Annotated in this window: 112 protein-coding genes, 2 tRNA genes and 2 pseudogenes (2 of these 116 cut by a window edge); 64 read left to right on the top strand and 52 right to left on the bottom strand. The window is 60.5% G+C overall.

Annotation, left to right across the window (positions count from 1 at the left end; genetic code table 11):
* Nucleotides 1-1928, bottom strand: partial view of a bifunctional diguanylate cyclase/phosphodiesterase gene (locus tag AC1DUP_RS18130; protein ID WP_477833603.1) — the 5' portion only. It extends 1246 nt beyond the left edge of the window; only the first 1928 of its 3174 coding nucleotides appear in the window; it begins with the start codon at nucleotides 1926-1928; the stop codon falls past the left edge of the window.
* A gap of 246 nt (nucleotides 1929-2174) precedes the next feature.
* Here AC1DUP_RS18130 and AC1DUP_RS18125 point away from each other — a divergent pair, with 246 nt between their 5' ends.
* Entirely contained in the window at nucleotides 2175-2435 is a 261-nt protein-coding gene (locus AC1DUP_RS18125) for a DUF1344 domain-containing protein (protein ID WP_112542941.1), read from the top strand.
* A 12-nt stretch (nucleotides 2436-2447) separates the two neighbouring features.
* Here AC1DUP_RS18125 and AC1DUP_RS18120 read toward each other — a convergent pair whose 3' ends face one another.
* From AC1DUP_RS18120 to AC1DUP_RS18105, 4 genes are all read right to left on the bottom strand, one after another.
* Nucleotides 2448-3038, bottom strand: coding sequence for a histidine phosphatase family protein (locus AC1DUP_RS18120; protein WP_113297212.1), 591 nt, complete (start codon nucleotides 3036-3038; stop codon nucleotides 2448-2450).
* A 32-nt stretch (nucleotides 3039-3070) separates the two neighbouring features.
* A complete protein-coding gene (gene fabI / locus AC1DUP_RS18115; RefSeq protein WP_113297211.1) occupies nucleotides 3071-3889 on the bottom strand; it encodes an enoyl-ACP reductase FabI in 819 nt (272 codons plus the stop codon).
* A gap of 122 nt (nucleotides 3890-4011) precedes the next feature.
* On the bottom strand, nucleotides 4012-5208 hold the full coding sequence (locus tag AC1DUP_RS18110) for a DnaJ C-terminal domain-containing protein (RefSeq protein ID WP_477833544.1): 1197 nt from the start codon (nucleotides 5206-5208) through the stop codon (nucleotides 4012-4014).
* Between the two features lie 288 nt (nucleotides 5209-5496).
* Complete coding sequence (locus AC1DUP_RS18105; protein ID WP_477833542.1) at nucleotides 5497-5955, bottom strand: RT0821/Lpp0805 family surface protein; 459 nt, start codon at nucleotides 5953-5955, stop codon at nucleotides 5497-5499.
* A 64-nt stretch (nucleotides 5956-6019) separates the two neighbouring features.
* Between AC1DUP_RS18105 and pdxH the strand changes: the two genes are divergently transcribed.
* Nucleotides 6020-6640, top strand: a complete 621-nt coding sequence (gene pdxH, locus AC1DUP_RS18100; RefSeq protein WP_477833540.1) for a pyridoxamine 5'-phosphate oxidase — start codon at nucleotides 6020-6022, stop codon at nucleotides 6638-6640.
* A 5-nt stretch (nucleotides 6641-6645) separates the two neighbouring features.
* Here pdxH and AC1DUP_RS18095 read toward each other — a convergent pair whose 3' ends face one another.
* Nucleotides 6646-7680 carry a polysaccharide deacetylase family protein gene (locus AC1DUP_RS18095; protein ID WP_477833538.1) on the bottom strand — a complete coding sequence of 345 codons (1035 nt, stop codon included), beginning with the start codon at nucleotides 7678-7680 and terminating at the stop codon, nucleotides 6646-6648.
* Between the two features lie 232 nt (nucleotides 7681-7912).
* On the opposite strand from AC1DUP_RS18095, the gene AC1DUP_RS18090 reads away from it, so the two are divergent.
* Nucleotides 7913-9196 carry a serine hydrolase gene (locus AC1DUP_RS18090; RefSeq protein WP_477833536.1) on the top strand — a complete coding sequence of 428 codons (1284 nt, stop codon included), beginning with the start codon at nucleotides 7913-7915 and terminating at the stop codon, nucleotides 9194-9196.
* A 62-nt stretch (nucleotides 9197-9258) separates the two neighbouring features.
* Nucleotides 9259-9564, top strand: a complete 306-nt coding sequence (locus AC1DUP_RS18085) for a nucleoside triphosphate pyrophosphohydrolase family protein (RefSeq protein WP_115035594.1) — start codon at nucleotides 9259-9261, stop codon at nucleotides 9562-9564.
* 12 nt (nucleotides 9565-9576) lie between these two features.
* Here the strand turns inward: AC1DUP_RS18085 and AC1DUP_RS18080 are convergent, their stop codons facing one another.
* The 3 genes from AC1DUP_RS18080 to AC1DUP_RS18070 all read right to left on the bottom strand — a co-directional run bounded on the left by AC1DUP_RS18080 (nucleotide 9577) and on the right by AC1DUP_RS18070 (nucleotide 12246).
* The gene (locus tag AC1DUP_RS18080; protein ID WP_477833534.1) at nucleotides 9577-10074 is read right to left on the bottom strand and encodes a GNAT family N-acetyltransferase; all 498 of its coding nucleotides are present in this window, start codon (nucleotides 10072-10074) and stop codon (nucleotides 9577-9579) included.
* 12 nt (nucleotides 10075-10086) lie between these two features.
* On the bottom strand, nucleotides 10087-11502 hold the full coding sequence (gene tldD / locus AC1DUP_RS18075; RefSeq protein ID WP_477833532.1) for a metalloprotease TldD: 1416 nt from the start codon (nucleotides 11500-11502) through the stop codon (nucleotides 10087-10089).
* A gap of 81 nt (nucleotides 11503-11583) precedes the next feature.
* Complete coding sequence (locus AC1DUP_RS18070; protein ID WP_477833530.1) at nucleotides 11584-12246, bottom strand: invasion associated locus B family protein; 663 nt, start codon at nucleotides 12244-12246, stop codon at nucleotides 11584-11586.
* A gap of 314 nt (nucleotides 12247-12560) precedes the next feature.
* Between AC1DUP_RS18070 and coxB the strand changes: the two genes are divergently transcribed.
* The 6 genes from coxB (at nucleotide 12561) to AC1DUP_RS18040 (ending at nucleotide 17882) form a co-directional block, all read left to right on the top strand.
* Nucleotides 12561-13454, top strand: coding sequence for a cytochrome c oxidase subunit II (coxB, locus tag AC1DUP_RS18065; RefSeq protein WP_113309869.1), 894 nt, complete (start codon nucleotides 12561-12563; stop codon nucleotides 13452-13454).
* Nucleotides 13455-13471: 17 nt separating this feature from the next.
* Nucleotides 13472-15175 carry a cytochrome c oxidase subunit I gene (gene ctaD / locus AC1DUP_RS18060; protein WP_113297200.1) on the top strand — a complete coding sequence of 568 codons (1704 nt, stop codon included), beginning with the start codon at nucleotides 13472-13474 and terminating at the stop codon, nucleotides 15173-15175.
* Nucleotides 15176-15242: 67 nt separating this feature from the next.
* On the top strand, nucleotides 15243-16199 hold the full coding sequence (locus AC1DUP_RS18055; RefSeq protein ID WP_113297259.1) for a heme o synthase: 957 nt from the start codon (nucleotides 15243-15245) through the stop codon (nucleotides 16197-16199).
* Nucleotides 16199-16336 (top strand): hypothetical protein, encoded by a 138-nt coding sequence (locus AC1DUP_RS18050; RefSeq protein ID WP_477833527.1) that lies wholly within the window; start codon nucleotides 16199-16201, stop codon nucleotides 16334-16336. Before AC1DUP_RS18055 ends, AC1DUP_RS18050 begins: the two co-directional genes overlap by 1 nt.
* 4 nt (nucleotides 16337-16340) lie before the next feature.
* A complete protein-coding gene (locus tag AC1DUP_RS18045; protein ID WP_113309870.1) occupies nucleotides 16341-16946 on the top strand; it encodes a cytochrome c oxidase assembly protein in 606 nt (201 codons plus the stop codon).
* 57 nt (nucleotides 16947-17003) lie between these two features.
* On the top strand, nucleotides 17004-17882 hold the full coding sequence (locus tag AC1DUP_RS18040) for a cytochrome c oxidase subunit 3 (protein WP_113297198.1): 879 nt from the start codon (nucleotides 17004-17006) through the stop codon (nucleotides 17880-17882).
* Between the two features lie 77 nt (nucleotides 17883-17959).
* On the opposite strand, the gene AC1DUP_RS18035 is transcribed toward AC1DUP_RS18040, so the two are convergent.
* Nucleotides 17960-18601 (bottom strand): chloramphenicol phosphotransferase CPT family protein, encoded by a 642-nt coding sequence (locus AC1DUP_RS18035; RefSeq protein WP_477833524.1) that lies wholly within the window; start codon nucleotides 18599-18601, stop codon nucleotides 17960-17962.
* A 126-nt stretch (nucleotides 18602-18727) separates the two neighbouring features.
* Between AC1DUP_RS18035 and AC1DUP_RS18030 the strand changes: the two genes are divergently transcribed.
* The 5 genes from AC1DUP_RS18030 (at nucleotide 18728) to rnhA (ending at nucleotide 22400) form a co-directional block, all read left to right on the top strand.
* Entirely contained in the window at nucleotides 18728-19108 is a 381-nt protein-coding gene (locus AC1DUP_RS18030) for a DUF983 domain-containing protein (RefSeq protein ID WP_113297258.1), read from the top strand.
* A complete protein-coding gene (locus tag AC1DUP_RS18025; RefSeq protein WP_477833522.1) occupies nucleotides 19101-19853 on the top strand; it encodes an SURF1 family protein in 753 nt (250 codons plus the stop codon). The genes AC1DUP_RS18030 and AC1DUP_RS18025 overlap by 8 nt, the downstream gene beginning before the upstream one ends.
* A gap of 61 nt (nucleotides 19854-19914) precedes the next feature.
* Entirely contained in the window at nucleotides 19915-20919 is a 1005-nt protein-coding gene (ispH, locus tag AC1DUP_RS18020) for a 4-hydroxy-3-methylbut-2-enyl diphosphate reductase (RefSeq protein ID WP_113297195.1), read from the top strand.
* A 66-nt stretch (nucleotides 20920-20985) separates the two neighbouring features.
* Nucleotides 20986-21951 carry a homoserine kinase gene (locus AC1DUP_RS18015; protein WP_113297194.1) on the top strand — a complete coding sequence of 322 codons (966 nt, stop codon included), beginning with the start codon at nucleotides 20986-20988 and terminating at the stop codon, nucleotides 21949-21951.
* Nucleotides 21948-22400 carry a ribonuclease HI gene (gene rnhA, locus AC1DUP_RS18010; RefSeq protein WP_113297193.1) on the top strand — a complete coding sequence of 151 codons (453 nt, stop codon included), beginning with the start codon at nucleotides 21948-21950 and terminating at the stop codon, nucleotides 22398-22400. Before AC1DUP_RS18015 ends, rnhA begins: the two co-directional genes overlap by 4 nt.
* Here the strand turns inward: rnhA and AC1DUP_RS18005 are convergent, their stop codons facing one another.
* The 3 genes from AC1DUP_RS18005 to AC1DUP_RS17995 form a co-directional block, all read right to left on the bottom strand.
* Nucleotides 22401-23477, bottom strand: a complete 1077-nt coding sequence (locus AC1DUP_RS18005; protein WP_477833518.1) for a zinc-binding metallopeptidase family protein — start codon at nucleotides 23475-23477, stop codon at nucleotides 22401-22403.
* A gap of 85 nt (nucleotides 23478-23562) precedes the next feature.
* A complete protein-coding gene (locus AC1DUP_RS18000; RefSeq protein ID WP_113297191.1) occupies nucleotides 23563-23754 on the bottom strand; it encodes a CsbD family protein in 192 nt (63 codons plus the stop codon).
* A gap of 89 nt (nucleotides 23755-23843) precedes the next feature.
* On the bottom strand, nucleotides 23844-24449 hold the full coding sequence (locus tag AC1DUP_RS17995; protein WP_115035588.1) for a YqgE/AlgH family protein: 606 nt from the start codon (nucleotides 24447-24449) through the stop codon (nucleotides 23844-23846).
* A 141-nt stretch (nucleotides 24450-24590) separates the two neighbouring features.
* Between AC1DUP_RS17995 and AC1DUP_RS17990 the strand changes: the two genes are divergently transcribed.
* The 6 genes from AC1DUP_RS17990 (at nucleotide 24591) to AC1DUP_RS17965 (ending at nucleotide 28811) form a co-directional block, all read left to right on the top strand.
* A complete protein-coding gene (locus AC1DUP_RS17990) occupies nucleotides 24591-25430 on the top strand; it encodes a protein-disulfide reductase DsbD domain-containing protein (RefSeq protein ID WP_113509641.1) in 840 nt (279 codons plus the stop codon).
* Between the two features lie 69 nt (nucleotides 25431-25499).
* Entirely contained in the window at nucleotides 25500-25985 is a 486-nt protein-coding gene (locus AC1DUP_RS17985; RefSeq protein WP_113509642.1) for a peroxiredoxin, read from the top strand.
* A 176-nt stretch (nucleotides 25986-26161) separates the two neighbouring features.
* Nucleotides 26162-26290 carry a hypothetical protein gene (locus AC1DUP_RS17980; protein ID WP_477833515.1) on the top strand — a complete coding sequence of 43 codons (129 nt, stop codon included), beginning with the start codon at nucleotides 26162-26164 and terminating at the stop codon, nucleotides 26288-26290.
* Nucleotides 26287-27027: a metal ABC transporter ATP-binding protein gene (locus AC1DUP_RS17975; RefSeq protein ID WP_477833513.1), complete on the top strand. Its 741-nt coding sequence runs from the start codon at nucleotides 26287-26289 to the stop codon at nucleotides 27025-27027. The genes AC1DUP_RS17980 and AC1DUP_RS17975 overlap by 4 nt, the downstream gene beginning before the upstream one ends.
* Complete coding sequence (locus AC1DUP_RS17970; protein WP_477833511.1) at nucleotides 27024-27896, top strand: metal ABC transporter permease; 873 nt, start codon at nucleotides 27024-27026, stop codon at nucleotides 27894-27896. The genes AC1DUP_RS17975 and AC1DUP_RS17970 overlap by 4 nt, the downstream gene beginning before the upstream one ends.
* A gap of 15 nt (nucleotides 27897-27911) precedes the next feature.
* The gene (locus AC1DUP_RS17965; RefSeq protein WP_113297185.1) at nucleotides 27912-28811 is read left to right on the top strand and encodes a metal ABC transporter substrate-binding protein; all 900 of its coding nucleotides are present in this window, start codon (nucleotides 27912-27914) and stop codon (nucleotides 28809-28811) included.
* A 66-nt stretch (nucleotides 28812-28877) separates the two neighbouring features.
* Here AC1DUP_RS17965 and AC1DUP_RS17960 read toward each other — a convergent pair whose 3' ends face one another.
* From AC1DUP_RS17960 to thrC, 6 genes are all read right to left on the bottom strand, one after another.
* Entirely contained in the window at nucleotides 28878-29186 is a 309-nt protein-coding gene (locus AC1DUP_RS17960) for a Dabb family protein (RefSeq protein ID WP_113509645.1), read from the bottom strand.
* 103 nt (nucleotides 29187-29289) lie between these two features.
* Complete coding sequence (locus AC1DUP_RS17955; RefSeq protein ID WP_113297183.1) at nucleotides 29290-29715, bottom strand: hypothetical protein; 426 nt, start codon at nucleotides 29713-29715, stop codon at nucleotides 29290-29292.
* Nucleotides 29716-29850: 135 nt separating this feature from the next.
* Complete coding sequence (locus AC1DUP_RS17950; protein ID WP_113309881.1) at nucleotides 29851-32763, bottom strand: sensor domain-containing phosphodiesterase; 2913 nt, start codon at nucleotides 32761-32763, stop codon at nucleotides 29851-29853.
* Nucleotides 32760-33374, bottom strand: a complete 615-nt coding sequence (locus tag AC1DUP_RS17945) for a GNAT family N-acetyltransferase (RefSeq protein WP_477833507.1) — start codon at nucleotides 33372-33374, stop codon at nucleotides 32760-32762. Before AC1DUP_RS17945 ends, AC1DUP_RS17950 begins: the two co-directional genes overlap by 4 nt.
* 30 nt (nucleotides 33375-33404) lie before the next feature.
* Entirely contained in the window at nucleotides 33405-34703 is a 1299-nt protein-coding gene (locus AC1DUP_RS17940) for a M16 family metallopeptidase (protein ID WP_113297180.1), read from the bottom strand.
* Between the two features lie 27 nt (nucleotides 34704-34730).
* Nucleotides 34731-36131 (bottom strand): threonine synthase, encoded by a 1401-nt coding sequence (gene thrC / locus AC1DUP_RS17935; RefSeq protein WP_477833505.1) that lies wholly within the window; start codon nucleotides 36129-36131, stop codon nucleotides 34731-34733.
* 270 nt (nucleotides 36132-36401) lie between these two features.
* On the opposite strand from thrC, the gene AC1DUP_RS17930 reads away from it, so the two are divergent.
* Nucleotides 36402-37091, top strand: coding sequence for a hypothetical protein (locus AC1DUP_RS17930; protein WP_477833601.1), 690 nt, complete (start codon nucleotides 36402-36404; stop codon nucleotides 37089-37091).
* A gap of 6 nt (nucleotides 37092-37097) precedes the next feature.
* On the opposite strand, the gene AC1DUP_RS17925 is transcribed toward AC1DUP_RS17930, so the two are convergent.
* Nucleotides 37098-37640: a hypothetical protein gene (locus AC1DUP_RS17925; RefSeq protein ID WP_477833503.1), complete on the bottom strand. Its 543-nt coding sequence runs from the start codon at nucleotides 37638-37640 to the stop codon at nucleotides 37098-37100.
* A 142-nt stretch (nucleotides 37641-37782) separates the two neighbouring features.
* Nucleotides 37783-38472, bottom strand: coding sequence for an HAD family hydrolase (locus AC1DUP_RS17920; protein ID WP_477833501.1), 690 nt, complete (start codon nucleotides 38470-38472; stop codon nucleotides 37783-37785).
* Nucleotides 38473-38631: 159 nt separating this feature from the next.
* On the opposite strand from AC1DUP_RS17920, the gene AC1DUP_RS17915 reads away from it, so the two are divergent.
* The 3 genes from AC1DUP_RS17915 (at nucleotide 38632) to AC1DUP_RS17905 (ending at nucleotide 40505) form a co-directional block, all read left to right on the top strand.
* The gene (locus AC1DUP_RS17915; RefSeq protein WP_477833599.1) at nucleotides 38632-39300 is read left to right on the top strand and encodes a GntR family transcriptional regulator; all 669 of its coding nucleotides are present in this window, start codon (nucleotides 38632-38634) and stop codon (nucleotides 39298-39300) included.
* Between the two features lie 192 nt (nucleotides 39301-39492).
* Entirely contained in the window at nucleotides 39493-40083 is a 591-nt protein-coding gene (locus AC1DUP_RS17910) for a biotin transporter BioY (RefSeq protein ID WP_477833498.1), read from the top strand.
* A complete protein-coding gene (locus tag AC1DUP_RS17905) occupies nucleotides 40080-40505 on the top strand; it encodes a DUF1284 domain-containing protein (protein WP_477833496.1) in 426 nt (141 codons plus the stop codon). Before AC1DUP_RS17910 ends, AC1DUP_RS17905 begins: the two co-directional genes overlap by 4 nt.
* Here AC1DUP_RS17905 and AC1DUP_RS17900 read toward each other — a convergent pair.
* Nucleotides 40502-41188, bottom strand: coding sequence for an ArsR/SmtB family transcription factor (locus tag AC1DUP_RS17900; protein WP_477833494.1), 687 nt, complete (start codon nucleotides 41186-41188; stop codon nucleotides 40502-40504). The genes AC1DUP_RS17905 and AC1DUP_RS17900 overlap by 4 nt on opposite strands.
* 72 nt (nucleotides 41189-41260) lie before the next feature.
* Here AC1DUP_RS17900 and AC1DUP_RS17895 point away from each other — a divergent pair, with 72 nt between their 5' ends.
* The 3 genes from AC1DUP_RS17895 (at nucleotide 41261) to AC1DUP_RS17885 (ending at nucleotide 43226) form a co-directional block, all read left to right on the top strand.
* Nucleotides 41261-41590 (top strand): NIPSNAP family protein, encoded by a 330-nt coding sequence (locus tag AC1DUP_RS17895; protein WP_477833492.1) that lies wholly within the window; start codon nucleotides 41261-41263, stop codon nucleotides 41588-41590.
* The gene (locus tag AC1DUP_RS17890) at nucleotides 41587-41946 is read left to right on the top strand and encodes an antibiotic biosynthesis monooxygenase family protein (protein ID WP_477833490.1); all 360 of its coding nucleotides are present in this window, start codon (nucleotides 41587-41589) and stop codon (nucleotides 41944-41946) included. Before AC1DUP_RS17895 ends, AC1DUP_RS17890 begins: the two co-directional genes overlap by 4 nt.
* Before the next feature lie 149 nt (nucleotides 41947-42095).
* Nucleotides 42096-43226, top strand: a complete 1131-nt coding sequence (locus tag AC1DUP_RS17885) for a DNA methyltransferase (RefSeq protein ID WP_477833488.1) — start codon at nucleotides 42096-42098, stop codon at nucleotides 43224-43226.
* A gap of 122 nt (nucleotides 43227-43348) precedes the next feature.
* Here the strand turns inward: AC1DUP_RS17885 and AC1DUP_RS17880 are convergent, their stop codons facing one another.
* The 3 genes from AC1DUP_RS17880 to mutY are packed head-to-tail and all read right to left on the bottom strand — an operon-like array spanning nucleotide 43349 to nucleotide 45426.
* On the bottom strand, nucleotides 43349-43714 hold the full coding sequence (locus tag AC1DUP_RS17880) for a nuclear transport factor 2 family protein (RefSeq protein WP_477833486.1): 366 nt from the start codon (nucleotides 43712-43714) through the stop codon (nucleotides 43349-43351).
* Nucleotides 43715-43717: 3 nt separating this feature from the next.
* The gene (locus tag AC1DUP_RS17875; protein WP_477833484.1) at nucleotides 43718-44332 is read right to left on the bottom strand and encodes an HAD family hydrolase; all 615 of its coding nucleotides are present in this window, start codon (nucleotides 44330-44332) and stop codon (nucleotides 43718-43720) included.
* Between the two features lie 2 nt (nucleotides 44333-44334).
* Nucleotides 44335-45426: an A/G-specific adenine glycosylase gene (gene mutY / locus AC1DUP_RS17870; RefSeq protein WP_477833482.1), complete on the bottom strand. Its 1092-nt coding sequence runs from the start codon at nucleotides 45424-45426 to the stop codon at nucleotides 44335-44337.
* A gap of 97 nt (nucleotides 45427-45523) precedes the next feature.
* On the opposite strand from mutY, the gene AC1DUP_RS17865 reads away from it, so the two are divergent.
* From AC1DUP_RS17865 to smc, 3 genes are all read left to right on the top strand, one after another.
* Nucleotides 45524-46012 carry a DUF721 domain-containing protein gene (locus AC1DUP_RS17865; protein WP_113509797.1) on the top strand — a complete coding sequence of 163 codons (489 nt, stop codon included), beginning with the start codon at nucleotides 45524-45526 and terminating at the stop codon, nucleotides 46010-46012.
* A 197-nt stretch (nucleotides 46013-46209) separates the two neighbouring features.
* Entirely contained in the window at nucleotides 46210-46908 is a 699-nt protein-coding gene (locus AC1DUP_RS17860) for a DsbA family protein (protein WP_113297256.1), read from the top strand.
* 72 nt (nucleotides 46909-46980) lie between these two features.
* Nucleotides 46981-50439: a chromosome segregation protein SMC gene (gene smc / locus AC1DUP_RS17855; RefSeq protein WP_477833479.1), complete on the top strand. Its 3459-nt coding sequence runs from the start codon at nucleotides 46981-46983 to the stop codon at nucleotides 50437-50439.
* Between the two features lie 99 nt (nucleotides 50440-50538).
* On the opposite strand, the gene AC1DUP_RS17850 is transcribed toward smc, so the two are convergent.
* Nucleotides 50539-50832 carry a hypothetical protein gene (locus tag AC1DUP_RS17850; protein ID WP_162805054.1) on the bottom strand — a complete coding sequence of 98 codons (294 nt, stop codon included), beginning with the start codon at nucleotides 50830-50832 and terminating at the stop codon, nucleotides 50539-50541.
* 49 nt (nucleotides 50833-50881) lie between these two features.
* Between AC1DUP_RS17850 and ppdK the strand changes: the two genes are divergently transcribed.
* The gene (gene ppdK, locus AC1DUP_RS17845) at nucleotides 50882-53548 is read left to right on the top strand and encodes a pyruvate, phosphate dikinase (protein WP_113309894.1); all 2667 of its coding nucleotides are present in this window, start codon (nucleotides 50882-50884) and stop codon (nucleotides 53546-53548) included.
* On the opposite strand, the gene AC1DUP_RS17840 is transcribed toward ppdK, so the two are convergent.
* Nucleotides 53542-53817, bottom strand: coding sequence for a hypothetical protein (locus AC1DUP_RS17840; RefSeq protein WP_477833476.1), 276 nt, complete (start codon nucleotides 53815-53817; stop codon nucleotides 53542-53544). The two genes, ppdK and AC1DUP_RS17840, sit on opposite strands and share 7 nt — an antisense overlap.
* Before the next feature lie 71 nt (nucleotides 53818-53888).
* Nucleotides 53889-54086, bottom strand: a complete 198-nt coding sequence (locus tag AC1DUP_RS17835; RefSeq protein ID WP_113297162.1) for a hypothetical protein — start codon at nucleotides 54084-54086, stop codon at nucleotides 53889-53891.
* Between the two features lie 109 nt (nucleotides 54087-54195).
* Here AC1DUP_RS17835 and AC1DUP_RS17830 point away from each other — a divergent pair, with 109 nt between their 5' ends.
* Nucleotides 54196-54441, top strand: coding sequence for a hypothetical protein (locus AC1DUP_RS17830; RefSeq protein WP_113297161.1), 246 nt, complete (start codon nucleotides 54196-54198; stop codon nucleotides 54439-54441).
* 3 nt (nucleotides 54442-54444) lie between these two features.
* Here the strand turns inward: AC1DUP_RS17830 and AC1DUP_RS17825 are convergent, their stop codons facing one another.
* On the bottom strand, nucleotides 54445-54834 hold the full coding sequence (locus AC1DUP_RS17825; RefSeq protein ID WP_113297160.1) for a hypothetical protein: 390 nt from the start codon (nucleotides 54832-54834) through the stop codon (nucleotides 54445-54447).
* 225 nt (nucleotides 54835-55059) lie between these two features.
* On the opposite strand from AC1DUP_RS17825, the gene AC1DUP_RS17820 reads away from it, so the two are divergent.
* A complete protein-coding gene (locus tag AC1DUP_RS17820; RefSeq protein WP_113297159.1) occupies nucleotides 55060-55965 on the top strand; it encodes a DUF1499 domain-containing protein in 906 nt (301 codons plus the stop codon).
* Between the two features lie 167 nt (nucleotides 55966-56132).
* On the opposite strand, the gene AC1DUP_RS17815 is transcribed toward AC1DUP_RS17820, so the two are convergent.
* Genes AC1DUP_RS17815 through AC1DUP_RS17805 form a run of 3 tightly spaced genes read right to left on the bottom strand, consistent with a single transcriptional unit; the run spans nucleotide 56133 to nucleotide 57804 of the window.
* Nucleotides 56133-56588, bottom strand: coding sequence for a DCC1-like thiol-disulfide oxidoreductase family protein (locus AC1DUP_RS17815; RefSeq protein ID WP_113509659.1), 456 nt, complete (start codon nucleotides 56586-56588; stop codon nucleotides 56133-56135).
* Between the two features lie 2 nt (nucleotides 56589-56590).
* Nucleotides 56591-57505, bottom strand: a complete 915-nt coding sequence (locus AC1DUP_RS17810) for an MBL fold metallo-hydrolase (RefSeq protein ID WP_477833473.1) — start codon at nucleotides 57503-57505, stop codon at nucleotides 56591-56593.
* 2 nt (nucleotides 57506-57507) lie between these two features.
* Nucleotides 57508-57804, bottom strand: a complete 297-nt coding sequence (locus AC1DUP_RS17805; protein ID WP_477833471.1) for a cupin domain-containing protein — start codon at nucleotides 57802-57804, stop codon at nucleotides 57508-57510.
* 159 nt (nucleotides 57805-57963) lie between these two features.
* Between AC1DUP_RS17805 and AC1DUP_RS17800 the strand changes: the two genes are divergently transcribed.
* Nucleotides 57964-58038 (top strand) — tRNA-Gln (locus AC1DUP_RS17800).
* 22 nt (nucleotides 58039-58060) lie between these two features.
* Here AC1DUP_RS17800 and AC1DUP_RS17795 read toward each other — a convergent pair.
* The gene (locus tag AC1DUP_RS17795; RefSeq protein WP_113309898.1) at nucleotides 58061-58666 is read right to left on the bottom strand and encodes a TetR/AcrR family transcriptional regulator; all 606 of its coding nucleotides are present in this window, start codon (nucleotides 58664-58666) and stop codon (nucleotides 58061-58063) included.
* 111 nt (nucleotides 58667-58777) lie between these two features.
* Here AC1DUP_RS17795 and AC1DUP_RS17790 point away from each other — a divergent pair, with 111 nt between their 5' ends.
* The 3 genes from AC1DUP_RS17790 (at nucleotide 58778) to AC1DUP_RS17780 (ending at nucleotide 63269) form a co-directional block, all read left to right on the top strand.
* Nucleotides 58778-59464 (top strand): PspA/IM30 family protein, encoded by a 687-nt coding sequence (locus tag AC1DUP_RS17790; RefSeq protein WP_113309899.1) that lies wholly within the window; start codon nucleotides 58778-58780, stop codon nucleotides 59462-59464.
* A 34-nt stretch (nucleotides 59465-59498) separates the two neighbouring features.
* Nucleotides 59499-59780 (top strand): YiaA/YiaB family inner membrane protein, encoded by a 282-nt coding sequence (locus AC1DUP_RS17785; RefSeq protein ID WP_113309900.1) that lies wholly within the window; start codon nucleotides 59499-59501, stop codon nucleotides 59778-59780.
* Nucleotides 59781-59873: 93 nt separating this feature from the next.
* A complete protein-coding gene (locus AC1DUP_RS17780) occupies nucleotides 59874-63269 on the top strand; it encodes an acyl-[ACP]--phospholipid O-acyltransferase (RefSeq protein WP_477833468.1) in 3396 nt (1131 codons plus the stop codon).
* Between the two features lie 127 nt (nucleotides 63270-63396).
* On the opposite strand, the gene AC1DUP_RS17775 is transcribed toward AC1DUP_RS17780, so the two are convergent.
* Nucleotides 63397-63807 (bottom strand): hypothetical protein, encoded by a 411-nt coding sequence (locus AC1DUP_RS17775; protein WP_113297152.1) that lies wholly within the window; start codon nucleotides 63805-63807, stop codon nucleotides 63397-63399.
* Nucleotides 63808-64068: 261 nt separating this feature from the next.
* Here AC1DUP_RS17775 and AC1DUP_RS17770 point away from each other — a divergent pair.
* The 3 genes from AC1DUP_RS17770 (at nucleotide 64069) to AC1DUP_RS17760 (ending at nucleotide 65890) form a co-directional block, all read left to right on the top strand.
* Nucleotides 64069-64145, top strand: a tRNA-Pro gene (locus AC1DUP_RS17770).
* A gap of 258 nt (nucleotides 64146-64403) precedes the next feature.
* Nucleotides 64404-65378, top strand: coding sequence for a flagellin N-terminal helical domain-containing protein (locus AC1DUP_RS17765; protein WP_477833466.1), 975 nt, complete (start codon nucleotides 64404-64406; stop codon nucleotides 65376-65378).
* Between the two features lie 326 nt (nucleotides 65379-65704).
* A complete protein-coding gene (locus tag AC1DUP_RS17760) occupies nucleotides 65705-65890 on the top strand; it encodes a hypothetical protein (RefSeq protein WP_113297151.1) in 186 nt (61 codons plus the stop codon).
* A 333-nt stretch (nucleotides 65891-66223) separates the two neighbouring features.
* On the opposite strand, the gene yghU is transcribed toward AC1DUP_RS17760, so the two are convergent.
* Nucleotides 66224-67102: a glutathione-dependent disulfide-bond oxidoreductase gene (gene yghU / locus AC1DUP_RS17755; protein ID WP_477833463.1), complete on the bottom strand. Its 879-nt coding sequence runs from the start codon at nucleotides 67100-67102 to the stop codon at nucleotides 66224-66226.
* Between the two features lie 140 nt (nucleotides 67103-67242).
* On the bottom strand, nucleotides 67243-67908 hold the full coding sequence (locus AC1DUP_RS17750; RefSeq protein ID WP_113309928.1) for a GNAT family N-acetyltransferase: 666 nt from the start codon (nucleotides 67906-67908) through the stop codon (nucleotides 67243-67245).
* A gap of 106 nt (nucleotides 67909-68014) precedes the next feature.
* On the opposite strand from AC1DUP_RS17750, the gene pdxR reads away from it, so the two are divergent.
* Entirely contained in the window at nucleotides 68015-69421 is a 1407-nt protein-coding gene (pdxR, locus tag AC1DUP_RS17745) for a MocR-like pyridoxine biosynthesis transcription factor PdxR (RefSeq protein WP_477833461.1), read from the top strand.
* A gap of 51 nt (nucleotides 69422-69472) precedes the next feature.
* Here pdxR and AC1DUP_RS17740 read toward each other — a convergent pair whose 3' ends face one another.
* On the bottom strand, nucleotides 69473-70978 hold the full coding sequence (locus AC1DUP_RS17740; protein ID WP_113297148.1) for a DegQ family serine endoprotease: 1506 nt from the start codon (nucleotides 70976-70978) through the stop codon (nucleotides 69473-69475).
* A gap of 521 nt (nucleotides 70979-71499) precedes the next feature.
* Here AC1DUP_RS17740 and AC1DUP_RS17735 point away from each other — a divergent pair.
* Nucleotides 71500-72552, top strand: a complete 1053-nt coding sequence (locus AC1DUP_RS17735) for a LacI family DNA-binding transcriptional regulator (protein ID WP_477833458.1) — start codon at nucleotides 71500-71502, stop codon at nucleotides 72550-72552.
* A gap of 36 nt (nucleotides 72553-72588) precedes the next feature.
* Here AC1DUP_RS17735 and cysN read toward each other — a convergent pair whose 3' ends face one another.
* From cysN to AC1DUP_RS17720, 3 genes are read right to left on the bottom strand one after another with little or no spacing between them, the layout of a single operon-like run.
* The gene (cysN, locus tag AC1DUP_RS17730) at nucleotides 72589-74073 is read right to left on the bottom strand and encodes a sulfate adenylyltransferase subunit CysN (protein ID WP_113297147.1); all 1485 of its coding nucleotides are present in this window, start codon (nucleotides 74071-74073) and stop codon (nucleotides 72589-72591) included.
* Nucleotide 74074: 1 nt separating this feature from the next.
* Entirely contained in the window at nucleotides 74075-75028 is a 954-nt protein-coding gene (gene cysD, locus AC1DUP_RS17725; RefSeq protein ID WP_477833456.1) for a sulfate adenylyltransferase subunit CysD, read from the bottom strand.
* A gap of 17 nt (nucleotides 75029-75045) precedes the next feature.
* Nucleotides 75046-75789 carry a phosphoadenylyl-sulfate reductase gene (locus AC1DUP_RS17720; protein ID WP_113297145.1) on the bottom strand — a complete coding sequence of 248 codons (744 nt, stop codon included), beginning with the start codon at nucleotides 75787-75789 and terminating at the stop codon, nucleotides 75046-75048.
* A 420-nt stretch (nucleotides 75790-76209) separates the two neighbouring features.
* Here AC1DUP_RS17720 and AC1DUP_RS17715 point away from each other — a divergent pair, with 420 nt between their 5' ends.
* The 5 genes and pseudogenes from AC1DUP_RS17715 to AC1DUP_RS17695 all read left to right on the top strand — a co-directional run bounded on the left by AC1DUP_RS17715 (nucleotide 76210) and on the right by AC1DUP_RS17695 (nucleotide 80836).
* Nucleotides 76210-76656: an RrF2 family transcriptional regulator gene (locus tag AC1DUP_RS17715; protein WP_113297144.1), complete on the top strand. Its 447-nt coding sequence runs from the start codon at nucleotides 76210-76212 to the stop codon at nucleotides 76654-76656.
* 93 nt (nucleotides 76657-76749) lie between these two features.
* Nucleotides 76750-77136, top strand: a complete 387-nt coding sequence (locus AC1DUP_RS17710) for a DUF6152 family protein (RefSeq protein WP_113309906.1) — start codon at nucleotides 76750-76752, stop codon at nucleotides 77134-77136.
* A gap of 9 nt (nucleotides 77137-77145) precedes the next feature.
* A complete protein-coding gene (locus AC1DUP_RS17705; RefSeq protein WP_113309907.1) occupies nucleotides 77146-77616 on the top strand; it encodes a DUF6644 family protein in 471 nt (156 codons plus the stop codon).
* 535 nt (nucleotides 77617-78151) lie between these two features.
* A complete protein-coding gene (locus AC1DUP_RS17700; RefSeq protein ID WP_477833453.1) occupies nucleotides 78152-80386 on the top strand; it encodes a methyl-accepting chemotaxis protein in 2235 nt (744 codons plus the stop codon).
* Between the two features lie 187 nt (nucleotides 80387-80573).
* Nucleotides 80574-80836 (top strand): annotated as a pseudogene (locus AC1DUP_RS17695) (YlcI/YnfO family protein).
* On the opposite strand, the gene betA reads toward AC1DUP_RS17695, so the two are convergent.
* The 3 genes and pseudogenes from betA to betI form a co-directional block, all read right to left on the bottom strand.
* Nucleotides 80837-82489: a choline dehydrogenase gene (betA, locus tag AC1DUP_RS17690; protein ID WP_477833451.1), complete on the bottom strand. Its 1653-nt coding sequence runs from the start codon at nucleotides 82487-82489 to the stop codon at nucleotides 80837-80839.
* Between the two features lie 191 nt (nucleotides 82490-82680).
* Nucleotides 82681-84144, bottom strand: coding sequence for a betaine-aldehyde dehydrogenase (gene betB / locus AC1DUP_RS17685; protein ID WP_477833449.1), 1464 nt, complete (start codon nucleotides 84142-84144; stop codon nucleotides 82681-82683).
* Nucleotides 84145-84296: 152 nt separating this feature from the next.
* Nucleotides 84297-84881, bottom strand: a pseudogene (gene betI, locus AC1DUP_RS17680) (transcriptional regulator BetI); the annotation flags it as partial.
* Nucleotides 84882-85036: 155 nt separating this feature from the next.
* Between betI and AC1DUP_RS17675 the strand changes: the two are divergent.
* The 4 genes from AC1DUP_RS17675 (at nucleotide 85037) to AC1DUP_RS17660 (ending at nucleotide 89077) form a co-directional block, all read left to right on the top strand.
* Nucleotides 85037-85585: an HdeD family acid-resistance protein gene (locus AC1DUP_RS17675; RefSeq protein ID WP_477833447.1), complete on the top strand. Its 549-nt coding sequence runs from the start codon at nucleotides 85037-85039 to the stop codon at nucleotides 85583-85585.
* A 213-nt stretch (nucleotides 85586-85798) separates the two neighbouring features.
* Nucleotides 85799-86041, top strand: coding sequence for a type II toxin-antitoxin system ParD family antitoxin (locus AC1DUP_RS17670; RefSeq protein WP_113297136.1), 243 nt, complete (start codon nucleotides 85799-85801; stop codon nucleotides 86039-86041).
* Between the two features lie 153 nt (nucleotides 86042-86194).
* On the top strand, nucleotides 86195-88000 hold the full coding sequence (locus tag AC1DUP_RS17665) for a GGDEF domain-containing protein (RefSeq protein ID WP_477833445.1): 1806 nt from the start codon (nucleotides 86195-86197) through the stop codon (nucleotides 87998-88000).
* A gap of 78 nt (nucleotides 88001-88078) precedes the next feature.
* Entirely contained in the window at nucleotides 88079-89077 is a 999-nt protein-coding gene (locus AC1DUP_RS17660; protein ID WP_477833443.1) for an NAD(P)H-quinone oxidoreductase, read from the top strand.
* On the opposite strand, the gene AC1DUP_RS17655 is transcribed toward AC1DUP_RS17660, so the two are convergent.
* Complete coding sequence (locus AC1DUP_RS17655; RefSeq protein ID WP_477833441.1) at nucleotides 89058-90482, bottom strand: MFS transporter; 1425 nt, start codon at nucleotides 90480-90482, stop codon at nucleotides 89058-89060. The genes AC1DUP_RS17660 and AC1DUP_RS17655 overlap by 20 nt on opposite strands.
* A gap of 99 nt (nucleotides 90483-90581) precedes the next feature.
* On the opposite strand from AC1DUP_RS17655, the gene AC1DUP_RS17650 reads away from it, so the two are divergent.
* Complete coding sequence (locus AC1DUP_RS17650; protein ID WP_113509679.1) at nucleotides 90582-91205, top strand: helix-turn-helix transcriptional regulator; 624 nt, start codon at nucleotides 90582-90584, stop codon at nucleotides 91203-91205.
* Nucleotides 91206-91263: 58 nt separating this feature from the next.
* Here AC1DUP_RS17650 and AC1DUP_RS17645 read toward each other — a convergent pair whose 3' ends face one another.
* Nucleotides 91264-92475, bottom strand: coding sequence for an MFS transporter (locus AC1DUP_RS17645; RefSeq protein ID WP_477833439.1), 1212 nt, complete (start codon nucleotides 92473-92475; stop codon nucleotides 91264-91266).
* Nucleotides 92476-92672: 197 nt separating this feature from the next.
* Between AC1DUP_RS17645 and AC1DUP_RS17640 the strand changes: the two genes are divergently transcribed.
* Both AC1DUP_RS17640 and AC1DUP_RS17635 read left to right on the top strand, forming a co-directional pair.
* Entirely contained in the window at nucleotides 92673-93680 is a 1008-nt protein-coding gene (locus tag AC1DUP_RS17640; protein ID WP_477833437.1) for an asparaginase, read from the top strand.
* A gap of 27 nt (nucleotides 93681-93707) precedes the next feature.
* A complete protein-coding gene (locus AC1DUP_RS17635; protein WP_477833435.1) occupies nucleotides 93708-94697 on the top strand; it encodes a hypothetical protein in 990 nt (329 codons plus the stop codon).
* A 44-nt stretch (nucleotides 94698-94741) separates the two neighbouring features.
* Here the strand turns inward: AC1DUP_RS17635 and AC1DUP_RS17630 are convergent, their stop codons facing one another.
* Nucleotides 94742-95497, bottom strand: a complete 756-nt coding sequence (locus tag AC1DUP_RS17630; RefSeq protein WP_477833433.1) for a DeoR/GlpR family DNA-binding transcription regulator — start codon at nucleotides 95495-95497, stop codon at nucleotides 94742-94744.
* 123 nt (nucleotides 95498-95620) lie between these two features.
* Here AC1DUP_RS17630 and AC1DUP_RS17625 point away from each other — a divergent pair, with 123 nt between their 5' ends.
* Complete coding sequence (locus tag AC1DUP_RS17625; RefSeq protein ID WP_113297127.1) at nucleotides 95621-95977, top strand: phosphoglycerate kinase; 357 nt, start codon at nucleotides 95621-95623, stop codon at nucleotides 95975-95977.
* A gap of 103 nt (nucleotides 95978-96080) precedes the next feature.
* Complete coding sequence (locus AC1DUP_RS17620; RefSeq protein ID WP_477833430.1) at nucleotides 96081-96701, top strand: glutathione S-transferase family protein; 621 nt, start codon at nucleotides 96081-96083, stop codon at nucleotides 96699-96701.
* Here the strand turns inward: AC1DUP_RS17620 and AC1DUP_RS17615 are convergent.
* Nucleotides 96698-97051, bottom strand: a complete 354-nt coding sequence (locus tag AC1DUP_RS17615) for an MmcQ/YjbR family DNA-binding protein (protein ID WP_113297125.1) — start codon at nucleotides 97049-97051, stop codon at nucleotides 96698-96700. The genes AC1DUP_RS17620 and AC1DUP_RS17615 overlap by 4 nt on opposite strands.
* Nucleotides 97052-97094: 43 nt before the next feature.
* Nucleotides 97095-97448, bottom strand: coding sequence for a hypothetical protein (locus tag AC1DUP_RS17610; protein WP_477833428.1), 354 nt, complete (start codon nucleotides 97446-97448; stop codon nucleotides 97095-97097).
* Nucleotides 97449-97464: 16 nt separating this feature from the next.
* On the opposite strand from AC1DUP_RS17610, the gene AC1DUP_RS17605 reads away from it, so the two are divergent.
* Nucleotides 97465-98361, top strand: a complete 897-nt coding sequence (locus AC1DUP_RS17605) for a LysR substrate-binding domain-containing protein (RefSeq protein ID WP_477833426.1) — start codon at nucleotides 97465-97467, stop codon at nucleotides 98359-98361.
* 3 nt (nucleotides 98362-98364) lie between these two features.
* On the opposite strand, the gene AC1DUP_RS17600 is transcribed toward AC1DUP_RS17605, so the two are convergent.
* Nucleotides 98365-99030 (bottom strand): glutathione S-transferase family protein, encoded by a 666-nt coding sequence (locus tag AC1DUP_RS17600; RefSeq protein WP_477833424.1) that lies wholly within the window; start codon nucleotides 99028-99030, stop codon nucleotides 98365-98367.
* A 96-nt stretch (nucleotides 99031-99126) separates the two neighbouring features.
* The gene (locus AC1DUP_RS17595) at nucleotides 99127-100509 is read right to left on the bottom strand and encodes a TIGR03808 family TAT-translocated repetitive protein (protein ID WP_477833422.1); all 1383 of its coding nucleotides are present in this window, start codon (nucleotides 100507-100509) and stop codon (nucleotides 99127-99129) included.
* Between the two features lie 225 nt (nucleotides 100510-100734).
* On the opposite strand from AC1DUP_RS17595, the gene AC1DUP_RS17590 reads away from it, so the two are divergent.
* Nucleotides 100735-103032, top strand: coding sequence for an EAL domain-containing protein (locus tag AC1DUP_RS17590; protein ID WP_113309923.1), 2298 nt, complete (start codon nucleotides 100735-100737; stop codon nucleotides 103030-103032).
* Here the strand turns inward: AC1DUP_RS17590 and AC1DUP_RS17585 are convergent, their stop codons facing one another.
* On the bottom strand, nucleotides 103033-104004 hold the full coding sequence (locus tag AC1DUP_RS17585) for a glycerophosphodiester phosphodiesterase family protein (protein ID WP_113309924.1): 972 nt from the start codon (nucleotides 104002-104004) through the stop codon (nucleotides 103033-103035).
* 139 nt (nucleotides 104005-104143) lie between these two features.
* Here AC1DUP_RS17585 and AC1DUP_RS17580 point away from each other — a divergent pair, with 139 nt between their 5' ends.
* Nucleotides 104144-104710 carry a dienelactone hydrolase family protein gene (locus AC1DUP_RS17580; protein ID WP_477833419.1) on the top strand — a complete coding sequence of 189 codons (567 nt, stop codon included), beginning with the start codon at nucleotides 104144-104146 and terminating at the stop codon, nucleotides 104708-104710.
* A 5-nt stretch (nucleotides 104711-104715) separates the two neighbouring features.
* On the opposite strand, the gene AC1DUP_RS17575 is transcribed toward AC1DUP_RS17580, so the two are convergent.
* Nucleotides 104716-105312 (bottom strand): DUF922 domain-containing Zn-dependent protease, encoded by a 597-nt coding sequence (locus tag AC1DUP_RS17575; RefSeq protein ID WP_477833417.1) that lies wholly within the window; start codon nucleotides 105310-105312, stop codon nucleotides 104716-104718.
* 158 nt (nucleotides 105313-105470) lie between these two features.
* On the opposite strand from AC1DUP_RS17575, the gene AC1DUP_RS17570 reads away from it, so the two are divergent.
* The 4 genes from AC1DUP_RS17570 to AC1DUP_RS17555 form a co-directional block, all read left to right on the top strand.
* Nucleotides 105471-106481: a ligase-associated DNA damage response exonuclease gene (locus AC1DUP_RS17570; RefSeq protein ID WP_477833415.1), complete on the top strand. Its 1011-nt coding sequence runs from the start codon at nucleotides 105471-105473 to the stop codon at nucleotides 106479-106481.
* Between the two features lie 175 nt (nucleotides 106482-106656).
* Entirely contained in the window at nucleotides 106657-108291 is a 1635-nt protein-coding gene (locus AC1DUP_RS17565) for a cisplatin damage response ATP-dependent DNA ligase (protein WP_477833413.1), read from the top strand.
* 115 nt (nucleotides 108292-108406) lie between these two features.
* Nucleotides 108407-109330: an alpha/beta hydrolase family protein gene (locus tag AC1DUP_RS17560; RefSeq protein ID WP_113300314.1), complete on the top strand. Its 924-nt coding sequence runs from the start codon at nucleotides 108407-108409 to the stop codon at nucleotides 109328-109330.
* A 145-nt stretch (nucleotides 109331-109475) separates the two neighbouring features.
* Nucleotides 109476-109605 carry the 5' end (the start) of a L,D-transpeptidase gene (locus AC1DUP_RS17555; RefSeq protein ID WP_113300230.1) on the top strand. It continues 683 nt past the right edge of the window, so 130 of the gene's 813 nt are visible here — the first part of the coding sequence; the start codon lies at nucleotides 109476-109478; its stop codon lies off the right edge, out of view.

Raw genomic sequence — 109605 nt, 5'->3', positions numbered from 1 at the left:
TTGCGGCGGTTGGCGAGCGAGGTCAGCGGGTCGTGCAGGGAGTTGTGCTCGATCCGGTCCTTGGCAAGCTCCAGCTCGATATTCTTGGCAATCGCCTCATCCTTTGCGGCCTTGAGGCGCAGCGTCATCAACGCATCCTCGGTCGAATCGAAGGCGATGCCGATAATTTTCATCTCGCCGGTCGGCGTACGGTGCACCTTGCCGACGGAACGCACGTAGCGAAAGCCGCCATTTTCGTCCGGCACGCGACAGACAAGCGTATGCGTGTCTCCGAGCTGCCTGAAATGCCTGGCGCTTTCGAGGGCCAGCCCGCGGTCATCGGGATGGATGCAGGAGAGCCAGGCGTCTTCGGTCACGAAGGCATTGCTCTGCTTCAGCCCATAAAGCTCGTGCATGCGCTCGTCCCAGATCGAGCCGCACTTGCCGAGGATTGCTTCCCAAATGCCGCATTGATAGGAATCGAGTGCCAGATCGAGTTTGCCGGACAGTTCGGAAAGTTCCGCCTCGCGGCTCGAAAGCTCCTCCAGCGCAAGTTCCAGCTCGGCATTCTTGAGCTCGCTCGTTTCCTTGGCGAGACGAAGCGTGTTGGTGACTTCCGCGTCGGCCGTGACATCCCAGACGATGCCGATCGTCTTTCCGGCGCCACCGGCATCCGTATAGAAGGCGCCGACAGAGCGCAGATGGCGAATGCGCCCGTCTTCACGCATCACCCTGTATTGCGCGGTGCAGGCTTCGCCGGCGATACTGCAACCGAAGAAATGAACCTCGGCGATTTCCCGGTCTTCGGGCGCGATCGTCGAAAGCCACACTTCCAGTGGCCGGCTGCCTTCCATCGCTTTGAGGCCGTGAAGGGTGGATGCTCGTGCATCCCAGGTAAGGTGGGTGGCGTTCTCCTGCAGCTCCCAGATGCCGATCCGGGAGGATTCAAGCGCCAGGTTGAGGCGCTGCGACAGCTCCAGAAGTTTGCCCTCGCGGGCCTCGAGCTGCGCGATATTACGGTTGCGTTCGCCGAGCAGCAACGTGGCGAAGAAGATCGGGATGATGATCACGCAGCCTGCCGCGACGATGATCAATCGCAGTTCAGGCTGATTTTCGGGAACAGCGTGCCAGCCGGCGTTCGGTACGGCCGCGAGTTCCCATCGCCCGCCGGCGAAGTTGATTTTTCGGCGGAGCGGATCTTTCTTATAGATATCGGAAGGACCGAAGAAGGGTGCGGCCGTTTCGTCCGGAATGCCGATGTCGCGGACCGCGATCGACAGATGGTCGAGATGCGGATAGCGCTCCTGGTTTTCGCTGTTGCGTGCGGGCTTCAGGCCCGTCGTCTCGTAGAACATGTCCTGGTCGATGACCACCTCGACCGCCCCCCAGATGCGGCGCTGGCCGTTCTGCTTGACGAATACAGGGAAGAAGATCGCGAAGGCGTTTTCTGCATCCGTCGTCTTGAAAGGACCATAGAAGCGGGCCGACTGGTCGCCGGTATTGCGGCTTATCGACATGCGCTGCAGCAGCACGTCCCGCACATCCTTGCCGATTCGGTCTTTGCCTGATTGCGCCGGATAAACCGACTTGACGATGAAATCAGGCGCGACAGCAATATGGATGAAATTCGGGTTCTGGATCAGCAGCCAGTTGATCTGCCGCTCCATCTCCACTTCGTTCGTCTGCGTGCTGAGCGAGATCAGGTTGGAAAGGTCGCGGACGGCAGTGATGTCCATGTTGATCTGCGCCGTCATGCGGGCACGGATCAGGTTCGTCTCGTTTTCAGTATGGATTTGCAGCTCGCGCAGATGGGCGGCAGTATTGGCACTGTCGAGTGCAAAGCCGACGGCAACAACGACGATGGCCACGAGGGCGGAAACCAGCAGCGAGACACGCGTATTCTTCAGAACACGCCGCAGCCGGTTGCTGTTGCTCAGCCGGAATTGCAAATCACACACCCCCACATTCGCATCGACTTTAGGGTGCGGGGGTTAATTTACGATTGCGCGCATTCGGAGCTGCTAAATCGCGTAAACAGAGAGAAAAGCACGGTGAACGGAGCCTCTTGATTATCCGTAAAATCCTATTCATCAATTGGGCGCCGAAAGCCATTCTTCCGGGCAATTTTCGCCATATTCAGGAGTTTATCTGTGGCCACTCGATATCAACGGCGACGTTTCAAAGGGATTGCCGACATGCGTTTCGTTATTGCTACGCTTCTGGCCACGGCAAATTTTCTTTCGCCTATGAGCAGTTTTGCCGAGAGCGCTGATGTCGAGGCGACGATCAAGAAGGTCGACACGACAAATCTTGTCCTGACGCTCGATGACGGCAAGACCTATCAGGCGCCCGAAGAGTTCGATTTCGAAGGCCTGAAGGCCGGCGTCAAGGTTGTGATTTTCTATACGGAAGTCGACGGCAAGCGCGTCATCAACGATCTCGATATCGTCAAATAAGCCCAGAATGGACTAGATCCAGCCGATCAGGCTCTGCGACGTCTCGATCTTCAAAATTCGGTCCTGGGGAATTTCGCCCTCGGAGGCGACGTCCTTCGGCAAGTTGGAGATCATCTTGAATAGGCTTCTGATGACGCCGCCGTGGGTGACGCAGACGGTTGGCCGATCGACCGAATTCAGCCATGCGCCGGTCCGCCACGACATGATCTCGTAGCTTTCCGCATCCTCGCCCGGCGGAATGAAATCCCATTTGTTGATGTTGCGTTCTGTGACGCGCTCGGCCTGCGAGGCCCGGAGCTGCTTGAGCGTGTGGCCTTCCCAGTCGCCGAAGGAGACTTCGACCAGGCGTTCGTCGGTGCGGTATTCCCCGGGCGGGAGCCCCATGGCTGATCGCATGATCTCCATGGTCTCGCGCGTGCGTCCGAGCGGGCTTGCGACGAAATCGAACTCCGCATCTTCGCCCTTCAGGATCGCCGCAAGGGCGATCCCGTTCTGCTTCGCCTGTTCGCGGCCGATCGCGTTGATCGGAATATCCTTCTGCCCCTGCAGGCGCCGCTCAGCATTCCAGTCGGTCTGGCCGTGTCTGATCACATAGATAAGCACGGGGATCGGCTCCACTTAGGGGCTAGGACGCCTCAGTCCTTGATGACGGAAATATCAGGCGCGTCCACAGCCTTCATGCCGATGACATGATAGCCGCTGTCGGCATGATGCACTTCACCCGTCACCGAACGCGACAGGTCCGAGAGAAGATAGAGGCCGACATCGCCCACTTCCTCGATGGTCACGGTACGGCGCAGCGGCGCATTGTATTCGTTCCACTTGAGGATGTAGCGGAAATCGCCGATGCCGGAGGCGGCGAGCGTTTTGATCGGGCCAGCCGAAACGGCGTTGACGCGGATGTTCTTCGGTCCGAGGTCGACGGCGAGATACTTAACGCTGGCTTCAAGCGCCGCCTTGGCGACACCCATGACATTGTAGTTCGGCATCACCTTTTCTGCACCGTAATAGGTGAGGGTGAGCATCGAACCACCCTCCGTCATCAGCTTCTCGGCGCGGCGAGCGACCGAGGTGAAGGAGTAGACGGAGATCTGCATGGTCTTGGTGAAATTGTCAGGCGAAGTATCGACGTAGCGACCGGTCAGCTCATCCTTGTCGGAAAAACCGATGGCATGCACGATGAAATCGATCTTGCCCCACAGCTTCTCGACATTTTCGAAAACGGCATCGATCGTGGATTCGTCGCTCACGTCACAATGGCCGACCATGACAGCGCCGATTTCGGCAGCCAGGGGCTCCACACGCTTCTTCAGGGCGTCGCCCTGGTAGGTGAATGCAACTTCTCCGCCCTGCGCATGAATGGCCTTAGCAATACCCCACGCAATCGAACGATTGTTGGCGACACCCATGATGACGCCGCGTTTGCCTGCCATGAGGCCGGATGCTTGAGCCATATTTCGTTTCCCTAGGAATTCTGATGATCCTGCCTATGGCATAGGCCGTTAATCGGTTCAAGCTTGGCAAAGATCATCAACTGTTAGGGATCGTAACAAAGGGTGCGATTGTCACCGAAATTTCATAAAAACAGCCCTTCACGCATGCTCCGCATGAGATCGGTGACCTTGTCGTCGGGTTTTTCCCACAACATAATACGCAATTCCACGACGAGATCGCCTTTTCCGCCGCTGTCGTTGGGCAGGCCCTTGTCGGGAATGCGGATCGTCTTGTCGGAGCCGGACCAGGCAGGAACCGTCACATTGAGCGGTCCCTGCGGACCGTCGATACGCGCCTCGGTGCCGAGCACCGCATTCTCGATGTTCAACGGCAGCACCACATGCACGTCGAAACCGTCGACGGTGAAGCGTGGGTCGGCGGCGATATGGATATTGATCACGGCGTCGCCGCGCTGCATGCCCGGCAGCTTGAAACCCTGGCCCTTGAGCCGGATCTGGTGGCCTTCTGTCGTGCCGGCCGGCAGGGCGAATCCGACTTCGCGGCCTTCCGGAAGGGAAACAGTCGTCCAGCTTCCCTTCATGATGTCTTCGATCGTCACGGTCGCGGTCGCGACTTCGTCTGGCGCTTTCTCAAGACCCGGCTGGCCGGCGCCGGTGAAGCGGCGCACAAGCGAGGTCAAAAGGCTGAGTGGCAGCGACATGTTGGCGCCGCCGGCAACAGAGGCCTCTGTCTGCTCGTCCTCTGCCTTGGCGGGGTCAGATTCCGCGGTTTCCTGTTCTGGCGCCTTGGCCGCCTCGGCTGCATGCGGCTTGGCCTGCGCCTGCTGAGAATGCGCCTGCTGGGCCTGCGATTGGGCCTGTGCGCCGGCAGTGCGGGCTGTCTGCGCGCCGAAGATGCGCTCGACCATCTCTTCCGCAGCTTCCGTTGCGCCGGCCTGCTGCTGTTTAACACCTGCTGCCGCGGCAGCCTTCTGCGCATTGGCATTGGCGCGCGCAAGCTCTTCCATCACGCGCTCGGCGTTGGCCTGCGCAGCCTTTGCGCGGACAGCCGCCTCACGGGCCGCGTGCCGCTGCTGCATGATCGTTTGTTCCTGCTTCTTGGCTTCTGCCATGCGCACGGCATTGTCGAAGAGATTGCGCTTCCTCGGATCTTTCAGCGTTTCATAGGCGCGGCCGATCTCGGCAAAACGCGCGGTCGCCGTCGGGTCACCCTGATTGTGATCGGGATGCACGGCCTTGGCCATGTTGCGCCAGGCCGCCTTTATTTCGTCCGCCGCCGCGTCACGCTTGACGCCCAATATCTTGTATGGATCACGCATTGTTCGCACCGCCGCTGTCGCAATCCGGGAGGCATGTTCCTCGTGGCCGTTCCCGGAAACCGAATAATCAACTCAGACGCGCCGTCCGGTTCGCTGATGCGAAAGGAAAGCCCGCTCGTCGGCCGATCGTGCGGGAGAGTTGCTAATCACTTCTTATTTCCGAACTTGGATATGGGGTGTTTTGCCGCGAATGGTTAGCCTTTCACTAAACATTGAGGCGAATTGGCACGGCACATTAACCCTGGCGTGTCAGGGGCGCATCGTGCCGAAACAGGTGGAGAGACAGGGTCAGCTTTCCGGCTGGAAGCTCAAAAGCTGCCAGTTGCCACCGCCGACGAGGCAGGTCTTGCCAAAGAATTTGGCGATGCCGACATAGGAGTGCCGCGTCGTGCGGAACTGGCGGCAGACTTGGCCGGCGTCATTATTCTCGACGATCGTGTCGATGATGCCGGCGCTGCCGGTCGAGGCATTGGCCCAGGGAAGCGGCTGTCCCTCGAGCTTCTGGATATCGGCGGAGGTCACGGCGTTGCGCACCGTCATCTCGTCTGAAAGCGTATCTGTGCTGGGAGCAGGCTGGGGCACGGTGCCGGTCGCCACCGAACGGTCGACCTTTGCCGAACTCAGGAAATCGAACCCTCCAGCCACGCAGCCGGAAAGTGACAGAATCGCGATACCGACGATGGAGAGTCTGAAGCTGCGGCGCAGCGAACCCTTTGTATGGCGATATGTCTTTGCTATGACTTCCACCCTGTATCCTTCCCCAGCTTCAAAGGCTGGGTCAGTTTTAATAAATCGCGGGATTTGAATTAATATGTCGGCAAACGGGTTAACAGGTGGTGACTTTACCGAAAGTGAAGAGCCCTTCAAGCTCTTTGGGGAATGGCTGAAGGAGGCGGAGGCTTCCGAAGTCAACGACCCCAATGCTGTCGCGCTCGCGACGGTCGATGAAGATGGACTGCCCAATGTCCGCATGGTTCTCCTGAAGGGTTTCGATACCGACGGATTCGTCTTCTACACGAATTTCGAGAGCCGGAAAGGTCGCGAAATCTTGGGGCAGAGGAAAGCCGCCATGTGTTTCCACTGGAAAACGTTGCGCCGTCAGGTGCGGGTTCGCGGCCCCGTCGAATTGGTCACCGAGACCGAAGCCGACGCTTATTTCGCCACCCGCGCCCGTGGCAGCCGCATCGGTGCCTGGGCTTCCAAGCAGTCGCGCCCGCTCGAAAGCCGTTTTGCACTGGAAAAGGCCGTTGCCGAATATACGGCGCGCTACGCAATCGGCGAAATCCCGCGTCCGTCCTACTGGTCCGGCTTCCGGATCCGCCCGACCTCGATCGAGTTCTGGAAAGACCAGAAATTCCGTCTGCACGACCGCATCGAGTTTCATCGCCCCGCACCGGAAGGCGCCTGGGATAAGGTGAGGATGTATCCCTAGAGGCGTTATTTTCCGAGCAGTTTCAAGGGAACGCCCGAGGCCAGCGCCGAAACGTAGCGTGGCTTCTGGTAAAACCCGTTGAGCGAAATGCGCGGCATATAGGTGGCGTTGCATGCGGCCGGGAAGCCCGGCTGCGTTGTGACCGCGACGGAAAAGCCGAGATTTGCCGCAACGCCAGCTTCCCGGCCTGTCGCAGCCTCCGGCGTGCCGTAGGGATAGGCGATCGCCCGAGGGCGAATGTCGGTGATCCGCTCGACATAATCGGCCGAGATTTCCATCTCGATCCGCGCTTCCGCCTGCGGCAGGCGGGCCAGCGCCCGATGGCTGATCGTATGGGCGCCGAGACTGGCGAGGGGGCTTGCCGCGAGCTTGCGCAGCTCCTGCGGCCCCATGACCAGTTCCCGCGTGATGTCGACTGGCTCAATTCCGTGGCGCCGGGCCAGCGCGTCCACCTCAGAGATGGCGCGGCTCTCGTCCAGCCTGTGGATAAACTCGGCAAGCCGGTCGAAGGCGTGCCATTTCCGGACCGGCGTGTCGAGCGCCAGTCTCTCCCGCCCGCGGCCGAAGTTGAATTCGACGCTGTTCTCCCTGCCGAGCAGCAGCGCCAGCGTTTCCCACCAGATGCTGTGCGAGCCTTCGGCAAAGCCTTGTGTTATGAAAACGGTAAAGGGAGCCCGATGCCGTTCGAAGACGGGCAGGGCATGGTCGAGATTGTTGCGATATCCGTCATCCAGCGTGAAGGCGGCAAACAGCCGATCGTCCTGCGGGTCCGACAAGAGGGAGGGCACCGCTTCGAGCGGTACGAAACGATAGCCGCTCCGCTTCAGCCGTCGAAGCGCGGCATCCAGAAATTCCGGTGTGATTTCAAGGTGTCGGTTCGGCTCGAACGGCTGGGCGACATGCGGGCGCACGTGATGAAGTGTAAAGATGACGCCGCGTCCGCGGGCCTCTTTCATGAGCCCGGCGGCATTCGCCAGCCAGGCCGCTTCCAGCCCGCTGCCGATCGCGATGCGCTTCAGCCGCCGCTTCCACTGACTCATTTTTCCCGTGACCCCGCTTTGCAATCGTGTCACACAAGCTATCAATGCCGCCGTTAAACCTTGCTGAATCCTGCCCGGAAAACGGTTTCTTTATCGGCTGTTAACCAAGCGAAACAAAAGCTTGGAAAAAACTTGGGCGTTGCCTCAAAGTCGCGCCAGATTGTGGGCATCTGTCACAATACGGGACATAATCCGGCTGTAGCGACTCGCCGGATAGAGTGAGGGGAAGTGCATGACAAGGCTTTTGGCAGCCATTCTGACCGCGACGCTGGCACTTTCTGCGCCTGTTGCGGCCGTCGCCGGCAGCGCTTCCCTCGTGCTCGATGCCCGCACCGGCAAGATCCTTGCGTCCGAAAATGGCGATACGCTGAACCATCCGGCATCGCTGACGAAGATGATGACGCTCTATCTCACCTTCGAGGCGCTCAATCGCGGCAAGCTCACCTGGGACACGCCGGTCACGATGTCGAAATATGCGGCCTCCCGTCCGCCGACGAAGCTCGGCGTGAAGCCGGGCGGGACGATCACCGTGCGTGAGGCGGTCTATGGCATGATCGTCAAATCGGCCAACGATGCTGCTGCCGCCATCGGTGAAAAGCTCGGTGGTTCGGAAAGCAATTTCGCCAGGCTCATGACCCAGAAGGCCCGCCAGCTCGGCATGAGCCGCACGGTCTTCGTCAATGCATCCGGCCTGCCGGACAAGCGCCAGATCACGACGGCGCGCGACATGTCCATGCTCGCCGTGGCACTGATGAAGAACTATCCCAGCGAATATCGCCTCTTCTCCATCGTGAGCTTCAATTTCCGTGGCCAGACTATCCGCGGCCACAACAATCTCATGTACCGCTACCAGGGAATGGATGGCATCAAGACCGGCTATACCAATGCCTCCGGCTTCAACATCGTCAGCGCCGTGAGGGACGGCAACCGGCGCGTGATCGGCGTGGTGCTCGGCGGCCGCACGGCCCGCAGCCGCGACGCCAAGATGGCAGCACTCTTCGATCGTTATATGGGCCGCGCGTCCTCTTCCGGCGGTGCAAAACTGGTCGCGAGCATGAATGCCAAGGAACAGGTCGAGGTAGCCTCGGCCGCTGACGACACCGATGTTCCGGTGCCGGCGAATGCGCCGCGCGTCGCCGACGCAGCATCCGCGCCGAAGGCGCTTGGTTTTGCCGATGACAGCGTGATCCCGCTGGAGCGTCCGGCGGCAATGGATGAGATCATGAATGCCGGCAAGGCGCAGAAAGCATCGGCTGGCAAGACAGGTGGCTGGCAGATCCAGATTTCCGCGGCCCCGAGCGCGGATGCTGCCCGTGCGCTTCTTGCGCAGGCTAAGTCCGAGGCCGGTGCGCCGCTCGTTTCCGCCTCGCCTTACACGGAAGCTGTCGGCAAGGGCGCCAATGCGGTTTACCGCGCCCGTTTCGTCGGCTTCCAGAGCAAGGAAGACGCGACGTCTGCCTGCGACGCCCTGAAGAAGCGCTCCTATGACTGCATGCTCCTGCCGGACCAGGGCTGAGCTGCACGCTCTGGACAATTTGCGGGAATCGGCGCTCTCCTCATAAACAAAAGGAGAACGTCATGCTGCAGCGCCTTGCCGATCAGTTCGAGATATCATCGTCCGCCTACGCCGCCGCTAACGACATCGCGCGCGATGCCGACTGGTTTCTGCTGAAACTGCAGGAGGAGATGGGTGAACTGACGCAGGCCTGGAACCGCCTGACCGGCCGCGGCCGTGCCAAGGGGCGCTCGCCCAAGGAGATGGAGCGCGACCTCGCCGACGAGACCGCCGACATCCTCGGCCATGTCCTGCTCTTCGCCCGCCGCCACGATATCGACCTCGCTGCGGCAATCGAGCGGAAATGGAAATTCAGGCCGGAGGCCTGATCCGTTTGCTTATCAGTTGGCGGCGACCTTGCGCCGGTAGAATTTGCTGTCCACCGCCATGAGAGGAAATGCCTGCGGCAGGTCTTTGCTGGCGATCTCGGAAAAACCGTTCTTTTCGTAAAACCGGTGTGCGGCAAGGAATTTGTCGGTCGTGCCGAGGAAGATGTCGGTCAGGCCAACTTCGCTCGCATGGGCAAAGAGAGCTTCCAGTAGCCGGGCGGCGACGCCGTGCTCGCTGCCCCGCACCTCGGCGGCAACGAACATCTTCCGGAGAGCCGCCTGATTGTTGCCTATGTCCTTGAGGCCGACCGTGCCGGCGACGGCGCCGTCCTTCACTGCAACCCAGAACTGGCCCTTGCCCGACTGGTAGAAGTCGGGAATGACGCGCAGGTCCGGCTGCGCGTCAGCGGTGATGTCGATGTCGAATTCTTCGCGCTGGATCGGCAGGATGACCGAGCTCACGCCATCGGCATCGTCAGGGGCGAAGGTTCTGATTTCGATTTCGACCATGACAGCACTGCCTCAGGCCTGCGTGCCGCCGACGGTGACCTGATCCATACGCAGATGCGGCTGACCGACGCCGACAGGCACCCACTGGCCGCCCTTGCCGCAGTTGCCGATACCGGTATCGAGCTTCATGTCGTTGCCGATCATCGATACGCGCTTCATTGCATCCGGGCCGTTGCCGATCAGCATGGCGCCCTTGATTGGTGCGCCGATCCTGCCGTTTTCAATGAGATAGGCCTCGGTGCAGCCGAAGACGAATTTGCCTGATGTGATGTCCACCTGACCACCGCCGAAGGAGACGGCGTAGACACCCTTCTTGACCGAAGCGATGATTTCTTCCGGCGTCTTGTCGCCGCCGAGCATGTAGGTATTGGTCATGCGCGGCATCGGCACATGCGAATAGCCCTGGCGGCGACCGTTGCCGGTGGGGGCCATGCCCATCAACCGGGCGTTCTGCCGGTCCTGCATGTAGCCGACCAGCTTGCCGTTGTCGATCAGCACGTTATAGGCCGAAGGCGTGCCCTCGTCGTCGATGGTGATCGAGCCGCGACGGTTGTCGATTGTGCCGTCATCGACAACCGTCACGCCTGGCGATGCCACCATCTGACCCAGCAGACCAGCAAAAGCCGAAGTCTTCTTGCGGTTGAAATCACCCTCGAGGCCGTGGCCCACTGCCTCATGCAGCATGACGCCCGGCCAGCCGGAGCCGAGCACGACATCCATCGTACCCGCTGGTGCCTCGATCGCTTCGAGATTGACGAGCGCCTGGCGCAGCGCCTCGTCGGCGCCCTGCTGCCAGCTTCCCGTCGCGATGAAATCGCCGAAGCCGATGCGGCCGCCCTGGCCGTAGGAGCCGCTTTCCTGCCGGTCGCCTTCTCCGACCATGACGGAGATGTTGATGCGCGTCATCGGCCGGATATCCTGCACGCGATGACCGTCGGCACGCAGGATATCAACCACCTGCCAGCTCGCCGCGACCGAAGCCGTAACCTGCCGCACCTTGTCATTCTTGCCGCGCAGATAGGCGTCGATATCAGTCAGAACCTTCACCTTCTCTTCGAAGGTCGGCGAGCCGATCGGGTTCTCGTCGGTATAAAGCTTCCGGTTGGTCCGCTGGGGTGCTGCGGCGTAAGAGCCGGAATAACCGCGCGTAACGGCGCCGACCGCGTCGGCTGCCCGCTTCAGCGCCGAAACGGAAAGGTCGCCAGCGTGGGCGTAGCCGACAGCCTCGCCGGCGACTGCCCGCAGGCCAAAACCCTGTTCGGTGTTGAAGCTGCCGCCCTTGAGACGGCCATTGTCGAAGGTCAGCGATTCCGCCTGCGCGTGCTCGATGAAGAGCTCGCCGTCATCGGCGCCGGAAAGCGCCTCGGCGACATGCTTGCGCATCGTCGCTTCATCGGCATCGAAAAGCGTCAGCAGATCGGTGGTCATGGTCTTTTGCTCCGCAAGAAGAGCGGGAATGCTCAATAGCCGATGTAGGTCTGTTGTACCACGCGAGCAAGCCCTGACGGATCAGGGCAGGGAGTCGTAGCCTTCCGCAAAGCCTTTAAGGTCCACAGGGATGCCAATGCCTTCTTCCGGCGTCTGGAAGACGATGAAGGTTGCCTGTGCGCCGCTGCGGAAAGTCTTCAGGAGCTCGTCCTCGAGAACGACTTCGGCATAGCAGCCATCGGCGAAGCAGCGCACGAAATAGGCGCGGCCGATATCCTTGCCGTCGACATTGAGGCCGAGGCCGTTCGGGAGCAGCACGCCGAGCGGTGCCAGCACGCGCAGGATCTTCGACTTGCGGTCGGCTGTCTTCAGGACGACGACCGACAGGCCGACTTCCGGCCGGTCTTCGGCGATGACGTTTTGCATTAGCGCACACTGCTCGGTCGAAGCACCGGCCGGCTTGTCGCAGACGACGGACCACGCGCCATGGTTGGACCTCACCGTGCCGGGAGCCGGTGGCTGTGTCTGGCCGGGTGTCACCTGCTCGACGTTCGGCGTCGCAGATGGCGCGGGCTGCTGTGCCGGAGCGGGCTTCGGGGCAGGCGCGGTCGGGCGCGACTGGGCGGGCGTCGGCGGCTGCTGCGCGAAGACGGGGCTCGTCGCGGCGGTCGCGATGCCTGCGGTCAGTACAAAAGACCGCGCGAGGGAACGGAAACCCATGAAAACCTCTGGATATCGAATCATTGCCGCTATTGTTGAAGCTGCCCACAAAAAATGAAAAGCCCCACCCCGTGAAAACCGGGGGACTGCGGCAGAAATAGGACCTCGCCAAAAGAATGTGCAATAGCTGGATTGGCCGCAAAGCCTGTTTTTCGTATGCTGATGAAAAGCTTGCGATGTTTTGCCATGGTTGACGATGCGCTCTTGGAGCAAAAATGCCGCATAGACAATTGCTTCTGCCTGTTGCGGCGGATGCCAAACTGTGGTTTGAAGCGCAGAAGATGGCAAGGATTCTGTGTCCGATTTGATGCAGATCAGCGCTCGAGGGAGATTACAAGGTGATTAAGAAGGCTTTTGCAGCTCTGACCGCGCTGGTCTGTCTGCTTTTTGCTTCCGGCACATTTGCCGATCAGCCGATGCCGTGGCAGGCTACGCTGCAGCCGGCAGCAACGCCGATCATGCGGGAGATCCGCTGGTTCGAACAATACACGCTGTGGTTCATCGTTCCGATCACGCTGTTCGTTCTCGTTCTTATTCTCGTCGTCTGTTACAAGTTCCGTGCTTCGGCAAACCCGGTTCCCTCCAAGACGAGCCACAATACGGTGATCGAAGTCATTTGGACCGTGGGGCCGGTCTTGGTGCTTCTCTTCCTCGCCGTTCCCTCCTTCACACTGCTGACCGCGCAGCTCACCCTGCCGGAAAATCCGGATGTGACCATCAAGGCGACCGCGACCCAGTGGCAGTGGAATTACGAATATGAAGGTTCGGGCGAAACGCCGGTTGCCTTCGATTCCTATCTTCTGAAAGAGCCGGATCGCGCCTCTGCAGGCAAAACCGATCTCGCCGTCTATCCGCGTCTTCTGGCTGTCGACAACGAACTCGTGCTGCCGGTCAACAAGACGGTCCGTGTTCTCGTCACCGCCGCGCCGACCGACGTCATCCACGCTTTCGCCATGCCGTCCTTCGGCGTCAAGATCGACGCCGTTCCGGGTCGCCTGAACGAAACCTGGTTCCGCGCCGAGCGCGAAGGTCTCTTCTACGGCCAGTGTTCCGAGCTTTGCGGCAAGGATCACGCGTTCATGCCGATCGCCATTCGCGTCGTCTCCGAAGACAGGTACAAGCAGTGGCTGACCACAGCTGCCAGCGACCTGCCCGGCGCCTACAAGACACTGATCGCCGCTGCCGATGGTTCTGCAAAGACCGTCGATGTCGCTGAAAACGTCGCAAAGTAAGATAGGGGATCGGGACAATGGCTGGACCTTCCGCTCACGACGATCATTCTCATGATCACCACGCTCATGACGCTCATGCGCATGACGACCACCACGATCACTCTCATGCGCCGAGCTTTGCCGACCGCTGGTTCTTCTCCACGAACCACAAGGATATCGGTACGCTCTACCTGATCTTCGCGATCTTCGCCGGTATCATCGGCGGCCTTCTCTCCGTTGCCATGCGCATGGAGCTGCAGGAGCCGGGCATCCAGATCTTCCACGGTCTGGCCTCCATGGTCTACGGCTTCGAAGGCGATGCCGCCATCGATGGCGCCAAGCACATGTTCAACGTCTTCACCACCGCTCACGCGCTCATCATGATCTTCTTCATGGTCATGCCGGCGATGATCGGCGGTTTCGCCAACTGGATGGTGCCGATTATGATCGGTGCGCCTGATATGGCTTTCCCGCGCCTGAACAACATCTCCTTCTGGCTGATCGTTCCGGCATTCCTGCTGCTGTGTATCTCGATGTTCGTCGAAGGCCCGGCCGGTGCTTATGGCGCAGGTGGCGGCTGGACCATGTATCCGCCGCTCGCAGTCGGCGGTCAGCCGGGTCCGGCGGTAGATCTTGCGATCTTCGCGCTCCACATTGCCGGTGCCTCGTCCATCCTCGGTGCGATCAACTTCATCACCACGATCCTCAACATGCGCGCTCCGGGCATGACGCTGCACAAGATGCCGCTCTTTGCCTGGGCCGTGCTGATCACCGCCTTCCTGTTGCTGCTCTCGTTGCCGGTTCTGGCTGGTGCCATCACCATGTTGCTCACCGACCGTAACTTCGGCACGGCGTTCTTCGCGCCGGAAGGCGGCGGTGATCCGATCCTCTACCAGCACCTGTTCTGGTTCTTCGGTCATCCGGAAGTTTACATCCTGATCCTGCCGGGCTTCGGCATCGTCAGCCACATCGTGTCGACTTTTTCGAAGAAGCCGGTCTTCGGTTATCTCGGCATGGCCTACGCCATGGTCGCCATCGGCGCCGTCGGCTTCGTCGTCTGGGCTCACCACATGTATACGGTCGGCCTGTCGCTTGACGCACAGCGCTACTTCGTCTTCGCGACGATGGTCATTGCCGTTCCGACGGGTGTGAAGATCTTCTCCTGGATCGCAACGATGTGGGGTGGCTCGATCACCTTCCGCACGCCGATGATCTGGGCGATCGGCTTCATCTTCCTCTTCACCGTCGGTGGCGTGACGGGCGTCCAGCTCGCAAACGCCGGCCTCGACCGCTCGCTGCATGACACCTATTACGTCGTGGCTCATTTCCACTACGTTCTGTCGCTCGGCGCCGTCTTCGCCATCTTCGCTGCCTGGTACTACTGGTTCCCGAAGATGACCGGCTACATGTACAACGAGTTCCTCGGCAAGCTGCACTTCTGGGTCATGTTCATCGGCGTGAACCTGGTGTTCTTCCCGCAGCACTTCCTCGGCCTTGCCGGCATGCCGCGCCGCTACATCGACTACCCGGATGCATTTGCCGGCTGGAATTATGTTTCGTCGATCGGCTCCTACATCTCCTTCGTGGGCGTAATCATCTTCCTCGTCGGTGTCTGGGAAGCCTTCGCTAAGAAGCGCGTTGCCGGTGACAATCCGTGGGGTGAGGGCGCAACGACTCTCGAATGGCAGCTGCCTTCGCCGCCGCCATACCACCAGTGGGAACAGCTTCCGCGCATCAAATAAGATGCCGGACCACCAGGCGCCGCAAGATTCTGCGGCGTCTGGCAATTGAGTTATTCAGGACGGAATGATGACGGTTTTCGACAATCACGAGGCTCTTGCGGACGATGGCGACTTTCGCCTGTCGGAAGCAGGTGCGCGCGATTATTTCGAGCTTCTGAAACCGCGGGTCATGTCGCTCGTGGTCTTCACGGCCTTTGCCGGCCTGGTGCTGGCACCGGGTCACATCAACCCGATCCTTGGTGTAATCGCCATTCTTTGCATTGCCGTCGGCGCAGGCGCATCGGGTGCGCTGAACATGTGGTATGACGCCGATATCGACGCCGTCATGAGCCGCACTGCCAAGCGTCCGATCCCGGCTGGCCGCATCATGCCGAAGGAAGCGCTGGCCTTCGGCCTCGTCCTCTCCTGCTTCTCGGTGACGATCCTGGGTCTTGCGGTCAATTGGCTGTCGGCTTTTATCCTCGCCTTCACCATCTTCTTCTATGTCGTCATCTATACGATGTGGCTGAAGCGCTCGACGCCGCAGAACATCGTTATCGGTGGCGCGGCCGGCGCTTTCCCGCCGATGATCGGCTGGGCCTGCGTGACGAACTCCGTCACGATCGAAAGCACGGTTCTTTTCCTCATCATCTTCCTGTGGACGCCGGCCCATTTCTGGGCGCTCGCGCTCTTCAAGATGCGGGATTACGAGGCTGTCGGCGTGCCGATGCTGCCGAACGTGGCGGGTGAGCGCACTACCAAGCACCAGATCGTCGCCTATGCTGTGCTGACGGCCATCTGCGCCGTGCTGCCGACCTTCCTCGGCTTTGCCAGCGCCGGTTATGGCGTGGTGGCCGCGGCACTCGGCGCGGTCTTCATATACTGTTCCATCGCCGTCTGGCGTATGCCCGACGGCGATCTCAAGATGATCCCGGCGAAGAAGCTGTTCGGCTTCTCGATCTTCTATCTCTTTGCCGTATTCTCGGCGCTGATGCTCGACCGGCTCGTTGCCGTGCTCGTCTCGTATGCAGGAGGCTCGTTCTGATGGAACTGGTCAAGCTTACCGAAGCGCAGCGCAAATCGCGTCGCAATCGCAACATCGCACTCGGCGTCGTGCTCGCCGGTCTGGTGATCCTTTTCTACGCCATCACCATCGTCAAGTTCCTGGGACATGGAGGCTGATACGATGAGCGATGTCGCCACCGCACCGAAGAAGCCGCGCAATAACGGTGCCGTTGTCTTCATGTGCCTGAGCTTCGTCGTCGGCATGGGCGCTATGAGCTATGCTGCCGTGCCGCTCTATCGCCTTTTCTGCCAGGTGACTGGTTACAACGGCACAACGCAGCGTGTCGATCAGGTCTCGAATGTCATTCTCGACCGTACGATGCGCGTGACTTTCGATGCCAACGTCGCTCCCGGCCTGCAGTGGGAATTCAAGCCGGTCGAGCGCGAGGTCAATCCGAAGATCGGCGAAACCATCCAGGTCAAATTCATCGCCGAGAACCGTTCCAACGAAACTCAGCGCGGCCAGGCGATCTTCAACGTGACGCCAGGCGAGGCGGGCGCCTATTTCAACAAGGTGCAATGTTTCTGCTTTAATGAAACAGACCTGAAGCCGGGCGAGAAGCTTGAAATGCCGGTCGTGTTCTACATCGATCCGGAAATTACCAAGGCCGCTGAATCGAAAAGCATTCGCACGGTCACGCTGTCATACACGTTCTATCCCAAAGAGGGTCCGAAGCCGGTGGCTTCGAATGAGAATGGAACGGGACAGACTGAAAAGAAACTTTGATTGAGGAGTGTTTCCGGCGTTGCCGGAAGCGGAGAAGGAAGACACCGGGGATCTGACATGGCCGATGCTCATCAGAAGAATCACGACTATCACATCATAGCTCCGAGCCCGTGGCCGATATTGGCCTCGTTCGGCGCATTCCTGATGGCCTTCGGCGGCGTCGGCTACATGCGCTACCTGAACGGCGGCTCGCTGCATGTTTTCGGTATCGAGTGGGCCCATCCGTGGGTCTTCTTCATCGGGCTGGCTGTCGTTTTCTACGTCATGTACGGCTGGTGGTCCGACACCGTGAAGGAAGCACACGAGGGCGCCCATACACGCGTCGTGTCGCTGCACCTGCGCTACGGCATGATCATGTTCATCGCTTCGGAAGTGATGTTCTTTGTTGCCTGGTTCTGGGCTTATTTCGATGCCAGCCTCTTTCCGCACGAGGCAATCCAGGCTTCGCGCCTTGCCTATACCGGTGGCGTCTGGCCGCCGAAGGGCATCGAGGTTCTCGATCCTTGGCACCTGCCGATCTACAACACCGTCATCCTGCTGCTCTCTGGCACGACGGTGACCTGGGCTCATCACGCTCTGCTGCACAACGACCGCAAAGGCCTTATTCAGGGCCTGACGCTGACGGTTGTGCTCGGCGTGCTCTTCTCCAGCGTCCAGGCCTATGAATATGCACATGCTCCGTTCGAGTTCCGCAATTCGATCTACGGCGCAACCTTCTTCATGGCCACTGGCTTCCATGGCTTCCACGTTCTGGTGGGCACCATCTTCCTGTTGGTCTGCCTCATCCGTGCGTTGCGCGGCGACTTTACGCCAAAACAGCACTTCGGCTTCGAGGCGGCTGCCTGGTACTGGCACTTCGTCGACGTCGTCTGGCTCTTCCTGTTCTTCTGCATCTATGTCTGGGGCGGCTGGGGCGCTCCGGTGGCTGCGGGCTGATACGGGCCGGATAGAAATTAAAAAAGGCGGGCGCCACTGGCCCCGCCTTTTTCTTTGTCCAGATACCGCCCTTCGTCTTACCGTTGGCCAGCCAGCCTCTCGAAGGCTGTAGGCTCGGGAATGCCGAGATCCAGCTGGTGGCGGATTGCCTCGGCGCATTCGAGCGCCGTCAGCACAGACGTATCGACCTCCATGTCATAAAGGCCGGGGCGATGCACCTCGTCCTGCCAGCGCTGTACCGGTTCGGGAACGGGCACTTCTCCCGTGCCGCGCAGATAGAGCGTCTCGCGCCCTTCCTCCGCGATTTCCCGCCGCTGCATGATCGTCTCGATCGGGCATCTGACGCCGACGAACAATACGGGAAAACCCTCCAGGCGCCGGGCGCAGTCGCCGAGAATGCCGAGTGGCTGCGAATAGCTGTCGTGATGGCCGAGATCGGCCACCACGTTGAGGCCCAATCCGGCGTGAATGGCGATCGATTCGTAAAGCGCTGCATAGAGGAACGGCACCAGTTCCTCCAGGTCCGGCCGCTCGCCGCCCGGCCTGAGCCCGATACCGGGCAGGTAGCGCTTCGGCGTCATGGCATTATATGTATCGACGCCGAAGTTGATCCACGGTCCCTCGAATTCCTCCTGGATCGCGCGCGCGATGCTGGATTTGCCGCTTCGCGGCGCACCGTTCAGGATAATGATCTGTCCGGCATGGCTATCGTTGGTCATCAGTCTTCTTCTTCTGTTTGGCGCGAATCGCTGAGGCGAAACCGCGCAGGCATTTCCATTCGGGATGCGAATACTTTATGGGAGAGTTAAGGCAGGCGACGAAAAGCCGCCTGCATGGAGATCGGCATGAGTGAAGATAGCGCGCAATTTCCACCGGTCGACCCGGTCAAGACCGGCATCAAGGGATGCTGCCCGCGTTGCGGTCACGGCCAGCTTTTCGATGGCGTGCTGGGGCTCAAGCCGCGTTGCGCCGCCTGCGGGCTCGACTATTCCTTCGCCGATGCAGGTGACGGCCCCGCCGTCTTCGTCATCCTCATTGTCGGCTTCATCATTATCGGTTCGGTGCTCTGGCTGCAGGTCAATTATGCACCTCCGATCTGGGTTCACATTCTGCTCTTTGCCCCGCTCACAATCATACTCTCCCTGCTGGCGTTGCGCTGGTGCAAGGGCATCCTGATCGCCATGCAATATCGCCACAATGCCCGCGAGGGACGCCTGAGTGACTGACATCGAAAGTCCGGCCCCTCGCCGCAAGCTGCCGGTGTTTACCGGCATAACCGTTCTCATTGCGCTCGCCATCCTGATTTCGCTCGGCACCTGGCAGGTGGAGCGTCTTCACTGGAAGGAAGGCCTGCTCGCCGATATCGCCGAGCGCCGAGCCGCAGCCCCGGTTCCACTTGCCGATATCGAGACCATGGCCGCTCAGGGCGGCGATATCGAGTATCGCACGGTCACCGCAACCGGCCGCTACATCAACAACAAGGAGCGCCATTTCTTCGCCACCTGGCGTGGCCAGACCGGCTATTACATCTATACACCGCTGCAGCTTGCGGACGGGCGCTATATCCTGGTCAACAGAGGCTTCGTTCCCTACGAGAACAAGGAGCCGGAAATGCGCATGCAGGGTCAGTTGACCGGCGAGCAGACGGTAACCGGCCTCGCGCGCGCCAAACTCCCCGGCAAACCCTCCTCGTTGGTGCCTGACAATGACGTGGCAAAGAACATCTTCTACTGGAAAGATCTGGATGTGATGGCGTCAAGCGTCGACCTCGACAAGACTGATGTCCTGCCCTTCTTTGTCGATGCCGATTCCACGCCCAACCCCGCGGGCTTTCCAATCGGCGGCGTCACGCAGGTCGATTTGCCGAACGACCATCTGCAATATGCCTTCACCTGGTATGGGCTGGCTGCGGCGCTCGTCGGTGTCGTCGCCATCTCCTGGTTCCGTCCCCGCAAGGGTGCAGCGCAATAGTATCGCTTCAATTCCGACCCATATTGGGTTAGAGGTCCCTGAAGCTTAATCTGGATATGTTATGAACATTGCGGCAAAACCTCCCTTGACGATCAGGCTCTGCGGTCCGCGCGGCTTCTGCGCCGGCGTCGATCGGGCAATCCAGATCGTCGTGCTGGCTCTGAAGGCCTATGGTGCGCCTGTTTATGTCCGCCACGAGATCGTCCATAACCGCTATGTCGTGGAGGGTCTGGAGGCCAAGGGCGCCGTTTTCGTCGAGGAACTTGACGAAATCCCGACGGAACATCGTGCCCAGCCGGTCGTCTTTTCTGCCCACGGCGTGCCGAAATCCGTGCCCGAGGATGCCAATGCCCGCAATCTCTTCTATCTCGACGCAACCTGTCCGCTGGTTTCCAAGGTCCACAAGCAGGCGATGCGCCACAACCGCCTCGGCCGTCATGTCGTCCTGATAGGCCATGCCGGCCATCCCGAAGTGATCGGCACCATGGGTCAGCTGCCCGAAGGCACTGTTTCCCTCATCGAAACTGTCGAGGATGCGGACGCCTATCAGCCTGATGATGCCGATAATCTCGGCTATGTCACGCAGACGACGCTTTCGGTCGACGATACCGCCGGCGTCATCAAGCGGCTTGAAGAGCGCTTCCCCAACCTGCGGGCTCCGGCCGCTGATTCCATCTGCTATGCCACGACCAACCGCCAGGAAGTGGTCAAGGAAGCAGCCCCCGGCTGCGATCTGTTCATCATCGTCGGCGCACCGAATTCGTCCAATTCCAAGCGGCTTGTCGAAGTGGCGCTCAGGGCGGGGGCGAAGAAGTCTATCCTCGTGCAGCGTGCTTCCGAACTCGACTGGGATGAGATCGGCCCGATCGCTACGCTTGGCCTGTCTGCCGGTGCCTCTGCCCCGGAAGTGATCGTCAACGAGATCATCGAGGCCTTCCGCACCCGCTTCGATGCCCGCGTCGAGCTTGCCGAAACCGTGCAGGAAAACGAGCATTTCCTCGTCAACCGCGAACTGCGCAGCCTTGAACTGACGACGGCCGACATGGCATTCGTGAACGGGGAATGAAGTGAGGGGATCTCCCTCTCTGTCCTGCCTATCTGACGACACCGGTTCTACAGTGAGATATCTACCTTGGCAGTTTATACCGATATCGCCGAAGACGATCTGAAATGGTTTCTCACCGAATATGATGCCGGCACGTTGCTCTCCTACAAGGGCATCGCCGAAGGCGTCGAGAATTCCAACTTTCTGATGCATACCTCAAAAGCGCCGCTCATCCTGACGCTTTACGAGAAACGGGTGGAGAAGGGCGATCTGCCGTTCTTTCTCGGCCTGATGCAGCATCTGTCCGCCCGCGGCCTGTCCTGCCCGCTGCCGCTCCCGCGCAAGGATGGCGCGCTGCTGGGCACGCTGTCGGGCCGTCCCGCCGCACTCATCTCCTTCCTGGAAGGCATGTGGCTCAGAAAGCCAGAAGCCAAGCATTGCCGCGAAGTCGGCAAGGCGCTGGCGCAAATGCATGTCGCCGGCGAAGGTTTTTCGCTGACGCGGCCGAACGCCTTGTCGCTCGAAGGCTGGCAGACGCTCTGGGACAAGTCCGAGGCCCGCGCCGACGAGGTCGAGCCCGGCCTGCAGAACGAGATCCGCAGCGATCTCAATTTCCTGCGCGCCTATTGGCCGAAGGATTTGCCTGATGGCGTCATCCACGCCGATCTTTTCCCCGATAACGTCTTCTTCCTGGGTGACGAGCTTTCGGGGCTCATCGATTTCTATTTCGCCTGCAATGATCTGCTCGCCTATGACGTTTCGATCTGCCTCAACGCCTGGTGCTTCGAAAAGGACGGCGCCTACAACATCACCAAGGGCACGCAGATGCTGGAAGGGTACCAGAGCGTGCGTCCAATGAGCGATGCAGAGATCAAAGCTCTGCCGGTGCTTTCCCGCGGCTCGGCGCTACGCTTCTTCCTCACCCGTCTCTACGACTGGCTGATGACGCCGGAAGGCGCGATGGTGACCAAAAAGGATCCTTTGGAATATCTGCGCAAGCTGCGCTTCCACCGCCAGATTTCCTCGCCCGCCGAATATGGACTGAGCCTATGAAGCATATTGATATCTTCACGGATGGCGCGTGCTCCGGCAATCCCGGGCCCGGCGGTTGGGGGGCGGTCCTGCGCTATGGCGACGTGGAAAAGGAACTCTGCGGCGGCGAGGCGGAAACCACCAACAACCGCATGGAACTCCTGGCCGCTATTTCCGCGCTGACTGCTCTGAAGGAGCCCTGCGAAATCGATCTCTATACCGACAGCGCCTATGTAAAGGACGGAATTTCCAAGTGGATTTTCGGCTGGAAGAAGAACGGCTGGAGGACATCGGATAACAAGCCGGTGAAGAATGCCGAACTCTGGCAGGCGTTGGAAGAGGCGCGCAACCGGCATAAGGTTACGCTCCATTGGGTCAAGGGCCATGCCGGCCATCCTGAGAACGAACGCGCCGACGAACTCGCCCGCAAGGGAATGGAGCCCTTCAAGAAGAGCAAGAAGGCAAGCTGATCAGGCCGCCTGCCGCTGGTCTGCCGCAGCATTCTGTATCAGCCGGTGCATATATTCGAGCTTCGTCACGACAGGCGGTGACAGCACGAAGGGATAGGAATCCGGCTGCCCCATGCTGCGCTGGATCGCATTGATCGCAAGGCTGAGCGGCACCCAGGCGCCGACGAGCTGTTCGGCGCTCTGGGCGCGATAGGGATTGAAATCCACCTCACCAGCAATCTCTTCATGCCCGCGCGGATCGATCGCGATGCCAAAGCTGCGCGCCGTTTCCAGCGTATCGACGATGTGCAGGTAATGTGCGAAGCATTCTGCGAAATCCTCCCAGGGGTGGACGGAGGCGTAGGCGCTGATGAAGCTGTCCTGCCAGCCGGCAACGGGTCCGTTGGCATAGCGGTCCTGCAACGCCGTCCCATAGTCCCGTCGCTCGTCGCCGAAGACGGCGCGGAATTCGTCGAAGCCATCGCGGTCGTGCACCAGCTTGTTCCAGATGAAGTGCCCGGTCTCATGACGGAAATGGCCGAGCAGGGTGCGATAGGGCTCATCCATTGCCGTGCGCGCCAGCTCGCGGGTCACGTCGTCTGCTTCGGCTGCACGGATCGCGATCAGCCCGTCCTCATGGCCGGTCATGGCCGGTACGACATTGCCGTCATTCTGCACGGTGTCTTCGAGAAAATCGAAAACGAGGCCGCCTTGCGGGTCGTCCTGCCGGTCCGGATGCGGCAGGTTCCAGCGCAGTAGCGAGTAGAACAGGTGGCGCTGCGCCAGGCTGATACGGCGCCAGCGGTCGATACCATCTTGCGTGTCGGTATTCGGCACCAGCCGGTTATGGCGGCAGGTAATGCAGAAATCATTGTTGTCATCGACCAGCCAGTTGCAGATGTCGAGGCCCGCATTGGCGCAGAACTGTACGAGCCGGTTCGGATCGGAGACGAGCTGCCAGTTCGCCTCGTCGCGCGATTCCAGCGCATGCATGGAAAGATCGCCCGCAAAGAAGCCGAGGCGATGGTTGCAGCGCACGCACTGCCTGTTGTCGAAATGGATGACCTGATCGCAATTGTCGCAGGCAAACAACCTCATGGCAGCCTCCTACAGGCGGGTATGACGGAAAATGCCCGCCGCACATGGGTGCGACAGGCATTGCATGTGCGGATGAAACGAGGCGTCACAGCCGGTCGACAGCGCCCTTCAGCTTGTCCTTGACCTTGCCGCTCGCGACCTGGGCCTTACCCTTGGCTTCCTGCACATTGCCCTTAGCCTGCATTTCGCGGTCGCCGGTGGCCTTGCCGGCAGTCTTCTTTGCCTTGCCGGCCATCTCATTGACCTTGCCGGAAATCTTGTCGCCAGTGCTACCCATGTGTGTGTCTCCTTTCGGATCACGGACGGAGTGTCCGCGCTTGCCGACTGAAAACGCGAGTGACCGAATTTCGTTCCGGAATGATGCGGTCAGGCGTGGCCGGCTTCGGCCGAAAGCATGGCCGGCGTCACGCCCATGCTGGCAAGCGCCCGCTCATACTTGTCATCGAGGCAGCGATCGAAGATCAGCTCCTCATTGGCCGCGCAATTGAGCCAGCCATTGGAGGCCACCTCGTTTTCGAGCTGGCCCGCACCCCAGGAGGAATAGCCGAGCAGCATGGTAGCCCGCTTCGGGCCGCCGCCCTTGGAGATGGCGCGCACGATATCAAGCGTCGCCGTCAGGCAGATATCGTCGCTGACGGGGATGGAAGAGTCGCTGATATAATCGTCGGAATGCAGCACGAAACCGCGACCGCTTTCGACCGGCCCACCGGTTTGGATCGGAAACTCACGCGCATCTTTCGGCAGCACGATGGAATCTTCCTGCTTGATCATGTCGAGATGTAGCAGAACATCGGTGAAGGTCAGGCTTTGCGGGCGATTGATGACGAAGCCCATGGCCCCTGCATCCGAGTGGGCGCAGATATAGATCACTGTGCGCGCGAAGTTACGATCCTCCATGCCGGGCATGGCGATCAGGAACTGACCGTCGAAAAATCCGCGTTCCCGTCTGTTCTTCAGCGTTGCTAGGGACATGGTTCCTCCTGCCGCCAGACCGCACAAAGGCTCCGACAAGAGAAACATGGGGCAATGTCACAAATCAATCAACTGAAAATGAAGATTTAAATGGGCAGGACTTCTGGCGGCTATTGGCAAGTTTCGATAAACCCTTGTTCCATGAGAGTTATTTCTTTGCTCGCGCGGCCCCTGTTGATTGCAGTCATTTCGGCGGCGTCCGTGCTTCCATTGTTGCGTCAGGCGCATGCGGAAATGAGCGACTGGGCGGAGAACGAAGGTGGCCGCATGCGTCTCGTGGCGCTGCCGCCGGACGCTGACGGCCATATAAAGGCAGGCCTGCAGATCGAGCCGAAGCCCGGCTGGATCACCTATTGGCGTGAACCGGGCAATAACGGCATCCCGCCGCAGGTCACCATCGCACCGCAAAGCGGCGTCACTCTTGACGCCATTTCCTATCCCGCTCCGAAATATATCTCCAGCAGCAAGGCCGAGGATATCGGCTATGAGGCGCCGGTGACCCTGCCTTTGTCGCTGACGGCTTCGAAGGCAGGTCCGGTCGTTCTTGACGCCACCGCCTTCATCGGCATCTGTAAGGATATCTGCATTCCTTTCCAGGCGCAGCTTTCATTGAAATTCGGTGGTGCCGCCCAGTCGCGCCCACAGGAGGAAATGATCCTTCAGAGCGCCGCTGCCCGCCTTCCCGAAGCGCCGTCTGCCGATTTCGAGGTCGTAGCACACATTATGTCGCCCGACCTGAAGCAGCTCTCCCTGAAGATCACTTTGCCGGAGGCGGGAAGCGGCACGCCCGACATCGTCGTTACCGGACCGAGCGGTTATGCCTTCACCAAGCAGATGAATGTTGCGCGCAGCGGCAAGGCCTATTCCACCGACATCGCCATCGGCAAGCTGCCGAAGAACTATCACACCAGCGGCAAGCAATGGCGGGTGCTTATCATCGACGGCGCACGCGCCATGGAAAGCACGCTTGCCTTTGATTGACCGCATCTTATAGTCCCTCTCGATCCCCCGCGGCCGTGCCGCGACCAGCCAGAACCGAGGAGAAAATCCATGACCATCGCGATCGGCGACAAGCTCCCTGCCGCCACCTTCAAGGAAAAGACTACCGACGGCCCGGTCGAAACCACGACCGAGCAGCTTTTTGCCGGCAAGCGCGTCGTGCTCTTCGCCGTGCCGGGCGCCTTCACGCCCACCTGTTCGCTGAACCACCTGCCGGGCTATCTGGAAAACCGCGATGCCATCCTCGCCAAGGGCGTTGACGACATCGCCGTCCTTGCTGTCAACGACTGGCATGTGATGGGCGCCTGGGCGCAGTCGTCGGGTGGTCTCGGCAAGATCCATTTCCTCGCCGACTGGGATGCCGGTTTCACCAAGGCAGTCGGTCTCGACGCCGATCTTTCCGGCGGCGGCCTCGGCGTTCGCTCCAAGCGTTATTCCATGCTGGTTGAGAATGGCGTCGTAAAGTCGCTCAACGTCGAGGAAACGCCCGGTCAGGCAACGGTTTCCGGCGCGGCTGCAATGCTCGAACAGCTCTGAGGTCCATTTCCGCAGATCGAATGCTGGGGCGCCTTCGGGCGCCCTTTTTTGTTTTGATCAAACGATCGGTGTCTGGTCCCTCGACCGCAGGCCGCCGCATTGATCGAATCGCTTGCCTCATTCTCGCCGCATTTGTTATAACATAACGGTAATGTTATTACATAAAAGGAATGAGCATGTCACCCGCCCCTGAACGTCTCGCCATCAGTCTTCTCGGGCAATCGGCACTTTTGCGTGCAAGCGGCGCGATTGCTGTCGTCGCCCTGCTTTGGCTCGCCATTCACTGGGCAGTTCTCCTGCCATGAACACGCCTGACATCCGCCTCGACAACCTCACTGTCTCCTATGACCGTCATCCCGCCGTTCATCATCTCTCCGGCACGTTCGAGCCCGGCAGCCTGACGGCAATCGCCGGACCGAATGGCGCGGGAAAATCCACGCTGCTGAAGGCGATCATGGGGGAACTGCGCCCTGCCGAGGGGCGGGTGGAGCGCCGGCTGCAACGCACTGATTTCGGCTATCTTCCCCAGGCGGCAGAGATCAACAGGCGTTTCCCGATCTCGGTGCTGGATATCGTCCTGCTCGGGAGCTGGCGTTCGGCGGGCGCCTTCGGCCGCATCGCAAAGCAAGACACTACGTCTGCCCGCGCCGCACTCTCCACCGTCGGTCTGGAAGGGTTCGAGAAGCGCCATATCGGCTCGCTTTCGGCCGGCCAGTTCCAGCGCGTGCTCTTCGCCCGCCTGCTGCTGCAGGATGCTCGCATCATCCTGCTCGACGAACCGTTCACCGCCATCGACGCCCGAACGACAAGGGACCTGCTCGACATCGTGGTCCGCTGGCATGGCGACGGCCGGACGGTGATCGCCGTGCTCCATGATTTCGAGCAGGTGAGGGCGCATTTCCCGGAAACCTTGCTGCTTGCCCGCCGGCTGATCGGCTGGGGGGCGACGCAGGAAGTCATGTCGTCTGCCAATCTTCTACAGGCCCGCGTCATGGCCGAACGCTGGGACGAGGATGCCGAAGCCTGCGAGCCGGCGGCATGACGGCTTACGATATCTTCTTCGCCCCATTCGCCGACTATGGCTTCATGCGCCGCGCGCTCGTCGCTTGCCTGTGCCTTGGTCTCGGTTCCGGCCCCATCGGTGTTTTCCTGATGCTTCGCCGCATGAGCCTGATGGGAGATGCCATGAGCCATGCCGTGCTGCCCGGTGCTGCGGTCGGCTATCTCGTTGCCGGCTCGCTGTCGCTGACCGCAATGGGCATTGGTGGTCTCGTGGCGGGTCTCTCCGTTGCGCTGCTGTCCGGGGTCGTCAGCCGCATGACCGTGCTGCAGGAGGATGCGAGTTTCGCAAGCTTCTATCTGGCGTCACTGGCCCTGGGTGTCCTCATCGTCTCACTGCGCGGTTCGAACATCGATCTGCTGCACGTGCTTTTCGGTACGATCCTTGCCATTGACGCGCCGGCGCTGACACAGATTGGTGCCATCACGTCGGTCACATTGCTGGCGCTTGCGATCATCTACCGCCCGCTGGTCGCGGAATGCTTCGATCCGGGCTTCCTGCGCGCCGTCGGCGGGCGCGGGCCGGTCTATCATTTTCTTTTCCTGCTGTTGGTGGTGTTGAACCTTGTTGCGAGCTTCCAGGCGCTCGGCACATTGATGGCCGTCGGCCTGATGATGCTGCCGGCGGCGGTCGCCCAGCTCTGGTCTCGCAGCCTGCCGGCCATGATGACGACAGCGACGGTGAGTGCCGCAGCCTCCGGCTACCTCGGCCTCGTCGCGTCATATCACCTCGAACTTGCCTCCGGCCCGACGATCATCATGACAGCAGCCCTGCTTTACGTCCTCTCCATCTTCTTCGCGCCGTCGGGCCTTGCCCGGCGTTTCTTCCCCCGCCCGCATCTGAAGGGCTGATCACAGGAGACACCAATGATATCTCGCAGACTGCTTCTTTCCGCGGCCTTGCCCATGCTGATGACGCTTTCGGCCGTGCCGGCTTCCGCCGAAACGCTGAAGGTCGTTGCCTCCTTCACCGTGCTTGCCGATGTCGTCCGCCAGGTCGGCGGCGATCACGTCAAGGTCACGAGCCTCGTCGGACCGAACGGCGATCCCCATGAATTCGAGCCGTCGCCGGCCGATGCCAAGGCGCTGAATGCCGCTAAAGTCACCTTCGTCAGCGGCGAGGGGCTGGAAGGCTGGATGGACCGCCTGATCACTGCCTCCGGCTACAAGGGAAATCCGGTCACGGTGTCAGAGGGCATCGACACCCGCACGATGGAAGAGGATGGAAAGACTGTTACCGATCCGCATGTCTGGAACAGCCCTGTCAATGTGAAGGTCTGGGTCGCCAATATCGAGAAGGCACTTTCCGCTGCCGATCCGGTCGATGCGGCAGCCTTCAAGGCGAATGCTGAAAAGTACACGAAGAAGCTCGACGAACTGGATGCCTATGCACATTCCAAGTTCGACAAGATCGCCGAGAACAGCCGCAAGGTGCTGACCAGCCACGATGCCTTCGGCTATTTCGGCCGGGAATATAATGTCAGCTTCCTGGCACCCCTCGGCCTGTCGACCGAAAGCGAAGCATCGGCGGCCGACGTTGCCAAGCTGATCGAACAGATCAAGCAGGAACACGTGAAGACCTATTTCTTCGAAAACTCCAACGATCCGCGGCTCGTCAAGCAGGTTGCTACCGCGACCGGTGCCGAGCCGGGCGGGGAGCTTTACGTCGAATCGCTGTCGGACGCCAAAGGCCCGGCGCCGACCTACGAAAAGATGTTCCGCTACAACGTCGACCGGCTCTCCACCGCCATGGCGAAGTCAAGCTGAGCTTCGTCGGGAATGACGCAATTCCGGACGGAAAAACCGCTACACATTTTTCCTGGAATTGCTTCGTCAGATAACGAGATCGAAAACCAGGAGGCCGGCCAGGCCTCCGTCCGTCGACGAGACGATGCGCTCGCCGACGGCCACATGCTCTGGATGCACGAGATAGGTATCCCGGGCCTCCGGGCTTTCGAAGGTCACTGCAAAACCGTCGACGAAACCGCCATGCAGCCCCTCGGGTGAAACATTCGGCCCGTATTTAATGTCAAGAATTCCCGGAATCACTTGCTTCAGCGCCACGATGGCTTCGAACAGCGCCTGCTTGTCATCTGGTGTAAAAGCGCTCTTCAGCCGCATGAATACGCAGTGCAGGATCATAGGGTACCTCCCGGTTTTGTTTGCGGGCAGAATAACGACGAAAGCGGCGAGGGCAACGATATTTCGCGCCCGCAGTCGCCGGATCTGGCAAAAGCCACCCCGCCTACATCTGGTCCGCTGCGACCACCTGACGGTTATAGATCTTGCGGACGAGATCGTTGGACAAGGCGCGTGCAGTGCTTTTCTGCTCTTCCGTCATCGGGCGGCAGGTATCCTTGAGATTCGAGCCGTCAATCACTGTCGCTGCCCCGGAATTGGCGATGACGATATGCCAGCTGCAAGCGGCGACTTTGTCGACGATCACAGCGCCGCGACAACCGGTAGAGAGGCAGAAGGCCACGGTGACCTGCGCGCCATGATCTCCCTTATGAGCCAGGGCATAGGCCGCCTGAAAGTTCTTTTTCAGGGTTTCACAGCGCGCCGGCGCCGCTGTCGCCAGGCAGCTCAGCGAGGGCGGATGAATTTCGGCGGCGTAGACCGGAGAGACGCAAAAGGCGCCCATCGAGAGGGCGAGCAGAAGCTTCAGCATCGGATTTTCCTTGTTGCGCTGAGGCAGAGGCGCATATCGGCGGCCAATGGTCAATGGCCGCCGCAAGCAGGGAAAGCAGTATCGAGCGGAGAGGTGCCAATCCCCCGGAAAAAACCGATGAAACAAGCTTCGGGATCAGGCCCGCTTCGTTAACGGAAACCGTTCCCTCAAGAGCCGCAGCACCGACTCCGACGGCATCGGCGGGCCGAAGAGATAGCTCTGACCGTAGCTGCAGCCCATCTTGGCGAGTTCGATCGCATCCTCGTTGGACTCGATGCCTTCCGCCACGACCTTCATGTCCAGCTCGCGCGCCATGGAAATCACCGATTTCAAGATGGTCGCCTTCTTGTCGCTGTTGTCGCGCACCAGCGCCTTGTCGAGCTTGATCGTGTCGAAGGGGAAGCGTGTAAGATAGGCGAGAGAGGAATGGCCGGTGCCGAAGTCGTCAAGCGCCAGGCCGAGGCCTGCTTCCTTCAGCTTCTGCAGCACGAGGCGCGCCTGTTCCGGATTCTCCATCACCATGGATTCCGTCAGCTCGAGCTTCAGCTGCGAAGGATCAAATTGGGTCTTCGCCAGCACCGAGCGGACGTCGTCGTAGAGTTCGTTGTTGAGAAGCTGCACGCTGGACAGATTAATGGAGACGAAGATAGGCAGTTCGCCGGTCTGGTTCTGCCAGGCCATCAGGTCGTTGGTCGCCTGTTCCAGCGCGAAGATGCCGAGCGCGCCGATGATGTCGGACGCCTCGGCGATCGGAATGAATTCGGACGGCGGGATATTGCCGCGCTTGGGATGTTCCCAGCGCATCAGCGCCTCGAAGCCGGCGATCTCGACATCCTCCAGCCGTGCGATCGGCTGGTAGACCATCGAAAGCTCCTTGCGCTCGATGGCGCGGCGAAGATCCGATTCGAGCTGCAGGCGGTCGGTGCCGAAATCGCGGAAGGCCGGCTGGAACGGCTCCACGCGGTTGCCGCCGGCGCGTTTGGCGCGGTACATGGCAAGCTCGGCGTCACTGAGCAAGCCCGACGCGCTCTCCTGCTGGTCTACCCAGGAGGTGAGGCCGATGGAGGCCGTCAGGATGATCTCCCGGTTGGAGAAGTTGATCGGCACCATGATCGCCTTGCTCATCGCATCGGCGAAATCCGCGACCTTGGCCGGATCGTGCTCGGAAACGAGAATGAGGCCGAACTGATCGCCGGAAAGGCGTGCCAGCGTATCCTGCGGTTTCAGGAGGCGACGCAGGCGGCGGGTGAGTGCGATCAGGATATTGTCACCGGCGGCGACGCCGAGGGAATCGTTGACCAGCTTGTAGCGGTCGATGTCGATCACCATGACGGTCGGGCGCAGCGTTTCGCCGCCCGGCGCCAATGTCAGCACTGACTGCAGGCGGTCGAGGAAGACCTGCCGGTTGGGCAGGCCCGTCAGGTTGTCGTGCAACGCATCTTGCAGCAGCCGCTCGACGGAATTCTTCTGCTCGGTCACGTCGACGATCGTGCCGACGCAGCGAATGATCTCGCCATTCGAGCCGAGAACCGGCCGCGCGCGGATCAACAGCCAGTGGAAATGGCCGTCTTCGGCGCGGATGCGGAACTCGTGGTTCAGCCGCCCGCGTCGGTGCTCGAGCAGCACGTCGAGTGTGGCGCGGAAGCGGTCGCGATCATCGGGGTGCAGCCGCGGCAGCCAGTTCCGCGCCGCCCCATGCATCATGCCCGCCGATAGTCCGAGCTTCACGGAAACGTCGGGAATGGTCACCACACGGTCGCGCGCCACGTCCCAGTCCCAGACCATGTCCCCCGAACCCGTCAGCGCCAGCGACTGGCGCTCCAGATCGGAGAACAGTCCCTGCTGGAATGCGCCGCCCGCAAAGGCGTGCTGCATGACGGTAAAGCCGATCAGAAGCACGATAAGCACGAGACCGCCGCCGAGCGCCGGCTGGATGATGTCGTTGTCGAGCCGACCGGTCACCGTCAGCCACGCGCCGAAAAGCCAGACGAGCGTCAGCGCCCAAGCCGGCACGAGCAGGATGGCGCGGTCATAGCGGTTGAAGCCGAGATAGATGATGAGCAGCAGGCCGGTCGCCGCCGTCAGCGCGAAGGAAAGCCGCGCGATACCGGCTGCAATCGATGGATCATAGATCGCAACGCCGAACAGCAGGGCGAGACCCAGCACCCAGGCAAGCGTCGCATAGCCTAGATGCACATGCCATCGGTTGAGATTGAGATAGGTGAACAGGAAGATCACGAAACTGGAGGCGAGCGCCACCTCCGCACAGGCGCGCCATATTCGTTGATCCGCCGAGGCGACACTGATCAGCTTTCCGAGAAAGCCGAAGTCGACACAGATATAACCGAGCACCGCCCACGCGAGAGCCGCGGTCGCCGGCAGCATCGAGGTACCCTTGACGACAAAGAGGATCGTCAGGAAGACGGCGAGCAGGCCGGCAATGCCGAGAACGATGCCGCGATAGAGCGTGAAGGCGTTGATCGTATCCTTATAGGCGTCCGGCTCCCACAGATAGATCTGCGGCAGGTCGGGCGTCGCGAGCTCGGCAACAAAGGTGATGACGGCGCCGGGGTTCAGAGTGATGCGGAAGACGTCAGCCTCGTCGCTCTGCTGGCGGTCGAGCGCGAAACCTTCGCTCGGCGTGATCGCGATGATACGTTGCGAACCGAGGTCGGGCCAGAACAGCTTGGAATTGACGAGGCGGAAGTGCGGCGCGACGATGACGCGCTCAAGCTGCTCTTCCGAGACGTTGGCGAGCGCAAAGACCGCCCAGTCGCCCTGATGGTTTTCCGAACTCGAGCGCACCTCGATGCGCCGGCGGATGCCATCGGCACCGGCCGCGGTCGAAACCTGGAAGGCTTCGCCCTGATTGGCGTAGATTTCGGTGGTGGCAGTCAGGTCCAGCGCAGTGTCGTCGCGGGAAATCTTGACCGGTTCGGCCGCCTGCACGGTTCCCGCCGCAAGGGCGAGTACCGACAGGAGAAGGGCTGCGATCACCGCGATCATTCGTCCGGACGGTGACGTCGGCAGCATGCGGTCTTTGTTCATCGGCTGTTGGGTTTCCTGCCTGTATCCGCGTCGGTGACTAGGCGTGAAAACATCACGTGATCATGCCACTGACCGTTGATCTTCAAATATCCGCGCAGGTAGCCTTCCCGCTGGAACCCGGCTTTCTCAAGCAGGCGAATGCTCCGTGCATTCTCTGGAATACAGGCTGCTTCGATACGGTGCAACTCAAGCCCTGCGAAGATATAGGGAATAACCAGTTGAAGTGCGGCGAACATATGGCCCTGGCCGGCATAACGCTCGCCCATCCAATAGCCGATCATGCAGCTCTGGGCGGCACCCCGGCGGATATAGCCGATGGTGATGCCGCCGACGAGCGCCGTGTCCTTCTTCTGGAAGATGAAGAGCGGGATCGCCTGTCCCGAGGCATATTCCTGCTTGCCGCGGATCACCCGGGCGCGAAAAGAGCCTTCGGTCAGCTCGTCGCGCCGCCATGTCGGCTCCCAGGGTTCCAGAAAGCGGCGGCTGTCGGCGCGAAGCCGGTGCCACTGATTGAAATCCTGGTAGCGCGGCAGGCGCAGGACATATTTATCGTTTTCAAGTTCGACCGCTTCGGGCTGTCGCGAAAGGAACCGAAAAACCGATTTTGGCATCGATAACCCCCGGCGCAACGGATGTGGCGGTCAGCGGCTTGCGAGCTTCGTCTTCGGTGCCGGAACCGAAAGCGAGGCGGTGATGTCTTCCATCGGGGCAAGCTGCTCAAGCGGGCCGATCGCCGAAAGCGTCGGGACCGTATCGTAGAAGAGGCGACCGGCAAGATCGGTCAGGCGCTCGATGGTGATGCCTTCCAGGCGTTCCATCATCTCCGGATTGGAGATCGGACGGCCGTAGAGCATCATCTGCCGGGCGACCTGGCCGGCCCGCGCCGCAGGACTTTCCTGGCCCATGAGAAGCTGCGCGCGGATCTGCGCACGGGCTCGCTCGATTTCCTTCTGGTCGATGCTGTCGGCCGACTTGTGCAGCTCGTCGATGATGACGGGCACCAGCTCCGGCAGGTTTTCGCCGCCGGTCGCGGCATGGATGCCGAAGATGCCGGTATCGGAAAAGCCCCAATGGAAGGCATAGACCGAATAACAGAGGCCGCGGAACTCGCGCACTTCCTGGAACAGACGGGAGGACATGCCGCCGCCGAGGATATTGGCGAGGATCTGCGAGCAATAGAAATCGCGGGCATGGTAGGCCTTGCCCTCGAAGCCGAGCAGGATCTGCGCGTCCATGAGATCGCGTGGCTCGCGCACATTGCCGCCGATATAGCGCGCAGCCTCCATGACCGGCGGAGCATTGGGCTGGGTCGGCAGGCTGGCGAAGCGGTCTTCGACCATGCGGACGAATTCGTCATGCTGGACGGCGCCCGCCGCCACCACGAACATCCGGTCGGTCGTGTAATTGCGGCCGAGATAAGAGCGGATCTGTTGCGGCGTGAAGGAAACGACGGTTTCCGGCGTGCCGAGGATCGGCCGGCCGAGGGTCTGACCGCGATAGGCCACCTCGGAGAAGCGGTCGAAGACGACGTCGTCGGGCGTGTCGTTGGCCGCGTTGATCTCCTGCAGGATAACCTGCTTTTCGCGCTCCAGCTCTTCTTCCTCGAAGGCGGATTCCGTCAGGATATCCGCAAGGATATCGACGGCGAGCGGCACGTGGTCCTTCAATACGCGAGCATAGTAGGACGTCGTCTCGGTGGAGGTTGCGGCGTTCACTTCGCCGCCGACATCCTCGATTTCCTCGGCGATCTCACGGGCGGAACGTCGCCCCGTTCCTTTGAAGGCCATGTGCTCGAGCAGGTGGGCAATGCCGTGCTCGTCTTCCGTCTCGTTGCGCGAACCTGATTTGATCCAGACTCCGAGCGCAGCGCTTTCAAGGTGCGGCATGGTCTGTGTGACTACTGTCAGCCCGGATTTGAGCCGGGTGCACTCAACTGTCATGTGCTATCTTTCTGCGCCTGCCGTCATCTAGCTGCGGGCATGCTTGCCGATAAAGGTTTCAACCGCTTTGAGCTCGGGCTCGATGATCTGGAAGCGCTCCTCCCTGTGCATCAGATCAGCAAGCCACGTCGGAAGCGCCGGGTCAATACCGGAGGCGGATTTTACGGCCGCCGGGAATTTCGCCGGGTGGGCGGTCGCAAGCGTCACCATCGGGGTATCAGCCTTTTCCCGCTTGGCGGCCACGAAGACGCCGATAGCCGAATGCGGATCGAGCAGATAGCCGGTGTCCGCATAGGTCTTGCGGATCGTTTCAGCCACCTGGCGTTCGCTCGCGCGGCCGGCGCGGAAATCCTTCCTGATGAACTTCAGCGCTTCGGGCGAAATCTCGAACCCACTGGATTGCTTGAGGCTTTCCATGGCGGCGCGCACCTTGGACGCGTCGCGGTCATAGGCTTCGAACAGCAGCCGCTCGAAGTTGGAGGATATCTGGATATCCATTGATGGAGAGGTCGTCGCCTTCACCGCCTTCATGTCGTAACGGCCGGTCTTCAGCGTCCGCGCCAGGATATCGTTCTCGTTGGTGGCAATGACGAGCTTGTCGATCGGCAGCCCCATACGCTTTGCACAGTAGCCGGCGAAGATGTCGCCGAAATTCCCCGTCGGTACGGTGAAGGAGATCTTCCGGTCCGGTCCGCCCAGTGCGATCGCTGTCGTGAAATAATAGACGATCTGGGCCATGATGCGCGCCCAGTTGATCGAGTTGACGCCCGAGAGCTTCACCTTGTCGCGGAAGGCCGCGTCGTTGAACATGGCTTTGACGAGGTTCTGGCAATCGTCGAAATTGCCTTCGACGGCGAGCGCGTACACGTTGCCGGCCGTCGACGTCGTCATCTGCCGCTGTTGTACCGGCGAGACCTTGCCATGGGGGAAGAGGATGAAGATGTCGGTGCGGTCACGGCCGGCAAAGGCGTCGATCGCAGCGCCACCCGTATCGCCCGAGGTGGCGCCGACAATCGTCGCCCGCTCGCCGCGCTTCTCCAGCGCATAATCCATCAGGCGGGCGAGAAGCTGCATCGCCACGTCCTTGAAGGCGAGCGTCGTGCCGTGGAAGAGCTCCATGACGAAACTGTTCGGGCCGGTCTGCACCAGCGGCGCGATCGCCGGATGACGGAAAGTGCCGTAGGCCTCGTCGATCATCGCCCGGAAGGTTTCGTCGGGAATTTCGCCATTGGTGAAGGGCGATAGGATGGTGAAGGCGATCTCCTGATAGCTCTTGCCGCGCAGCGCCCGGATTTCCTTTTTGGAAAAGCTCGGCCATTTGCGGGGAACGTAGAGCCCGCCATCGCGCGCCAGCCCTGCCAAAAGGGCGTCGCAAAAGCCGAGGGAAGAGGCCTCGCCGCGGGTCGAGATATAGTCCACGTTCGTCATCCTTGATCTATGGCTGGAGAAATTCGGTGCGCAAATGAGATGCTGCCTTCACCGAAAACCGGGAACCTGCCGGCACGCCGGGGCACCATCGCAGGTATCTCATTGAACTTGCCCGCATCCGGCGCCGAAAAGTGCATCAAAACGGTGCTTACCCAATCGATTTTTCTTTGCGCCGCTGATATAGACCATCGCCAACTGTCATGAAAGGCCTTGCGCAAAAGTCGCAAGAACCTACAGGAACCTAGAAAAAGCGTTCGCAAGGGATGGAATATCGTGCTCGGCAAGGTCTCTCGTTTCGTCGTTTCTGCATCGCTCCTTGCTGCTCTTGCCAGCTGCAATTCGCTTGGCCTCGGTGGCGACAGCAAACCTGAAGCTGCTGCTGCCAGCAGCGGCCCCGCTCCGCTACAGCCGAACGGCAATGCCCAGATCATGCCGGTAGCCCCGACCAATCCGTCGTCGAACCAGGCCCCGATCGGCACCGGCGTTACCGCACAGGGCGCGGTCGCACCCGTTGTGCAGGGCGCATGCCCACAGATTTTCCTGCGCGATCAGGATGCGATCTTCCGCACCTATGCGAAGGGAGCAAAGACAGGCGACGCGCAACAGGTGGTCTTCCAGGCCTCCTTCGGTGATTATACGCGCCAGTGCACGCTGAACGACACAGCGCTTTCCATGACCGTCGTGGCCCAGCTTCGTCTCGTCGCCGGTCCAGGCGGTACGCCGGGTCCGGTCACCCTGCCGATCCGCATCTCGGTACTGGACGGTCAGGACGTGCTGTCATCGGAAGTCATCAATTTCCCGACCGAGATTCCGTCGGGCTCATCTGCCACGCAGGTCATCTTCCGTCATGAAGGCGTCAAGATGCCGGTCGGCTCCGGGGCACTCGTCCGCGTCAACGTCGGCTTCGACAATCAGCCGGCCAAGAATGGCGGCAAGGGCGCGAAGAAGAAGAGCAGCTGACGGCTCTCAGGGCTCTCCGTCGATCACAACCCACGCATTCGCGATCGGCTGTCCGTTAAAATGCGGGAAGTCGTTGCCGAGGAAATTCTTGAGGTCGTTGATCGCGTCGATCACCCTGTCACGACTGTCGACGAAATTTATGTCGGTATTGCCGCTTGCAAGCCGGGCCGTCAGGTTGATACAGCCGACACTCGCCAGAAATCCATGGCCCGGATGCACCAGGATTTCCGTGCGGTTTCCGGTATTCAGCAGTTCGAGGCCCGGCTTCGGCGTTTGATCGGGGTCGTTTGAAACGAGGTAGCCGATCGTGAGGTAGTGGGAGCCTGCTTGCGTCGCAAGCGGATAGCGGCCTGCTTCAATTCGCCTGCCGTTGCCCCGCACTCTGTTGTCACCCGGTCCCTTCGTTTCCACTGAGGTTCCGGAGAGGCCATCGCGGGCATTGCCATTGTGGTGGATCTGGTAAGTTCCGATTGTGCGGGTTCTGCCGTGGCGGTTTTGCTCGCTCTGCCGGTTGATGAACAATTCCCAGCCTTGTCCCATGATGGGCATGACGTCCTCCTCCGTCTAAACTGGTGAGCCGGCGGAAAGCGTCGATCAGCCTCGGAGCCGGTGGATCGGAAAATCCACCGAGACCATAACATGAACTCTAGAGTTGCATAACAAAATAGCGCCCGCAGGCCCTGCGAGGCGTTTAAAGCACGCCTTCCCATTCCGCCAGAGCCGCGACGACACCCGGCAGATCGTTCATGCGCGAGATGACAGTCTCTGCACCCGCGTCCGTCAGCTTGTCGGCATGCGAAGGGTAGGTGTGCGAGCCGCCGGTAAAGCCGATGACCCGCATGCCGGCAGCACGCGCTGCATGAACGCCGTGGGTGGAATCTTCGACGACGACTGTCTTGGAAGGCGAAACGCCCATCTGGCTTGCGCCGTGCAGGAAGATATCCGGCTTCGGCTTGGCGCGGTCGGGGCCGAGATCCTTGGCCGAAAAGATGTTGGGCGCAAAGAGTTGCTTCAAACCGACCTTGCCCAGCATCATGTCGAGCCGCTGGCTTGAGGAGTTCGAGCAGATGCAGCGCTGCATCGACAGGCGGCTGACGGCGAATTCGACGCCGGGAATGGCCTGGACTTCCTGCTCAAGCCGGATGTCCAGAAGCTTTTGCGACTTGTCGAGCAAGGATGCCGAGATCGGAATGCTGGCTTCCCGTTCGATCTGGAAGAGGATGTCTTGCCAGGTCAGGCCGGCGAAGCGCTCGTTCATTTCCTCGACGCTGATCGGATAGCCTGCTTCCGTCAGCAGCTTGGATTCAACATCCGCTGCAATGATTTCGGAATCGACCAGAACGCCGTCGCAGTCGAAGATGATGAGGTCGAAGCCGTCCATATACTCATGCCTTGTTTGGGGATGATGTGGCTTTACACGATGGCTGCCGAAAGCTCAACCGACGACGGGGCATGGCTGGATTGCGCCGCGCGGGCGGCTTTGCGGTAACGGCTGTCATACGACCTCGACAAGCCCTGCAGGGCTCGCTACTTGATGGCAATGAACAGGGAACCCGAAGATACCATAGCCGCGCGTATTGCCCGCGTGCTTGCAGAGCGCATCGTGCATGGTGAGCTTGCGCCCGGTGCCCGTCTCCGGCAGGACCATATTGCCGAAGAATTCGAGACCAGCCATGTGCCGGTGCGCGAGGCCTTTCGCCGGCTGGAGGCGCAGGGGCTGGCGATCAGCGAACCGCGCCGTGGCGTGCGCGTCGCCTCCTTCGATCTCGCCGAAGTACGAGAAGTGGCGGAAATGCGCGCCGCTCTCGAAGTGCTCGCCTTAAAGCACGCCGTCCGCCACCTGACGCCCGCCATTCTGGATGCTGCGGAAGAGGCGACGCGCGAAGGCGATGCAGCCGCCGATGTCCATGCCTGGGAAGAGGCAAACCGTCGCTTCCACCGCCTGATCCTCACGCCTTGCGCCATGCCGCGCCTGCTGGCCTCGATCGACGATCTGCATGCGGCAAGCGCCCGCTTCCTCTTCTCCGCCTGGCGTTCGGGCTGGGAAAAGCGCACCGATCATGACCACCGCGCCATTCTTGCGGCACTTCGCCAGGGCAAGGCGGAGGAGGCCGCTGCCATTCTCCAGAAGCATGTGCAGTGGATCGGACGTGCTCCGCAGCCCGTCCAAAAGGCCGGAGAGCGGGAAGCTTTTGCCATCGTCGGCTGAATTTCAAGAAATTATAGATAATTTCAGAAGGCGTGAAGTATCCTGATTTTCAGGGATTTCGGCGTGTCTTTATGTTGCTTATAATCCGATTGCATTCAAATTCCATGCATCCTCTCTTGCGTCGCGCAAAAATCTCCGCCATCAAATAGATGGGAATCAAAAATTATCTATAATTTTGAAAAGGAGAATTTCATGTCTATCTCTGACCAGCCCCGTCACCTGGCATTCGATCCGCTGCGCCTCTCCGCACGGTCGCTAGCGGTCAAATATCTCTTCGTTCTGGCCGGCACGCTGGTGCTGGCGCTTGCCTCGCAGATAGCGGTGCCGATGGTGCCGGTGCCGATCACCATGCAGACCTTCGCCGTCACCATGATCGGCGCGCTCTACGGTTGGCGCCTCGGTGCGCTCACCGTTCTTGCCTGGCTGGGCGAGGCCATGCTCGGCGCACCTGTGCTGGCAAATGGTTCCGGCGGCCTTGCGCCCTTTGCCGGCCCGACGGCCGGTTATCTCGTTGCCTTTCCGCTGATGGCGCTGATGGTCGGTTGGCTCGCCGAGCGCGGCTGGACTGGCGACAAGATTATCAGAAGCTTCACCGCTCACCTTGCCGCAAACATCTTCTGCCTTGTTCTCGGCGGCCTCTATCTCGGCTCGCTGATCGGTGCGGAAAAGGGTTGGCTGCTCGGTGTAGCCCCCTTCATCCTCGGCGGCGTGCTGAAGTCTGCGCTTGCAGCGGCGGTGCTCAAGGGCATCCGCATTTATGGCGGCCGGGCAGAGATGCATTGACCGTCAGGCTGCGCGCCCATCATCTGCTCTGCATGCTGACATTTGTCGGTGAAGGCTACACTCCGGCCTTCACCGCCAACTACCGCCGCATCGCAGAGCGTCTCTCGGCCGGAGAGGAGATCGAAATCGTCTCCGGCCCCGATGATATCTGTGCTCCCTTGTTGTCCGAGGCTTCGGCGCATTGCCTTCTGCCCGGTCCGAAGGCCAGGGACGAAGCTGCCGCCGAAGCTGTGGGCAGGCTGTTGGGCATGCGGGTAGATGAGGGCGCTCGCCTCATTCCCGATAAGGCCCTGCTGAAAAGACTACGCCGCGGTTTCGCTGCCGATACCATCCGCAATGCCTGCGCGGATTGCGAATGGAGCGAACTCTGCAGCACGGTCGCACATGGTCATTTCCGGAATGTGCTGGTAGCGCCTTGCTAGGTTTCCAGCGGAAACAATTTCAGAAACTGTCGCTCGCCTTCGGTGGAGAACATCACCGACCGGCTTTCCGGCATTCGCCGTGCCCAGCCCTTTTCCATGAAATTCGCGAGCAATGCCTTGCCGAGGCTTCCGGCGAGATGGGCGCGGCGTTCGCTCCAGTCGAGGCAGGAGCGGCAGAGCGGCCGGCGCGAGGATTTGAGGCTGCCGACATCGATGCCGATACATTGCAGATCGCTCTCGCCCTTGGCCGTCACCGCGAGACCGTCGCCGATGGCATCGATCGATCCCGTCGCAACCAGGCTGTCCAGCATGCGTACGCCGTAATCGCCGGCGAGGTGGTCGTAGCAGATGCGCGCCTTGCGCAACGCCGGGTCCTTCGGGCCGGGCTGGTGGCGCAGATGCCCTCGACTTGCCGCAAGGCCCATCATGCTTTCGATCAGCCGGGCCACCGCTTCGTCGGCCAGCGTGAAATAGCGGTGCCGTCCCTGCTTGCGCTGAGCCAGCAGACCGCCGGCTTCCAGCTTGGAGAGATGGCTGCTCGCCGTCTGCAGCGTGATGCCGCCGGCCGCTGCAAGCTCCGTTGCCGTCAGTGCACGGCCGCCCGTCAGCGCCGCCAGCATGTTGGCGCGCGCCGGATCGCCGATGAGCGCGCCGATCTGCGCAATGTCAGGGCCTTCTTTCATACTTCGATCGTAGCCGAAGCATTCTCGTACGGCAATGTGGGAAAACTCCTCTCACACGAAAGGAGAAAACCAATGATCACCTGCTTCATCCGCTACGAGATCGACCCCTTCCGCAAGGATGCCTTTGCCGAATATGCCCGCAACTGGGGGCAGGCGATCCCGAAAAACGGCGCTGACCTGATTGGCTATTACGGCCCGCATGAAGGTTCGGCGACGACGGCCTATGGTGTCTACAACATCGAAAGCCTCGCAGCTTACGAGGCTTATCGCGCGCGGCTTGCCGCCGATCCGCTCGGCCGGGAAAATTATGAATTCGCCCGCCGTGAGCGTTTCATCCTGAAGGAAGACCGCGTCTTCCTGAAGAATGTATCGGCCCCTCATGCCAGTCTGGTGCTGCCATGATCGCCGTCATCTTCGAAGTTATCCCCTATGTCGGCGAGCGCCATCGATATCTGGACCTGGCAGGGGAACTCAGATCCGAACTCGAAAAGATCGACGGCTTCATTTCCATCGAGCGTTTCGAGAGCTTGACGATGCGCGGCAAGATCCTCTCGCTTTCCTTCTTCCGGGATGAAGAGGCGGTGCGTGAGTGGCGCAACCTCGAAGCCCATCGGGCGGCCCAGAAGGCCGGCCGCAACGGTATTTTCGCCGATTATCGCCTGCGCATCGGTCATGTTGTCAGGGACTATGGCATGGTCGAGCGTGCCGAGGCGCCCGATGATAGCAGGCAGGTCCACATGCCCCATGCGGCGGAGTGAAATTGGGGTGGGCGCGGTCATGCGTCCGCCTCTCATTGATACGCCAAGCGGAATATTTTCCCGAAATCGGCCAGCGCTTCAGGCTTTGGTAACCAACTTGCGTAACCATAATGGACAGTTAAGCGTAAAGCGTATGGGTGAGTATCTACATGGCGTCTGTTTATCCGCTTGCCGACCTTAAGACTTCCGTCAAGCCGGGCTCTTGGGTCGACACGATCATCAAGGGTGATTGCGTTGCAGCCCTTGAGGCTCTTCCGAGCCAGTCCGTTGACGTCATCTTTGCCGATCCGCCCTACAATCTCCAGCTCGGCGGCACGCTGCACCGGCCGGACCAGTCGCTGGTCGATGCCGTCGATGACGAATGGGATCAGTTTGCCTCCTTCGAGGCCTATGATGCTTTCACCCGCGCCTGGCTGCTTGCCTGCCGCCGCGTGCTGAAGCCGACGGGCACGATCTGGGTCATCGGCTCCTATCACAACATCTTCCGCGTCGGTGCCACGCTGCAGGATCTGAACTTCTGGATCTTGAACGACATCGTCTGGCGCAAGACCAACCCGATGCCGAATTTCAAGGGCCGCCGTTTCCAGAACGCCCATGAGACGATGATCTGGGCAAGCCCGAACGCCAAGGCCAAGGGATACACCTTCAACTACGATGCCATGAAGGCCGCCAATGACGACGTGCAGATGCGCTCCGACTGGCTGTTCCCGATCTGCAGTGGCAACGAGCGCCTGAAGGGCGAGGATGGCAAGAAGGCCCATCCGACCCAGAAGCCGGAAGCGCTGCTTGCCCGCGTCATCATGGCTTCCTCCAAGCCCGGCGATATCATCCTCGATCCCTTCTTTGGTTCGGGAACGACCGGCGCCGTCGCCAAACGCCTTGGCCGGCACTTCGTCGGCATCGAGCGCGAGCAGGACTATATCGATACGGCCTCTGCCCGCATCGCCGCCGTCGAGCCGCTCGGCAAGGCGGAACTGACTGTCATGACCGGCAAGAAGGCCGAAGCCCGCGTCGCCTTCAACGTGCTGGTCGAAAGCGGCCTCATCAAGCCCGGCCAAGTGCTGACGGATGCCAAGCGGCGCTACAGTGCTGTGGTGCGCGCCGATGGCACTGTCGCCTCGGGCGGCGAAGCCGGCTCCATTCATCGCCTCGGCGCGAAAGTGCAGGGCCTTGATGCATGCAACGGATGGACCTTCTGGCACTTCGACGACGGGCAATCCCTGCGCCCGATCGACGAGTTGCGGTCCATTATCCGCAGTGACCTCGCAAAGGTGGGTTGAGCAGCACCTTGCAAGGTTGACACTAACCCTTCTTCCGGTTTGTACCTCCAGTTACGGAAGAAGAAAAAGAAGCCCGGAGTCGAAGGACCCCGGGCTTCTTGTTTCAGGACTGGAACTCTTCTTCAGAACTCCTGATAGTCAGTCACATCGACCCGCGTGACCTTGCCGTCTTCGTTGAAGGTGATTGTTTCCTCGCCCTCGCGGATCAGCGGCGTTCCGGTCTTGCTGTGCGTCGCCCGGACGGACCACACGGCACGGCCGGAGAGCGGCGTCAGCCTCTCGACCAGCGAATTTTCGGCTGTCTGATCCGGATAATCATCGAAGTAGCGGCGGAATGCGGCCATGATCTCGGCCCGGCCGGCAAGGCTGCCGACGCCGTTGGAGACATAGGTCGCATCCTCGGCGAACCAGTTTTCGATTTCAGGAAAATCGAGATCGTTGATCGCGGCGTGGAAGCGGTCGATGGCCGTTGCGGGGTCGAAGCTCATGGCTCAGGCCTTCAGTCCGTAGGTGGCGAGATCGGCGCGCAATTTGTCGGCGCCGGTAAAGAGCACGGCATTCCAGCCGGCAGCCTTGGCACCTTCGATATTGGCAGGTGCATCATCGATGAAGATCGTCGCGGCCGGATCGAGGCCGAAGCTCTTCACATGCGTTTCGTAGATCGCGATATCCGGCTTGATGAGGCCGACATCCCCGGAAACGGTCACGCCACGGGGTTTCCTAAGGAAGGCGAAGCGCTCCTGCGCCTCGCGGAACGTATCGGAGGCGAAGTTCGTCAGCATCGTTACGTCCCGGCCTTCATCGATGAAGCCTTCCATGATCGCGACGCTGTCTTCATAGGCATGTGGCACCATCTCGTGCCAATGCTTGCGGAAGCCGCGGATATGCTCTTCGCGGGTCGGATGCTGCTCGATCAGCAATGCTTCGGCATCCGCCCAGGTGCGGCCGCGGTCCTGCTCGACGTTCCAGTCGTGGGTGCAGACATTGGCAAAAAACCAGTTGCGCTCGGCCTCATCGGGAATGAGGCGGCTGAAGGGAAGAAGCGGATCGTAATGAATAAGAACTTTGCCGATATCGAAAACGATATGCTTGATGTCGTTTGCCATAATCATCCCTTGGCTGTTTTGAACGCGAGAGGAATAGCCGCTGCGATCGCTTTTTTCATGATAGTCGGGAGCGCCTGAGCTTCAAGATTTGTAACCGGCTCCCACCATCCGTCATTGATTTGAACGCGATCGGCAATCGCCGCGCGGAAGATCGAAAGCCTGAGTTCGAAATGGGTGAAGACGTGCGTCACGGTGCCCGAACTTTGCCAGTCAGCATTGAAAGGAGCCGCTTTCGTTGACGTCTCTCCGTCCTGCCGCGCAGTCCACGCCGTCGTCGGAATTTCCGTCATGCCGCCCAGCAGGCCGCTTTCGATGCGCCGTCGCAGCAGGATATCACCATCGGAAGTGACTGCGACGAAGGCCGCACCGCGTCGGACCGGTTTTTCCTTTTTGGCGGCCTTGACCGGAAACTGCTCGGGATCATGCAGCCTGAGCGCCTCGCACGATCCGTTGAAGGGACAGAGCGAGCAGGCCGGGCGCTTCGGCGTGCAGATCGTCGCGCCGAGATCCATCATCGCCTGGGCGAAATCGCCAGGCCGATCGGCCGGCGTCAGCAGCGCCACCTTCTGGCGCATCAGCGGCTTGCCTGCCGGAAGCGGTGTGGCGATGGCATAGAGCCGTGAGATCACCCGTTCCACATTGCCGTCCATCACGGCCGCCTGCCGGTTGAAGGCGATTGCCGCGACCGCCGCCGCGGTATAATCGCCGATGCCGGGCAGGGCTTTCAGCCCCTCTTCGGTATCGGGAAAGATGCCGCCATGCTGGCTCGCAACGGCCTCGGCGCATTTCTTCAGATTGCGCGCCCGCGCGTAGTAGCCAAGCCCCGCCCAGGCGGCCATCACCTCTTCACCAGGCGCTTTTGCGAGATCGGTCACTGTCGGCCACTTCATCAGGAAATTGGCAAAGTAGGGCTTTACCGCCTGCACTGTCGTCTGCTGCAGCATCACTTCGGACAGCCAGACGCGATAGGGATTCGCCTTGATGCCGCGTTTGGCCATGGGCGGCGAAACCCGCCACGGCAGGTCGCGATGATGGCGGTCATACCATTCGAGGAGAGCGGAGGCGGTCGGCGCGTCCAGTGTATGTATCGTCATTATTTGCCGCGATCGGGGGAAGTGCTCTATACTTGGCGAAGCAGTGCGGCGCGATCAAGCCGGTAGCCTCGAATGGCCGCCATTTACCAAGGTTTCGATGAGTTATCCACGCAAAGGTGAAAAGCAGATTTCCGAGCTGACGAACGGCATCATCGATCCCGTTCTCGCTCGTCGTGCCGGCATCAACAGCGCGCTTCTCGGCTCATGGGACGAAATCGCCGGCGAGGATTTCGCCGATTGCACCCGGCCGGAAAAGATCGCCTGGGCGCGCGGCGGTGATGACGGCAGCTTCCGACCCGGTGTGCTGACCATCGCGTGTGAAGGTGCGCGCGCTCTTTTTCTGACCCACGCGCAAGGCGAACTCATCCAGCGCATCAACAGCTTCTTCGGCTTCGCCGCCGTCCAGCAGATCCGCATCGTCCAGAAGCCGGTCTACCAGCAGGTCAAACGCTCTCGCGCACCCCCGCCGCTGAAGGGCGAAGCCGCCCGAAAGCTGGAAGGCATGATGCAGGGCATAGAGGACGACAAACTGCGCCAGGCGATCGCCCGCCTCGGTACGGCGGTATTGGGCAAGCGCGGCAAATAGGTTTCGTGCCAGGAATCTGATCCTGTGCGTCGGCAATCGCTGCGATGTGTACCGATAACGCGAAATCTTGCACCCTTTTGACTGTTCGTCTTTCGCAGGTCACAATTCTTTGAAGAAAGTTGGCGAAGCGTGCCTTGTTCGCGGCTTCTGGCCGTTATATCGCACAAGCAGCTGCCACACTTGTTTATGGGGAACCCATGCGCATCTCTGAAATGCAACTGACGAAACGCCAGCTTCTGGGCGGTGTCGCCGCCGCAACCGCATCCATGGCGGTATACGGTACGGCGCAGGCGCAGGCAGCCCCAGAAATCCCGAAGCCGGATGGCGATGTGGACATGGCCAAGGTCATGACCCCGGGAACGCTGCCGGAAATGGCACTCGGCAAGACCGATGCCCCCGTCAAGATCGTCGAATATATGTCGATGACCTGCCCGCACTGCGCCCACTTCCACAACACCACCTTCGATACCATCAAGCAGAAATACGTCGACACCGGCAAGGTCGAGTTCGTCCTGCGCGAATTCCCCTTCGATCCGCGTGCTGCTGCCGCCTTCATGCTCGCTCGCTGCAACCCGCAGAAGCCTGAAGAGCTCGCAACGCCGGAGCAGTATTTCCCGATGGTCGCCATGCTTTTCAAGCAGCAACAGGTCTGGGCTGCCGCCGATGACGGCCGCGGCGCATTGCTGCAAATGTCGAAGCTTGCCGGATTTACTGAGGATAGCTTCACGAAGTGCTTGACGAACCAGAAACTGCTGGATGAAGTGAACGCCACGCGGGAACGCGGTTCCAAGGACTTCGGCGTCAATGCCACGCCGACGTTCCTCATCAATGGCAAGCGCTACTCTGGAGACATGCCGGTTGACACCTTGTCGGCCCTCATCGACAGCCTCCTCTGATCCGTACCGTTTTGCGAAGGCGGGCGACGGCGAAAGCCGCGCGCCCGCTTTTTCGTCTGATGAGGCGGTGGCATGAAGTTCAACAAGCTTCGCCTTGTCGGCTTCAAATCCTTCGTAGAACCGACCGAATTCATCATCGAGCGTGGCCTGACGGGTGTCGTCGGGCCGAACGGCTGCGGCAAGTCCAATCTCGTCGAGGCCCTGCGTTGGGTCATGGGCGAGAATTCCTACAAGAATATGCGCGCGTCGGGCATGGACGACGTCATCTTCTCCGGCTCGGGAAACCGGCCGGCGCGCAACACAGCGGAAGTCGCGCTTTATCTCGATAATGGTGAGCGCACTGCGCCCGCTGCCTTCAACGACAGCGATGAAATCCAGGTCACCCGCCGCATCGAGCGTGAGCAGGGGTCGATCTACCGCATCAACGGCAAGGAAAGCCGTGCCAAGGATGTGCAGCTTCTCTTCGCCGATGCCTCCACCGGCGCGCGCTCTCCCTCCATGGTCGGGCAAGGGCGTATCGGCGAGTTGATAGCCGCAAAGCCGCAGGCCCGCCGGCAGCTCTTGGAAGAGGCGGCCGGTATCTCCGGTCTGCATTCCCGTCGCCACGAGGCCGAGCTTCGCCTGCGCGCCGCCGAAAGCAATCTGGAGCGGCTGGATGACGTCACCTCGCAGCTCGAAAACCAGATCGAGAGCCTGAAGCGTCAGGCCCGTCAAGCAAACCGCTTCAAAACGCTCTCTGCCGATATCCGCGCCCGGGAGGCGATGCTGCTGCATATCCGCTGGGTGCAGGCGAAGGAGGCCGAAGGCGAAGCCGATAGCGCGCTCAACCAGGCAACCGTCGTCGTCGCCGAAAAGGCACAGAACCAGATGGAAGCGGCGAAGAACCAGGGCATTGCGAGCCTGAAGCTGCCCGAACTGCGCGAGGGTGAGGCGCGGGCGGCCGCAGCGCTCCAACGCCTGCAGATCGCCCGAAGCCAGCTCGAGGAGGATGCCAATCGCATCCTGCGCCGCCGTGACGAGCTTACTCGCCGTCTGGCGCAGCTTTCGGAAGACATCAGGCGCGAGGAACGGCTCGTCGCCGACAATGCCGCCATCCTCGCGAGACTCGATGCCGAAGAGGCCGATATCGCTGACATCCTCGCCGATTCCGGCCGTCATGCCGAAGAGACACGGCAGGCTTTCGAAGAGGCGGCCGTAAAGCTTGCCGACAGCGAACGCGTCTTCACCAGCCTGACGGCAGAACGCGCTGAAGCCGCTGCCGGCCGCAATCAGCTGGAGCGCGCCATCCGTGATCTTGCCGAGCGCAAGCTGCGACTTGAGCGCCAGATGGACGAAGCAAACCGCGAACTTGCCGGCGTCGAGCAGAAGATCGCCACATTGCCGGATCCGGACGAGAGGCGCGCTGTGGTCGAGGCGGGCGAGATTGCCGTCGCCGAAGCTGAGGCCACGATCCAGTCCGTCGAGCAGGCGCTCGCAACTGCGCGCCAGACGGAAGCGCTCTCCCGCGCGCCAGTCGAACAGGCACGCAGCAAGCTCAATGCGCTGGAAACGGAAGCCCGTACTATCCAGCGTATGCTGGCCGGCGCTGCAGCAGGCGAATTTCCGCCGGTTGCCGAGGAGCTGAAGGTCGATCGCGGTTTCGAGACGGCGCTCGGTGCCGCACTCGGAGACGATCTCGAATCCCCGCTCGATCCGAATGCGCCCGCCCACTGGTCGGAAAACGGCGATGGCTCCGATGATTCGGCCCTTCCTGCCGGCGCCGCGCCCCTGCTGAACCACGTCCGCGCCCCCGCTGCGCTGATCCGTCGGCTGCGCCAGATCGGTCTGGTCACCGACGCCGACGCGCAGCGTCTGGTGAAGGAACTCAAGGCCGGCCAGCGCTTGGTGACCAAGGAAGGCGCTGTCTATCGCTGGGATGGCCATATCGCAGGCGCAGATGCGCCGAGTGCCGCGGCCTTGCGCCTTGCCCAGAAGAATCGCCTTGCCGAGCTGGAGGGCGAGGCGGAGCTTGCCCGCGACGTTCTGAGCGAGGCTGAGGAGCGCCTTGCCGCCGCCGCCGATACCATCCGCGAGGAGGAGCGCAAGCTGACGGAGGCCCGCGACATCAACCGCCTGTCTGCCCGTCATCTGGCCGAGGCGCGAGAGGCGCTCGCCGCCGCAGAACGTGCCTCGGGCGATCTGATTCGCCGCCGCGATGTTGTCGCCGAAGCCGTCAGCCAGTTACAGGCGCAGCTCAAGGATGTCGCCGTTCAGGACGAGAACGCCCGCATCGAGCTGGAGGATGCGCCTGACCTGACCGTGCTCGACGAGCGGCTGCGTTTCCAGCAGGCCGAGGTCGCGACGGATCGCGGCGCGCTTGCTGAAGCCCGTGCCCGTCACGAGAGCCTGAACCGGGAGAACGACGCCCGTCAGCGCCGCATCGTCGCCATCGCCCAGGAGCGCGAGACATGGCGTCAGCGGGCGGCCAGCGCCGAGGATCACATCGCAACGCTGCGCGAGCGCGAAGAGGAGGCCCGCGAGGAAGCCGCCGAACTCGAAATGGCGCCGGACGAATTCGATGACAAGCGCCGCGCTTTGCTGACGGAGTTGCAGAAGGCCGAGGAAGCTCGCCGCCATGCCGCCGATCTCTTGGCGCAGGCCGAACTTCTGCAGCGCGATGCCGACCACAAGGCAGCGACCGCGCTCTCCGAACTTGCCGAAAGCCGCGAGCGCCGCGGCCGCGCCGAGGAGCGCCTCGTCTCCGCCCGCGAGAGGCGGCAGGAAAGCGAGCAGCGTATCCGTGAGGCGCTGAACGTGGCCCCGCACGAGGCGCTGCGCCTTGCCGGCCGGCCGGGACTGCAGACCTTGCCCGATCCGCACGAGGTCGAGCGCGAGGTGGAGCGGCTGCGGATAGAGCGCGAGCGACTGGGTGCCGTGAACCTGCGGGCCGACGAGGAGCAGAAAGAACTCACCGAGAAGCTGGAGACACTCATCAAGGAGCGCGACGACGTCATCGATGCCATCCGCAAGCTGCGCGGCGCGATCCAGAGCCTCAACCGCGAGGGTCGCGAACGCCTGATCGCTGCGTTCGATGTCGTCAATGCGCAGTTCCAGCGCCTCTTCACGCACCTTTTCGGCGGCGGCACGGCGGAGCTGCAACTGATCGAATCCGATGATCCGCTGGAAGCCGGCCTCGAAATTCTTGCCCGCCCCCCGGGCAAGAAGCCGCAGACCATGACGCTGCTGTCAGGCGGCGAGCAGGCGCTGACGGCGATGGCGCTGATCTTTGCCGTCTTCCTCACCAATCCTGCCCCGATTTGTGTGCTGGATGAGGTGGACGCGCCGCTCGACGACCACAATGTCGAGCGTTACTGCAATCTGATGGACGAGATGGCGGCTTCCACCGAGACCCGATTCGTCATCATTACCCACAATCCCATCACCATGGCGCGCATGAATCGCCTCTTTGGTGTCACGATGGCTGAGCAGGGTGTTTCCCAGCTTGTCTCGGTCGATTTGCAGACTGCAGAGCGTATCCGCGAGACGGCTTGAGGCGGCATTTTAATTAAAGACCAAAAAAGGTCACCTCCACATGGGCTGCGTACCCCATTTGGGTGATGCTCTTTTGCGCGCATTGCATTAGAAGTTGTTTTAGCGCAACCGCGTCATTGCGGATAAGTAGCAATCGATCGTTGCGCTCAGTGGAATTTGCAATGCTGCCTTCGGATTGGGGTGGGGGACCGAAGGCCTCAAGGCATTAAATGGACCCCCCGTCCGGTTTTCCTGGCCGGACGGAAACAAGGCTTTGCGGGACAGTTGTTGCAGTCCCGCAAAGCTTTTTTTATGCGCCTTTTTGCGCCCCGCCATTTTCAATCGTTTGATTCTGCACCCTGTCAGGGGATTTATTGTGCGGCGCAACATTTCGCCGCATTTGTCGATTTTCATTTCAACACCAAGGGATTAAGCTGGTCGCCGAAATGGTGTTGGGGGAAAGATGACCAAGTGGGTCTATACGTTCGGCAACGGACAGGCTGAGGGCCGGGCGCGAGATAAGGAGGTTCTTGGCGGCAAGGGCGCCAATCTCGCAGAAATGTGCAGCCTTGGTCTCCCGGTTCCTCCTGGCCTGACCATCGTCAGTGAAGCCTGCACCACCTATTACAAGAACGGCCGCAAGATCGATCCTGACCTGAAACAGCAGGTTCTCGCAGGCATTGCCGGCATCGAGGAAATCACCGGCCATCGTTTCGGCTCGGGCAAACGGCCCCTTCTGCTTTCCGTGCGGTCGGGCGCGCGCGTTTCCATGCCGGGCATGATGGATACGGTGCTCAATCTCGGCCTCAACGACGAGACGGTGCAGGCGCTCGGCCACGATGCCGGCGACGCACGCTTCGCCTGGGATAGCTATCGCCGCTTTATCCAGATGTATGCCGACGTCGTCATGGGTCTCGGCAATGACCTCTTCGAGGAAATCCTCGAGGATGAGAAGGGTCGCCTGGGCCACGAGTTCGATACCGAACTCAACGCTTCCGAATGGCAGCATGTCGTTTCGCTCTACAAGGCGCTGATCGAGGAGGAGCTGGATGAGGCTTTCCCGCAGGATCCGGCGGTCCAGCTCTGGGGTGCCGTCGGCGCGGTGTTTTCGAGCTGGATGAGCGCACGCGCCGTCACCTACCGCCAGCTTCACAATATTCCGGAAGCCTGGGGCACGGCGGTCAATATCCAGGCCATGGTCTTCGGTAACCTCGGCAATGCATCGGCCACGGGTGTTGCCTTCACCCGCAATCCCTCGACCGGGCAGAAGCTGCTTTACGGCGAATTCCTCGTCAATGCACAGGGCGAGGACGTCGTCGCCGGCATCCGCACGCCGCAGAGCATCACCGAAGAAGGGCGCATCGCCTCAGGCTCCGAAAAGCCCTCGATGGAAAAGCTGATGCCGGAGGCCTTTGCCGAGTTCGGTCGTATCTGCGACGAACTCGAAGCCCACTACCGCGATATGCAGGACATCGAATTCACCATCGAGCGCGGCAAGCTCTGGATGTTGCAGACACGCTCCGGCAAACGCTCGACACGCGCGGCAATGAAGATTGCCGTCGACATGGTCGACGAGCGCGTGATTACCGAGAAAGAGGCCGTGCTGCGCATCGAGCCGTCGTCACTCGACCAGCTCCTGCATCCGACCATTGATCCGCGCGTCAGCCGCCAGGTGATCGGCACCGGTCTGCCTGCCTCGCCAGGGGCTGCCACCGGCGAGATCGTCTTCACGGCGGAAGAGGCGGTCGAGGCGGAAGCCGAGGGACGCAAGGTTATCCTGCTGCGCGTCGAGACCAGCCCGGAAGACATTCACGGCATGCATGCCGCCGAGGGCATCCTGACGACGCGCGGCGGCATGACCAGCCATGCAGCTGTCGTTGCCCGCGGCATGGGCATTCCTTGCGTCGTGGGCGCCGGCACCATGCGCATCGATGCCCGCAATGAGCGTCTGATCGGCATCGGCGTCACGTTGAAGAAGGGCGACGTCATCACCATCGACGGTTCGGCCGGCCAAGTGCTGAAGGGCGAGGTGCCGATGATCCAGCCGGAACTGTCAGGCGATTTCGGCCGCATCATGGGCTGGGCAGACCGCGCGCGGCGCATGACTGTGCGCACCAATGCCGACACGCCGGCCGATGCGCGCGCCGCCCGCTCCTTCGGCGCCGAGGGCATTGGGCTTTGCCGCACCGAGCACATGTTTTTCGAGGGCGAGCGCATCCATGCCATGCGCGAGATGATCCTTGCCGAAGACGAGAAGGGCAGGCGGGGAGCGCTCGACAAGCTGCTTCCCATGCAACGGAGCGATTTCACCGGCCTGTTCACCGTAATGCACGGCCTGCCGGTAACGATCCGCCTGCTCGATCCGCCGCTGCACGAATTCCTGCCGAAGACGGACGAGGAGATTGCCGAAGTCGCTTATGCCATGGGCATGGAGCCTGTAGCACTTCGCCAGCGCGTCGATGCGCTGCACGAGTTCAATCCCATGCTCGGTCATCGCGGTTGCCGCCTTGCCATCTCCTATCCTGAAATTGTCGAGATGCAGGCTCGCGCCATCTTCGAAGCGGCCGTCGCGGCAGCGCAGGAAACCGGCGCCGCCGTCGTTCCCGAAATCATGGTGCCGCTTGTCGGCCTGCGTTCCGAACTGGATTATGTGAAGGCGAAGATCGATGCCGTGGCGCAAGACGTCATGTTGGAGGCCAAAATGCGCATCGACTATCTGGTTGGCACGATGATCGAACTGCCGCGCGCAGCACTGCGCGCCCATGTCATTGCCGAAGTGGCCGAATTCTTTTCCTTCGGCACCAACGATTTGACGCAGACCACCTTCGGCATTTCACGCGACGATGCTTCGGCTTTCATCCCAACCTACCAGCGCAAGGGCATCATCGAGCATGATCCCTTCATATCCCTGGATTTCGACGGGGTTGGCGAGCTGATTCGTATCGCTGCCGAGCGCGGCCGGCGCACGCGCAACGACATGAAGCTCGGCATCTGCGGCGAGCATGGCGGCGATCCTGCCTCGATCCATTTCTGCGAGACGATCGGCCTCGACTATGTCTCCTGTTCGCCCTTCCGCGTCCCGATCGCCCGGCTCGCAGCAGCGCAGGCGGTCATCTCTGGCGCTCAGTGACGATAGCGATAATAGCGCGGGTAAACGTAGGGACCGTTCAGATTATAGGCCATGTCGGCCATCACCCAATCGCTGTCGTAGCGAGCCTGGGCGCGGCGGTCTAGATCGATGCGCTGCAGGCACGTGGCAAACCCGTCTGTCCCGCGCTTGAAGCCGTAGCCGAAGCAGGTTTGCTCGTCACGTGCCCGCCGCTCCTCGGGCGTCAGCGTCTGACAGGCGGCCAGAGCTGCGGCCAGAACAGCAATAAGCGGCAGGACATATGGGCGCATCGGTCGATTCCTTGGAGCATGAACGTCAGGCCAAGAAAGTCCATCTGCCTGGCGCCGTCAACCTGACTATATCAGGCCGCGCCAGCCGGGTCGCCTATCGGCAGCAGCGCCGGATCCAGCGGCGGGTCCTGCGGGTTCTTGGTGTCGCTCGGATCCTGCGCCGGCGTCAGCGGCGGCTTTTCCCGACTGCGGTCGGGAATGCCCGGCGTCGGTTGCGGGCCAAGTGGCGACTCTGCACCGGGAGTGGGAATGGGGTCTCTATTCGGCATGATTTGCCTCCTTCGTTAGAGAAGGAACGGCAGGAAGCATGCTTGGTTCCACTTTCGCCGCCATGCGTTCCTATGTAAGAGCAAAGACAGCAGCACTGGAAAGAGCACCATGGCGATCCGCGATCGATTCTCGAAGAAACTTACCTGCCCGCAATGCGGCAACAGCGGCTTTGCCGAAGCCTCCGAGATCGACGACGCCAAGCGCAAAACCCCCGACTTCAAGGTGGATCAACTGCCGCGAGGCTTCTTCGTGCAGCGGCCTTCGGTCCATCCGGAAACATTCATGCTGAAATGCGAATGCGGCCGCAAGTTTCCCTTCCGCTCGCTGGCGGAGGCTGCAGCCGGCCGTGACTGACGCCTAGATTCGCTCCAGCACCTCGATGAAGGCATCGGCAAAACGCACCAGATGCTCAGTATCCGCGTCGGGCGCCTGCATGCGGATTTCCGCACCGTTCTGGTCGAGCAGGGCAAGAACCACGCGCATCTTATTGTCCGATGTCGGGATGCGCAGAACCGCGATGCGCCGGCAATCCTCGATGAGGCCCGCCGCCGGCAGGTCGAACAGAAATTCGCCGCGGGTTTCGGTCGCCGCCTTGCGCACCGCCTCGCAGAAGCCGGCTTCGCCGTCAGCATAGCCTTCCAGCGAAAGTTCGAGTTCGAGCAGTTCCAGCGGTAGTAGCGGCTCGGCGCGGTCGATGCCGCCAAGCGAGGAAGCCCGCGGCCTTTCCATCGTCTCGGATGAGATCATCTGTCTCTCCTGTTTCGTGGGAAATACATGAGACCTCGGCAGAATGGCCTTTTTACGGCATATCAGCAACGGCTTATGGAGATCGCGTGCTCTTTGATTTGGCCTTTGAAGTGGATTGCTTCGGCAATGCTCAGACAAGAGTTTCAATTTAGACGAATCTTGCACTAGAAAAGTCGATGGTGGCAGATGCATTCAAAAGCTGCCGCCGACCAACCGGTAAATTTAATGGCCATCCGCTTCGATCGTCCCATTTCCAGCGCCGCCCGCTTCTCGCGGCACTTCGGGGCGTTTGCACTTGTACTGTCCGTGGCGGTGCTGATCGCCCATCGTTTCGGCGGGTTGGCGACACCCTATCTCATCCTGGTGCTGCTCGTTTCCGTTGGCTGCGCGATCCTTGCCACCCTGCTGGCTGCGATCGGCCTGCGCAGCCTCTGGATGACGGGTGCCGAAGGCGGGCTGAATGCGCTGGCTGCACTGATCTACGCCGCCTTTCCGCTGGGCATCGGCGCCTTCGCCGCCGAGCGCTATTTCACCCTGCCGGCGATCTATGACGTGACGACGGATACGGCCGCCGCACCCGACTGGCTGTCGCTGCCGCAGGCCGACCAGATCTGGCTGCCGCGCGATCCGGTGATTACCCCCGGCGACCGCGAGAGGCAGCTTGCCGCCTATCCGGAACTCACCGGCCGCCGTTACGACGGTGCACTCGACCGCGTTCTCGAGGCGGTCAAGAAGGTCGCCAAGCAGAACGGCATCACCATCACCAAAAGCGAAGGCGATACGACGCCCGGCCGTGAACTGGAGGACAGACCCGTTCCCGCTCAGCCGGAAAGCGGTGTGGCCGACTCACCCGACGTCATCCCCGTGCCGACGCCGCGGCCCTATGAGGATAGTGTTGCAAAGCTGATCCGCGGCGCCAATGGCGTGATGCTGCAGGGCACGACCCGCACCCTCATCCTCGGCCTGCGTTTCGACTTCATCATCCGTCTGCGAGAAGAAGCTGAAACCACCTTCGTCGACGTCCGCGTCGCCTCGCGCTACGGCCAGCACGACCTTGGCTTCAGCGCCGAGGTGGCCGAGCAATATCTTGCTGCCCTCGATTCAGAACTATTGGGGATTGCGGGAGGGTGAGGCCCGGTGCTGCGGAGCAGCAGCAATCGATCCAGTGAATCGATTGCAGGGCCGAACGCCCTGAGCCATGCGAGGAGCGGGATACGGTGAGGCATATTAAAACGCCCTTGCCGCAGTCAATTGCGCTGGCACCTGATCCTTGATGAAGCGCCGTGTAAACCATCAGCCTACCCCAAAAACCGCTCCCGCACCTCAGCCGTCGGCACCATGCAACTCTCCCGCCGCCCTGCAATCCTCAACCGGTTCCGCGCAACCACTCCATAAGCCGCATCCGCAATCCGCCGCGGCACGATCCGCAGCACTCCGGCCAGAGCCCACGGCATTGCGAGCCCCTCCAGCATGCGGAGCGTCGCATCTGATTTGTAATAGGCGCGGCCCGTGTCGATGAGCAGGTTAGTCTCGTAGTTCCGCGTCTCCAGCCCGTAATGCCGATAGAGCGCCTCGCCGAGCGGCGTCTGGGCGACGATGAAGCGATAGCGTTTCCCGGTATCCCGCTTCAGCAGGAACTGCACCCAGCCGGAGCAGAAGACGCATTCGCCATCGAAGAGGATAAGCGGCTTATCGTCCGCAAAAGCGGGCACGGACGGGTCGTCGCGATAGCTGTAATCCGCACGCGCCGCCATCGTCAGCCTCCCGCCAGTCGATAATGCGCAAAGAGGGAAGGTGGCCCGTCGGCGCTGACCTCGCCGCGCTCCATAAGGTCCTCGATATGCGCCAGCACCGAAAGTGCCGCAGCACCATGCAGCCGCCTATCGGTATCGCGGTACATCACCTTCACCATCTCTGGAATGATGCTGTCCCCCATTCGGATACGCTCGATGATGGAGCGCTCCCGCAGGCGTCTGTGGGTCTTCAGGCCGCGCAGGAAGGGCGCCGGCGACGTCACTGGCCCGCCATGGCCAGGCAGCAGCAGGCTATCGCCACGGGCGATCAACTTGTCGAGCGAGGCCATATAGTCCGCCATGGAGCCATCGGGGGGTGCAACGATCGTCGTTGCCCAGGCCATCACATGGTCGGCTGAAAACAGGATGCCACGGTCCTCAAGCGCAAACGCCGCATGATTGGCGGTGTGGCCCGGGGTCAGCACGCCCGTCAGCGCCCAGCCATCGCCGCAAATCGTCTCCCCGTCGCGGATGGCAATATCAGGCACGAAATCCATGTCTGAGCTTTCCGCAAAAGGATTGATCTCGCCGTCGCGCAGCGGCCGCGACGGGCGGTGCGGGCCTTCGCCGACCGTCAGCGCTCCCGTCTCCTCTTTCAGCCGCCTTGCGAGCGGCGAGTGGTCCCGATGGGTGTGACTGACGAAGATATGCGTCACCTGCCGGCCGGCAAGCGCTGCCATCAGGGCTTCGAAATGCGCCTCGTCCTCCGGTCCCGGATCGATGACGGCGACAGACGAATCCCCGACAATATAGCTGTTCGTGCCGCGGAAGGTAAAAGGGCTCGGATTATTCGCCGTCAGGCGCTGGATGCCGGTTTTGATCGGAACAGCCCGTCCGTAAGCCGGATCGAAGGAAAGATCGAAGTTCGCGCCGGACATGTCTATTTATATTCGATCTCGATGAAGGACATCGGCTGGTCGCCGGCATTGACGACATTGTGCTCGGTGCCCGCCTCGCGGCGATAGGCAGCGCCCTTGGCGATATCCACCCTGCGGTTTCCCTCGGCATCCTCGATGAGGAACTGGCAGTCGGTCATCGGCACGACGACGTAACCAAGCCCGTGCGTATGAACGCCGGTATCGGCTCCCGGCTCGAAATCCCACTGGGTGATGCGCACGACGGCATCGTCGAGTATGAGCGTCGCGAGCGCTGGCGGACGGGCGCGATATTGGCTCAACGGTAGCTCCATTGGCTGTGTCGATCCCCAAAGTCCTACCATGCCGGGCATGGCCGCRCATACAAATATGACGTCGCAGTAAACTTAGTGATTGTGAGGCAGACAGACCTTTGCTAATCAGGCGACGTTTTGGCGAAGCGACATTCGCTTCAGCTCTGGTGGGGCGTAGCCAAGCGGTAAGGCAGCGGTTTTTGGTACCGCCATCCCCTGGTTCGAATCCAGGCGCCCCAGCCACATCTTCCGGACAATCCGTGAGTCATCTCCTCGAAGCTGCACCCGCGGCAATAGTCTGCACAAGCTCGTCCACCTCCCGTGCAAGGCGCTCGGGCGGCAAGCCGACGAAGCGGCCTTCGAGGCTGATGCTGACAACACCGTGAACGGCACCGAACAGGGTGCGGGCGCGGATGGCCCTGTCTTCCGCAGGCATATCGGGTTGCAGTTCGGCAAGCGGTTCGGCAATCACATTCATCAAAAAGAGATGCTCGTCGAGATGCCATTGCGGCGTCGGGCTGGTTTCGGGCGGAAAGTGGTCGAACAGCGCCTTCCAGAGATTTCGGTTTTCGACCGCGAAACTTAAATATCCCTGCGCCAGCTTACGCAGCCGGTCTGTCGGCGTCGTGTCTCTGGTTTCGGGTAGCGTCAGCCTTGCCTCCAGCGCCTTTAGCGTTGTGGAGTTCACGTGGATGACGAGTTCGGAGAGATCGGCGAAGACCGTATAGAGCCCACCGAGCGCACACCCGGCATCCTGTGTGATGTCGCGCGCCCTGAGATTGGCGAGCCCCTCCTCGGCAATCCGGTTTCGCGCCGCATCGATCAGCCGTGTCTTCAGATCCTCGCGTTTTTCTTCTCTTTTGCCGGCCATTAACCATCTCGCTTCGATTCCATGAACGGTGTTCAAAATTATTCTTGAACACCGTTCATGATTCTGCCATAACTCAACTCGTGAACAACGTTCATAAACCGGAGGAAGGAAATGTTCAAACTGATTTCGACATTGCTGCGGGGCAGGGCCCATGATGCCGAACAGGCCTTTGCTGACCGCAACGCCGTACCTCTTCTCGCTCAGCAGATTCGCGATGCAGCGCAATCGATCCAGTCGGCCCGTCGCAGCGTAGCGATCGCCATTGCCCAGAACGAGCAGGAGCGGATCCAGCATGCAATGATTGTCTCCCGGATCGACGATCTCGAAACCCGCGCTTCCGCGGCGCTCGCCAAGGGCAATGAAGCACTGGCCCGGGAGGCGGCCGAAGCGATCGCCTATCTCGAGGCCGAGCGCGATCAATCCGAAAAGGCCCAGGCTCAGTTTACGACCGCAATCGACAAACTGAAGGGAATTGTCCGCGTCTCGGAAACGCGGCTGCAGGAACTGCAGCGTGGCGAGCGCCTGGCCCGCGCCACCGAAGAGGCGCAGAAGCTTGATGTCACCGTGGCCGGTCCAGGTTTTGCGACGCTTGACGATGCGGAGGAGACCCTTGCGCGCCTTCGCATCCGCCAGAAGCAGAATGAACTGACAGCCTCGGCCATGAAGGAGATGGAGACCTCCACACGTCCCGCTGGGATCATCGAGAAGCTTGCCAATGCCGGATGCGGCGCGCCTTTGCGCTCCTCCGCCGATGATGTGCTCGCCCGTCTGCGCAGCCGCATCAATCCCGCCGCTTAAAGTCAACGCCATCAAACCTGAGGGAATCACGACAATGAACGACAGTTTCCAGAAACATTCCGCCAGCTGGGTCAGCTTCTCCTACATCTCTTTCGGTGCAGCAGCCTTCATGCTGGCCCTCGGCCTCTATATGATGCCGCTCGATCTCTGGGGAAAAGGCTATCTGGCCATGGGCATTCTGATGCTGATGCAGACGACGGTGAACATCACCAAGACACTGCGCGACAATGCCGAATCCGAGAAGCTGATCCGCAAGGTCGAAGACGCTCGCACGGAGAAGCTGCTCGTCAAGTTCAATCGTAACGGTGAAGATTGATCTTCGTTAACTACACTATAGAGTTGTTATCGCGCTCAACTTTTACGCAACAACTCTATGGCCTTGTCTGTGGATCTCACAAGGAGCCAGCCGATGCAACGCAGCCTGATGACTTCGAGGAAATTCGCGCCGTTGTTCTGGACGCAATTCCTGACCGCCTTCAACGACAACTTTCTCAAGAACACCCTGGTGTTCCTGATCCTGTTCCAGATGTCGGCCAATGAAGGTGCCGCGCTCGTCACGCTCGCCGGCGTCATCCTCATCGTGCCGTTTCTGCTGCTTTCGGCCATCGGCGGCGAACTCGCAGACAAGCACGACAAGGCAAGGATCGCCGAACTTCTGAAACGATGCGAGATCGCGGTCGCCGCCCTTGCCGTCGTCGGTCTTGCATTCTCGTCCATCTGGATACTGATGGCGGCGCTGTTTGGCTTTGGCGTCGTCTCTGCGCTTTTCGGACCGATCAAATATGGCATCCTGCCCGACCATCTGGAGCGCCGCGACCTGCCGAAGGCCAACGCCTGGATCGAGGGCGGCACGTTCATTGCCATCCTCGCCGGCACGATTGTTGCTGCATTTGCCTTTTCCGGCGGCGACAATGTCCTTGTCTTCGGCACGATGATGATGGGGCTTTCGGTGATCTGCTGGCTTGCCAGCCGGATGATCCCGGCAACCGGCTCCAAGGCTCCCGATCTCAGGATCGACACCAACGTCATCCGCTCCAGTTACAATCTCGTCATGGAAATCCGCAGCGACAAGCGCCTCTGGCGTTCGGCGCTGATGAACTGCTGGTTCTGGCTGGTTGGCGCCTTCGTCCTGTCCATCCTGCCGACCATGGTCACGGAATTGCTTGGTGGTTCGGAAATCGTCGTGCCGGCCTATCTGACGGTCTTTGCCGTCGCTGTCGCGATCGGTTCGGCAATCGCTGCCTGGATGTCGTCGGGTCGCATCGTTTTGCTGCCGGCGCCGATCGGCACGGCGCTGCTTGCCATCTTCAGCCTCGACCTCGCCTGGAACCTCTGGGGTCTGCAATCGACCAGCCACGCGACGACCATCCTCACCTTCTTCGCCGGTCAGAACACCATCCGCGTCGCAATCGACCTCGCCGGGATGGCGATCTCAGGCGCCTTCATTGCGGTACCGACATTCGCTGCATTGCAGACCTGGGCACATGAGGACCGCCGCGCCCGCGTCATCGGCGCTGCCAATGTCCTGTCGGCCCTCTTCATCACGGTCGGCCTTGGTGCCGTTGCCGTCGTCCAGGCCCTGGGCGCCTCCATTCCGCAGATCCTGATCGGCCTCGGCATCATCAATTTCGTCGTTGCCTGGCTGATGCTGAAGACGTTGCCAACCAATCCTTTCCGCGATTTCGTCTCGATCCTGTTTCGTGCGTTCATGCGGCTGGAAGTAGAAGGCCTCGAAAACATCAAGAAGGCAGGTCGCGCACCGATCATCGCGCTCAATCATGTCAGCTTGCTCGACGGTGCGCTGGCACTCGCCATCACCGAGGAAGAACCGGTCTTTGCGGTCGACTACAAGATCGCCCAGGCGTGGTGGGTCAGACCCTTCCTGAAGATGTGCAAATTCCTGCCGCTCGATCCGACCAAGCCGATGGCGACACGTTCGCTGATCAAGGTGGTGCAGGACGGCAGCCCGATCGGCATCTTTCCCGAGGGACGCCTGACGGTGACCGGCACATTGATGAAGGTCTATGACGGCGCCGCCATGGTTGCGGACAAGACCGGATCGATGGTGGTGCCGGTGCGGATCGACGGCCTGGAGAAGAGCTATCTCTCCTATCTTGATAACGGCAAGATCCGCCGCCGGCTGTTTCCCAAGGTCAAGGTCACCATTCTCGAGCCGGTGAAGCTGGAAGTTCCGCCTGAGCTCAAGGGTCGCAAGCGCCGCACGGCGGCGGGCGCTGCCCTCTATCAGGTCATGTCGAACCTGATGTTCAGGACCGCCGATACGTCCTCGACCGTCCTTGATCGCATCATTGAGGCGAGCCGCGAATACGGCATGAGCAAGCTCGCCGTCGAAGATCCGGTCACCGGCAAGCTCACCTACGGCAAGCTGCTGACGGGTGCCGCGGTGCTCGGCGCCAAGTTCCGCACAATGTTCCCGGAAAACAACCTCGGCGTCATGCTGCCGAATGCCAATGGCGCTGCCGCTACCCTTCTCGGCGTCATGACAGCGGGCAAGGTGCCGGCCATGCTGAATTTTACTGCCGGTGCGGCCAACATCCTTTCCGCCTGCAAGGCCGCAGAGGTGAAGCACGTCCTTACGTCTCGCGCTTTCGTCAAGCAGGCCAAGCTGGGGCCTGTTATCGAGGAGATGGAGAAGCAGGTGAAGATCGTCTGGCTTGACGATCTGCGTGCCGAAATTGGTTCCGTGAGCAAGATCAGAGGCTATCTGCACAAGGCAAGGCCGCTGGTGAAACGCCGGCCGGATGATCCGGCAGTGATTCTCTTCACCTCGGGTTCCGAAGGTACACCGAAGGGCGTGGTCCTGACCCATCGCAACATCCTGTCGAACGCCGCTCAGGCAGCCGCCCGCATCGATTTCCACAGCGGCGACAAGGTGTTCAACATCTTGCCCGTCTTCCATTCCTTCGGGCTGACGGCAGGCACCGTGCTGCCTCTGATCTCGGGCGTGCCGGTCTACTTCTATCCCTCGCCGCTGCACTACCGCATCGTCCCCGAACTGATTTACGTCTCGAACGCCACGATCATCTTTGGCACCGACACCTTCCTCAACGGCTACAGCAGGACAGCGCATCCTTATGACTTCCGCTCTATCCGCTATATTTTCTCCGGCGCGGAGCCGGTGAAGGCCTCGACCCGCGCGACCTATATGGAGAAATTCGGCCTGCGCATTCTGGAAGGTTATGGCGTCACCGAAACCGCACCGGTCATTTCGATCAACACGCCGATGTACAACAAGTCGGGCACAGTCGGCAAAATCCTGCCGGGCATGGAATGGAAGCTCGAGCCGGTACCCGGTATCGATGAGGGTGGCCGGCTCGTCGTTCGCGGCGACAACGTCATGGCGGGTTATCTGCGCGCCGAAAATCCCGGTGTCCTTGAGCCGCTCGTCGACGGCTGGCACGATACCGGCGACATCGTCACCATCGACGAGGATGGTTTCGTCAAGATCCGCGGCCGCGCCAAGCGCTTCGCCAAGATCGGCGGCGAGATGATATCGCTTGCGGCCGTCGAGACGCTTGCCGCAGAACTCTGGCCGGGCGCTCTCTCGGTCGTCTCCTCGATACCGGACGCAAAGAAGGGTGAGCGGCTGGTTCTCCTGACCGATGCGCCGACTGCCACCCGCAGCGAGTTCCTCGCTTTTGCCAAATCAAAGGGCGCCATGGATATGGTGGTGCCGGCCGAGATCATTATCGGCACGGTGCCGGTGCTTGGCTCGGGAAAGGTGGATTTTGTCACGGCGCGCAAAATGGCCGAAAGCACAGCACAGCCGGAGCAGGCGGCATAAGCCTGGCTTCATCCTGCGCAGCCCGGCTCATGCTTTTCAATCGCTGCCTGTCGAACTGCAGCGATGTCCGTTAAAACGAAAACAGGCGGCATGGCCGCCTGTTTTGATGTCCCGGACAAACCGTCCGTTACTTCTGTTCTGGCGCCAGGAATTCGGCACAGTAGGAAGAACCGCTCACACCCGGGATATCATTGACGGTGCGGATGTCACGGATCGTGTAGTCGGAGTTGGTGGTGATTTCGGCTTGGCAGCGCAGATAGAGCGTGCGGGCTGCCGCAATCTGCTTGCCGCGCTTGCCATCGGCGCCTTCGGCATATTTCGCGGGAACGCGCACCGTCTTGTAACCGCCTTTCCAGCTGTAGATCGTCGAAGAGCCTTCGTCGCGATCGCTGAGCGGCGGGCCGTAGGCGGCAAAGAACTTGCCGGCCGACTGGCCGACCCAGCGGGCTTCGATCGGATCGCCGGGAGTGGGTATGGTGGTGCATCCGGCAAGCGCAATTGCAAGCGCGGCGGCCCCGGTCATGGTGCGGAGTTTCATCGTGTCGTCCCTGATATTTAGCCAGTGGCTGCGAAGCCGCCTTTGCGGCGGTTTCGCCTGTCCCGCCAAGCCCTTTAGCGTGTAACCCGGCAAAAGAAAATTGCCACTTGGCCGCTTCTGAAGAATTTGCCGGGGGTGTGGCTTTTTGCTGCACGGCCTGGCGAAAGGCCCTGTCACGAGCCTGTCAAAAATTCCCGCGCCTTTTTGAATTTTGGTGCTTGCGCAACATTATAGGCCGGTCTATAGAGGCGCCGCTGGTCACGGAGTGTAGCGCAGTCTGGTAGCGCACCACGTTCGGGACGTGGGGGTCGAGTGTTCGAATCACTCCACTCCGACCAGCTCTAATCTCTTGTATTCCCGATACAAAATTATCTCCCGAAATTACGGGTTAATTTTTCCGCTACCGTTACTATAAGGTGTCGCCCACCTGCGAGTTTTGGGTTCCGTATATTCGGATAAGCTCACTGCCGTCGGACTGATTTACTTTAGTAATTTGTTGTTAACCATGAATTGCTACCAAAATTCATCTCCTGGATGCATGACGCATTCGATTCCCTTCTATGGCCGCTACCGTCGCCATTTTCCAAGGATCGTTGATGTCATCAATCATCACCAACAATTCTGCCATAGCAGCGCTCCAGACTTTGCGAGGAACCGGCCGTTCCTTGCAGCAGACGCAGGAGCATGTGTCGACGGGTCTCCGAGTTGAAAAGGCTGCGGACAACGCGGCGTATTGGTCGATTTCGACCACGATGAGGTCGGATGCGAAAGCCATATCAGCAGTTGAGGATGCGCTGGGTCTAGCCGCGAATACCGTCGACACCGCATATGTTGGTATGTCCAACGCAATCGACGTGATGAGCGCATTCAAAGCAAAGCTGGTTGCGGCCCATGAATCTGGCGTTGACAAAACAAAGATAAATGAGGAGCTGAGCCAGCTCAAACAGCAGCTGAAATCGATTGCGGCTTCGGCTTCCTTCAACGGCCAAAATTGGCTTTGGATGACTGATCCCACAGACCCGCAACAAAATGGTGTCAAGCAGTTGCCGGGGGCATTTGTCCGTGACGCTTCTGGGAACGTCTCGGTACAACCTATAAGCTTCGACATGACCGCGAGCTTCGATACAGATCAAGTCTACTACTTGATTTCGGACGGCGGCTGCGACGGGATTATAACGAATTCCGGTTTCGCTAACATTCTCGGGTACACCAGAGAATGGGTGGTCTTTAATGGTGACAACCATCAGATACACCCCGAGATGATCCTAACGCCGCAGACGACAAACGAAGAACTGGACGAGATGACAGGTATTACGGAGCTTATGCTTCAGCGAATGGTTGACGTCGGTTCCATGTTCGGCTCGCTCACAAAACGCATCTCCATGCAGACCGAATTCGCATCGACACTCCAAGACTCTATTGCGTCAGGTATCGGCCGTCTCGTGGACGCCGACATGGAAGAGGAATCATCCCGGTTGGCTGCCTTCCAAACCCAGCAGCAGCTCGCGATTCAATCTTTATCGATTGCAAATCGAGCCCCGCAAAACATGCTCTCGCTTATCCAATCGTAAACAGGCCACGCCGAAAATTCGGATTGTCGCTGGCTGCTGCCGTTGCGATCTTATGTATTAATCCTGACATCGAAGCCGCGATGGTACTGGCTGCCAGAACCTCTTTGAAAACACGCTTGCGACAGCAATTGGCAGTGTGGTTTCTGGCTGCATCTCCGCCGATGACGTCGTCGCGCGGTGAGTTGCTGCCGGTGTAGGCAGAACGAAGTTGGGATGATGGTTTCTCCTTCAGCCCGCCGATTTGAAACAGCCAAAATTCAGAATTTTAGATTTTGCTAACGAACAAATAGGCGCTAAGCTGGCTTCCTTCGGAGGAGGAAGCGTCAATGAAGAAGATGAACAATCGACAAGTTCGGATTCCAGGCCCGAAAGATCAGGATATCACCGAGCATTGCCGAAAATTCGGGATAGGCCCGGCCGAGGAGAAGAAGCTGAAGAAGCTCCTGGGTCATAGGGCGCCGCTCCATGAGATTCAGGCGAACGCTTCCAAGCCTCAGCCGAAGTGGCGTTAGAGCGGAACCTTTCTTCACCTCAAGCTATGAACGCGATCGTTGGTGGCCCACTCTGACGCGGGTGCAGGATTTTCCCATTCCCGGATGCTTGAAATAAAAAGCCCCGCCGGTGGCTTTCGGCGGGGTAGATGGGGAAAGCTCTCCGAAAGGTGGCAGGAGAGCTCGGGCATTTCAGCAAGTCTGAAAGAATGAGGCGAGGGCACTTTTGCCGGATTCGGTACAGTTCGCTTAAAAACCCGTAATTTTTAGTGGGAAAACTCGCAATTTCGGCTTGGCACCGTTTTTTGGCGAGGAGAGCACGCCGTCGCAGCGACGTGCCCGCCTTCGATTATATCAGCTGGCCGCCTGCAGCTTGTCCTGCGTCTTCGTATCGAAGTCGCTGGCGTCATGGCGTTCATGGAGTTGGCTGGAGGGCTCGCCGCTGACGCGGTTGACCATCCGGCCGCGCTTGACGGCAGGGCGTTCGCCAATCAGGTCGGCCCAGCGCTTCATGTTCTTGTACTCCTGCACCTGCAGGAATTCGGCGGAATCATTGTACATCCAGCCCTTCACGAGGCCGCCATACCAGGGCCAGATCGCCATGTCGGCGATGGTGAAGTCGTCGCCGGCGATATATTCGCTTTCAGCCAGACGCCGGTCGAGCACGTCGAGCTGGCGCTTGGTTTCCATGGCAAAACGGTTGATCGCATATTCGATCTTCGTCGGCGCATAGGCATAGAAATGGCCGAAGCCGCCGCCGAGATAGGGCGCGCTTCCGACTTGCCAGAACAGCCAGGAGAAGCATTCGGCGCGCTTGGCCGGATCGGTCGGCAGGAAGGCGCCGAATTTTTCTGCGAGATAGGTGAGGATCGCGCCGGATTCGAAGATGCGCACCGGCTTTTCGCCGCTTCGGTCCATCAGCGCCGGGATCTTGGAATTCGGGTTGATCTCGACGAAGCCGCTGCCGAACTGATCGCCATCGCCGATCCTGATCAGCCAGGCATCATATTCCGCGCCGCGATGGCCAAGCGCCAGCAGTTCCTCCAGCATGATCGTCACTTTCACGCCATTCGGCGTTCCAAGCGAATAAAGCTGCAGCGGATGGCGGCCGACCGGCAACTCTTTTTCACGGGTCGGGCCGGCAATCGGGCGATTGATGCTGGCGAATTGGCCGCCGTTTTCCTTGTCCCAGGTCCAGATCTTAGGGGGCGTATAGTCGGACGAACTGGTCATGTGAGCTCCTGACAGAATAACTTCGTGTTTTGCATGAAAGGCCCAATCCTTAACCTCAATTGGGACCCATGAACATATTGGTAGCAATGAAGTTATTGTCATCAGGGCGGCGGCTTTTTAATTGCCGCCGCAGAGCCGCGTTAGAAGCTGAGCTTGCTTTTTTGCTGGCCGTCGGCATCGAAGTTTTCGGGCACCAGCCACGCCTCGTAGCCGGCCTTCAGTTTCGGCCAGTCGCCATCGGTCATCGCAAACCAGGCGGTATCGCGGTTGCGGCCCTTCTGCACCATGTGCTGACGGAAGATGCCTTCGAAGGCGAAGCCGAAGCGTTGTGCCGCGCGCTTGGACGGTTCGTTGAGATTGTTGCACTTCCATTCGAAGCGCCGGTAGCCGAGCGTGTCGAAGACATAAGCGGCGCAGAGATAGAGCGCTTCTGTCGCAACCCGCTTGCGGGCGATCTCTGGTCCCCAGAGAATATTGCCGATCTCGATGACACCGTTGGCTGCATCGATGCGCATCAGTCCCTGCCGGCCCTCGGCGCGTCCCGTCGCCTTGTCGATGACGGCAAAGAACAGCGGATCTTCGCTTGCGACGGACCTTTCCAGCCAGGGCGTGAAGGCTGCCATATCGGCAGGTGCTGCTTCGAAGAGATAGCGGAAGCGATCCTCCGCGCCCGGCTGCTGCGCCGAGCGGAGCAGATCGGCGCCGTGTTTTGTGGCGTCCAGCGGTTCCAGGCGGGTGTAGCGGCCTTCAATCGGGGCGCGGGCGGGGCGGGCAACACCCTTCCAGTCGGCAAGATCTTTTGTCATATCCGTCATTCCATTGAACTTATGCATTGAACTCCGACTGCTCTTGCCTTGCAAATGGACTGGAGTAAAAGTCCAGTTCTGAACTTTCTGGCAGACCAGTTGACGCATGACATCGGCACCCATATGGCTGAGCCTCGATCGAAACGGCGGTGACCTGAGCGGGCAGATCTATCGAAGCCTGCGCGACCGTATCCTGCTCGGCCAGCTTCCGGCTGGCTATAAGCTGCTATCGACCCGTGCCCTTGCGGCTTCGCTCGGTGTTGCACGCTCCACGGCGGTAGAAGCCTATGACCGCCTGAGATCCGAAGGTTATATCGAAGCCTCTACTGGTGCTGCGACACGGGTTGCCGCCCTCGAACGGATGCGGCCGGAACGGCAGAACGACGACCGCGCGCCTTTCGAGGAAGCCAAATCCGACCAGCCTTCCTATCGTGGCCTGTTCCGGCCCGGTGCGCCCGACGTATCGGATTTCCCGCATGCCGCCTGGAGTCGTCATCTCGCTGCGCGCAGCCGCTCGCTGCGCGCTCATCATCTCAGCTATGAGCATGCGACCGGCATCCGCGAACTGCGGGAAGCGATACTTGGACATATTTCGGCAACGCGCGGCGTGGCGGCTGAGCCCGAGCAGGTCTTGATCGTGCCTTCGACTCGCGCGGCGATCGACATGCTGGCGAGAGCGATGCTGAGAAGAAGCGGCCGTAGGAGCGTTTGGATGGAAGATCCCGGTTATCCCGCGGCCCGCGCGCTGCTCGCCGATGCCGGCGCTGAGATAATCCCGGTTTCCTGCGACGAGCAAGGCATAGACGTATCGAAGGCGGAAGGCTCGCAGCCGGCGCTGATCTATGTGACGCCATCCCATCAATATCCGACCGGCGCCACCCTCAGCCTGCCGCGCCGGCTGGCGCTGCTGGAGGYGGCGCGCCGTCACGAGAGCCTTATCGTCGAGGATGATTACGACAGCGATTTTCAATATGGCTCGCGGCCGATTGCCGCCTTGCAGGGCATCGACAGGGCGGAGGTCGTGGCCTATGTCGGAACCTTCTCGAAGGTGCTGGCACCCGGCCTGCGTGTCGCCTATGCCGTCGTGCCGCGCTGGCTGGTATCAGAGGCTTCGGAGGCGCTGCATCGCAGGGGCGTTGCCGTCTCCACCCATATCCAGGCGGCACTTGCCGATTTCATCAACGAGGGCCGTCTGCGCGCCTATTTGAGGCGCATGAACCAGCAATATGCCGAGCGCATGGCCCGGACGATCGGAATGCTGGAGAGCCATTTTGGCGGAAGACTTGTCATTTCGGGCGGCAATGGCGGACTGCAGCTTGCGGCCTGGTTTCGCGATGAGGTGGTGGATGACCGGGCGGTCGTCGCGAAGGTGAATGCATCAGGATATGGTCTGATGCCGATGTCGGGTTTCTTTATCGGCAAATCTGCCCCCGGCATTCTCTTCGGTATCTCGCAAGCGGAAGCGGCTGCCGTTCAAAGACTGGCAGCCGATCTGAAGTTGATGCTTGGGTAGAAACAACTGCGCCCGGACCTGGTCCGGGCGCAGCGCTCACGTGGGTGCCCTTCAAGCGGCGGCGAAGGGCACGGCCACGAAGGTCTTGTTACCGCCGCGTTCGATCAGGAGCAGCACCGACTTGCGACCGGACTTGCCGGCATCGGCGACGGCGGTCTTGACGTCGCGGGCGTCATGTACCGGCTTGTCGTTGACCGAGACGATCACGTCGCCGGGCTGGATGCCGGCAGCAGCGGCCGACTTGTCCGGGTTGACGTTGGCAACGACTGCGCCGGCAACGCTGTGAGGCAGATTGAGCTGCTGGCGAACATCAGGCGTCAGGTCGGCAAGGCCGATGCCGAGGCTCGGCTGGCCAGCGGCCTGGCCCTGGTCGTCGCTGCTTTCGGCAGCAGCCTGCTTCTGCGTGTCTTCATTGCCGCCGACGGTGACGTTGAGATCGACCGTCTTGCCGTCACGCCAGACGGTCAAGGTTTCCTTCGCACCTGGCGACAGGTCGGCAACGAGGCGCGACAGGTCCTTTGGCGTCTTGACGCTTTCGCTGCCGACGGCCGTCACGATGTCGCCGGTCTTCACGCCGGCATGTGCGGCAGGCGCTTCGTTGGAAACAGTAGCAACCAGCGCGCCTTCAGCCTTGGAGAGGCCGACGGCATCGGCGACATCCTGGGTGACCGGCTGGATCTGTACGCCGAGATAGCCGTGATCGATCGAACCGTCCTTCTGCAGCTTGGCAACGATCGCCTTTGCTTCAGATGAAGGAATGGCGAAGCCGACGCCGACGCTGCCGCCGTTCGGGGAGTAGATAGCAGTATTGATGCCGACGACATTGCCGTCACGATCGACCAGCGGGCCGCCGGAATTGCCGTGGTTGATCGGCGCGTCGATCTGGATGAAGTCGTCATAGGGGCCGCTATGCAAGTCGCGGCCGCGGGCCGAGACGATGCCGGCCGTCACCGTCGTGCCAATGCCAAACGGATTGCCAATGGCAAGGATCTGGTCGCCGAGCTTCAGCTTGTCGGAATCGCCCCAGGCGATGGTCGCAAGCGGATGTGGAGCCTGAACCTTCAGAACGGCGAGGTCGGACTTGGCGTCGGCGCCAAGCAGCTTGGCCGGCAGTTCGGTGCCGTCGTCGAGTGTGACCTTGATGTCGATGGCGTTGTCGATGACGTGGTTGTTGGTGACGATCACGCCGTCGGGGCTGATGACGAAACCGGAGCCGAGCGCCATGGCATGCTGCGATTGCTGCTGCTGCTGTGGAGCCTGGTGCGGCAGGGGAATACCCTGCTGTTCGAAGAACTGGCGGAACTGCTCGTCCATCGGTGAACTGTCGGTGCTGGCGTTAGTTGCCTTCATCGTGGTGGTAATGGTCACCACGGCTGGCTTGTCGGCATCGACGATGGAAGCAAACGAGCCGTTGGAGGCAAGAATGCCGCCGGTCTCAGCCGGCGCGGCAAGAGCTGCCGAGGAAGAGGAGATGGCGAAGGGCAGGGAGGCCGCGCCGAGAACGATGGCCGCTCCGACAAGTGCTGCGGCCCGATGCTTGCGAAGAATGTTTGACATGCTGGATTCCCTTGCGAGAGCGTTGGCATTGAATGGCGTCTTGGTTCCATGCCATGGACCTTGGCGTCAGTGAGTATTGCTGCCAGCTTTTACCGTTTATTACTTATATTTCGTCTGGATGATACGACGAATACTACATTCGGGAAGAACTGGCGCTTGATACCTATATGACCCGTTCTCTGGGATTTACAAATTAAACATTGATCATGTTTGTATTACAGGATCGTAAGACATTACTGTAATTTAATCTTGACCGACCAAGTATCGCCGCAATTCTCCCGGCTCCCGCAGTTGCCCGCGCCGCGTGGTACCAGAATAGTAAAATATATCCCACTTTCGTGTGATCCGCCGGCCTGCCGCTGCGTAATGACCTGAACCATTCACGACGTTTGTTCATGTTTTTTCGTGCTTCGGTTGAGCTGGAACATTGAAATGTTAGTAGACTCTAAATTAATTTTTCTTCAGAAAGAGAAAACCGCGAATTGGCACGGAGCGAGGCTCGCAGCGGCATGCGGGAAGCGATGAGGGATTCAGTGAAGCCGGGGCGGGAAAAGAAGCGCGGTTCCCATGTGAAGTTGAGTGATGTTGCAAAGAGGGTAGGGGTCAGCCCGATCACTATCTCGCGCGCGCTTCGCAACCCTGAAATCGTCTCGGAAGAGCTGCGCGAGGTCATCCTGCGCACCGTCGACCAGATGGGCTACATCCCCAATCTTGCTGCCCGCGCGCTTGCCGGCCGCCACAGCGGTATCGTCGGTGTCATCACTCCGTCGCTTCATCATCCCTGCTTCACCGGTGTGATGATGGGCATCGAGGAGCGGTTGCGGGCTACGGATCTGCGGGTGCAATATGCCAATACGCTCAACGACGTCGATCAGGAGATCAGCCAGTTCAAATCCTTCCTGGCGCAGAAGCCGGCCGGGATCATCCTCGTCAACGCGGAACATTACGACGGCCTTGCGATGCTGATGGACGCGGCTGCCTTTCCGGTCGCCCATGTTGCCGATCTCAGCCAGCCGCCGGAAACGCTGCTAGTCGGCATGTCGCATCATGTTGCGACGGCCGCCGCCACCCGTTTCCTTCTGTCGAAAGGATACAAGCGGATTGGTTTCATTGGCGGGCTCAGCGATATCCGCTCGCGCCGCAGTCGTGCGGGATATGACGAGGCCATGCGCCAGGCCGGTCTCGACAATCCGTCGCTGACCCACGGCGAAGACGGTTCCACCAGCATCGGTCTCGGACGGCGCCTGTTCAGCGAGCTGCTGGAGAGGGTGCCGGATCTCGATGCCATCCTCACGCAGAACGACGATCTGGCCCTGGGGGCCCTGATCGAATGCAACGAACGCGGCATCAACGTGCCAGAGGATTTTGGCATCTGCGGCTTCAACGATCTGGAATTTGCGCAGTTCACCTCGCCGTCTCTGACGACGGTGCATGTTCCGCGTTACGACCTTGGCCGCCGCGTCGCCGACATGCTGCTGCGCGCCATTCGCGAAGAGCGGCCGGAAGAGCAAAGGGTCGATCTCGGTTTTTCGATCATCGAGCGCGGCTCGACGCGGCCGGAACCGAAGCAGTGAAACGGAAATGAAAAAGGGGCCAATCGGCCCCTTTCTTTAGATATCGCTTGCCGCGCTCGACCAGAGCTCGGCCGCTTCCGACGCCGTCATGCGGCGCACTTCCGCTTCGTGACGACGGTTGGCGAAAAGCTCGCTCGCCATGATCTGCTCGGCGAGATCGGCCGGAAGCGAGAGGATGACGCGGGCATCACTACCATACAGGCCACTGACATCGGTGCGTTTGCCGGTCACCATGCCGCCGGCGATGGTGTTGTTGGTCTCCGGGTCGATCAGGATGAAAGAGCCGGTGGCACGGTTCTGCTCATAGGGATCGAAGATCGCCGCTTCGTCGAAAACGAGCCGCACTTTGCCGATTGCATTCATGTAGAGCCGCTGGGCGGAATTCCAGGCGCCGGTCTTCAGCTCGAGCTGGCTGACGGGTTCGACCTGAACGCGCTGGCGGCGCGAACCGCTCTTCAGCCAGTAGCGCTTGCCGGCCTCGATACCCTCAGGCTGCAGGGCGACGACCTGCGCATCGAAGGTCAGGCCTGTTTGCGGTTGGCTGTCAATCGAAACGATCATGTCGCCGCGCGCCACGTCCACCTGACGGTCGAGCACGAGCGTGATCGCGTCACCGGCGACAGCCGCATTGCGCACCAGGTCGAAGGTGACGATCTTGGTGACATTGGCGACCATGCCCGAGGGCAGGATCATGACGCTGTCGCCCGGCTTCACAGAGCCGCCGGCAACCGTGCCCTGATAGCCGCGGAAGCTTTCGCCGGGGCGGGAGACGCGCTGCACGGAAAAGCGGAAGCCTGTCGTCTGGCCGGAGCGGACGGTTGCATGCTCCAGCGTCTCGACCAGCGTCGGACCATTATACCAGGGCATCGCGGCCTGGCCGGAATAGACGACGTTTTCGCCCTTCAGCGCCGACATCGGAATTGCGGTGATCTGCTTGACGCCGAGTGACAGGGCAAATTCCTTAAACTCGTGAGTGATCTTGTCGAAGCCGGCACGGTCGTAATTCGTCAGGTCGATCTTGTTGACGGCAAGCACGAACTGCTTGATGCCGAGCAGCGAGGCGATCGTCGCGTGACGGCGCGTCTGTTCGAGAATGCCGGCGCGGGCATCGACCAGCAATATGGCGAGATCGGCAGTGGATGCCCCGGTCGCCATGTTGCGGGTGTACTGCTCGTGACCGGGCGTGTCGGCGACGATGAAGGAGCGCTTGTCGGTCGAGAAATAGCGATAGGCGACATCGATGGTGATGCCCTGTTCGCGCTCGGCCTGCAGGCCATCGAGCAGCAGTGCGAAATCGGGCAGGCCGAGATCGTTCTGCTTGCCGGTGGAATCGCGACGAAGCGTTGCCGCCTGATCTTCCTTCACTGCCTTGGTATCCCAGAGCAGGCGCCCGATCAGGGTGGACTTGCCGTCATCGACACTGCCGCAGGTGATGAGGCGCAAAGGGCGCGAGTCGCGCAGGGCCTTGAGCGGCTCGGCAGCGGGCACGGCGACGACGTTTGCGGGAACTGCTGCAGTCATCTCAGAAATATCCTTCACGCTTCTTCTTTTCCATGGAACCGGACTGGTCACGGTCGATGGCGCGGCCCTGACGCTCGGAAACCGTGGCGATTTCCAGCTCCGCGATGATCTCTTCAAGGCTGGTGGCGGTCGATCGGATCGCACCCGTCAGCGGGAAACAGCCGAGCGTGCGGAAGCGGATGGAATCTTCCTGCTTCGTTTCGCCGGGCAGCAATTCGAGCCGCGGATCGGAAGCTGAGATCATCATCCCGTCACGCTCGACATAGGGGCGCTTGGCCGCGAAATAGAGCGGCACGATCGGGATGTCCTCAGCCTGGATGTAGCGCCAGATATCGACCTCGGTCCAATTGGACAGCGGAAAGACACGTACGCTTTCGCCCTTGCGGATCTGGCCATTATAGACGTTCCAGAGTTCCGGGCGCTGGTTACGCGGATCCCAGCGATGGTCGGGCGTGCGGAAGGAGTAGATGCGCTCCTTGGCGCGGGAGGCTTCCTCGTCACGCCGTGCGCCGCCGAAGGCCGCGTCGTACTGTCCGGCATCCAGCGCATTGCGCAGCGCTTCCGTCTTCATGATGTCGGTATAGCGCGCAGAGCCATAGGTGAACGGCGTGATGTTTTCAGCCGCACCACGCGGATTGATGTGCTCGATCAGGTCGAGATCGTACTTTTTGATGATCTCGTCGCGGAAGGTGATCATCTCCGCAAACTTCCAGCCCGTGTTGACGTGCAGCAGCGGGAAGGGCACGCGGCCGGGATAGAAGGCCTTGCGGGCAAGATGCAGCAGCACGGAGGAATCCTTGCCGATCGAATAGAGCATCACCGGACGCTCGAATTCGGCTGCAACTTCGCGGAAGATATGGATCGCTTCGTTTTCCAGCGCCTTCAGATGCGGGTCGAGCGGCGGCTTGGCGCTCTGCGGATTGGTCAGTTCCGTATCCTGACGGTTATCGGACATTTCGTACTCCAGACTCTTTATTGCTGCGCGACGGACGAAGCCGCCTCTTCGGCGACATGCAGACCGCATTCGCGCTTCTCATCCTGTTCCCACCACCAGCGGCCGGCGCGCTCCGGCTCGCCGGGCTTGATGGCACGGGTGCAGGGTTCGCAGCCGATCGAGGGATAACCGCGCGCATGCATCGGGTTTACCGGCACGCTGTTGTCGGCGACGAAGGCATTGATCTTGTCGATGTCCCAGTCGGCGAGCGGGTTGACCTTCAGGAGGTGACGCTCGGCGTCATATTCGGCAAAGGGCGTCTCGGCGCGGTTGGCCGACTGTCCGCGGCGCAGGCCGGTGATCCAGATCGTTGCGCCTGCCAGCGCCCGCGCAAGCGGCTTCAGCTTGCGCACGCCACAACAGGCATGCCTAGCTTCGACACTCTCGTAGAAACCGTTCATGCCGTATTTTGCTGCGTAGGCGTCGATATCCGCCTGCTCCGGTTCGTACTTGACGATATGGATGTCGTACTGGCTTTCGGTCTCGTCGATCAGCTTGAGCGTTTCGGCGAAAAGCCGGCCCGTTTGCAGCGTCACGACATCGATCGGCAGGCGATGCGTACCGATCTCGGCAGTGATGACCTGGTCCTCGATGCCGAGGGAAGTGGTGAAGACCACCCGCCCGCCAAGGCCGGCCACGAACGAAAGCCGACCTGCGAGGTCGAGGCCCGCGAGCTTGTCAGCCAAACCCTCGGCTTCTTCGATCGGATTGATAACAGTCATGGGGGATCCTGTCCTTGATGTTGGCCGGAGTATCGCAGCTGATCAATGGAACGGATAGAAAAAGGGATTTCGAAAGGACTGCTTGGCGGAGCAAATATCTCTCCCATCCTGCCGCAATGCAGAAAAGCAGCCGCCGGCGCCAAAAAGGCACCCCGGACTTAATGTCTATAGAAATAGTAGTGTTACACGACGCCTGTCAATCGGAAATCTGAATTGATGGCGGGAAAGATGAAAATTGCCTTCTTTTGACATAGATTACCAGCTGTTGGCCGAGGGTGAAAAACAGAGCCAAAATACTTGTCTCTCAAGGCTTTTTCCGGCGCGTTCAAATTCCGTTCATGCTGGCTGTGCAATAGAGGCGAATAGCTTTCGTGCGATGCCGGGATTCGGCACCGCTTTGTGTGTGTTCGACGGTCCGAGATGATTACGCAAAAAGCGAAATACGCGCTGCGGGCGCTGACGGTTCTGGCGGAAGCCGAGGCCGACGAACCCGTGATGATTTCCGATATTGCCGTGCAGCAGAAGATCCCGAAGAAGTTTCTGGAGCAGATTCTGCTCGATCTCAAACATCACGGCGTCGTCGTCAGCCGCCGCGGCAAGCAGGGTGGCTACCTGTTGCTGAAACCGGCCCACAGCATCACCTTCGGCGAGATCCTGCGGATCATCGATGGCCCGATCGCGCCGCTACCCTGTCTGTCGATCACCGCCTACCGCAAGTGCGATGATTGCGACGGTGAGCAGACCTGCCAAATTCGTCACGTCTTCGCCAAGGTAGCGGATGCCACCCGCAAAGTGCTGTTCTCCACGACCATCGCCGATGCCGTCGGCACCAAGCATGGGGCGGAAGTTACCCGGCTGCTTGCCTGATCCCCTCTCACCGGCCTTCAAGATTCGGTGAGTGACCTTTCCATCTGCCGTCCATGCTCCACCTGCCTGCCCATTCGGGTAGGGAGAAACATCATGTTTGCACTTTCAGGCAAGCGAGCGCTGGCGGCTGCCATGCTCTCGGCCGCATTCGCAACGGGTGCCGCGGCGCATCACGGCTGGTCATGGGCGGAAGCCGACCAGATCGAGCTTCGCGGTATCATCCAGCAGATATCCATGGGCGGGCCGCATCCGACGCTCGATGTCGCAACCGTTGATGACGGTGTGTGGCGCGTCGAGCTCGGCAATCCGCGCCAGACGGAGCGCTCAGGCTTCGTGGAGGGCGTCGCAAAGCCCGGCGATCAGGTCATAGCACTCGGAAACCGGTCGCAGGACCGCAATGAGAAGCGGCTGAAGGCCGTGCGCATCACCATTGGTGAAAAGCGCTACGACATTTATCCGGAACGCATCCAGATGAACTGACGCCTCGTCATGGAGCTTCTCGAATGGCTGGCTGCCACCACGCTCGCGGTCGAGCTCAGGCGCTCCGCGACGCTCTACATGTTCGTCAACGCCGCCCATATCCTGGCGATCGGCCTTCTGGTCGGCGCCATCCTGCCGCTTGATCTCAGGCTTGCAGGTTTGTTCGGCAAGGTGCCGGTGGAGGTCGTCGCGCCATTCCTGTCCCGTTCGGCCGGCATCGGTCTCGTCCTGGCTTTGCTCACCGGCTTTTGCCTCTTCAGTGTCCGCCCGACCGAATATGCCGTAAATCCTGCCTTCCTCGCCAAGCTTGGGCTGATCGCTTTCGGCATCTTCAATGCGCTCCTGGTTCATGCTGGGACGGGCTGGCGAGCGGCGATGACGATCGGCATCGTCCGTCCCGCCATGCGGTTCTCCGCGGCTCTTTCGGCGATGATATGGATCGCTGCCGTCGTTGCCGGCAGGTGGATCGGTTTTCTCTGACGTGGCCGTCCGCATGATGTCGCTCAGCTACGCCGTCGGCCGGCAGCCCCTGCCGGAACGGCGCCGACGAGCATCCGCCGTTTCTTGTGACCAGGCAGATCGACAAATGGCCTCAACCATTCCGTCAGGCAGCATCCCAATCCATGGCCCGTCCTCCTTAAAGGACATGCCTTCCCGCCTGATGTTTGATCACCCTCGATCCGCCAAAGTAGCGCTAGTCTCAGTTAGGCACGCATGACTGAGTCGCCAAACAGTGCAAGACGCGGGACTCGGTGTCCATTCGCACACTGACGATCGTCGGTCTAAAGTTGCGTCGGTCCCTGCGCATGGCAGCTGGCGAAAAACTGAGAGCTGCGAGCCAGTCATATTGTAACCTGCAAGCGTTTAATTCAATTTTTATCGTTTCCGCGCAAGCTCATAATGTCTTTGAACGCAACGGGTTGCGGGTAGGCAATTCGGTTGCTGCAGGAAGCATTTGTTGAGCTTCGACGAAGCATAATTTAGGCCGTGATTGCTGTCTTTGGGGGTAATTAAAGTGAAAATTTCGATCAAGCACACTTTGGTTCTAGCCTTTGTGGGATTAAGTCTTGCAGTCATTGGCCTTGTCGGCAGCATGCTGCAGCAGGAAGTTCGCGTCTATCAGAATTCCACACGGCTTTCGGAGCTCGCTCAGCTCGACGCGAGGCTGTTCGATGCACTGCTCGGATTGCGCGGCGAGCGCGGCGCTATTTCGTCGGCCATCAAAATCGAGCCCTCTGAAACGCAATCCAGCCTGGTCAACCTCGAAGCGGGGCGAAAGAGTGTCGATCCCGCGTTTGCAGCGATCAAAGACTTGAATGACGACAGCGATTCGACCGCGCTGCGGACCTCGCTTTCCCCTGTCCTTCAGGGGTACAGTCAATGGATGTCCTTCCGTCAGCAGATCGACGCGGCTCTGAAAATGCCGGTCGCTAATCGTGACCCCGCCTTGGCCGCACAGGTTCTGCCATTGGCGGATAAGATGCTGGGCGACCTCGAAAAGGCCGCCAACGACGTCGAGGCTGCCATCAATACGCGCGAGCCCGGAATGATGATGTTCACGCAGCTTCGCTCGCTTGCATGGTCGGCCCGCACCAATGCCGGATCGGCAAACTCGACATTTGTGGGTGCAATTATCGCCAAAGAAGCTTTGCCCGCAGGCAAGCTTGCGGAAATCGCTCTCCTGGATGCGAAGGTCAATTTTGCATGGAGTGTCATCACGCAGATAGTCCGCAGCCCGGCAACGCCTGCGCGGCTCGTGAAATTGTACGACACCGCGCAGACGACCTACTTTGCCGGACCCTTTGCGGATCAGCGGGTAGCAGCGATCAAATCTTTCCAGGCCGGTCAGCCGATGAACATCGCTGTCGACGAATGGCGCAAACCTGCAGGCCCCGCGCAGGCTTCGCTCGCTGACATCGCAGCAGCGGCGCTGACGGAGATGACGAACGCAACGTCTGAAAATGTTTCCGCCGCAACGCAGTCGATCATTATTTATAGTGTCGCCACACTCCTTACATTTGCTCTGTCGATCGCCGGAATCACGATGGTAGTTTTCCGTGTCGCCAATCCGATCAGCATACTGACGGCGGTCATGCGCAAGCTGGCAAGCGGGGACCTTTCGGTTGTCGTCTCCGGCGCCAACAGAACGGACGAGATCGGCGAGATGGCTCGCGCGGTCGAAGTGTTCAAGCAGGCTGCGCTTCACAACAAGAACCTGGAAGCAGAAGCGGAGCGTTCGCGCCAGGCGTCCGAGATCGAGCGTATCGCCATCCAGCAAAAGGTGGAACGCGAGGCGGAAGAGCGTTTGACGCAGGCGACATCGGGACTTGCCGACGGTCTCAAGCGTCTCGCCTCCGGCGATATGTTGTGCGAGATCGACGAGGTCTTCAGCGAACAATTCGAGACGCTTCGCCACGACTTCAACGATTCCGTGCGCCAGTTGCGTACTACGCTTGAAAGTGTGAGCCATACTGCGCGCAGCGTTCGCAGCGGCAGCGGCGAAATTTCGACCGCCTCGGACCAGCTTTCCAAGCGCACCGAACAGCAGGCTGCGTCGTTGGAAGAAACGGCCGCCGCGCTGGAGCAAGTCACGACCAACGTCAAGCAGACATCGGAACGCGCCAGCGAAGCACGCGAGATGGTCCGTCATGCGAGCGCTCGTGCGGAAACCTCCAGGGAAGTGGTATCGAACGCTGTCGATGCCATGCAGAAGATCGAAACCGCATCCAGCCAGATCAGCAACATCATCGGTGTCATTGATGAGATCGCGTTCCAGACCAACCTTCTTGCGCTGAACGCCGGTGTCGAGGCAGCCCGGGCGGGCGAAGCCGGTAAGGGCTTTGCGGTTGTGGCTCAGGAGGTTCGCGAGCTTGCCCAGCGTTCGGCCCAGGCGGCCAAGGAAATCAAGACGCTGATCGGCAACTCCGAGGCTGCGGTCAATCAGGGTGTTACTCTGGTCAACAATACCGGCGACGGTTTGAAGGAAATCGCGCAACTGGTTGTGGCGATAAACCAGCATATGGAAGCGATCGCAGTTGCCGCCAAGGAACAGGCATCCGGTCTTTCCGAAATCAATACATCCGTGAACCATATGGATCAGGTCACGCAGCAGAACGCCGCGATGGTCGAAGAGATGAACGCCGCGGGAGCAGGCCTCGCGGAAGAAAGCGGTCGTCTTTCCGAACTGCTGGCCCAGTTCCAGATGCGAACGCAGAGAGAGCAAGGCCGAAATGTATCTCGCGCAGCCTGATGATTTCAGGTCGAATCGACCTGAAATCTGAACCCGTCTCTCAATCAAAAAGATAAGAGCGGGATGCCGAAAACCGCGCGCACTTTCTGGCATCCCGCTCTAGTTTTTTATGCCCTTCGGCAGAGGGGCGTCGAACATGGCACGGCGATCCGCCATGTTGCATCGCAGTTGCAACGCATGGGGCGCCATGAAAACCGCATCGCTTCCGTCTCCCGCGCGGATCCTGAATTGCGCGCCGCTGCCGAAAGCGTTCTGAAAGACGGCGCGGGTTTGTCGTCTCTGATCGACGATTCAGTGCGCCGTCAGATCGATTATGGAAAGATCCAGGCCGAATTCATTGCAAGAGGGCTGCCCGGCTTGGCGGAGGCGGAACGAACCGGTATCCATCACACGACAGCGACCGTCATCGTGCTCGCCGTCCGTCACCACCGCGAAGAAGACTACCACTGATCACCGGTCGCTTACCGCCGCGCGCGGATTGATCCACGGTTCCTGATTGGAGCGCGCCAGCCGCTGTCTGCCGAGAATATGGTCCGCGGCCTTCTCGCCGGTCATGATCGACGGTCCGTTGAGATTGCCATAGGTGACATGCGGGAAGATCGAGCTGTCTGCGACCCGCAAGCCTTCGACGCCGATCACCCTTGTATCGGGATCGACAACCGCCATCGGGTCGTCCTTCGCACCCATGCGGCAGGTGCCGCAGGGGTGATAGGCGCTTTCCAGATGCTCGCGCAGGAAGGCGTCGATTTCGTCGTCCGTCTGGACCTTCTCCCCCGGCTGGATTTCCGGGCCGCGATAATGATCGAAAGCCTTCTGGCTGAAGATCTCGCGGGTGAGGCGCACGCAGTGGCGGAATTTTTCCCAGTCTTCGGCATGGCTCATATAGTTGAAGCGCAGCACCGGATCGGCCTTCGGATCGGCAGAGCGGAGCGTTACGCTGCCCCGCGATTTCGAGAGATTATAGCCGACATGCACCTGAAAACCGTGCGTATTGGCCGCCGCCTTGCCGTCATAGCTGATGGCGACCGGCAGGAAGTGGTACTGGATATCAGGCTGCGTCAGACCCGGCGCAGAACGCAGGAAGGCGCAGGCTTCGAACTGGTTGGAAGCACCGAGCCCGCCCTTGGAAAGCAGCCATTGCGCGCCGGCGACACCCTGCCAAAACCATGGCAGCCAGGAATAGAGCGACACCGGCTTGGTCGAAATCTGCTGGAAATAGAATTCCATATGGTCCTGCAGATTGGCGCCGACGCCCGGCCGGTCGACCTTTACTTCGATGCCCATGTCCTGCAGATGCCCGCCGGGGCCGATGCCGGAGAGCATCAAAAGCTTCGGAGAGTTGAAGGAGGAGGCCGAGACGATCACCTCGCGATTAGCCTTGATGATCTCGGTTGCGCCGCCACGTTCGATTTCCACGCCCGTCGCGCGGCCGTTCTCGATGATGATCCTGCGCGCAAACCCCTTAACGAGCTCAACGTTCGGCCGCTTCAGCGCCGGCTTTAGATAGGCGCTTGCCGCCGACCAGCGCCGGCCGCGATGGATGGTCTGTTCCATCAGCCCGAAGCCTTCCTGCTTCGAGCCGTTATAGTCCTCGGTCGTCTCGAAGCCCGCTTGTTTTCCGGCATCGATGAAGGCGTGAAACAGCGGATTCTTCAGAACGCCGCGCTGCACATGCAGCGGCCCGTCCGTGCCGCGCCAACCTTCCTCGCCGCCGTGCGAATGCTCCATGCGCTTGAAATAGGGCAGCACATCCGCATAGGCCCAGCCGTTGGCGCCGAGCTCTTCCCACCGGTTGTAGTCTTCTGCATGGCCGCGCACATAGACCATGCCGTTGATGGAGGAGGAGCCGCCGATCACCTTGCCGCGCGGGGCTGTAATGCGCCGGTTGTTGAGGTTCGGCTCGGGCTCGGAAAGATAACCCCAGTTATAGCGCTTCATGCTCATCGGCCAGGCAAGGGCCGCCGGCATCTGGATGAACGGCCCGAAATCCGAGCCACCCGCCTCGATGACGATGACCGTGTTTTTGCCGTCTTCCGAAAGCCGGTAGGCCAGCGCCGAACCTGCCGAGCCGGAGCCGACGATGACGAAATCTGCCTGTTGCATGCTGTTCCCTTTGGATTGTCGTGTGCAACGGATGGATTTCCCCTCCCCAACCCCTCCCCACAAGGGGGAGGGGCTTAACTTGCCGCTCTGTCTTGCTACCCATCACCACCACAACGGATGAGGTCGAACGCGACGATGCGGCCCGTTAGTCCCTCCCCCTTGTGGGGAGGGGTTGGGGAGGGGACTTTTAGTCAGTACGGCGAGGCAACCGGCCCCATGCCGACATAAACCGTCTTCAGCTCGCTATAGTGCTCAAGCGCTGCCAGCGAATTCTCCCGTCCGAAGCCCGATTGCTTCGATCCCCCGAAGGGGATTTCCACCGGGCAGAGATTGTAGGTATTGATCCAGAGCGTGCCGGCCTCCAGCTGGTCGACGACGCGGTGAGCGCGTGTCAGGTCGGCGGTGAAGACGCCGCCGGAGAGGCCGAACTCCGTCCTATTGGCGCGCTTGATCACCTCGGCTTCATCGTCGAAATCGAGCACACACATGACCGGGCCGAAGATCTCTTCGCGCGCGATCGTCATGCCGTCATTGACATCGGCAAAGACGGTCGGCTGCACATAATAGCCTTCGCCCGTCACATGGTTCGGAATACCGCCGCCGGTCACCAGTGTCGCACCCTCGGCCTTGCCCTTCTCGATATAGGCGAGCACCTTCTCGCGTTGCGCCCAGGAGACCATCGGGCCAAGCTGCGTGGCTTCATCCATCGGGTCGCCGATGAGGATCGCTTCGGTCCGCGTCTTCAGCCGTTTCAGGAATTCACCCTTGATCTTCTTTTGCACGAACACGCGCGTGCCGTTGGAGCAGACCTGGCCCGTCGAATAGAAATTGCCGAGCATCGCACCGCCGACGGCGCTGTCGAGGTCGGCGTCATCGAAGACGATCAGCGGCGACTTGCCGCCAAGCTCCATCGTCACGTGCTTGAGCTGGCCTGCGGCCGCGGCAGCCACCTTGCGCCCGGTCGGAACCGAGCCGGTCAGCGAAACCTTGGCGACATCAGGGTGGTTGACGAGCAGCGGCCCCGTGTCCCGGTCGCCCTGGATGACGTTGTAAAGGCCCTTCGGCAGGCCGGCCTCGTGCAGGATCTCGGCAATCTTCAACGCGCCGAGCGGCGTGGTTTCCGAGGGCTTGAAGACCATGGCATTGCCGGCAACCAGCGCCGGTGCACCCTTCCAGCAGGCGATCTGTTGCGGATAATTCCAGGCGCCGATGCCGACGCAGACGCCGAGCGGCACGCGCTTCGTATAGGCGAAGTCCTGGCCGAGCGGGATGTGCGAGCCATTCAGCCCCGCCGGTGCTACGCCGCCAAAGAATTCGAAGGCGTCGGCGCCTGAGGTCGGATCGGCAACGATCGTTTCCTGGATCGGCTTGCCGGTGTCGAGCGTCTCCAGTTCCGAAAGCTCGCGGTTGCGCTCACGCATGATTTCGGCTGCACGCTTGAGGATGCGCCCGCGCGCCATCGGGCTCAGTGCCGCCCATTCCGGCTGGGCGCGTTTGGCAGCGGCGATTGCCTTGTCGACGATGGCGGGCGTTGCGGCATGCAGCCGGGCGATCACTTCGCCGGTTGCCGGATAGATGCTTTCAATGACGGTGCCGCCGTCATCCTCGACATATTCCCCGTCGATGAAGTGCGATGCTTTCGGCTGGGCTTTCATGTCTTTTGTCCCTGGCTTGGTTCGATCTGGTCGTCCCTTCTCCCCTCGGGGAGAAGGTGGCCCACAGGGCCGGATGAGGGGGCTGCAATCTCGGCCTTGCGGCCGCTCGCTCCTGCGTCGCTCACCCCCTCATCTGTCCTTCGGACATCTTCTCCCCGACGGGGAGAAGGGGAGGTGGCTGCCAAGAGCGCATTCACATAGTCTTCCGTCAGCGCGATCGAGGCTGCGATGCCGATCGGCGCCGATTTCAGACTTTGGCGGATATAGAGTCCATCGATCATCGCGGCCGCGCCCTCGGCAATGCGTTCTGCGGCATCTGTAGGGCAGAGCGACTTGAGCGACGCAAGCAGGTTGGAGCGCAGGCGTCGGGCATAGATAACGAGGAAACGCCGCGTCTCCTCGGATCGCTGTGCCTCTGCATAGAAGGCGAGCCAGGCGGCGATAGTCTGTGGCGCGAACTGGTCGGCGTTAAAGCTGACGCGGATGATGGCCGAGATCCGTTCGCGCGGCGTTGCAGCTTGTCTCAGCGCCGTTACCGCGTCGTCGCGCAGCTGCCGTAAAAGGAAACGGATCGTCTCGATCAGCAGCTGTTCCTTGCTGCCGAAATAGTGATGCGCAAGCGCGGGCGACACACCGGCCCGCCGGGCTATGTCCGACATGGTGACGCTCAGCGAGCCGTGATCGCCGATCACCCGCAGCGCCGCATCCACAAGCGCCTTGCGGCGCACCGGTTCCATTCCGACCTTCGGCAAGCTCTGTCCTCCCGAGAATGCATGGAGCGTATTTTTGATTGACTGATCAATCAATAAAAATCTTTCACTGAATTGATCTCGCTCATCTCTTTCCGTGCGAAATTGTTGCAGCATATCTCCAGCAATCAGGAGGTGCGCCGATGGCTAATATTTACGACGGAATGCCTGCATCCCCGCTGCGGTCGAAATGGGTATGGTTCGTCGGTCTCGGCGTGTTGCTTCTCATCTGCGGCCTCATCGCTCTCGGCAACCTGCTGATGGCGACCGTCGCTTCGGTCTTTTATGTCGGCATGCTGATGCTGGCAGGTGGTGTTATCTATCTCGTCCACGCCTTTCAGGTGCGCGGCTGGGATCACGTCCTCTTCTGGGCGTTGAGCGGCGTTCTCTATGTGCTCGCCGGCATATTCGCCTTCATCAATCCGATCCTCACCTCGGCAGCCTTGACGCTGTTTCTCGCCATTGCGCTGCTCATTGCCGGCGTCTTTCGCGTCTTCGTCGGCAGGCGTATGCGGCCGCTCAAAGGCTGGGGCTGGATTGTCGCAAGCGGCGTCATCACCGCCCTTGCAGGCTTCCTGATTGCGCTCGGTTGGCCGGTCAACAGCCTCTGGATCCTCGGCCTGTTCCTGGCAATCGATCTTATCGTTCAGGGCTGGACAATGCTCGCCTTCGGCATAGGTATCCGGTCTTGAAATTGTGGAGAGAGGCCGCCGGATGGTCGGGTCCCAGCCGTTTCTTTTTTGACAAGAAGATGACGGGGTACTAAAATTCCGGAATTGAAGGCTGCTCCTGAGAAGGGCCGCCTCCTGTGCTGAGGCACTTCGGCATTGGCGCGCGTCGCCCCAGAAAGCCGAAAATGGACCCCCGAGGCAGTCTCTGCCGAAATAGAATGGGAGGAGAATTCCATGCCGATGGTCACCGTTTCCATCTCACCGCTCCAGGCAGCCGGCATCCGCGATGCTGTCGATCAAGGCGGATATGCATCGAGCAGCGAAGTCGTGCGCGAAGCACTGCGCCTGTGGGATGCCGCCCGTAAATTGGGCGAATATCGCAACGAAGTTCTGGCCGATGAAAGCGCACCCAGCGGCGGCAGATGCGTCGCCGATATGTTCGCCGATCACGAAGCGGAACACCGCCGCTCGGCTTGAGTAAGCCTTTGATTGAAAAAACAAAAATCTAATAAGCGCTCAGCGTGCATGAGCGTTTGCGCGTTCATAAAAGTTTCACACTGACGAAAGGGTTCGTTGACCCTTCTGCTCCATTGTCCGGCCGAAAAAGAAAAGGTTACAGTGGAGATTGGCATGTCTTTGGCTGCCAGCGTCGAACCGGGTGTCGTGCGTCGTTACGCTAGCGATCAGATCGTCACCCTCGCCAAACTCGTCGTCGAAAATGCGTTTCAGCCGATCGTCGAAGCCGGCACCGGCACGGTCTTCGGTTATGAATCCCTCATGCGCGGACAGGAGCGCATCGGTTTCGAAACGCCGATCGAAATCCTCGACGAAGCCCATGAGACCGGTCAACTCCTGCAGCTTGAGCAAATGGTCGCGAACCGCGCACTCGCCAAGTTTGCGACGCTCTCGAATTTCGCGACCGCCACGCTTTTCCTCAATCTCGACGTTCGCCTCATCCCGCATGGCAATCGTCTTGTCGAGAGCCTGCTGCTGCAGCTGAAAACGGCGAATATCCCCCCGTCCTCCATCTGCTTCGAATTCTCCGAGCGCTTCGACAATACCAGCGTGCCCGAGTTCGCCGAACTCGTCTTGCGCCTGCGCAAGGCTGGCTTCAAGCTCGCGATCGACGATTTCGGCGTCGGCCACGGCGAGATGAAGCTGCTCTGCGATTACTCCGTCGACTATCTGAAGATCGACCGCCATTTCGTCGCCGATATCGATCGCAGCCCGCGCAAGCGGCATCTGCTGAAGAGCATCGTCCACATGGCCCACGTGCTCGGCACCCGCGTGATCGCCGAGGGCATCGAGACGGAAGCCGAATTTATCGTCTGCCGCGATTATGGTGTCGACCTCGTGCAGGGCTGGTTCATCTCCCGCCCATCGACGCATCTCTCAGAGCTCGTGCCGGCCTACCCGCACTTGCAGGAGCTCGGCAAGAACAAGGGCAACAGCCAGTCGCTCGACGAAATCCTCATTCGCAAGCAGATCGAAATGCTGCCGACCGTCTATGAGAGCGACGCCATCGATACGGTCTTCGAGCTGTTCCGCCGCAACCCGCGCCAGGCCTATTTCCCGGTCCTGAACGCCAATGGTGAACCGCGCGGCATTATCCACGAGCATCACCTCAAGGAATATATCTATCAGCCCTTCGGCCGCGATCTCCTGAAGAACAAGGTCTACGAGCGCACCATCTCGCATTTCGTCGAGCGCGCGCCGATCGTCGGCCTCGACAGCGACGCCGACCAGCTGATGGCGATCTTCGCCAATATGGAAGGCAGCAACTGCCTGATCCTCACCGACAACATGCGGTATGCAGGTGTCGTTTCCGCCGCTTCGCTGATCAAGGTCATCAACGAAAAGCAGCTGAAGACGGCGCAGGACCAGAACCCGCTGACCGGCCTGCCGGGTAACCGCGCCATCCGTGATTTCATGCGCAATTCTGGCCGGGACGGCGATGAAGTGCGCCATTTCTGCTATTGCGACTTCGACAACTTCAAACCCTTCAATGATGCCTACGGCTTCCATCTCGGCGATCATGCGATCTCGCTCTTCGCCGCGCTGATGCGCCGTTACTTCTTCGCCGAGCGCCACTTCCTCGGCCATGTCGGCGGCGACGACTTCTTCATCGGCGTCGTCGGCTGGACGAAGGAGGAACTGACGGAAATCCTCGATCGTCTGATCAGCGATTTCCATGATGACGTGCTTGATTTTTATTCGGATGAGGACCGCGCTGCCGGCCGTATCCGCGGTCACGATCGCGCCGGCGCGGAAGCCTTATTCCCGCTGATGCGCTGCTCGATCGGCGTTCTCGAACTGCCGGAAGGTCTCGTCATCGACGATATCAATCGCGTCAGCGCCGAGATCGCCCAGGTGAAGTCGAGCGCCAAGGAGAGCGACGAGGGCCTCATATTCCATACGTTAGGCGAGGCGAATTGACGCCTCTGTTACTTCCGGCCTTCCCAAGCCCCGGACCCTGAATTATCTCCAATGCTTCGGAATAGGGAGAGCCGGGTCATGTCGTTGCCTTCGCATATGCGTTTTGTCGATCTGCCGTCTTTCGGCGGGCCGGAGGCGATGGTCATTGCAAACGGACCGGTGCCGGTGCCGGGCGAAGGCCAGATCCTCGTCCATACAGAGGCTGTTGGCGTCAACCGCCCTGATATTTCCCAGCGCCAGGGGAGCTATCCGCCACCGAAGGATGCGAGCCCCATTCTCGGCCTCGAACTTGCCGGCGAAGTCGTTGCGATCGGCCCCGGCGTGACTGGCTATTCGCTGGGCGACAAGGTCTGCGGCCTCGCAAACGGCGGCGCCTATGCCGAATATTGCCTTCTGCCCGCCGGCCAGGCACTGTCTTTCCCTAGGGGATACGATGCAGTGAAGGCGGCGGCTCTTCCGGAGACTTTCTTTACCGTCTGGGCAAACCTCTTCCAGATGGCCGGTCTGACGGAAGGCGAGAAAGTGCTGATCCATGGCGGTTCCAGCGGCATCGGTACAACCGCCATTCAGCTCGCCAAGGCTTTCGGCGCCGAGGTATATGCGACCGCCGGCTCCAAGGAGAAGTGCGAGGCCTGCGAGAAGCTCGGCGCCACGAGGGCCATCAACTACAAGCAAGAGGATTTCGCCGCCGTCATCAAGGAAGAGACCGGTCACGGCGTGGATATCGTCCTGGACATGATCGGCGCGGCCTATTTCGAAAAGAACATCGCCTCGCTGGCCAAAGACGGCTGCCTTTCCATCATCGCCTTCCTGCAGGGCGCGGTTGCCGAAAAGGTCAACCTGGCGCCGATCATGGTCAAGCGCCTGACGGTGACCGGCTCCACCATGCGCCCGCGCACGGCAGAGGAGAAGCGGGCGATCCGCGACGATCTCTTGTCCGAAGTCTGGCCGCTTCTCGAAGCCGGCACGGTCGCGCCCGTCATCTACAAGACCTTTGCCTTCCAAGATGTGGCCGCCGCCCATCGGCTGATGGAGACCAGCAACCATATCGGCAAGATCATGCTGAAGCTCGGTTGAGCGATAGCGCCGCGCCGATGGCAATCAGCCCTGGCACGGCCATGATCAGATAGAGCCAACCTGCAGCTGAAAGCGCCCCTGCAACGCCTCCCGGCTCTACCAGTCCTGCGCCATTGGCGATGACGCCGGCAAAGGCCGCGCCGAAAGCGCTGCCGAGCGAGCTCATGGTGGGGATTGCCGCCGACGCTTTGTCCTGCTCGCTGTCGATTACGAGCTTCAGAACCTTGGCGACGAGATGTGCCCAGCCAAGGCCGACCCCGAAACCCATCATGAACATGGCAACCGCCGCCGGTCCAAGGATCGCGAGATGCGCATCAGGATTTTCGCGGGCGAGGAAGATGGCGAGTGCGGCTGTTGCCGTGGCCTCCGTCACACAGCCTGCAATAATTGCCGCGTTGGCTTTCCGGCCGGAGAAGGAGCCGCTAGAGAAAGCGGCCACCGTCCATCCGAGCGCGACCAGCGCCACCAGATAGCCCGAAATCAGCGGCGTCACCCCGTGCAGGACCTGCAGGAAATAGGGAATGAAGATATCGCTGACCAAAACGAAGGTCAGACCGAGCATTGTGAGGTACACCCGCGAGATCGGTTGACTGAGCGTTACCGCGCCTGATGGCAGCAGCCGGTTGTCTCCCCTGCGTTCGATGACGAGCATCGCGCCGACGGCGACGACCGAAACGGCGATCAGCGCGATCTTCGCCGTTGTCATCTCGACCGTGCCCGCGGTGCTGACCAGGAGCACCGCCGCCAGCAACAGGCAGATCTGCATGACAGGCACCTTCGTCTGTTCGCGGTCGTCCTCGGCCTCTGGTAGCAGCCGCGGCGCCAGCATCGCCATCAGTACGCCGAGCGGCACGAGCACGGCGAAGGCATAGCGCCAGCTGCTGCCATGCGCAAAGAAGCCACCGAGCGTCGGCCCGATGACGGTCGACACACCCCAGATCGCCGCATAGAGCGTCGAAGCCTTGGGCCAGAGCGGCTCGGGATAGACAAAGCGGATGAAAGCGTAACAGAGGGCGGCAAGTGCGCCGGTGCCGAAACCCTGCACCGTTCGGCCGATCAGCACGACCGGCATCGAAGGTGCAACAGCGCAAAGCAGGCTGCCGACACCGAAGACCACGGCCGCAACAATATAGACATTGCGCAGACTAATGCTCCTCGGTCGCATCGCCATGAAGATCGACCCCAGTATAGTGGCAGCGATATAAAGTGTCGTCACCAGGGAAAACAGCTCAAGCCCACCGATGTCCCGCACGATGCTCGGCGCGATCGTCGCTGTAATGTAACTTTCGACGGCTGAGATCGTCATGCCGCCGCCAAGCATCAATGTCGCCGGCAACAGCGAGGGAGAAAACAGCTGGAAGAGGGAGGTTGACGAGCCGGGTGGCTCCAAGGCGGTCTCGGACATGATGAATCCTTGCGTTTTTCCTGGCTCGTGATTATTTTCCAAGTTATTAATTGGAAAATTGCATGAGCCTCGGATTAAAACAAGAGATAACTTGGAAATATGCGCCAGTCTCCCGTCAACCGCATCCTGATCCTGTTGAAGACCGAAGGGCCGCAGCTCGCTGCTGCAGTCGGCGATGCGCTCGGCATTTCCGGTGAGGCCGCCCGACAGCAGCTTGCCAAGATGGCGGAAGAAGGGCTGGTGGAACCTGTCACCGTCGCCGCCAGGGGCAGGGGGCGCCCAAGCCAGCTCTGGCATCTGACGGCTGAGGGTAACAGGCATTTTCCGGATGGCCATGCTGAACTGACGGCAACCTTGCTGACGACTGTTGTCGAGCAGCTCGGCCCCGCCGCGCTCGATGCAGTCATTGCCGCCCGCGAAAACGAAACGCTGCAGCGCTATCGCGAAGAGCTTGCCGGCAGGCCGGATCTTGCCGCCCGCGTCGAGGGGCTCGCCGCCATCCGAAGCCGCGAGGGCTATATGGCCGATAGCTGGCAGGAGAGCGACGGATCATTGATGCTTGTCGAAAACCATTGTCCGATCTGCGCGGCGGCGACGGTCTGCGCCGGCTTCTGCCGTTCGGAAATCGAAACCTTCCGCAGCGTGCTTTCGGCCAATGTCGAGCGTAGCGAGCATATCCTGCTTGGCGCGCGCCGCTGTGCCTATCGGATTACCCCGAGATAGAGCAATTCCCGGAAAAGTGTCGTTCGGTTTTCCATAAGGAATTGCCAAGAAGAGAGATTTAGGCCGGCTGGCGCACGCGACTGCCGCTTTCCAGATAAAGCAGGATCACGATTGTGACGATGCCGACAGCGGCGCCGACGAAGGCCGTGCCGGAATAATCGGTGACTGCCGTTCCCAGAGCGAAAACACCTGCGGCGACGCCGATGCCGATAAAGGTGTTGAGCGAGATCAGTGAACTGCCAAGCCCCGGCCGGTCGGCGATGAGATCCTGCAGATAGGTGATCGGCAGGCTGAGGATCGCAGCCGCCCCGCAGGCGTTGAGACCGAGCAGCGCATAGAGCTGCCAGGGTGCGGTAGCAAAGCCGAGCAGCACCAGGTAGAGGCAGTAGAGCACCGAGCCGAAAGCCAGCACATGCACCGTATGGAAGCGCCGCTGCACCAGCCCCCACATCATCATGAAGGGCATTTCTAGGAGGGCCGTCAGGCCTGACAGGAAGCCGACGTCGACGACCGAGCCGCCGATCGAGTGCACGATGATGAGCGGTGCGACCATGCCGTTCAGCCGCTGCAGGCCGAGCAGCAGCGACATGACGAAGACACGCTGGAAAACATCGGGCGCAAAGACCCGCTTTAGCGAGGCGAAGAAACCTGGCTGGTTGGGCATCGTCTCGTGCGACGGGCCGTTGCCGGGTGCGAAGAAGAAATAAAGGCAGAAGCAGATCAGGCTTGCCACCGCCGCAACCGCGTAGGCCGGCGTCATCGATGGCGAGGTCACCAGCGCAAGGCCGACCAGCCCCGGCGCCACCGCCCAGGAGCCGGAATAGAGCGCCCGCACCGTCGAAGTGATGGCGACCGCCTCGCTGCGGGCCAGCTGATTGGTGCGCGCCCGCACGCTCGCAAAGAGCAGCGAATAGGTGGAATTGCTCATCGGCACTAGAAACAGCACCGAAAAGATGAAGATGGCAGGACTGTGGATGAGCGCGATCGATCCGAAGCCGATAATGCCTGCAACCGAAAGCGCCAGCACCAGCGGCCGTCTTTCCGTCAGCCTGTCGGACCATATGCCGAGCGTAAGGCTGATCGCGACATTGACGACGGCAGCGGCAAACACCAGCGCCGAATAGGCGCCGTCACTCATGCCGAGTTCGCTGATGCCGATGATCGACTGATAGGGGACGGTCGAGGCATAGGTGAAGGCGAGTGCAACCAGGGTGACGGTCGGAATGCGGATGCGGCTGTCGCGGATGATGGAAGAAAATGAAGATGGCATGAGAACGAGTCCTGATGCCCTGTCTCTAGCTCCATCGTGCCTACACGGAAAACGATAGTTTGCCGCAACAACAGTCACTTCGTGTGATGGTTGTTTAGATGCTGTGATCGGCCGGCATGCAGCGCAAATTCCATTGGCTTTCGGAAAGCGAGGGGCTATGCCCTCAGTCTCCCTGCCAACAATCCGGATTCTCGCCCATGTCCAATCCCGTCCTCGTTGAAGTCACCCGAGGTTCGCTCGTCGAAAGCCGCCATCGCGGATCGGTTGCGATCGTGGATGGCGATGGCCGTGTCGCCTTTTCGCTGGGTGATATCGAGGCTGGCGTCTTTCCGCGCTCGGCCTGCAAGGCGATGCAGGCGCTGCCGCTGGTCGAAAGCGGCGCGGCGGATGCCTATGGGTTCGGCAACAAGGAACTGGCTCTCGCCTGTTCCTCCCATAGCGGCGAGGACGAACATGTGGCGCTCGCCGCCTCCATGCTCTCGCGAGCCGGCCGTGACATGGACGCATTGGAATGCGGCGCGCACTGGTCCTCGGACCAGAACACGCTGATCCACCAGGCGCGCACGCTGGAGAAGCCGACGGCGCTTCACAACAATTGCTCCGGCAAGCATGCCGGCTTCGTCTGCGCCTGCTGCCATCAGGGCATCGATAGCAAGGGTTATGTCGGATACGACCATCCGCTGCAGCAGCAGATCCGCGACGCCATGGAGAACCTGACGGGTGCAGCACTCGGCCATGACAATTGCGGCACCGATGGCTGCTCCATTCCGAGCTATGCCGTGCCGCTGAAGGCACTCGCCCATGGCTTTGCGAAGATGGCAACGGGCAATGGCCTCGGTCGTGAGCGTGCAAAAGCATCCCGCCGCCTTTTCGAAGCCTGCATGGCAGAGCCCTTCTATGTCGCCGGCACCGGCCGCGCCTGCACCACGCTGATGCAGATCGCCCCCGGCCGCATCTTTTGCAAGACGGGCGCGGAAGGCGTCTTCTGCGCCGCCATCCCGGAACAGGGTATTGCGATCGCATTGAAGTGTGATGATGGTACCACCCGCGCTGCCGAAGCCATGGTTGCGGCGACACTTGCCCGCTACTTCGAAAAGGGCAGCAAGGAACATGCTGCGCTGACCGCTCTGGCGAATAAATCGATGCACAACTGGAATGGCATCCATGTCGGTGATGTCAGGGTGACCTCGGCTTTGACCGAGTGAGCGCAGGTCAACAAGGAAAATATCTGGATGGCAAGATTCGGATCGTTCGGCGTCGTTGCGGTCACGGCATTCTGGGCAGGGGTTGGGTGCGCGCAGGCGGCAGAATCCTCCGGCGGTTCGCCTAACCCGCTCCTCGGCAGTTTGACGACTGAATCCAAATGTCAAATCCTGGTCGACGCGATGCGCGACAATAACCAGACAGTCATCAATGAGGGTGCCAATGCCGTCATCATATCGGTGATGGAGCATTTCGATGTCATAAGGCAGAAATTCGGCGAGAGGGAAGCCCAGCAGCTCATCGAACGATCATTCAGGGGATGCCTTAGTCATCCCGATGAAACAATCTTCAGCCAGGGGCGCGCCTCGTTTCAATCGATTCTTCAAGAGATCAGCCAGCCTGGCTACGGCGACGAACCTGGGCTGGATGATGTCGCCGTTCCCGCAAATGTGCAGGCAACGGCCGCAAAGCTGCAGGCGATACTGCCCAACGGACCTGTCGCACTAGAGGCCAGCATTACGAGGACGAGCAGCACAAGACCCGGTCACCAGGTCACCCTCGTCGTCAAACCAGGCAAAAGCGGGACGACCCGGGTTCGTGAAGTCTATAGTCCAAGCTTCGTCATGGACCGTGAAGAGGTGGGTCCAGTGCAGCTGAAATCCAAAAACAATCAGCGGGGCTTACACGGCCCTCAGGAAAACCGGAGGATAACGATCACGACAGCATTGACGTTGACCGTCTCGGCTTGGGCTGCTGATGCCTCCTTTTCCTTCGATACGGAAATGTCGGGAGGAGCCGGGCTTCAAGAAACCTCCTGCATGATTGGCCGGTCGGTCGAAGCGAAGACTGTCCACGCTGCTCTTGAAGGCCGCGCCTGGTCGCTGCAGTGCGACCATACAAGCTGGAAGGAAAGCGGATATTATATCGAGGAACTTCGCTACTTCTTGGTCATGCACAGTCAATCCGATGATCTCGGCGCCTCTGATTACTCGATCGACAGCATCGAAATCACACGTTGAATCGTAGGTAGAAGGGTCACGCTGTTCTCTGTCTCACAGGGCAATCACGCTGCCAAGATCGCAGCGTTGAGATCGCGATAGGGCTTCAGCCGTTCGGCCGGCATTTCCGCTGGCACGATCAGCCCCGCCACCTCGCTGACGGCCAGCACCGGGCAGGGTGAAACGAGATCGAATTTCTCCGCGGTCAGCAGCACATGCGTCTCCGCTGAACAGCGGGCAATGTGCCGCTTGATTGCCGCCTCCTCGAAATCTCCGGTCGAAAATCCGTGCACGGAATGCGCGGCAGTCACACCGAGGAAGAAGATATCCGGCCGCAGGGCCGAAATCGCCGCCATCGCGACCGCACCCGTCGCCACCATCGAGTGCTTATAGAGCCTGCCGCCGCAGAGGATCACCTCGGCGGTCGGGTGATGCTCCAGCTCGGCGGCAATCGTCGGGCTGTGCGTGGCGATGGTGAGGGGAATGTCTCGCGGCAGGTGGCGCGCCACTTCCGCCGTCGTCGTTCCGCCGTCGAGAAATACCATCTGCCCGGCTTTCACCATCTGCGCCGCCTTTGCGCCGAGCCGGGCCTTGATCTCGGAAGCGACTTCACTGCGGGCCGTGAAGTCGGGCAGATCAGGGGCAATGGGCAAGGCGCCGCCATGCACGCGCTTCAGCAGCCCTTCCGCGGCCATCTCCCGCAGATCGCGGCGGATCGTATCCTCCGAGAGTTCGAAATCCTCCGCCACCCGCTTGGCAATCACCTGCCCGTCGCGGCGCAGGATATCGAGGATGAGGGCCTTGCGTTGGCTGGTCAGCATGAATGCTCCTGCACGAAAATCTACAAAACATCGCGAATATGCACGAATTGACTCGACATTCAAGAAATATCGTGCATTTTCGCGAAATCCCGTGCATGAGGCCGGGAGTTGATGGAGTAGATCATGTTAATTTTGATTGCCGGGCCCTACAGGTCCGGAACGGGCGATGACCCGACAAAGATGGCTGCCAACCTCAAGCGCCTGGAGGAGCCGTCCTGCGCACTTTTCCGGGCAGGCCATGTGCCCATGATCGGCGAATGGGTGGCCTTGCCGATCTGGCATGCGGCCGGGGGAAAGTCTGTCGGAGATGATCTCTACGAGGAAATCTTCCATCCGGTGGCCGGCCGGCTACTGCAGCTCTGCGAGGGCGTGCTGCGCCTGCCGGGCGATTCCAAAGGGGCGGATAACGACGTGCGCATCGCCACCGAGCGCGGCATTCCGGTTTGGTACCGGCTGGAAGATGTGCCAGGCTGCGCCTGAGCGTCGCTTATTCTGCCGGCCGAGGTGAAGAGAAAGCACGGCTCTATCTTTCGCCGGCCCTGAAGCTCACGCTATAAGGCTCCCCGAAAAGGGGAGTCTCATCATGCTTACACTTTATTTCGCACCGGGAAGCTGCGCGCTTGCAAGTCTTATCGCCCTTGAGGAATCCGGCCTCTCCTTCGACGCCAAGAAGGTCAATACGCGGGAAAACGAACAGCGTTCGGAAGCCTATCTGAAGATCAATCCGAAAGGTCGCGTTCCAGCCCTGGCGACCGAACGTGGCGTGCTGACCGAGAATACGGCAATCCTTGCTTATATCGCCCAGATCGCGCCAGCCGCAAAGCTTGGCCCGATCGACGATCCCTTCGAGTTTGCGCGACTGCAGGCTTTCAACAGCTACATCTCGTCGACCGTGCATGTGAACCATGCCCACCGCCCGCGCGGGTACCGTTGGGCCGATGACGCCGCCGCGCTGGAGGCGATGAAGGCCAAGGTGCCGCAGACCATGACCGAAAGCTTCGAACTGATCGAGGCAAGCCTGTTCCAGGGTCCGTGGGTCATGGGCGACGCCTATACGGTCGCCGATCCCTATCTCTTCGTCATGACTGGCTGGCTGCCATCCGACGGCGTCGATCCCTCGGTTTTCCCGAGGGTCAGCGAGCATTACGGCCGCATGCTGGAGCGCGCCGCGGTACAGCGCGCACTTGCACGCGAAAAAGTCTAAGCCCTGTAGGCGAATATCAACTTCTTCGGCGCCCGGTACGTCCAGGCGTCGATCAGCCGCTGCTTGAGTTCGTCGTCGTCGATAACGGCAATCCGGACCGGCAGATGCGGCCAGCCGACATAGTGGTTCGTCTGATAGTAGATATCGGGCGCCATCGTCAGCAGGTGTTCCTTGTGGTCGATCGGGATCGAGATCACCACCGTTTCATCGTTCTTGACCGCGACGAAACTTTTGCCACCGACCTTCAGCGCCGGGCTGCCATAAGAGGTACTTTCCTCGATGCCAGGCAGGCCTGCCTCCGTTGCCAGCCGCCTCAACCGCGCCAGAATGCCTTCCACACTTTCCGTCATGCCGCCCGCCCTGAATATTCCTGAACGGGAATATATTACAGTTTCAGACGCATTTCTCTAGTTGTCGTTGTGGCGTGCGGTGCGACGCGGGCATCGGCAAAGGCAGGTCTGCAAGCTCGCGCTGTGACATGGCAACGATATCAGGGTGATCGAACAGATCGACATCCCAATCATATTCGGTCGGTGAGCTACTCGTACCAGGATTTGGTTGGCTCCAGAAAAACTTCAGCAGTGTCATCTCGGCTCTCGCTTTCTCAAGGCGTGGCACAGCCATCGGCGCGAGCAGGATCATCCTGCCTCGACGGCTCATTCTATCCAATGCCTTCGGAGATAATCGTCTTGTGCTGTCAATATCGGCGATGAATATCCGCTTTTCAATTGAGATTACCGGTTCCATACTATAGGAAAACTATATGAGAAATCTCAATTCCGTACATCTCAATGGCCTTCGCGCATTGGAGGCCGTTGGCCGGCTGGGCTCGCTTCAGGCGGCCGCGGATGAACTTGGCGTCTCCGTCGGCGCCGTCAGCCAGCAGGTCATCAAGACTGAAGCACAGCTCGACCGGCTGCTCTTCGAGCGCACGCCGAAGGGCATGCTGGCAACGGAAGCAGGCGCTCCCGTTCTTGCCGCCCTGAACGAAGGCTTCCTCCGTCTTGCGGAAGCTGTCTCGATGGCGCAGCGCAAGGACGAATGCATCCTGACCATATCGGTGGCGCCTGTTTTGGCTGCCCGCTGGCTGGTCTGCCGGCTTGATAGGTTCATGGAGCGCCACCCGGAAATCAACCTGCGCCTCGACGCGACGACCAAACTCGTCAATCTGGCCGCCTCCGATATCGATGTTGCCATCCGCGTTGGAAAGGGCCATTGGCCGGGCGTGAAGGTCGAGCATCTCCTGGAGCAGGTGGTGTTTCCTGTCTGCTCTCCCGAGATGGCCGCGAAGCTGAAGGAGCCGGCCGATATCCTGAAACTGCCGGCCGTCATCGATGCTCACGCCATGTTCACATGGGATGTCTGGATGCAGGCAGCCGGTCTCTCTGGCGCGCCGCCTGCCGTACGCCACAGCTTCAACGATGCCTCGCTTTGCCTCGATGCGGCGATTGCCGGTCAGGGCGTGATGCTTGCCTGGCAGACGCTTGCGGGCTTTTCGCTGCAGGAAGGCCGGCTGATCGCACCCTTCGGCATTCGCGCCAATACCGGCGACGGTTATTACTTCGTGAGTGCCGAAGGCAGCCGTGAGCCGAAGAAGGTGCGCGACTTCAAGGCCTGGATCCGCGAGGAAATGGCTGAAACGGCCGCGATCTTCGGCTGATCCTCAGACTTCGGCCGGCTCCAGCGAGCGCTTGTGCTGCATCTCCAGATAGGCCGGGCGCGACTGGCAGCGCCTGATCCAGGCATCGATGTTCGGATGCGCGTCGAAGAGCGCGGTTTCGCTCTGGGCGTAGCGCAGAACTTCCGCGATGTTGAGGTCGGCGACCGTGAAACGCCCGCCGAGGATCCAGTCCTTGCCGTCGAGTTGCTTTTCGAGGACCGAAAGCGGCCGCTTCATGGTGCGGCAGGCGACATCGATCACCGCGCGTCCCGCCTCGGTGTTTTCGTTGCCGTTGTCATAGGTCGAGACGATCTTGCCCGTGTTGCCGTCGAGTTCGGAAACCGCCCAGATCGTCCACATCGCCATCAAACCGTCTTCTTCGACGGTTTTTCCACCGAGCTCTCCGCCATATTTGCGCGCAAGATAGAGATTGATCGCCAGCGACTCGTTCAGCACGAGATCGCCGTCCTTGATGCAAGGGATCAGCGCCATCGGATTGAGCGCAAGGAATTCCGGCGTGAGCGTGTTAACAGGCGCATCCGGCGACAGCGGATTGGCAAGCCGACTGGCCTGCAGCACCGGCACGGATCTGAATTCGATCCCCAGTTCCTCGGCCATCCAGTAAACGCGTGCGGAACGCGAGCGGTAAACCCCGTAGATTGTCAGCATGGCATATCCCCTTCTATTTCGCGCCGACCCTAAAGCCAGCGCAGGAATGAAGAAAGCACCTGCGGATGATATGTCGATGAAAGCTTTTGATAGCGCTCAGGAAATCCGGTTCCGCGCTACGGTCAGCTGACCGTAGCGGGAGCTATCGTCCGCAAGCTCGTCCGAGACCTGCTTCTCCCATTCGAAGCCCAGCACAGCGCCCTTGCCCATCTCCTGGAAGATGTTGTCGGTGATGACGGCTGAACCTGCGCCCTCGGCAACCGAGACCGCGCAACCAACCGGCGACTTGCGCACCACATTGCCGTTGACGACGACGTTGCGCAGATAGGATCCCCAGCCGATCTGCAGCCCCCAGCGCGGCGCATCCTCGATGACATTGCCTGATACTAGCGTATCGGCCTCCGCCGCGATGCCGATACCGAAGCCGACTTCGTGTTTGTAGGGACCTTTGAGTGTCAGATTGCGGATAACGTTGCCAGTGACACTTGCCATCCGACCGCCCTGGTCGAAATTGGCAATCGAGATACCGTTAGCAGCGCCGTCGATCATGTTGCCTGACACGACGGCGCCGACGAATTCGAACTCGACATAAATGGCCGTCTCGCCCGAGCGGCGGCACTGGTTGTTGCTGATCAGGATGTTGGAGCCGGAATTGGCACGGACTGCGGTAAAGGCGCAGTCGGAGATCTGGTTGTCAGTCACCGTCACCCCGTCGGCGCGGAAAATATTGATGCCGTTGCCATTTTCGCCGGTGCCGCCATCATTGGCGCGGATACTGGAAACGCGGTTGCCGGAAATGATCGTGCCATCCTCGGCCTTCTTCCAGCGATGCACGAGAATGCCGCCATTGCCGCAGTCGGAGACCGTATTGCCCGTGATCGAAAGCCCCGCCGATTCCACCGCATAGATGCCGGACTGCCCGGCGCCCGAGATCTTGCTGCGCTCGATCCGCCCGCCGCAGCGCTCGAGCTGCAGCGCGTGCTTGCGGCTGCCGACGATCTCGCAATTGTCGATCAGCACCTCGCCGACGCCGGTGAACTGGATGAGGGCGCCGGCATAATCGGCGAGCCAGCGGTTCGATCCGTCGATGACGAGATTAGAAAGCTCGATGCGGCCTGCATTCTCTGCGGCAAAGAGGTGACCTTCGCCGGTATAGACGATCCGCGTCGCACCGGGCACGCCTGTGATCCGCGTATTGTCCGGCAGCGTCAGGTTGGAGATGCGATAGGTGCCAGGCGGCAGGAAGACCGGCACGTTCTCGCGCGCCGCTTTCTCGATCATCTGCTGTAGGTTGCGGTTCTTCTTGTCGCCGCTTTCGGGAATGGCCCGATACTGCACCGCATCGATCGTGCCGCGCAGGTCGGGTTTCACCGCACTGAGTGGAGCCGCAAAAGCGCGCGACGCCGTCACGGCCGCTGCGGAGGCCGTCAACATGCCAAGTATATCCCGCCGGGAGACGTTGCTGAATTCCTTCTTCATATCGGTGCCCACGCAGGAATCATGCCAGCAGAAATGTTTCTTTTCGACACATATCTGCAGAAGAAGAATAACCATCGGTCGAGTAGCAAACGCAACCTCTCGAATATTGTCGTCTTGTTCACCTTTCCACTTAAACAGCCCGAAGGAAATGCTCGTTATTTTAGAAAGCGGTTTCAATTATGACTATTGTGGATAGGCCTGCGGTTACCGGGAGAGAACAGCGTCATGAATGGAATGGGTGTCCGACGTTGGGAATCTGGTGATAACTTCAGTGCCGAGACACAACGTATCGTAGCTGCCACAGAGGCAATGATGGCGGCGACTGCCCATCATCTTTCCGAAGGCATAGAGAACCTCCGCCTCAAGGCGATCGTCCACGAGCTTCCCGATTTTCTTTACGTCAAGGACCGTGACGGCCGCTTCGTCTTCGCCAATGCTGTCATGGCGCGCAGCCACGGGCTGGAGAACGCTGCCGAGATCGCCGGCAAGCGTGACTTCGACCTGTTCGATTTTGAGACGGCCCGCCGATATTTCGATGTCGAGCAAGACATCATGTCGGGCGGCGAGCCCCGCATCGACATGGAAGAATTCGTGCCGCTGCCGGATGGCGGCATCATGTGTCGTCTGACCTCCAAGATACCGCTGCGCAACGACCGCGGCGAGGTGGTTGGCCTCATTGGCGTGTCTCGCGATATTACCGAGCGCAAGCGGCAGGAGGAGCTCTATCGCGGCCAGGCGAACCTTCTGGAAATGATCGCCCGCAACGAACCGTTGCCGATGATCCTCGAGGCGCTGGTGCTCATGATCGAGCGCCAGATGACCGGCATTTCCGGCTCCATTTTGCTGCTCGACAGCGAGGGTACGCGGCTCTACCACGGCGCGGCTCCCAATCTGCCCGGCGCCTATAGCCGCATGATCGACGGCGTCGCTATCGGCCCGAAAGTCGGCTCCTGCGGCACGGCAGCCTGGCGCGGCGAAACCGTTATCGTCGAAGACGTCATGGCCGATCCGCTCTGGGAGGATTTCCGGGCAATGGTCAGCCAGTTCGGCTTCCGCTCCTGTTGGTCCACGCCGATCTGCACGTCGCAGAAGAATGTGTTCGGCACCTTCGCGCTTTATTCAAAAGAGACGCGACGCCCGACCGAACACGAGATGACGCTGGTGGCACTTGCCACCCATATCGCCGGCATCGCCATCGAGCGCAAGCGAGTGGATGACCGCATCCATTTCATGGCCCATCACGATGATCTGACGGGCCTGCCGAACCGCGCTTTTCTCAAGGAGCGAATGGCGAAGATCCTCGATCAGGCTCGCCGCAACAACCGCAAGGTCACTGTCGCCTATATCGATCTTGATAATTTCAAGGAGATCAACGACACGAGCGGTCATGCCGCCGGCGACGAGGTGCTCAAGGAGACCGCTGCCCGCATGGCGAATTGTTTGCGCGCCTCTGATATGGTCGTGCGCCTCGGCGGCGACGAATTCCTCGTCGTGCTCGTCCACCAGTCCAGCCACGATGCCGGCATGATGCGGCGATTGCGTGAACTGCAGAAGGCGATTTCCAAGCCGGTCCGCTCCGAGGTAGGTGAGATCGCCGTTACCTCCAGCATCGGCATCGCTGCCTTCCCATGGGACGGCGCCACACCGGACGAGTTGCTCACCAACGCGGATCGCGCCATGTACCGTGCCAAACAGCTAGGCCGGAACACGCTGCAATATCACGACGGCGTCGTGAGCAATTCCGCCGGCCTGCCACTCAGTGAACAGGAGGAACTGCGCCAGGCGATCGTCGCCAACCAGCTTTTCCTGCTCTACCAGCCGCAGGTCGATGTCGCGACCGGCCGCATTACCGGCCTCGAAGCTCTGGTGCGCTGGAACCATCCGGAGAAGGGCGTGATACCGCCTGTCAATTTCATTCCGCTTGCGGAAGAAACCGGTCTCATCGTGCCGCTCGGTCTCTGGGTGCTGAACGAGGCCTGTCGCCAGGCCCGCACCTGGCAGGATATGGGCCTGACGCCACTGACCATGGCCGTCAACGTCTCGCCCAAGCAGTTTGCCGATCCTGATTTCGCCTCCCACGTCGCCGAAGCGATCGATAGCCATAGGCTCAATGCGCGCTGGCTGGAACTGGAGGTGACTGAAAGCGTCATCATGCAGGATGCCGCCCGCGCGCTCGCCATCATGCTGTCGCTGCGTGCGCTCGGCGTGCGCCTGTCGATCGATGATTTCGGCTCCGGCTATTCCTCGCTTGCCGCGCTGAAGACCTTTCCCTTCGACCGGTTGAAGATGGACCGCTCATTGGTCGAGGCCCTGCCTGCCGACAAGACCGCCGTCGCCATTGCGTCGGCCGTCATTTCGCTCGCACAGACGCTGAAACTCTCGGTGCTCGCCGAAGGCGTGGAAACCGATGCGCAGCTGGAATTCCTGCGCCATGTCAGATGCGAGGAGGCGCAGGGCTATCGTTTCTCCAAGCCTGTCGCGCCGGAAGAGATCGTCGTCATGCTGCTGGCGCGTGGCGCCTGATCACTTCATCAGATCGGCAATCGTCTCGATCTCGTTCGTCCATATGCCGCCGGAGTAATTGGCTGGCAATTGCGCGAAGCGTTCGGCATTGTCGATACCGGTCGAAAAGCCGCCGCCGTGATAGGGGCCGATGACGAAGACCTGTGTATTTGCATCCTGCATGCGGTTGAGGAACCTGTCCGGCCAGCCCCAGAGCCATGGCGCATAATTGATCGGAACCAGCATCATAACATTCTTGCAATCATCAGGCAGAATGCCCGTCCAGCCGTAGCCGATATAGCCGGTAAGGCAGCCCATCAGGCTGGCGCGTGAAGCCGTGCGGATATCGGACGCCAGTTGCCGGAGCTGGTCGATCGGCTCATTGCCGCCATAGACGATGATCTTCGCGCGCCGTTCGGCAGGAAGGCCGTTCAGCACGGCAGCCAGCTTCTCGCCCTCCAAGGGGTCGCGGCTTTTGACATTGATGAGCAGATGTTTGTCCGGGAAGGTGGAGAAAACCTCGTCGAGCGTCGGCATCAGGCCGATGCCCTTGCCGCGGAAGGGGAAACTCTTGCCGCCATCGGCCGTATAGCCATAGCCGATGTCGAGTGTCTTCATCTCGGTCATGGAATGTTCGCGCGTGACGCCATGTCCGTCCGTGCGGCAGTCGAGCGTCCAGTCGTGGAAAACGGCGAATTGTCCGTCCGTCGTTGGGTGCACATCGATCTCCACTACATCGGCGCCGGCATCGAAGCCCGCCTGCATCGAGCGGATGGTATTCTCAAGATAATCGTGCTTCGGCGGCAGCATGCGCGTGGCCGTGCAGGTATCGTTCTTCAGATCCGTCTCGTCGAAGCGCTGGGCGATGCCGCGATGCGCCAGAAGCAGTGGCTTGCCCTCTCTATGTTCGGCTAAAAAGCTGGTATTATTGAGATAAACTGCGGCGGCAAAGGCGAGAACCGCCACGCCTGTATATTTGAGCTTCCGTCCCATCATCCCCTCCGGTCGTGCCTGGCAAATGGCTAGAAAGCGATTCCGGTGGATCTTTGGCTCATTTGGGGCTTTTATGGGTAAAGGCTCGCCTTCACGTTGCAGAAACCCTATGTTGACCCCGCAAAGCAGGGAGGTAGCGATGGCGGCGATTGTACTTTTTCATTCGGTCTACGGATTTCGGTCCCTTGAACGCGATGCTGCGGAGCGTCTGCGCGCGGGCGGCCATCAGGTGATCACGCCCGATCTCTATGAGGGCAGGATAGGGCGTACCCTCGAAGAAGGCTTCGCCTTCAAGAAAGAGATTGGCTGGGCCGAACTTTGCAGGCGCGCCGAAAAGGCGGTCGCCGACTTGCCGGCATCCGCCGTCCTCGGCGGCTTCTCCATGGGCGCAGGCGTAGCCGCAAGCCTCTGGTCGGGCCGACCGCAAGCAGCCGGCATTCTCTTGCTGCATGGTATCGCAGAAATTCCGGCCAATGCGCGCGAAGGCATTCCCCTGCAGGTCCATCTCGCAGAGCGCGACGAGTTTGCGCCGGCGGACGAGGTAGCTCCGTGGCGCGCGCATGCTGCGAGAGCCAATATCAGCCTGGAGGTTTTCCTCTATCCCGGCGTCGGTCATCTCTATACCGATCCGTCGCTGCCTGACTATGATGCAAAGGCGGCGGAGGCAACCTGGAGCCGCGTCGACGCTTTCCTCGCCGCGCTCTGAACCGGTCAGGAACCGTTCACCAGCTTCAGGATGAGCTGTTGGATGTTGCCGCCCTCGCTCATTTCCACGCGATCGAAATCCCGGCCGCGCTGGCGCTGCTTGTTGGAGAGCTCGCCGAGCCGTACCGTCAGTTCAGGCCTGATCTTCTTGCAGCCGGGATCGTCTGTCACCGAGAAGCCGTTGCTCAGCGTCTCGATCTCCTTGACCATTTCGATGATCGTCTCGCCATGCCAGCGCTCATGGGTGCGCACGCCGGTGATGAAGCTATCCCAGCTTGCCTTGGTAGCCGCCGGAAGGTCGTTTGGCGCTTTCGGCAGCGTGTAGATGATGGTGAGCTTCGGCTTTGCGAAAGTCAGTGTGCAGGCACTGCCCTGCTGTTCATATTTGCGCGTCCAGGTCAGCTTGAAAGTCGTATGCGCGATGACCCGTCCCGGCCCCACCTGCGGCCCGCGTTCGCCGATCGACCGGTAAAGCTCCATGCCGGTGCGGCCGGTGATTGCGTAAGCCTTCACTTCCTCACTCGGCTGCCAGTCGTTTGCCGCGGCCGCGGCGGGCAGCATCAGCCCGAGTGTCACCAACGCATATCTGAAAACAGTCCTCATAAGCCTCTCATTCGCTTTCCTGCTGCAGCGCGGGCGAAGCTAACGAGGCTTTTGGGCGGATGCAATGGACGGGGAGGCCGCATGGCCCGCCTTCACTGCTAAATTTGGCGCTGCGTATCCCACTGGCGCAAAACACATTTCCCACTATCTTTGCTGTCATGAGACCAGACGCGCTGCTCTATCCCGCCCCCGAAGGGCTCTATTGCCCGGAAGGCGGCTTCTATGTCGATCCGGTGCGGCCGGTGGAGCGGGCGCTGATCACTCATGGCCATTCTGACCATGCTCGTCCGGGCCATGTGAACGTGCTCGCCACCCGCCAGACGCTGGACATCATGCGCATCCGCTACGGCGACGGCTTCTCGGCCAGCGAACAGCCGGTCGCTTTCGGGGAGGAACTCGTCGTCAACGGCGTGAAGGTGAGCTTTTATCCCGCCGGCCATGTGCTGGGCTCGGCCCAGATCGCCATCGAGAAGAATGGTACACGCATCGTCGTATCGGGCGATTACAAGCGCCGCCCGGACCCGACCTGCGAAGCCTATGTGCCGGTGCCCTGCGATGTCTTCATCACCGAGGCGACCTTCGGCCTGCCGGTCTTTCATCATCCCGATCCAATAGACGAGACCGGCAAGCTGCTCGCCTCACTGCGCCAGTTCCCCGAACGCACGCATCTCGTCGGCGCCTACGCGCTTGGCAAGGCGCAGCGTGTCATCCGCCTGCTGCGCGACGCCGGTTACAGCGAGCCGATCTACATCCACGGTGCCATGGAAAGGCTTTGCGATTATTACGTGAGCCAGGGCATCGATCTCGGCGAACTCCTGCCGGCCACCATCGAAAGCCGTGATAAGTCCGTCTTCAAGGGCGCCATCGTCGTCGGCCCGTCCTCTGCCTTTGCCGACCGCTGGGCACGCCGCTTCAACGACCCGCTGCCTTCCTTTGCCTCTGGCTGGATGATGGTGCGCCAGCGCGCCAAGCAGCTCGGCGTTGAATTGCCGCTCGTCATATCAGACCATTGCGATTGGCCGGAACTGACCGAGACGATCACCGAACTTGCCCCGCAGGAAGTCTGGGTTACTCATGGCCGCGAGGAGGCGCTGGTCCGCTGGTGCGAGCTGCAGGGCATCAAGGCCAAGCCGCTGCATCTGGTGGGTTATGAAGATGAGGGGGATTGAGGATGGCGTTTGCGGCTGAAAACCCCTACCCAACCCCTCCCCACAAGGGGGAGGGGCTTTCGTGCCGCACCCTCGGCATTCCGTTTGCAGCGACCTGGAAGCATCCGCAGTTTAGCCCCTCCCACCTGTGGGGAGGGATTGGGGAGGGGACTTTCTCCGAAGTCGGAGGTTCAATATGAAAGCCTTCGCCGACCTCCTAGACCGCCTGGTCCTCACCCCCAGCCGCAACGGCAAACTGAAACTGCTGACCGACTACTTCCGCGACACGCCGGACCCCGATCGCGGCTACGGCCTTGCCGCCATCGCCGGCACGCTGGAGGTGCGCGACGTAAAGCCCGCCATGCTGCGCGAACTGGTTCTGGAACGCATGGACGACGTGCTTTTTCGTTATTCCTATGACTATGTCGGCGACCTTGCCGAAACCATCTCGCTGGTCTGGGACAATGAGCGCGATATCGACCGCTCCGCGCTTGCCCAGCCGCGCCTGGGAGAAGTCGTCGTCAAGATGAACTCCCTCGGCCGCACGGAGGTGCGCAGCTTCGTGCGCGACCTGCTCGACCGTCTCGATTCCTCCGGCCGCTTCGCCTTCATCAAGCTTGCGACCGGGGCGCTGCGCATCGGCGTGTCCGCCCGCCTCGCCAAGCAGGCGCTGGCCGATCTTGGCAACAAGGATGTCACCGAGATCGAAACGCTTTGGCACGGACTGCAGCCGCCCTATGAAAGCCTCTTCAAATGGCTGGAGGGCGGGGAAGAAAAGCCGGTGCTTGCAACGCCTGCGATTTTCCATTCGGTTATGCTCGCCAATCCGGTGGAGGAGGGCAATCTCGATGCCCTCGACCCCGCCGACTATGCTGCCGAATGGAAATGGGACGGTATCCGCGTCCAGCTTTCGCGCTCCGGTGAGACGCGCAGGATCTACTCCCGCTCCGGCGACGATATCTCCGGCGCCTTCCCTGATATTCTACAATCGATCAGCTTTGCCGGCGTTGTCGACGGCGAGCTTTTGGTCGGCGGTACGGCGCGCTCCAACAACCCGACCCGCACCTTCTCCGATCTGCAGCAGCGCCTCAATCGCAAGACGGTGACGGCAAAAATGCTGGAGGAATATCCCGCCTTCATCCGCGCTTACGACATGCTTTTCGACGGTGAGCAGGATGTGCGCGGCAAGAACTATATCGAGCGCCGCGACCGTCTCGCCGAAATCATCGAACACGCGCCTCACGACCGATTCGATCTGTCGCCGCTGGTGCCGTTCTCGACCTGGGAGGAGCTGGATGATCTGCGTGCCGCCCCGCCCGATCCCGTCATCGAAGGCGTGATGATCAAGCGCCGCGACAGCATCTATCAGGCCGGGCGCATGAAGGGGCCGTGGTTCAAGTGGAAGCGCAACCCTTTCAATGTCGATGCGGTGCTGATGTACGCCCAGCGCGGCCACGGCAAGCGCTCCAGCTATTATTCAGATTTCACCTTCGGCGTCTGGGCGGAAGGGGAGGACGGGGAGGACGGCGAACAGCTGGTTCCCGTCGGCAAGGCCTATTTCGGCTTCACCGATGCCGAGCTCGAAGTGCTGGACAAGTTCGTGCGTAACAACACGACCGAGCGCTTCGGACCGGTCAGGGCAGTGCGGGCGGATAAGGAGTTCGGCTTCGTGGTGGAAGTCGCCTTCGAGGGAATCAATCGCTCCACTCGCCACAAGTCGGGCGTCGCCATGCGCTTCCCTCGCATAGCGAGATTGCGTCCTGACAAGCCCTCCTACGAGGCCGATCGCCTGCGCACGCTCATTGCTATGATCGACGCCAAGGCGGGTTGATGACATCTGCCTGCGCAACAATGACGCAGGCCCCCCGTTTTCAACAGCATGTGTATTGGCGGCAACGCGCTTCCGGTGCAGATTTTTTGAGCCGGGAAAATGATGGATGCCGCGTATGAACTCGCAAGAACGAAATGCTTTTTTCCGTCGACGCCGCGGTCTGCTTGCAGGCATGGCGGGCTCTCTTTTGCTGCCCAGCCTTGCGAATGCCTTCGATGTTCCCGACGTTCCAAGGCTCGCCAAGCATGACTATGCTGGTGTCCGCCATCACTTCCGCACCAAGCTGCTGCAGAAGGGGCCGGCGCCGGACAAATACGAGCCGCTGACGGCACCCGCCGATGCCGACCGGATCTTCTACCGCTCCGGCTACGGCGGCGAGCTGGAACTGACGGCCTGGGTTTCCAGATACAAGCGCGAGCATAAGGCCAAGCCCGGCATCCTCTTCCTTCATGGGGGCAATGCCATGGGCATGGGCCACTGGCAGCTCATGAAACCTTACGTGGATGCCGGTTATGTCGTGATGATGCCGTCCGTGCGCGGCGAAAACGGCCAGATGGGCAATTTTTCCGGCTTCTATGACGAAGTCGACGACGTGCTCGCCGCGACCGAGCGTCTGCGCCATCTGCCGGGCATCGATCCCGAGCGTCTCTTTATCGCCGGTCACAGCATCGGCGGCACGCTGACCATGTTGACGGCGATGAGTACGCGTCATTTCCGGGCGGCCGTGCCGATATCGGGTAACGCGGACGCCTTCCGGTTCTTCAACCGCTACCCCGAAGACATTCGCTTCGACGATTCGAACGCGCATGAGTTCGAGGTGCGCACGGCGCTTTGTTATGCGCACAGCTTCAAATGCCCGGTGCGTGTGCTGCACGGCACGGAGGAATCGCATTTCAACGACCGGGCTGATCTGCTCGTCGCGCGCGCCCGTGCGGCGGGCACGCGTATCGAAGCTGACCTGGTCACCGGCAACCACACCTCGGCGCTTCCCGCCGAGATCGAACAGAGCATCCAGTTCTTCCACGGTGTCGCGGCCTGACAGCCGCCGGATGCAGGTCCGGCAAGGGCCCGCATCGACTGCCAATTGGTGCCGTTTCGGCCTCTGCCACCAGCCTCGCGCCAGCCGCGAATGCCATCCTGCGAGCAGATATGCTGTCTCTGTTATCGCTGATGAGGGTGGTTTCATGAATTTTCTGCGCCGGGCTTTCCCGTTTGCCGGGCTCGCGGCTGCTGCAATGACGCTCAGCGGCTGCAATATTCTCATTCCGGATGTCGCAGCCGATTCGCCTGCGCGCTTCGTGCAGGAAATCTCCC

The organism is Rhizobium sp. 01L419 (genome assembly GCF_056400025.1).
The sequence above is the reverse complement of the archived record's forward strand: the minus strand, read 5'-3'. Positions and strand labels throughout refer to the sequence as shown.

Excerpts from the sequence above, each read along its gene's own strand:
- AC1DUP_RS18110 (WP_477833544.1), bottom strand. The coding sequence starts at position 5,208 with ATGCGTGATCCATACAAGATATTGGGCGTCAAGCGTGACGCGGCGGCG.
- cysN (WP_113297147.1), bottom strand. The coding sequence starts at position 74,073 with ATGACTGCAGCAGTTCCCGCAAACGTCGTCGCCGTGCCCGCTGCCGAG.
- AC1DUP_RS17810 (WP_477833473.1), bottom strand. The coding sequence starts at position 57,505 with ATGTCCGGCGCGAACTTCGATCTTTCCTTCGATCCGGCTTACGGACGG.
- AC1DUP_RS17865 (WP_113509797.1), top strand. The coding sequence starts at position 45,524 with ATGAGTTATCCACGCAAAGGTGAAAAGCAGATTTCCGAGCTGACGAAC.
- AC1DUP_RS17860 (WP_113297256.1), top strand. The coding sequence starts at position 46,210 with ATGCGCATCTCTGAAATGCAACTGACGAAACGCCAGCTTCTGGGCGGT.
- AC1DUP_RS17910 (WP_477833498.1), top strand. The coding sequence starts at position 39,493 with ATGTCTATCTCTGACCAGCCCCGTCACCTGGCATTCGATCCGCTGCGC.
- AC1DUP_RS17605 (WP_477833426.1), top strand. The coding sequence starts at position 97,465 with ATGAGAAATCTCAATTCCGTACATCTCAATGGCCTTCGCGCATTGGAG.
- AC1DUP_RS17955 (WP_113297183.1), bottom strand. The coding sequence starts at position 29,715 with ATGCTGAAGCTTCTGCTCGCCCTCTCGATGGGCGCCTTTTGCGTCTCT.
- AC1DUP_RS18005 (WP_477833518.1), bottom strand. The coding sequence starts at position 23,477 with ATGAGGTTGTTTGCCTGCGACAATTGCGATCAGGTCATCCATTTCGAC.
- AC1DUP_RS17640 (WP_477833437.1), top strand. The coding sequence starts at position 92,673 with ATGTCCAATCCCGTCCTCGTTGAAGTCACCCGAGGTTCGCTCGTCGAA.
- AC1DUP_RS17915 (WP_477833599.1), top strand. The coding sequence starts at position 38,632 with ATGAACAGGGAACCCGAAGATACCATAGCCGCGCGTATTGCCCGCGTG.
- AC1DUP_RS17560 (WP_113300314.1), top strand. The coding sequence starts at position 108,407 with ATGAACTCGCAAGAACGAAATGCTTTTTTCCGTCGACGCCGCGGTCTG.
- AC1DUP_RS17705 (WP_113309907.1), top strand. The coding sequence starts at position 77,146 with ATGGAGCTTCTCGAATGGCTGGCTGCCACCACGCTCGCGGTCGAGCTC.
- yghU (WP_477833463.1), bottom strand. The coding sequence starts at position 67,102 with ATGACCAGTTCGTCCGACTATACGCCCCCTAAGATCTGGACCTGGGAC.
- AC1DUP_RS18080 (WP_477833534.1), bottom strand. The coding sequence starts at position 10,074 with ATGGTCGAAATCGAAATCAGAACCTTCGCCCCTGACGATGCCGATGGC.
- AC1DUP_RS17985 (WP_113509642.1), top strand. The coding sequence starts at position 25,500 with ATGACCATCGCGATCGGCGACAAGCTCCCTGCCGCCACCTTCAAGGAA.
- AC1DUP_RS17585 (WP_113309924.1), bottom strand. The coding sequence starts at position 104,004 with ATGGGACGGAAGCTCAAATATACAGGCGTGGCGGTTCTCGCCTTTGCC.
- AC1DUP_RS17610 (WP_477833428.1), bottom strand. The coding sequence starts at position 97,448 with ATGGAACCGGTAATCTCAATTGAAAAGCGGATATTCATCGCCGATATT.
- AC1DUP_RS17765 (WP_477833466.1), top strand. The coding sequence starts at position 64,404 with ATGTCATCAATCATCACCAACAATTCTGCCATAGCAGCGCTCCAGACT.
- AC1DUP_RS17670 (WP_113297136.1), top strand. The coding sequence starts at position 85,799 with ATGCCGATGGTCACCGTTTCCATCTCACCGCTCCAGGCAGCCGGCATC.
- AC1DUP_RS17650 (WP_113509679.1), top strand. The coding sequence starts at position 90,582 with ATGCGCCAGTCTCCCGTCAACCGCATCCTGATCCTGTTGAAGACCGAA.
- AC1DUP_RS17645 (WP_477833439.1), bottom strand. The coding sequence starts at position 92,475 with ATGCCATCTTCATTTTCTTCCATCATCCGCGACAGCCGCATCCGCATT.
- AC1DUP_RS17655 (WP_477833441.1), bottom strand. The coding sequence starts at position 90,482 with ATGTCCGAGACCGCCTTGGAGCCACCCGGCTCGTCAACCTCCCTCTTC.
- AC1DUP_RS17890 (WP_477833490.1), top strand. The coding sequence starts at position 41,587 with ATGATCGCCGTCATCTTCGAAGTTATCCCCTATGTCGGCGAGCGCCAT.
- AC1DUP_RS17990 (WP_113509641.1), top strand. The coding sequence starts at position 24,591 with ATGAGAGTTATTTCTTTGCTCGCGCGGCCCCTGTTGATTGCAGTCATT.
- AC1DUP_RS17780 (WP_477833468.1), top strand. The coding sequence starts at position 59,874 with ATGCAACGCAGCCTGATGACTTCGAGGAAATTCGCGCCGTTGTTCTGG.
- fabI (WP_113297211.1), bottom strand. The coding sequence starts at position 3,889 with ATGGCTCAAGCATCCGGCCTCATGGCAGGCAAACGCGGCGTCATCATG.
- AC1DUP_RS17940 (WP_113297180.1), bottom strand. The coding sequence starts at position 34,703 with ATGACAGTTGAGTGCACCCGGCTCAAATCCGGGCTGACAGTAGTCACA.
- AC1DUP_RS17665 (WP_477833445.1), top strand. The coding sequence starts at position 86,195 with ATGTCTTTGGCTGCCAGCGTCGAACCGGGTGTCGTGCGTCGTTACGCT.
- rnhA (WP_113297193.1), top strand. The coding sequence starts at position 21,948 with ATGAAGCATATTGATATCTTCACGGATGGCGCGTGCTCCGGCAATCCC.
- AC1DUP_RS17960 (WP_113509645.1), bottom strand. The coding sequence starts at position 29,186 with ATGATCCTGCACTGCGTATTCATGCGGCTGAAGAGCGCTTTTACACCA.
- AC1DUP_RS17835 (WP_113297162.1), bottom strand. The coding sequence starts at position 54,086 with ATGCCGAATAGAGACCCCATTCCCACTCCCGGTGCAGAGTCGCCACTT.
- AC1DUP_RS18000 (WP_113297191.1), bottom strand. The coding sequence starts at position 23,754 with ATGGGTAGCACTGGCGACAAGATTTCCGGCAAGGTCAATGAGATGGCC.
- AC1DUP_RS17710 (WP_113309906.1), top strand. The coding sequence starts at position 76,750 with ATGTTTGCACTTTCAGGCAAGCGAGCGCTGGCGGCTGCCATGCTCTCG.
- pdxH (WP_477833540.1), top strand. The coding sequence starts at position 6,020 with ATGTCGGCAAACGGGTTAACAGGTGGTGACTTTACCGAAAGTGAAGAG.
- AC1DUP_RS17600 (WP_477833424.1), bottom strand. The coding sequence starts at position 99,030 with ATGCTGACAATCTACGGGGTTTACCGCTCGCGTTCCGCACGCGTTTAC.
- AC1DUP_RS17595 (WP_477833422.1), bottom strand. The coding sequence starts at position 100,509 with ATGAAGAAGGAATTCAGCAACGTCTCCCGGCGGGATATACTTGGCATG.
- AC1DUP_RS17630 (WP_477833433.1), bottom strand. The coding sequence starts at position 95,497 with ATGCTGACCAGCCAACGCAAGGCCCTCATCCTCGATATCCTGCGCCGC.
- AC1DUP_RS17965 (WP_113297185.1), top strand. The coding sequence starts at position 27,912 with ATGATATCTCGCAGACTGCTTCTTTCCGCGGCCTTGCCCATGCTGATG.
- AC1DUP_RS17570 (WP_477833415.1), top strand. The coding sequence starts at position 105,471 with ATGAGACCAGACGCGCTGCTCTATCCCGCCCCCGAAGGGCTCTATTGC.
- AC1DUP_RS18125 (WP_112542941.1), top strand. The coding sequence starts at position 2,175 with ATGCGTTTCGTTATTGCTACGCTTCTGGCCACGGCAAATTTTCTTTCG.
- AC1DUP_RS18055 (WP_113297259.1), top strand. The coding sequence starts at position 15,243 with ATGACGGTTTTCGACAATCACGAGGCTCTTGCGGACGATGGCGACTTT.
- AC1DUP_RS17580 (WP_477833419.1), top strand. The coding sequence starts at position 104,144 with ATGGCGGCGATTGTACTTTTTCATTCGGTCTACGGATTTCGGTCCCTT.
- AC1DUP_RS17715 (WP_113297144.1), top strand. The coding sequence starts at position 76,210 with ATGATTACGCAAAAAGCGAAATACGCGCTGCGGGCGCTGACGGTTCTG.
- AC1DUP_RS17575 (WP_477833417.1), bottom strand. The coding sequence starts at position 105,312 with ATGAGGACTGTTTTCAGATATGCGTTGGTGACACTCGGGCTGATGCTG.
- AC1DUP_RS17590 (WP_113309923.1), top strand. The coding sequence starts at position 100,735 with ATGAATGGAATGGGTGTCCGACGTTGGGAATCTGGTGATAACTTCAGT.
- AC1DUP_RS17885 (WP_477833488.1), top strand. The coding sequence starts at position 42,096 with ATGGCGTCTGTTTATCCGCTTGCCGACCTTAAGACTTCCGTCAAGCCG.
- cysD (WP_477833456.1), bottom strand. The coding sequence starts at position 75,028 with ATGTCCGATAACCGTCAGGATACGGAACTGACCAATCCGCAGAGCGCC.
- AC1DUP_RS17920 (WP_477833501.1), bottom strand. The coding sequence starts at position 38,472 with ATGGACGGCTTCGACCTCATCATCTTCGACTGCGACGGCGTTCTGGTC.
- AC1DUP_RS18070 (WP_477833530.1), bottom strand. The coding sequence starts at position 12,246 with ATGATTCGATATCCAGAGGTTTTCATGGGTTTCCGTTCCCTCGCGCGG.
- AC1DUP_RS17880 (WP_477833486.1), bottom strand. The coding sequence starts at position 43,714 with ATGAGCTTCGACCCCGCAACGGCCATCGACCGCTTCCACGCCGCGATC.
- AC1DUP_RS17775 (WP_113297152.1), bottom strand. The coding sequence starts at position 63,807 with ATGAAACTCCGCACCATGACCGGGGCCGCCGCGCTTGCAATTGCGCTT.
- AC1DUP_RS17625 (WP_113297127.1), top strand. The coding sequence starts at position 95,621 with ATGTTAATTTTGATTGCCGGGCCCTACAGGTCCGGAACGGGCGATGAC.
- ispH (WP_113297195.1), top strand. The coding sequence starts at position 19,915 with ATGAACATTGCGGCAAAACCTCCCTTGACGATCAGGCTCTGCGGTCCG.
- AC1DUP_RS17925 (WP_477833503.1), bottom strand. The coding sequence starts at position 37,640 with ATGCCCATCATGGGACAAGGCTGGGAATTGTTCATCAACCGGCAGAGC.
- AC1DUP_RS18035 (WP_477833524.1), bottom strand. The coding sequence starts at position 18,601 with ATGACCAACGATAGCCATGCCGGACAGATCATTATCCTGAACGGTGCG.
- ctaD (WP_113297200.1), top strand. The coding sequence starts at position 13,472 with ATGGCTGGACCTTCCGCTCACGACGATCATTCTCATGATCACCACGCT.
- AC1DUP_RS18050 (WP_477833527.1), top strand. The coding sequence starts at position 16,199 with ATGGAACTGGTCAAGCTTACCGAAGCGCAGCGCAAATCGCGTCGCAAT.
- AC1DUP_RS17830 (WP_113297161.1), top strand. The coding sequence starts at position 54,196 with ATGGCGATCCGCGATCGATTCTCGAAGAAACTTACCTGCCCGCAATGC.
- AC1DUP_RS17975 (WP_477833513.1), top strand. The coding sequence starts at position 26,287 with ATGAACACGCCTGACATCCGCCTCGACAACCTCACTGTCTCCTATGAC.
- AC1DUP_RS17785 (WP_113309900.1), top strand. The coding sequence starts at position 59,499 with ATGAACGACAGTTTCCAGAAACATTCCGCCAGCTGGGTCAGCTTCTCC.
- AC1DUP_RS17790 (WP_113309899.1), top strand. The coding sequence starts at position 58,778 with ATGTTCAAACTGATTTCGACATTGCTGCGGGGCAGGGCCCATGATGCC.
- AC1DUP_RS17795 (WP_113309898.1), bottom strand. The coding sequence starts at position 58,666 with ATGGCCGGCAAAAGAGAAGAAAAACGCGAGGATCTGAAGACACGGCTG.
- smc (WP_477833479.1), top strand. The coding sequence starts at position 46,981 with ATGAAGTTCAACAAGCTTCGCCTTGTCGGCTTCAAATCCTTCGTAGAA.
- AC1DUP_RS17750 (WP_113309928.1), bottom strand. The coding sequence starts at position 67,908 with ATGACAAAAGATCTTGCCGACTGGAAGGGTGTTGCCCGCCCCGCCCGC.
- AC1DUP_RS18090 (WP_477833536.1), top strand. The coding sequence starts at position 7,913 with ATGACAAGGCTTTTGGCAGCCATTCTGACCGCGACGCTGGCACTTTCT.
- AC1DUP_RS18045 (WP_113309870.1), top strand. The coding sequence starts at position 16,341 with ATGAGCGATGTCGCCACCGCACCGAAGAAGCCGCGCAATAACGGTGCC.
- AC1DUP_RS17820 (WP_113297159.1), top strand. The coding sequence starts at position 55,060 with ATGGCCATCCGCTTCGATCGTCCCATTTCCAGCGCCGCCCGCTTCTCG.
- AC1DUP_RS17895 (WP_477833492.1), top strand. The coding sequence starts at position 41,261 with ATGATCACCTGCTTCATCCGCTACGAGATCGACCCCTTCCGCAAGGAT.
- mutY (WP_477833482.1), bottom strand. The coding sequence starts at position 45,426 with ATGACGATACATACACTGGACGCGCCGACCGCCTCCGCTCTCCTCGAA.
- betB (WP_477833449.1), bottom strand. The coding sequence starts at position 84,144 with ATGAAAGCCCAGCCGAAAGCATCGCACTTCATCGACGGGGAATATGTC.
- AC1DUP_RS17660 (WP_477833443.1), top strand. The coding sequence starts at position 88,079 with ATGTCGTTGCCTTCGCATATGCGTTTTGTCGATCTGCCGTCTTTCGGC.
- AC1DUP_RS17565 (WP_477833413.1), top strand. The coding sequence starts at position 106,657 with ATGAAAGCCTTCGCCGACCTCCTAGACCGCCTGGTCCTCACCCCCAGC.
- AC1DUP_RS18040 (WP_113297198.1), top strand. The coding sequence starts at position 17,004 with ATGGCCGATGCTCATCAGAAGAATCACGACTATCACATCATAGCTCCG.
- AC1DUP_RS17900 (WP_477833494.1), bottom strand. The coding sequence starts at position 41,188 with ATGAAAGAAGGCCCTGACATTGCGCAGATCGGCGCGCTCATCGGCGAT.
- AC1DUP_RS17735 (WP_477833458.1), top strand. The coding sequence starts at position 71,500 with ATGAGGGATTCAGTGAAGCCGGGGCGGGAAAAGAAGCGCGGTTCCCAT.
- AC1DUP_RS17875 (WP_477833484.1), bottom strand. The coding sequence starts at position 44,332 with ATGGCAAACGACATCAAGCATATCGTTTTCGATATCGGCAAAGTTCTT.
- AC1DUP_RS17840 (WP_477833476.1), bottom strand. The coding sequence starts at position 53,817 with ATGCGCCCATATGTCCTGCCGCTTATTGCTGTTCTGGCCGCAGCTCTG.
- AC1DUP_RS17635 (WP_477833435.1), top strand. The coding sequence starts at position 93,708 with ATGGCAAGATTCGGATCGTTCGGCGTCGTTGCGGTCACGGCATTCTGG.
- AC1DUP_RS18030 (WP_113297258.1), top strand. The coding sequence starts at position 18,728 with ATGAGTGAAGATAGCGCGCAATTTCCACCGGTCGACCCGGTCAAGACC.
- AC1DUP_RS17615 (WP_113297125.1), bottom strand. The coding sequence starts at position 97,051 with ATGACGGAAAGTGTGGAAGGCATTCTGGCGCGGTTGAGGCGGCTGGCA.
- AC1DUP_RS17740 (WP_113297148.1), bottom strand. The coding sequence starts at position 70,978 with ATGTCAAACATTCTTCGCAAGCATCGGGCCGCAGCACTTGTCGGAGCG.
- thrC (WP_477833505.1), bottom strand. The coding sequence starts at position 36,131 with ATGACGAACGTGGACTATATCTCGACCCGCGGCGAGGCCTCTTCCCTC.
- AC1DUP_RS17980 (WP_477833515.1), top strand. The coding sequence starts at position 26,162 with ATGTCACCCGCCCCTGAACGTCTCGCCATCAGTCTTCTCGGGCAATCG.
- AC1DUP_RS17815 (WP_113509659.1), bottom strand. The coding sequence starts at position 56,588 with ATGGCGGCGCGTGCGGATTACAGCTATCGCGACGACCCGTCCGTGCCC.
- AC1DUP_RS17850 (WP_162805054.1), bottom strand. The coding sequence starts at position 50,832 with ATGAAAATCGACAAATGCGGCGAAATGTTGCGCCGCACAATAAATCCC.
- AC1DUP_RS17945 (WP_477833507.1), bottom strand. The coding sequence starts at position 33,374 with ATGCCAAAATCGGTTTTTCGGTTCCTTTCGCGACAGCCCGAAGCGGTC.
- AC1DUP_RS17995 (WP_115035588.1), bottom strand. The coding sequence starts at position 24,449 with ATGTCCCTAGCAACGCTGAAGAACAGACGGGAACGCGGATTTTTCGAC.
- AC1DUP_RS18095 (WP_477833538.1), bottom strand. The coding sequence starts at position 7,680 with ATGAGTCAGTGGAAGCGGCGGCTGAAGCGCATCGCGATCGGCAGCGGG.
- AC1DUP_RS17950 (WP_113309881.1), bottom strand. The coding sequence starts at position 32,763 with ATGAACAAAGACCGCATGCTGCCGACGTCACCGTCCGGACGAATGATC.
- ppdK (WP_113309894.1), top strand. The coding sequence starts at position 50,882 with ATGACCAAGTGGGTCTATACGTTCGGCAACGGACAGGCTGAGGGCCGG.
- AC1DUP_RS17620 (WP_477833430.1), top strand. The coding sequence starts at position 96,081 with ATGCTTACACTTTATTTCGCACCGGGAAGCTGCGCGCTTGCAAGTCTT.
- betA (WP_477833451.1), bottom strand. The coding sequence starts at position 82,489 with ATGCAACAGGCAGATTTCGTCATCGTCGGCTCCGGCTCGGCAGGTTCG.
- AC1DUP_RS17760 (WP_113297151.1), top strand. The coding sequence starts at position 65,705 with ATGAAGAAGATGAACAATCGACAAGTTCGGATTCCAGGCCCGAAAGAT.
- AC1DUP_RS17970 (WP_477833511.1), top strand. The coding sequence starts at position 27,024 with ATGACGGCTTACGATATCTTCTTCGCCCCATTCGCCGACTATGGCTTC.
- AC1DUP_RS17825 (WP_113297160.1), bottom strand. The coding sequence starts at position 54,834 with ATGATCTCATCCGAGACGATGGAAAGGCCGCGGGCTTCCTCGCTTGGC.
- tldD (WP_477833532.1), bottom strand. The coding sequence starts at position 11,502 with ATGACCACCGATCTGCTGACGCTTTTCGATGCCGATGAAGCGACGATG.
- AC1DUP_RS17675 (WP_477833447.1), top strand. The coding sequence starts at position 85,037 with ATGGCTAATATTTACGACGGAATGCCTGCATCCCCGCTGCGGTCGAAA.
- AC1DUP_RS17720 (WP_113297145.1), bottom strand. The coding sequence starts at position 75,789 with ATGACTGTTATCAATCCGATCGAAGAAGCCGAGGGTTTGGCTGACAAG.
- AC1DUP_RS18085 (WP_115035594.1), top strand. The coding sequence starts at position 9,259 with ATGCTGCAGCGCCTTGCCGATCAGTTCGAGATATCATCGTCCGCCTAC.